This window comes from Leifsonia sp. GW821-FHT13C05 (assembly GCF_058806515.1).
On record NZ_JBXAPT010000007.1, the window covers coordinates 55489 to 167056 of the forward strand.

Annotated in this window: 119 protein-coding genes and 1 riboswitch (2 of these 120 running past the window's edge); of the genes, 58 read left to right on the top strand and 61 right to left on the bottom strand. The window is 69.6% G+C overall.

Translation table 11 applies throughout. From position 1 onward, the window contains the following. A protein-coding gene (locus AC1ROC_RS16915) for a LacI family DNA-binding transcriptional regulator (protein WP_247597219.1) crosses the window boundary here: on the bottom strand, window positions 1-22 show its 5' portion. 983 nt of this gene lie to the left of the window's left edge; 22 of the gene's 1005 nt are visible here — the first part of the coding sequence; the start codon lies at window positions 20-22; its stop codon lies off the left edge, out of view. 173 nt (window positions 23-195) lie between these two features. Here AC1ROC_RS16915 and AC1ROC_RS16920 point away from each other — a divergent pair, with 173 nt between their 5' ends. From AC1ROC_RS16920 to AC1ROC_RS16945, 6 genes are all read left to right on the top strand, one after another. Then, window positions 196-1548, top strand: a complete 1353-nt coding sequence (locus AC1ROC_RS16920) for an ABC transporter substrate-binding protein (protein WP_085367485.1) — start codon at window positions 196-198, stop codon at window positions 1546-1548. A 2-nt stretch (window positions 1549-1550) separates the two neighbouring features. Then, window positions 1551-2543, top strand: coding sequence for a carbohydrate ABC transporter permease (locus AC1ROC_RS16925; protein WP_247597220.1), 993 nt, complete (start codon window positions 1551-1553; stop codon window positions 2541-2543). Beyond that, the gene (locus AC1ROC_RS16930) at window positions 2540-3364 is read left to right on the top strand and encodes a carbohydrate ABC transporter permease (RefSeq protein WP_085367486.1); all 825 of its coding nucleotides are present in this window, start codon (window positions 2540-2542) and stop codon (window positions 3362-3364) included. The genes AC1ROC_RS16925 and AC1ROC_RS16930 overlap by 4 nt, the downstream gene beginning before the upstream one ends. 5 nt (window positions 3365-3369) lie before the next feature. Next, on the top strand, window positions 3370-4347 hold the full coding sequence (locus tag AC1ROC_RS16935; RefSeq protein ID WP_493001584.1) for a glycosyl hydrolase family 32: 978 nt from the start codon (window positions 3370-3372) through the stop codon (window positions 4345-4347). Continuing rightward, window positions 4344-5492, top strand: a complete 1149-nt coding sequence (locus AC1ROC_RS16940) for a serine hydrolase domain-containing protein (RefSeq protein WP_493001586.1) — start codon at window positions 4344-4346, stop codon at window positions 5490-5492. The genes AC1ROC_RS16935 and AC1ROC_RS16940 overlap by 4 nt, the downstream gene beginning before the upstream one ends. Before the next feature lie 115 nt (window positions 5493-5607). Beyond that, window positions 5608-6489 (top strand): CPBP family intramembrane glutamic endopeptidase, encoded by an 882-nt coding sequence (locus AC1ROC_RS16945; RefSeq protein ID WP_493001588.1) that lies wholly within the window; start codon window positions 5608-5610, stop codon window positions 6487-6489. Window positions 6490-6513: 24 nt separating this feature from the next. Here the strand turns inward: AC1ROC_RS16945 and AC1ROC_RS16950 are convergent, their stop codons facing one another. Continuing rightward, the gene (locus AC1ROC_RS16950; RefSeq protein WP_493001590.1) at window positions 6514-8448 is read right to left on the bottom strand and encodes a PKD domain-containing protein; all 1935 of its coding nucleotides are present in this window, start codon (window positions 8446-8448) and stop codon (window positions 6514-6516) included. A gap of 190 nt (window positions 8449-8638) precedes the next feature. Here AC1ROC_RS16950 and AC1ROC_RS16955 point away from each other — a divergent pair, with 190 nt between their 5' ends. Then, the gene (locus AC1ROC_RS16955) at window positions 8639-9202 is read left to right on the top strand and encodes a hypothetical protein (RefSeq protein WP_493001592.1); all 564 of its coding nucleotides are present in this window, start codon (window positions 8639-8641) and stop codon (window positions 9200-9202) included. Here AC1ROC_RS16955 and AC1ROC_RS16960 read toward each other — a convergent pair. Together AC1ROC_RS16960 and AC1ROC_RS16965 are read right to left on the bottom strand one after the other, a co-directional pair. Beyond that, the gene (locus tag AC1ROC_RS16960; RefSeq protein WP_493001594.1) at window positions 9189-9752 is read right to left on the bottom strand and encodes a dihydrofolate reductase family protein; all 564 of its coding nucleotides are present in this window, start codon (window positions 9750-9752) and stop codon (window positions 9189-9191) included. The two genes, AC1ROC_RS16955 and AC1ROC_RS16960, sit on opposite strands and share 14 nt — an antisense overlap. A 61-nt stretch (window positions 9753-9813) precedes the next feature. Then, entirely contained in the window at window positions 9814-10056 is a 243-nt protein-coding gene (locus tag AC1ROC_RS16965) for a hypothetical protein (RefSeq protein ID WP_085367493.1), read from the bottom strand. Window positions 10057-10206: 150 nt separating this feature from the next. Between AC1ROC_RS16965 and AC1ROC_RS16970 the strand changes: the two genes are divergently transcribed. After that, on the top strand, window positions 10207-11292 hold the full coding sequence (locus tag AC1ROC_RS16970) for a hypothetical protein (RefSeq protein ID WP_493001596.1): 1086 nt from the start codon (window positions 10207-10209) through the stop codon (window positions 11290-11292). Between the two features lie 8 nt (window positions 11293-11300). On the opposite strand, the gene AC1ROC_RS16975 is transcribed toward AC1ROC_RS16970, so the two are convergent. From AC1ROC_RS16975 to AC1ROC_RS16990, 4 genes are read right to left on the bottom strand one after another with little or no spacing between them, the layout of a single operon-like run. Beyond that, the gene (locus tag AC1ROC_RS16975) at window positions 11301-12299 is read right to left on the bottom strand and encodes a glycoside hydrolase family 43 protein (protein ID WP_493001598.1); all 999 of its coding nucleotides are present in this window, start codon (window positions 12297-12299) and stop codon (window positions 11301-11303) included. A 4-nt stretch (window positions 12300-12303) separates the two neighbouring features. Continuing rightward, window positions 12304-13218 (bottom strand): carbohydrate ABC transporter permease, encoded by a 915-nt coding sequence (locus AC1ROC_RS16980; protein ID WP_493001600.1) that lies wholly within the window; start codon window positions 13216-13218, stop codon window positions 12304-12306. Continuing rightward, window positions 13215-14195, bottom strand: coding sequence for a carbohydrate ABC transporter permease (locus tag AC1ROC_RS16985; protein WP_168688266.1), 981 nt, complete (start codon window positions 14193-14195; stop codon window positions 13215-13217). The genes AC1ROC_RS16980 and AC1ROC_RS16985 overlap by 4 nt, the downstream gene beginning before the upstream one ends. Beyond that, a complete protein-coding gene (locus tag AC1ROC_RS16990; RefSeq protein WP_434950677.1) occupies window positions 14185-15495 on the bottom strand; it encodes an ABC transporter substrate-binding protein in 1311 nt (436 codons plus the stop codon). The genes AC1ROC_RS16985 and AC1ROC_RS16990 overlap by 11 nt, the downstream gene beginning before the upstream one ends. Before the next feature lie 154 nt (window positions 15496-15649). Between AC1ROC_RS16990 and AC1ROC_RS16995 the strand changes: the two genes are divergently transcribed. Continuing rightward, a complete protein-coding gene (locus tag AC1ROC_RS16995; protein ID WP_493001603.1) occupies window positions 15650-16660 on the top strand; it encodes a LacI family DNA-binding transcriptional regulator in 1011 nt (336 codons plus the stop codon). An 80-nt stretch (window positions 16661-16740) separates the two neighbouring features. Beyond that, window positions 16741-18564: a glycoside hydrolase family 2 protein gene (locus tag AC1ROC_RS17000; protein ID WP_493001605.1), complete on the top strand. Its 1824-nt coding sequence runs from the start codon at window positions 16741-16743 to the stop codon at window positions 18562-18564. A gap of 23 nt (window positions 18565-18587) precedes the next feature. Here the strand turns inward: AC1ROC_RS17000 and AC1ROC_RS17005 are convergent, their stop codons facing one another. Continuing rightward, a complete protein-coding gene (locus tag AC1ROC_RS17005) occupies window positions 18588-18956 on the bottom strand; it encodes a MerR family transcriptional regulator (RefSeq protein ID WP_085367498.1) in 369 nt (122 codons plus the stop codon). 101 nt (window positions 18957-19057) lie between these two features. Here AC1ROC_RS17005 and AC1ROC_RS17010 point away from each other — a divergent pair, with 101 nt between their 5' ends. Further along, entirely contained in the window at window positions 19058-19267 is a 210-nt protein-coding gene (locus AC1ROC_RS17010; protein ID WP_055897053.1) for a hypothetical protein, read from the top strand. Window positions 19268-19270: 3 nt separating this feature from the next. On the opposite strand, the gene AC1ROC_RS17015 is transcribed toward AC1ROC_RS17010, so the two are convergent. The 6 genes from AC1ROC_RS17015 to AC1ROC_RS17040 all read right to left on the bottom strand — a co-directional run bounded on the left by AC1ROC_RS17015 (window position 19271) and on the right by AC1ROC_RS17040 (window position 25086). Beyond that, complete coding sequence (locus AC1ROC_RS17015) at window positions 19271-19708, bottom strand: MarR family winged helix-turn-helix transcriptional regulator (protein ID WP_168688270.1); 438 nt, start codon at window positions 19706-19708, stop codon at window positions 19271-19273. Between the two features lie 9 nt (window positions 19709-19717). Beyond that, window positions 19718-21703 carry an MSCRAMM family protein gene (locus AC1ROC_RS17020; protein ID WP_493001608.1) on the bottom strand — a complete coding sequence of 662 codons (1986 nt, stop codon included), beginning with the start codon at window positions 21701-21703 and terminating at the stop codon, window positions 19718-19720. 41 nt (window positions 21704-21744) lie between these two features. Beyond that, window positions 21745-21996, bottom strand: a complete 252-nt coding sequence (locus AC1ROC_RS17025) for a DUF6458 family protein (RefSeq protein ID WP_493001610.1) — start codon at window positions 21994-21996, stop codon at window positions 21745-21747. A gap of 65 nt (window positions 21997-22061) precedes the next feature. Further along, the gene (locus tag AC1ROC_RS17030; protein WP_493001612.1) at window positions 22062-22877 is read right to left on the bottom strand and encodes a shikimate 5-dehydrogenase; all 816 of its coding nucleotides are present in this window, start codon (window positions 22875-22877) and stop codon (window positions 22062-22064) included. A 35-nt stretch (window positions 22878-22912) separates the two neighbouring features. Continuing rightward, window positions 22913-23740 (bottom strand): amidohydrolase family protein, encoded by an 828-nt coding sequence (locus AC1ROC_RS17035; RefSeq protein ID WP_493001614.1) that lies wholly within the window; start codon window positions 23738-23740, stop codon window positions 22913-22915. Between the two features lie 2 nt (window positions 23741-23742). Beyond that, the gene (locus AC1ROC_RS17040; protein WP_493001752.1) at window positions 23743-25086 is read right to left on the bottom strand and encodes an alpha-L-fucosidase; all 1344 of its coding nucleotides are present in this window, start codon (window positions 25084-25086) and stop codon (window positions 23743-23745) included. Window positions 25087-25189: 103 nt separating this feature from the next. On the opposite strand from AC1ROC_RS17040, the gene AC1ROC_RS17045 reads away from it, so the two are divergent. The 8 genes from AC1ROC_RS17045 (at window position 25190) to AC1ROC_RS17080 (ending at window position 34337) form a co-directional block, all read left to right on the top strand. After that, window positions 25190-26554, top strand: coding sequence for an alpha-L-fucosidase (locus AC1ROC_RS17045; RefSeq protein ID WP_493001616.1), 1365 nt, complete (start codon window positions 25190-25192; stop codon window positions 26552-26554). Window positions 26555-26778: 224 nt separating this feature from the next. Continuing rightward, on the top strand, window positions 26779-27975 hold the full coding sequence (locus AC1ROC_RS17050) for an ABC transporter substrate-binding protein (RefSeq protein ID WP_493001618.1): 1197 nt from the start codon (window positions 26779-26781) through the stop codon (window positions 27973-27975). A gap of 4 nt (window positions 27976-27979) precedes the next feature. Further along, complete coding sequence (locus tag AC1ROC_RS17055; protein ID WP_493001620.1) at window positions 27980-28972, top strand: carbohydrate ABC transporter permease; 993 nt, start codon at window positions 27980-27982, stop codon at window positions 28970-28972. Then, complete coding sequence (locus tag AC1ROC_RS17060) at window positions 28962-29849, top strand: carbohydrate ABC transporter permease (protein ID WP_493001622.1); 888 nt, start codon at window positions 28962-28964, stop codon at window positions 29847-29849. Before AC1ROC_RS17055 ends, AC1ROC_RS17060 begins: the two co-directional genes overlap by 11 nt. Continuing rightward, window positions 29849-31048 (top strand): mandelate racemase/muconate lactonizing enzyme family protein, encoded by a 1200-nt coding sequence (locus tag AC1ROC_RS17065; RefSeq protein WP_493001624.1) that lies wholly within the window; start codon window positions 29849-29851, stop codon window positions 31046-31048. The genes AC1ROC_RS17060 and AC1ROC_RS17065 overlap by 1 nt, the downstream gene beginning before the upstream one ends. Before the next feature lie 14 nt (window positions 31049-31062). Beyond that, window positions 31063-32049 (top strand): aldo/keto reductase, encoded by a 987-nt coding sequence (locus AC1ROC_RS17070; RefSeq protein ID WP_493001626.1) that lies wholly within the window; start codon window positions 31063-31065, stop codon window positions 32047-32049. A 55-nt stretch (window positions 32050-32104) separates the two neighbouring features. Continuing rightward, window positions 32105-32818, top strand: a complete 714-nt coding sequence (locus tag AC1ROC_RS17075) for a GntR family transcriptional regulator (RefSeq protein ID WP_168688276.1) — start codon at window positions 32105-32107, stop codon at window positions 32816-32818. 226 nt (window positions 32819-33044) lie between these two features. After that, complete coding sequence (locus AC1ROC_RS17080) at window positions 33045-34337, top strand: enolase C-terminal domain-like protein (protein ID WP_493001628.1); 1293 nt, start codon at window positions 33045-33047, stop codon at window positions 34335-34337. A 28-nt stretch (window positions 34338-34365) separates the two neighbouring features. Here the strand turns inward: AC1ROC_RS17080 and AC1ROC_RS17085 are convergent, their stop codons facing one another. After that, window positions 34366-35115 (bottom strand): SDR family NAD(P)-dependent oxidoreductase, encoded by a 750-nt coding sequence (locus AC1ROC_RS17085; RefSeq protein WP_493001630.1) that lies wholly within the window; start codon window positions 35113-35115, stop codon window positions 34366-34368. Window positions 35116-35132: 17 nt separating this feature from the next. Continuing rightward, window positions 35133-35984 (bottom strand): fumarylacetoacetate hydrolase family protein, encoded by an 852-nt coding sequence (locus tag AC1ROC_RS17090; RefSeq protein ID WP_493001753.1) that lies wholly within the window; start codon window positions 35982-35984, stop codon window positions 35133-35135. 105 nt (window positions 35985-36089) lie between these two features. Here AC1ROC_RS17090 and AC1ROC_RS17095 point away from each other — a divergent pair, with 105 nt between their 5' ends. From AC1ROC_RS17095 to AC1ROC_RS17120, 6 genes are all read left to right on the top strand, one after another. Then, the gene (locus AC1ROC_RS17095; protein WP_493001632.1) at window positions 36090-36437 is read left to right on the top strand and encodes an L-rhamnose mutarotase; all 348 of its coding nucleotides are present in this window, start codon (window positions 36090-36092) and stop codon (window positions 36435-36437) included. Window positions 36438-36520: 83 nt separating this feature from the next. Then, on the top strand, window positions 36521-37711 hold the full coding sequence (locus AC1ROC_RS17100) for an ROK family transcriptional regulator (RefSeq protein WP_085367512.1): 1191 nt from the start codon (window positions 36521-36523) through the stop codon (window positions 37709-37711). Window positions 37712-37851: 140 nt separating this feature from the next. Further along, entirely contained in the window at window positions 37852-39399 is a 1548-nt protein-coding gene (mmsA, locus tag AC1ROC_RS17105; RefSeq protein ID WP_085367513.1) for a multiple monosaccharide ABC transporter ATP-binding protein, read from the top strand. Further along, complete coding sequence (gene mmsB / locus AC1ROC_RS17110) at window positions 39399-40739, top strand: multiple monosaccharide ABC transporter permease (RefSeq protein WP_085367514.1); 1341 nt, start codon at window positions 39399-39401, stop codon at window positions 40737-40739. Before mmsA ends, mmsB begins: the two co-directional genes overlap by 1 nt. 72 nt (window positions 40740-40811) lie before the next feature. Next, window positions 40812-41903, top strand: coding sequence for a substrate-binding domain-containing protein (locus tag AC1ROC_RS17115; RefSeq protein WP_085367515.1), 1092 nt, complete (start codon window positions 40812-40814; stop codon window positions 41901-41903). Window positions 41904-42011: 108 nt separating this feature from the next. Further along, a complete protein-coding gene (locus AC1ROC_RS17120) occupies window positions 42012-42647 on the top strand; it encodes a hypothetical protein (RefSeq protein ID WP_493001636.1) in 636 nt (211 codons plus the stop codon). Between the two features lie 169 nt (window positions 42648-42816). Here the strand turns inward: AC1ROC_RS17120 and AC1ROC_RS17125 are convergent, their stop codons facing one another. Continuing rightward, window positions 42817-43473, bottom strand: coding sequence for a GntR family transcriptional regulator (locus AC1ROC_RS17125; RefSeq protein WP_085367517.1), 657 nt, complete (start codon window positions 43471-43473; stop codon window positions 42817-42819). A 260-nt stretch (window positions 43474-43733) separates the two neighbouring features. On the opposite strand from AC1ROC_RS17125, the gene AC1ROC_RS17130 reads away from it, so the two are divergent. Continuing rightward, the gene (locus AC1ROC_RS17130; protein WP_085367518.1) at window positions 43734-44492 is read left to right on the top strand and encodes a GntR family transcriptional regulator; all 759 of its coding nucleotides are present in this window, start codon (window positions 43734-43736) and stop codon (window positions 44490-44492) included. On the opposite strand, the gene AC1ROC_RS17135 is transcribed toward AC1ROC_RS17130, so the two are convergent. The 5 genes from AC1ROC_RS17135 to AC1ROC_RS17155 all read right to left on the bottom strand — a co-directional run bounded on the left by AC1ROC_RS17135 (window position 44467) and on the right by AC1ROC_RS17155 (window position 47114). Then, the gene (locus tag AC1ROC_RS17135; RefSeq protein WP_085367519.1) at window positions 44467-44973 is read right to left on the bottom strand and encodes a DUF6328 family protein; all 507 of its coding nucleotides are present in this window, start codon (window positions 44971-44973) and stop codon (window positions 44467-44469) included. The two genes, AC1ROC_RS17130 and AC1ROC_RS17135, sit on opposite strands and share 26 nt — an antisense overlap. Next, complete coding sequence (locus tag AC1ROC_RS17140) at window positions 44970-45368, bottom strand: hypothetical protein (protein ID WP_493001639.1); 399 nt, start codon at window positions 45366-45368, stop codon at window positions 44970-44972. Before AC1ROC_RS17140 ends, AC1ROC_RS17135 begins: the two co-directional genes overlap by 4 nt. Before the next feature lie 82 nt (window positions 45369-45450). Further along, complete coding sequence (locus tag AC1ROC_RS17145; protein WP_085367521.1) at window positions 45451-45756, bottom strand: AzlD domain-containing protein; 306 nt, start codon at window positions 45754-45756, stop codon at window positions 45451-45453. Continuing rightward, window positions 45753-46493, bottom strand: coding sequence for an AzlC family ABC transporter permease (locus tag AC1ROC_RS17150; RefSeq protein ID WP_493001641.1), 741 nt, complete (start codon window positions 46491-46493; stop codon window positions 45753-45755). The genes AC1ROC_RS17145 and AC1ROC_RS17150 overlap by 4 nt, the downstream gene beginning before the upstream one ends. Window positions 46494-46559: 66 nt before the next feature. Further along, window positions 46560-47114, bottom strand: a complete 555-nt coding sequence (locus AC1ROC_RS17155) for a TetR/AcrR family transcriptional regulator (protein ID WP_085367523.1) — start codon at window positions 47112-47114, stop codon at window positions 46560-46562. A gap of 89 nt (window positions 47115-47203) precedes the next feature. Between AC1ROC_RS17155 and AC1ROC_RS17160 the strand changes: the two genes are divergently transcribed. After that, on the top strand, window positions 47204-48460 hold the full coding sequence (locus AC1ROC_RS17160; protein ID WP_493001643.1) for an MFS transporter: 1257 nt from the start codon (window positions 47204-47206) through the stop codon (window positions 48458-48460). Here AC1ROC_RS17160 and AC1ROC_RS17165 read toward each other — a convergent pair. Together AC1ROC_RS17165 and AC1ROC_RS17170 are read right to left on the bottom strand one after the other, a co-directional pair. Then, entirely contained in the window at window positions 48444-49463 is a 1020-nt protein-coding gene (locus AC1ROC_RS17165) for an NADPH:quinone reductase (RefSeq protein WP_493001645.1), read from the bottom strand. The genes AC1ROC_RS17160 and AC1ROC_RS17165 overlap by 17 nt on opposite strands. A gap of 71 nt (window positions 49464-49534) precedes the next feature. Next, on the bottom strand, window positions 49535-50722 hold the full coding sequence (locus AC1ROC_RS17170; protein ID WP_493001647.1) for a MarP family serine protease: 1188 nt from the start codon (window positions 50720-50722) through the stop codon (window positions 49535-49537). Window positions 50723-50876: 154 nt separating this feature from the next. On the opposite strand from AC1ROC_RS17170, the gene AC1ROC_RS17175 reads away from it, so the two are divergent. Next, window positions 50877-51047: a hypothetical protein gene (locus tag AC1ROC_RS17175; RefSeq protein ID WP_168688287.1), complete on the top strand. Its 171-nt coding sequence runs from the start codon at window positions 50877-50879 to the stop codon at window positions 51045-51047. A 36-nt stretch (window positions 51048-51083) separates the two neighbouring features. Here the strand turns inward: AC1ROC_RS17175 and AC1ROC_RS17180 are convergent, their stop codons facing one another. Then, on the bottom strand, window positions 51084-51212 hold the full coding sequence (locus AC1ROC_RS17180; protein ID WP_256921822.1) for a hypothetical protein: 129 nt from the start codon (window positions 51210-51212) through the stop codon (window positions 51084-51086). Window positions 51213-51289: 77 nt separating this feature from the next. Here AC1ROC_RS17180 and AC1ROC_RS17185 point away from each other — a divergent pair, with 77 nt between their 5' ends. Next, complete coding sequence (locus tag AC1ROC_RS17185; protein ID WP_493001650.1) at window positions 51290-52183, top strand: SDR family oxidoreductase; 894 nt, start codon at window positions 51290-51292, stop codon at window positions 52181-52183. An 87-nt stretch (window positions 52184-52270) separates the two neighbouring features. Here AC1ROC_RS17185 and AC1ROC_RS17190 read toward each other — a convergent pair whose 3' ends face one another. The 3 genes from AC1ROC_RS17190 to AC1ROC_RS17200 form a co-directional block, all read right to left on the bottom strand. After that, window positions 52271-52954, bottom strand: coding sequence for a copper resistance protein CopC (locus tag AC1ROC_RS17190; protein ID WP_493001652.1), 684 nt, complete (start codon window positions 52952-52954; stop codon window positions 52271-52273). Then, window positions 52951-53676: a YcnI family copper-binding membrane protein gene (locus AC1ROC_RS17195; protein ID WP_434950734.1), complete on the bottom strand. Its 726-nt coding sequence runs from the start codon at window positions 53674-53676 to the stop codon at window positions 52951-52953. The genes AC1ROC_RS17190 and AC1ROC_RS17195 overlap by 4 nt, the downstream gene beginning before the upstream one ends. 87 nt (window positions 53677-53763) lie before the next feature. Continuing rightward, window positions 53764-54417 (bottom strand): hypothetical protein, encoded by a 654-nt coding sequence (locus AC1ROC_RS17200; protein WP_493001654.1) that lies wholly within the window; start codon window positions 54415-54417, stop codon window positions 53764-53766. A 152-nt stretch (window positions 54418-54569) separates the two neighbouring features. Here AC1ROC_RS17200 and AC1ROC_RS17205 point away from each other — a divergent pair, with 152 nt between their 5' ends. The 11 genes from AC1ROC_RS17205 (at window position 54570) to gad (ending at window position 69689) form a co-directional block, all read left to right on the top strand. Continuing rightward, window positions 54570-55811 carry an ROK family transcriptional regulator gene (locus tag AC1ROC_RS17205; protein WP_493001656.1) on the top strand — a complete coding sequence of 414 codons (1242 nt, stop codon included), beginning with the start codon at window positions 54570-54572 and terminating at the stop codon, window positions 55809-55811. A 178-nt stretch (window positions 55812-55989) separates the two neighbouring features. After that, window positions 55990-57339: an extracellular solute-binding protein gene (locus tag AC1ROC_RS17210; protein ID WP_085367531.1), complete on the top strand. Its 1350-nt coding sequence runs from the start codon at window positions 55990-55992 to the stop codon at window positions 57337-57339. A gap of 7 nt (window positions 57340-57346) precedes the next feature. Next, the gene (locus AC1ROC_RS17215) at window positions 57347-58306 is read left to right on the top strand and encodes a carbohydrate ABC transporter permease (RefSeq protein ID WP_085367532.1); all 960 of its coding nucleotides are present in this window, start codon (window positions 57347-57349) and stop codon (window positions 58304-58306) included. Then, window positions 58306-59142: a carbohydrate ABC transporter permease gene (locus AC1ROC_RS17220; RefSeq protein ID WP_085367533.1), complete on the top strand. Its 837-nt coding sequence runs from the start codon at window positions 58306-58308 to the stop codon at window positions 59140-59142. Before AC1ROC_RS17215 ends, AC1ROC_RS17220 begins: the two co-directional genes overlap by 1 nt. Before the next feature lie 27 nt (window positions 59143-59169). Beyond that, complete coding sequence (locus AC1ROC_RS17225; RefSeq protein ID WP_493001659.1) at window positions 59170-62238, top strand: alpha-mannosidase; 3069 nt, start codon at window positions 59170-59172, stop codon at window positions 62236-62238. Window positions 62239-62353: 115 nt separating this feature from the next. Next, window positions 62354-63016: a response regulator transcription factor gene (locus tag AC1ROC_RS17230; protein WP_168688306.1), complete on the top strand. Its 663-nt coding sequence runs from the start codon at window positions 62354-62356 to the stop codon at window positions 63014-63016. Between the two features lie 17 nt (window positions 63017-63033). Then, the gene (locus AC1ROC_RS17235) at window positions 63034-64767 is read left to right on the top strand and encodes a sensor histidine kinase (RefSeq protein WP_493001661.1); all 1734 of its coding nucleotides are present in this window, start codon (window positions 63034-63036) and stop codon (window positions 64765-64767) included. 394 nt (window positions 64768-65161) lie between these two features. Further along, the gene (locus tag AC1ROC_RS17240) at window positions 65162-66073 is read left to right on the top strand and encodes a hypothetical protein (protein WP_493001663.1); all 912 of its coding nucleotides are present in this window, start codon (window positions 65162-65164) and stop codon (window positions 66071-66073) included. A 110-nt stretch (window positions 66074-66183) separates the two neighbouring features. Then, on the top strand, window positions 66184-66627 hold the full coding sequence (locus AC1ROC_RS17245; protein WP_493001665.1) for a YdeI/OmpD-associated family protein: 444 nt from the start codon (window positions 66184-66186) through the stop codon (window positions 66625-66627). A gap of 85 nt (window positions 66628-66712) precedes the next feature. After that, entirely contained in the window at window positions 66713-68212 is a 1500-nt protein-coding gene (locus AC1ROC_RS17250) for an arylsulfotransferase family protein (protein WP_493001667.1), read from the top strand. A 55-nt stretch (window positions 68213-68267) separates the two neighbouring features. Beyond that, window positions 68268-69689, top strand: a complete 1422-nt coding sequence (gad, locus tag AC1ROC_RS17255; protein WP_493001669.1) for a glutamate decarboxylase — start codon at window positions 68268-68270, stop codon at window positions 69687-69689. 6 nt (window positions 69690-69695) lie between these two features. On the opposite strand, the gene AC1ROC_RS17260 is transcribed toward gad, so the two are convergent. Genes AC1ROC_RS17260 through AC1ROC_RS17275 form a run of 4 tightly spaced genes read right to left on the bottom strand, consistent with a single transcriptional unit; the run spans window position 69696 to window position 72110 of the window. Continuing rightward, on the bottom strand, window positions 69696-70385 hold the full coding sequence (locus tag AC1ROC_RS17260) for an NUDIX domain-containing protein (RefSeq protein ID WP_493001671.1): 690 nt from the start codon (window positions 70383-70385) through the stop codon (window positions 69696-69698). A 9-nt stretch (window positions 70386-70394) separates the two neighbouring features. Next, complete coding sequence (locus tag AC1ROC_RS17265) at window positions 70395-71447, bottom strand: YihY/virulence factor BrkB family protein (RefSeq protein WP_434950753.1); 1053 nt, start codon at window positions 71445-71447, stop codon at window positions 70395-70397. Beyond that, window positions 71437-71682, bottom strand: a complete 246-nt coding sequence (locus AC1ROC_RS17270) for a DUF3618 domain-containing protein (protein ID WP_085367543.1) — start codon at window positions 71680-71682, stop codon at window positions 71437-71439. Before AC1ROC_RS17270 ends, AC1ROC_RS17265 begins: the two co-directional genes overlap by 11 nt. Continuing rightward, window positions 71679-72110, bottom strand: coding sequence for a phage holin family protein (locus tag AC1ROC_RS17275; protein WP_493001673.1), 432 nt, complete (start codon window positions 72108-72110; stop codon window positions 71679-71681). Before AC1ROC_RS17275 ends, AC1ROC_RS17270 begins: the two co-directional genes overlap by 4 nt. A gap of 104 nt (window positions 72111-72214) precedes the next feature. On the opposite strand from AC1ROC_RS17275, the gene AC1ROC_RS17280 reads away from it, so the two are divergent. From AC1ROC_RS17280 to crcB (AC1ROC_RS17290), 3 genes are all read left to right on the top strand, one after another. Continuing rightward, a complete protein-coding gene (locus tag AC1ROC_RS17280; protein WP_493001675.1) occupies window positions 72215-72739 on the top strand; it encodes a universal stress protein in 525 nt (174 codons plus the stop codon). Beyond that, window positions 72740-72822, top strand: a riboswitch (Fluoride riboswitch). 21 nt (window positions 72823-72843) lie between these two features. Beyond that, window positions 72844-73269 (top strand): fluoride efflux transporter CrcB, encoded by a 426-nt coding sequence (gene crcB / locus AC1ROC_RS17285; protein ID WP_085367546.1) that lies wholly within the window; start codon window positions 72844-72846, stop codon window positions 73267-73269. After that, complete coding sequence (gene crcB, locus AC1ROC_RS17290) at window positions 73266-73640, top strand: fluoride efflux transporter CrcB (protein ID WP_085367547.1); 375 nt, start codon at window positions 73266-73268, stop codon at window positions 73638-73640. The genes crcB (AC1ROC_RS17285) and crcB (AC1ROC_RS17290) overlap by 4 nt, the downstream gene beginning before the upstream one ends. A gap of 319 nt (window positions 73641-73959) precedes the next feature. On the opposite strand, the gene AC1ROC_RS17295 is transcribed toward crcB (AC1ROC_RS17290), so the two are convergent. Then, complete coding sequence (locus tag AC1ROC_RS17295) at window positions 73960-74322, bottom strand: nuclear transport factor 2 family protein (RefSeq protein ID WP_085367548.1); 363 nt, start codon at window positions 74320-74322, stop codon at window positions 73960-73962. A 46-nt stretch (window positions 74323-74368) separates the two neighbouring features. Here AC1ROC_RS17295 and AC1ROC_RS17300 point away from each other — a divergent pair, with 46 nt between their 5' ends. After that, on the top strand, window positions 74369-74866 hold the full coding sequence (locus tag AC1ROC_RS17300) for a hypothetical protein (protein WP_085367549.1): 498 nt from the start codon (window positions 74369-74371) through the stop codon (window positions 74864-74866). A 62-nt stretch (window positions 74867-74928) separates the two neighbouring features. On the opposite strand, the gene panD is transcribed toward AC1ROC_RS17300, so the two are convergent. Further along, window positions 74929-75342: an aspartate 1-decarboxylase gene (gene panD / locus AC1ROC_RS17305; RefSeq protein WP_085367550.1), complete on the bottom strand. Its 414-nt coding sequence runs from the start codon at window positions 75340-75342 to the stop codon at window positions 74929-74931. A gap of 80 nt (window positions 75343-75422) precedes the next feature. Further along, complete coding sequence (locus AC1ROC_RS17310) at window positions 75423-75872, bottom strand: MarR family winged helix-turn-helix transcriptional regulator (RefSeq protein WP_085367551.1); 450 nt, start codon at window positions 75870-75872, stop codon at window positions 75423-75425. A gap of 119 nt (window positions 75873-75991) precedes the next feature. Between AC1ROC_RS17310 and AC1ROC_RS17315 the strand changes: the two genes are divergently transcribed. The 3 genes from AC1ROC_RS17315 (at window position 75992) to AC1ROC_RS17325 (ending at window position 80140) form a co-directional block, all read left to right on the top strand. Further along, the gene (locus tag AC1ROC_RS17315) at window positions 75992-77224 is read left to right on the top strand and encodes an MFS transporter (protein ID WP_085367552.1); all 1233 of its coding nucleotides are present in this window, start codon (window positions 75992-75994) and stop codon (window positions 77222-77224) included. A 40-nt stretch (window positions 77225-77264) separates the two neighbouring features. Further along, window positions 77265-78311 (top strand): hypothetical protein, encoded by a 1047-nt coding sequence (locus AC1ROC_RS17320; RefSeq protein WP_493001679.1) that lies wholly within the window; start codon window positions 77265-77267, stop codon window positions 78309-78311. Window positions 78312-78394: 83 nt separating this feature from the next. Then, the gene (locus AC1ROC_RS17325; RefSeq protein ID WP_493001681.1) at window positions 78395-80140 is read left to right on the top strand and encodes a chaplin family protein; all 1746 of its coding nucleotides are present in this window, start codon (window positions 78395-78397) and stop codon (window positions 80138-80140) included. A 54-nt stretch (window positions 80141-80194) separates the two neighbouring features. On the opposite strand, the gene AC1ROC_RS17330 is transcribed toward AC1ROC_RS17325, so the two are convergent. From AC1ROC_RS17330 to AC1ROC_RS17360, 7 genes are all read right to left on the bottom strand, one after another. Then, window positions 80195-81187, bottom strand: a complete 993-nt coding sequence (locus tag AC1ROC_RS17330; protein ID WP_493001683.1) for an ROK family protein — start codon at window positions 81185-81187, stop codon at window positions 80195-80197. Then, window positions 81184-81936 carry a copper homeostasis protein CutC gene (locus AC1ROC_RS17335; RefSeq protein WP_493001685.1) on the bottom strand — a complete coding sequence of 251 codons (753 nt, stop codon included), beginning with the start codon at window positions 81934-81936 and terminating at the stop codon, window positions 81184-81186. The genes AC1ROC_RS17330 and AC1ROC_RS17335 overlap by 4 nt, the downstream gene beginning before the upstream one ends. Beyond that, complete coding sequence (locus AC1ROC_RS17340) at window positions 81933-82946, bottom strand: asparaginase (RefSeq protein WP_493001687.1); 1014 nt, start codon at window positions 82944-82946, stop codon at window positions 81933-81935. Before AC1ROC_RS17340 ends, AC1ROC_RS17335 begins: the two co-directional genes overlap by 4 nt. Continuing rightward, window positions 82939-83868 (bottom strand): amino acid ABC transporter permease, encoded by a 930-nt coding sequence (locus AC1ROC_RS17345; protein ID WP_085367556.1) that lies wholly within the window; start codon window positions 83866-83868, stop codon window positions 82939-82941. Before AC1ROC_RS17345 ends, AC1ROC_RS17340 begins: the two co-directional genes overlap by 8 nt. After that, entirely contained in the window at window positions 83865-84509 is a 645-nt protein-coding gene (locus tag AC1ROC_RS17350; RefSeq protein WP_168688318.1) for an amino acid ABC transporter permease, read from the bottom strand. Before AC1ROC_RS17350 ends, AC1ROC_RS17345 begins: the two co-directional genes overlap by 4 nt. Before the next feature lie 120 nt (window positions 84510-84629). Beyond that, a complete protein-coding gene (locus tag AC1ROC_RS17355; protein ID WP_085367558.1) occupies window positions 84630-85577 on the bottom strand; it encodes a glutamate ABC transporter substrate-binding protein in 948 nt (315 codons plus the stop codon). 69 nt (window positions 85578-85646) lie between these two features. Then, window positions 85647-86375: an amino acid ABC transporter ATP-binding protein gene (locus tag AC1ROC_RS17360; protein WP_179150697.1), complete on the bottom strand. Its 729-nt coding sequence runs from the start codon at window positions 86373-86375 to the stop codon at window positions 85647-85649. A gap of 204 nt (window positions 86376-86579) precedes the next feature. On the opposite strand from AC1ROC_RS17360, the gene AC1ROC_RS17365 reads away from it, so the two are divergent. Both AC1ROC_RS17365 and AC1ROC_RS17370 read left to right on the top strand, forming a co-directional pair. Then, window positions 86580-87779 (top strand): ROK family protein, encoded by a 1200-nt coding sequence (locus tag AC1ROC_RS17365; protein WP_493001690.1) that lies wholly within the window; start codon window positions 86580-86582, stop codon window positions 87777-87779. Then, complete coding sequence (locus tag AC1ROC_RS17370) at window positions 87776-88702, top strand: Gfo/Idh/MocA family protein (protein ID WP_493001692.1); 927 nt, start codon at window positions 87776-87778, stop codon at window positions 88700-88702. The genes AC1ROC_RS17365 and AC1ROC_RS17370 overlap by 4 nt, the downstream gene beginning before the upstream one ends. A 28-nt stretch (window positions 88703-88730) precedes the next feature. Here the strand turns inward: AC1ROC_RS17370 and AC1ROC_RS17375 are convergent, their stop codons facing one another. From AC1ROC_RS17375 to AC1ROC_RS17400, 6 genes are all read right to left on the bottom strand, one after another. Next, window positions 88731-89840 (bottom strand): hypothetical protein, encoded by a 1110-nt coding sequence (locus AC1ROC_RS17375; protein ID WP_493001694.1) that lies wholly within the window; start codon window positions 89838-89840, stop codon window positions 88731-88733. Continuing rightward, on the bottom strand, window positions 89801-90406 hold the full coding sequence (locus tag AC1ROC_RS17380) for an ATP-binding cassette domain-containing protein (RefSeq protein WP_493001696.1): 606 nt from the start codon (window positions 90404-90406) through the stop codon (window positions 89801-89803). The genes AC1ROC_RS17375 and AC1ROC_RS17380 overlap by 40 nt, the downstream gene beginning before the upstream one ends. Beyond that, the gene (locus AC1ROC_RS17385) at window positions 90397-91392 is read right to left on the bottom strand and encodes a hypothetical protein (RefSeq protein ID WP_143465503.1); all 996 of its coding nucleotides are present in this window, start codon (window positions 91390-91392) and stop codon (window positions 90397-90399) included. Before AC1ROC_RS17385 ends, AC1ROC_RS17380 begins: the two co-directional genes overlap by 10 nt. A 44-nt stretch (window positions 91393-91436) precedes the next feature. Continuing rightward, window positions 91437-92036, bottom strand: coding sequence for a hypothetical protein (locus AC1ROC_RS17390; protein ID WP_085367564.1), 600 nt, complete (start codon window positions 92034-92036; stop codon window positions 91437-91439). Between the two features lie 68 nt (window positions 92037-92104). Further along, complete coding sequence (locus tag AC1ROC_RS17395; RefSeq protein ID WP_143465505.1) at window positions 92105-92437, bottom strand: hypothetical protein; 333 nt, start codon at window positions 92435-92437, stop codon at window positions 92105-92107. Between the two features lie 99 nt (window positions 92438-92536). Then, window positions 92537-93034 carry a pyridoxamine 5'-phosphate oxidase family protein gene (locus AC1ROC_RS17400; RefSeq protein WP_493001699.1) on the bottom strand — a complete coding sequence of 166 codons (498 nt, stop codon included), beginning with the start codon at window positions 93032-93034 and terminating at the stop codon, window positions 92537-92539. Between the two features lie 98 nt (window positions 93035-93132). On the opposite strand from AC1ROC_RS17400, the gene AC1ROC_RS17405 reads away from it, so the two are divergent. Then, the gene (locus AC1ROC_RS17405; RefSeq protein WP_493001701.1) at window positions 93133-93501 is read left to right on the top strand and encodes an META domain-containing protein; all 369 of its coding nucleotides are present in this window, start codon (window positions 93133-93135) and stop codon (window positions 93499-93501) included. Here the strand turns inward: AC1ROC_RS17405 and AC1ROC_RS17410 are convergent. From AC1ROC_RS17410 to AC1ROC_RS17450, 9 genes are all read right to left on the bottom strand, one after another. Further along, the gene (locus AC1ROC_RS17410) at window positions 93498-93830 is read right to left on the bottom strand and encodes a ParB family protein (RefSeq protein WP_247597232.1); all 333 of its coding nucleotides are present in this window, start codon (window positions 93828-93830) and stop codon (window positions 93498-93500) included. The two genes, AC1ROC_RS17405 and AC1ROC_RS17410, sit on opposite strands and share 4 nt — an antisense overlap. Window positions 93831-93895: 65 nt before the next feature. After that, on the bottom strand, window positions 93896-94960 hold the full coding sequence (locus AC1ROC_RS17415) for an NAD(P)/FAD-dependent oxidoreductase (protein ID WP_085367567.1): 1065 nt from the start codon (window positions 94958-94960) through the stop codon (window positions 93896-93898). Continuing rightward, a complete protein-coding gene (locus AC1ROC_RS17420) occupies window positions 94957-95481 on the bottom strand; it encodes an isoprenylcysteine carboxyl methyltransferase family protein (RefSeq protein ID WP_168688323.1) in 525 nt (174 codons plus the stop codon). Before AC1ROC_RS17420 ends, AC1ROC_RS17415 begins: the two co-directional genes overlap by 4 nt. Continuing rightward, entirely contained in the window at window positions 95478-96596 is a 1119-nt protein-coding gene (locus tag AC1ROC_RS17425; RefSeq protein ID WP_493001704.1) for a type III polyketide synthase, read from the bottom strand. Before AC1ROC_RS17425 ends, AC1ROC_RS17420 begins: the two co-directional genes overlap by 4 nt. Before the next feature lie 67 nt (window positions 96597-96663). Then, window positions 96664-97473: an ABC transporter ATP-binding protein gene (locus AC1ROC_RS17430; protein WP_247597234.1), complete on the bottom strand. Its 810-nt coding sequence runs from the start codon at window positions 97471-97473 to the stop codon at window positions 96664-96666. A 26-nt stretch (window positions 97474-97499) separates the two neighbouring features. After that, window positions 97500-99305 (bottom strand): SLC13 family permease, encoded by a 1806-nt coding sequence (locus tag AC1ROC_RS17435; protein ID WP_493001706.1) that lies wholly within the window; start codon window positions 99303-99305, stop codon window positions 97500-97502. A 101-nt stretch (window positions 99306-99406) separates the two neighbouring features. Continuing rightward, window positions 99407-99811, bottom strand: coding sequence for a RidA family protein (locus tag AC1ROC_RS17440; protein WP_493001708.1), 405 nt, complete (start codon window positions 99809-99811; stop codon window positions 99407-99409). Then, complete coding sequence (locus AC1ROC_RS17445; protein WP_143465508.1) at window positions 99804-100607, bottom strand: IclR family transcriptional regulator; 804 nt, start codon at window positions 100605-100607, stop codon at window positions 99804-99806. Before AC1ROC_RS17445 ends, AC1ROC_RS17440 begins: the two co-directional genes overlap by 8 nt. Continuing rightward, the gene (locus AC1ROC_RS17450) at window positions 100604-101611 is read right to left on the bottom strand and encodes a sugar kinase (RefSeq protein ID WP_493001710.1); all 1008 of its coding nucleotides are present in this window, start codon (window positions 101609-101611) and stop codon (window positions 100604-100606) included. The genes AC1ROC_RS17445 and AC1ROC_RS17450 overlap by 4 nt, the downstream gene beginning before the upstream one ends. A gap of 142 nt (window positions 101612-101753) precedes the next feature. Between AC1ROC_RS17450 and AC1ROC_RS17455 the strand changes: the two genes are divergently transcribed. The 8 genes from AC1ROC_RS17455 (at window position 101754) to AC1ROC_RS17490 (ending at window position 109089) form a co-directional block, all read left to right on the top strand. Continuing rightward, window positions 101754-103004, top strand: a complete 1251-nt coding sequence (locus AC1ROC_RS17455; RefSeq protein WP_493001712.1) for an alanine racemase — start codon at window positions 101754-101756, stop codon at window positions 103002-103004. 48 nt (window positions 103005-103052) lie between these two features. Then, entirely contained in the window at window positions 103053-103700 is a 648-nt protein-coding gene (locus AC1ROC_RS17460) for a bifunctional 4-hydroxy-2-oxoglutarate aldolase/2-dehydro-3-deoxy-phosphogluconate aldolase (protein WP_434950810.1), read from the top strand. Then, window positions 103697-105334 (top strand): N-acyl-D-amino-acid deacylase family protein, encoded by a 1638-nt coding sequence (locus AC1ROC_RS17465; RefSeq protein ID WP_493001714.1) that lies wholly within the window; start codon window positions 103697-103699, stop codon window positions 105332-105334. The genes AC1ROC_RS17460 and AC1ROC_RS17465 overlap by 4 nt, the downstream gene beginning before the upstream one ends. Before the next feature lie 65 nt (window positions 105335-105399). Continuing rightward, entirely contained in the window at window positions 105400-105678 is a 279-nt protein-coding gene (locus AC1ROC_RS17470) for a hypothetical protein (RefSeq protein WP_493001716.1), read from the top strand. Window positions 105679-105687: 9 nt separating this feature from the next. After that, window positions 105688-106308 carry a hypothetical protein gene (locus tag AC1ROC_RS17475; RefSeq protein WP_493001718.1) on the top strand — a complete coding sequence of 207 codons (621 nt, stop codon included), beginning with the start codon at window positions 105688-105690 and terminating at the stop codon, window positions 106306-106308. A gap of 2 nt (window positions 106309-106310) precedes the next feature. Further along, window positions 106311-107429 carry a peptidoglycan-binding domain-containing protein gene (locus AC1ROC_RS17480; protein WP_493001719.1) on the top strand — a complete coding sequence of 373 codons (1119 nt, stop codon included), beginning with the start codon at window positions 106311-106313 and terminating at the stop codon, window positions 107427-107429. Beyond that, the gene (locus tag AC1ROC_RS17485; RefSeq protein ID WP_493001720.1) at window positions 107420-108019 is read left to right on the top strand and encodes an ATP-binding cassette domain-containing protein; all 600 of its coding nucleotides are present in this window, start codon (window positions 107420-107422) and stop codon (window positions 108017-108019) included. Before AC1ROC_RS17480 ends, AC1ROC_RS17485 begins: the two co-directional genes overlap by 10 nt. Further along, window positions 108019-109089 (top strand): hypothetical protein, encoded by a 1071-nt coding sequence (locus tag AC1ROC_RS17490; RefSeq protein ID WP_493001721.1) that lies wholly within the window; start codon window positions 108019-108021, stop codon window positions 109087-109089. The genes AC1ROC_RS17485 and AC1ROC_RS17490 overlap by 1 nt, the downstream gene beginning before the upstream one ends. Window positions 109090-109165: 76 nt before the next feature. On the opposite strand, the gene AC1ROC_RS17495 is transcribed toward AC1ROC_RS17490, so the two are convergent. The 3 genes in view from AC1ROC_RS17495 to AC1ROC_RS17505 are tightly spaced (at most 16 nt apart) and all read right to left on the bottom strand, a layout consistent with a single transcriptional unit that may run on beyond the window. Next, window positions 109166-110326, bottom strand: a complete 1161-nt coding sequence (locus tag AC1ROC_RS17495) for a mannitol-1-phosphate 5-dehydrogenase (protein ID WP_493001722.1) — start codon at window positions 110324-110326, stop codon at window positions 109166-109168. A gap of 16 nt (window positions 110327-110342) precedes the next feature. After that, window positions 110343-110780 (bottom strand): PTS mannitol transporter subunit IIA, encoded by a 438-nt coding sequence (locus AC1ROC_RS17500; protein ID WP_493001723.1) that lies wholly within the window; start codon window positions 110778-110780, stop codon window positions 110343-110345. Further along, window positions 110777-111568, bottom strand: partial view of a PTS mannitol transporter subunit IIBC gene (locus tag AC1ROC_RS17505; RefSeq protein ID WP_434950826.1) — the end only. 822 nt of this gene lie beyond the right edge of the window; 792 of the gene's 1614 nt are visible here — the last part of the coding sequence; the start codon falls outside the window, past its right edge; its stop codon occupies window positions 110777-110779. Before AC1ROC_RS17505 ends, AC1ROC_RS17500 begins: the two co-directional genes overlap by 4 nt.

A 111568-nucleotide genomic window follows, 5' to 3' on the forward strand; every position in this document is an offset into this window, starting at 1 on the left:
TGGCCACGTCTGCCAAAGTCACGCGCTTACTCAACATCGAGCGGTCCTCCTCCTTGCGGGATGTTAGCCGCTCACGTGGCCAATCGAGAGACGTAGTTGACAATCTGTGCGACGTCACTCAGTATAGGGCCTGCTGAAAGCATTTAGCAGAGGGTTTCGGGCAACGAATCCCGCCCTTCGACAAAGGAGTCCTGTATGTCCCCCACCTCGCGCAGGCGACGGCTCCGCGGCGCAGCAGCCGCCGGCCTCATCGCCTCGATCACCGCCGTCGTCTTCACCGGATGCGCTCCGGGGTCGAGCACCCCCGGCGCCACGACGGCCACCGACGTCAGCACCACGCTCACCAAAGACAAGGTGCAGCTGACCATCGCCGACGAGACCGGCTTCCCGCTCACCGACGACCTGGCCAAAGAGTTCACCAAGCAGCACCCCAACATCACCTTCAAGATCACGAGGGACACGTTCCAGAACCTCACGGCCAACGCGCCCAAGCTGCTCGCCAGCTCGACGCCGCCCGACCTCATCCGGTTGCCGACGCTCGGCGACACGGTCAAGGACGGTCTGGTCGCCAACCTCGACCCGTACTTCAAGGCATACGGCTGGGACAAGTGGTCGGCCGCGCAGCTCGCACCGCTGCGCATGACGGACGAGGGCGTCCGCGGAAGCGGCTCGCTCTACCAGCTCGGCCTCGGCTACAGCGTGACCGGCATTTACATGAACACGAAGCTGGCCGCTCAGGCGGGCATCACCTCCACGCCGGAGACGCTGGACGAGCTGCAGGCCGACTTCGCGAAGGCCAAGGCGGCCGGGATCGCCCCGCTCGTCGAGGGCGACAAGGACGGCGTGGTCAACTTCACCGTCCAGGCCGCGATGAACCAGTACGCGGACAAGACCGAGTTCCTCGACTGGATGTTCAACAAGCCGGGCGCGACGTACAACCAGCCGGGAATCGTGAAGGGCGCTGACCTCATCCGGAAGTGGGCGGATGCCGGCTACTTCCCGTCCGACATCAACGCTGTCGACTACTTCACCTTCGTCAGCAACTTCCAGGACGGCAAGGGCGTCTTCACCTTCAACGGCAACTGGGAGGCGGCCAACTACGCCAAGAAGCTGGGCAAGGACGTGTCGTTCTTCCTCGTTCCCCCGGCCAAGAAGGGCGGAGACCACGTGGCGATGGGCGCGGCGAACTCGTTCTCCGCGGCAGCCAAGTCGAAGAACCTCAACGAGGTCGCGTACTTCCTCAACTGGATCCACACCAACGACAAGGCGCGTCAGATCGTCGTCGACGTGACCGGTGCGGCCCCCGGCGGCGACCCGTCGCAGGCGCAGCCGAAGGTCGAGAAGGGCTCCCTCACCGAGAAGGTCCTGGAGTCGGCAGCGCAGATCGCCAAGGAGGACGGCCAGGTCGACTTCATGGCCAACACCACCGCCGGCATCTACGCCGGGGCGATCATCCCCGAATCCCAGCTCCTGGTGACCAGCAAGATCACCGGCCAGGAGTTCGTGGACAAGGTGCAGGCGTTCTACCAGCAGGAAGTGAAGAAGTAACGATGAGCACAGTGCGGCCCCGGATCAGCGACGACACCGTCGGCAGTGCCCCTGCTGTGCGGCGGGCGGATGGCGCAACCGCATCCGGGGCCGCACCTCGGCCTGCCCGTACCCGCGCTCGGGCGCGCGGGTACGGCAGCAGGATCGGCTGGGTGCTGGTGGCGCCCGCCGTCCTCTTCTATGCGGCCTTCGTGCTGTGGCCGCTCATCCAGGGTGTGCAGTTCTCGTTCTACGACTGGAACGGGATCGGCGCATCCACCTGGGTGGGACTGCAGAACTACCTGACCGTGTTCACCGACCCCGACCTGCTCGGGGCGATCAGGAACGCGTTCATCCTGATCGCGTTCTTCACGGTGATCCCGGTGATCGCCGGGCTGGTGCTGGCCACCCTCATCCGGTCGATCAAGGCCGGGTTCTTCTCCAGCTTCTCGCAGACCGTGCTCTTCCTCCCGCAGATCATCCCGCTGGCCGCGGCCGGTATCGCCTGGTCGTGGATGTACGCCCAAACCGGCGCGGTCAACCAGATCCTCGGCTGGGTCGGGCTGGGCGGGCTCGCCCGTCCGTGGCTCGGCGACTACCAGACCGCGCTGCCGGCCGTCGGCCTGATCGGCTCGTGGACGCTGACCGGGCTCTGCACCGTGCTGCTGCTCACCGGGATCGGCAAGATCGACGCATCTCTCTACGAGGCCGTGCGCCTCGACGGCGCCGGGTGGTGGCGGGAGTTCTTCACCATCACGATCCCCGGCCTCCGCCAGGAGCTCGCGGTGCTCATCACCATCACGATCATCGCGGCCCTCAGCAGCTTCGACATCATCTATACGACCACGCTCGGCGGGCCGGGCCGGGCGACCCTGGTGCCGGGCATCTCGATCTACCGGATCGGGTTCACCCAGAGCGAGGTCGGGCTGGCATCCGCGTTCGGCATCGTGCTGATGGTCCTCGTCCTCATCGTCGTCCTCCCGATTCAGCGTCTCTCGAAAGTGCGTGACTCATGATCGTCCATCCCGTCGAGAAGTGGACGGGGCGCGTGCTGCTCTCCGTCGTCCTCGTGCTCACCGTCATCCCGCTGGTGAGCATGCTCTCCGCCGCCCTGCAGCCCGCCGACCTCAACCCGACCGGCCTCACCTGGCCGAGCGACCCGCAGTGGGTGAACTTCGGCGAAGCCTTCGTCACCGGGCACGTCTGGGAGCTGCTCGGCTCCAGCGGCCTGATCGTGCTCGGGGTGGTCCCGGTCAGCCTGGTCATCTCGAGCCTGGCGGGATACGCGCTCGGCAGCCTGAAGATCCGGGGCGGTCGCGCCCTGCTGATCCTCTTCATCCTGGGGCTGACCATCCCGTTCGAGGCGCTGATCATCCCGCTGTACTACGAGATGCAGTCGCTGAACGTCCTGAACACGCAGTGGGCGATCATCCTGCCGCTGATCGGGCTGTTCATGCCGTTCAGCGTGTTCTGGATGCGCGCGCACTTCGTCGGCGTGCCCGCCGAGCTCTCCGAGGCCGCGCGGGTGGACGGCGCGACGATGTGGCAGGAGCTGCGGCACATCCACCTGCCGCTCGCCCGGCCCGCGCTGTCCGCGCTGGCGATCCTGCTGTTCCTCTGGACCTGGAACCAGTTCCTGCTGCCCGTGGTGTTGATCGCCGACCCGTTGCAGCGCACCGTCGCCGGGGCGCTGACCTTCTTCCAGGGGCAGTACAGCCTGAGCATCCCGCTGCTGAACGCGGGCGCCCTCATCATCATCCTTCCCACCATCCTGGTCTTCGTGATCTTCCAGCGTCAGTTCATCAAGGCGCTGATCCAGGGTGCGGTCAAGGGCTGACGGGCATGGTGTTCAGCAAACGGGATCACTGGGTCTGGGACTTCTGGCTCGCCGACGACGGCGAAACGCACCACCTCTTCTACCTGCACGCGCCGACCTCGCTCGGTGACCCTGACCTGCGCCACAGGAACGCGTCGATCGGGCACGCGACGTCGACCGACCTGACCGACTGGGAGGACCACGGGCCGGTGCTCACGGCCGGGCCTCCCGGCGACCTGGACAGCTCGGCCACCTGGACGGGGAGCGTCGTGCGCGGCGACGACGGACGCTGGCGGATGTTCTACACCGGCTCCGTCTTCCTCTCCCCGCACGAGATCGCGAACGTCGAGTCGATCGGCGTCGCCACCTCCGACGACCTCTTCACCTGGACGAAGGAACCGCGGCTCAACCTGCAGGCCGACCCGCGCTGGTACGAACTCCTCACCGACCGGACGTGGCACGAGGAAGCGTGGCGCGACCCGTGGGTGTTCCGCGATCCGGCCGGTGAGGGATGGCACATGCTGATCACGGCCCGCGCCCGCGACGGCGGTGACGTGCGCGACCGGGGAGTGATCGGGCATGCCAGGTCGGCCGACCTGCACGAGTGGGTCGTCCAGCCGCCGGTGAGCGCGCCGGGAAGCGGCTTCGCCCACGTCGAGGTTCCGCAGTTCGTGCGGGTCGACGGCCGTGACATCCTGCTCTTCTCCTGCGACGCGGCACATCTCGCCGGGCGGCGAAGCGGGGACTCCGGCGGCGTCTGGTTCACGGCAGCCCAGGCTGCCACCGGGCCGTTCGACCTCGCCTCCGCTACGCTCCTGACGCCGGAGTCTCTGTACGCCGGCAGGGTGACCACCGACCGCAGCGGCGCCTCCGTCTTCCTCGCGTTCGAGAACGTGGATGCGGCGGGCGGCTTCGGCGGGAGGGTCAGCGACCCGTACGACATCGGTTGGGACGACGCGCGCCTCACGCTCCGCGCGCGCGAACGAGAAGGAGAACGTGCATGACGGTCGAAATCGCAGGGACGGTCGAGCCAGGGTACGAACGGGTCGCGGACGCCTTCGAGCGCGCATTCGACGGACGCCCGACGATGGGAGCCGGGCTCACCATCCGGGTCGGCGGCAGGAGGGTGGTGCACCTGTGGGGCGGCCTGGCCGACGAGCGGTCGCGCTCGCCGTGGCAGGAGGACACCGCCTCTGTGGTGTTCTCGTGCACCAAAGGGCTGATGTCCATCCTGGTCGCCCGGCTGGTGCAGGATGGCCTGCTCGACTACGAGGCCCCTGTCGCGCGGTACTGGCCCGAGTTCGCGGCAGCGGGCAAGGCGGACGTCACGGTCGCCCAGCTCCTGTCCCACCGCGCCGGACTGTCCGCGTTGCGCGAGCCGCTCACCATCGACCAGCTGGTCGACTGGGATCACGTCACGTCGCTGCTCGCCGCCGAGGAGCCGCTGTGGCAGCCGGGGACGGGATACGCGTACCACGCGGTCACGCACGGCTGGCTGGCCGGTGAGCTGGTGCGCTGCGCCACCGGTCAGAGTGCAGGGCAGTACTTCGCCGCGCTCGCGGGCGACCACACCTCCGGCGCGTGGATCGGCTTGCCGGACGCTGCCGCATCCCGGGTCGCGCACCTCCAGGCGTCCGACTCGCAGGTCGAGGCCGGCGAAGAACTCGGCGAGGCGCCGTCGCCCTGGACGGCGCTCGCGATGACGCTGGGCGGCGCGCTTCCTGCGCAGCTGGTCACGCCCGACGGCGGCTTCAACGACCCGCGCATCCGGGCGGCCGAGATCCCTGGCGCCGGCGGGATCGCCACGGCGGACGCACTCTCGGCGATCTGGTCGGCCACCGTCACGGAGACAGACGGGCGCACCCTGCTCGACGACGCGACACTGGATGCGGCACTCATCCCCATGAGCGAGGGCGAGCCGGTCTTCCCCAGCCCCGCCCCGTGGCCGCGCTGGGCGCGCGGCTTCCAGCTCGACTCCGAGGCTCGTCGCTACCTCGGCGACGCGAGCTTCGGCCACGACGGCGCCGGCGGCCAGGTGGCGTTCGCCGACCGCCGGGCGAAGGCCGGGTTCTCGTTCGTGACGAATTGGATGGAGGCGGGCGACGACAGGGCGACACGGATCGTGGACGCGTTCCGCGCTTCGCTGTAGGTCTGCTGACCGAGATGTGTGCGCACCGAGCGCGTGCGGTGTGATTGCGTGCATTCGCCTGTATGGTCGTGACGCCGGGGTCGCTCCGACACCGCACTCTCGAACGGGGAAGACGATGACGGGCGAACACGACGAGAGCGGCGCGGGCACAGCCGAGAGGACCTCGGCCTGGCAGGCGTTCTGGGCACGCGGCGGATGGTGGAAGGCGGTGCTCGTCGCCGCCGTCTACATGGCCCTGTACCTCGCCGTCGGCCGGCTCATCGGGCTGTTGTGGGGCGACGCGCTCACCGACGGCGGCCCGCTGAGCAGCGCGATCAACGTCTTCCTCGAGCTCATCCTCCCGATCGGGATCGGCGCGGTGATCATCGTGGTGTTCCTCGTGGTGTCCGGGCTGCTGCCGCGGGTGTTCGCATCCAGGGTCGTTCCTGCGAGGGGCTGGATGTGGATCGCCGTAGCCGTCGTCGCCTACCCGATCGTGCTGCGACTCATCGGCATCGACTACGGCTCGTTCGCGCCCGGCGTCGTGCCGTTGACGCTGCTGGCCGGGGTGTTCATCGGTGTGGCGGAAGAGCTGGTGACGCGCGGTGCCGCGGTGACGCTACTGCGCAACGCGGGATACGGCGAGTTGGTGGTCGCGGTGCTGTCGTCCACGATCTTCGCGCTCATGCATACCGCCAACGCCATCGGCACCGGCTTTACGCCGACGGTCCTCATCACCATCCCGTACACCTTCTTGTTCGGTGTCTGCATGTACCTGGTGATGCGCGTCACGGGCAGCATCGTCTGGGCGATCGTCGCCCACGCCCTCACCGACCCGACCCTGTTCCTCTCCACCGGCGGAATCGACACCGCGGCTGCCGGTCCCCAGAACGGGCTGCAGGCGATCGCGGGGACAGGGAACTACGTCGTCATGCTGTTCGGGATCGTCGCCCTGTTCCTCATCCGCGGGCGGGTCGGCGACCGGCTCGGCCGTCGCGCGGAGCGGCTGCCGGACTGAGCGGGGCTCCCGCGTCGTCGCGGCCTACGGCGTCACCGCCACCAGGTCGTCCACCCCCATCAGCACGGGCGCGTTGGCCACGCCGCCGGACAAATACCCGGTGATCGCCAGCCCGCCCGGCGCCTGCAGTCCGGGCGTCGTGTCCGTGATGGATCGCTGCCAGGTGGTCGGCTCCGTCGTGCCGTCCGGCCAGGCCCTGGCCTGGATGAGCGTGGGACTCGTGCCCGTGACGCGCAGCCGCACGGCCAGTTTCGTCCCTGCCGCGTATGTGGCGGGGAGTGCGACAGACGATTGCAGCACCACCTCCGCGCCGCCGTTCGGGTCGACCCGCACCAGTTGCAGCGTCACCTTGCCCACCGACGAGACGATCACTTTGGCCTGGTAGGAGCCCGTCGTCACCACGCGCCGACCGGAGATGGAGATGTAGACGTTGCCGGAGGACGGCAGCTTGTCGGCGGACACGTTGAGGCGCAGGTCGGTGTTGGCGGAGCTCACGCCGGTGAGCCTGGTCGTGCCTCCCGAACCGGCAGGCAGCTGGATCAGGCCGGTGCTCGCCCCGACCGAGTAGAGGGATGCGCTGCCGGCGACCGTCCACGCGCCGCCGGTCGGCGCCGTTCCCCATCCGTTCGAGATGACGCGGTCGAACCCGTCCGTCGCCAGCGAGCCGGTGGGTGGCGGCGGTGCGGTGACCGCGATCGTCTTGGTGGTCGACCCGCTCGCCCCTCCGTTGTCGGTCACGGTGAGTCTCGCGGTGTACGTGCCCGCTGCCGGATAGGTGTGGCTGACCGTGCCGCCCGTCCCGGTCGCGCCGTCGCCGAAGTCCCAGGCGAACGTGCTGATCGTGCCGTCCGGATCCGTCGACGCGCCGCCGTCGAAGTTGCAGGCCAGGTCGGTGCAGGATGACGTGAAGCTCGCCGTCGGCGGCTGGTTGCCCCCGCCCCCGGCGGGCGCGATGGTGAACGAGTCCGCGAAGTTGCTGCCCGCCGCACGTGCGAACGACCCGCTGAGCTGCGTCGACGTGGCCGTCACATCCACCGACCCGTACGTCGGCGTCTGGTTGGCGCCGGATGCCGCACCGAAGTAGTTGGCCTCCGGATCCGCGGCGTTGACGTTGTAGAGGCCGTTCCCTCCCGTGCCCGCCGTCACGAACACCGTGCCGGCGCCCTTCACCATCGAAGCGTCGCTGTCGGCGACGCAACTGGCCGAGAACGTTCCGGGAACGATCGCCGTGCACGCGCCTCCGGTGGCGAGCTGGTTCGTGCGCTGGTAGAGGTGCTCGTGGCCGGTCAGCACGAGGTCGACGCGCTTGCCGACGAGCAGGTTCATCAGGTCGGCGCCCGCCTCGCACCCGTACTGGCCCAGCGAGAGGCAGGGCTTGTGCATCCCGACCACCACCCACGGGATGTTCGCGGCGCGTGCGCCGTCGATGGCCGCCGCCGTCCAGTTGTAGTGCGAGGTGCCCGCGTTGTAGGTCCAGGTGCCGTCCGCGAACGGCAGGCCGGGGGAGATCATCACGAAGCGGACGAGCGGGGCGCCCTGCGGGACGTCCACGTAGTACTGCCGCCCGTATGTGCCGACCGCGCCGGGGAGCTGGTTGGGCAGGCAGGCGCCGAAGTCGTTGATGTTGCCGTTCTGTCCGCTGCTCTCGTGGTTGCCGGAGACGAGCTCGAACGGGAACCCGGCTCCGACCGCCTGGGTCACGCTGTCGCACCACGACTGCTCGTCGCCGACGGCACCGTAGGAGAGGTCGCCGACGGCGAGGTGGAGGTCGGGATGCAGTGCGCCGATCCCGGCGAGCACGGCCTGCGCGTTGGCGGAGGTGCCGTAGTCGCCGGAGGCGGTGAAGTGGACGCTGGTGGCGTTCGGCGCGATCCCGAGCGCTCCGCCGGGGGCGGTGAGCGCGAGCGCGGCGACGGTGAGGCCGACGATCGCGGCGGTGAGGGTTCGACGAGCAGGCATTGGAGCGCTCCTTCGCAGCTCACGTCTGTGCTCTGCTGCCACGGGGCGCATGCCCCCGCAGAGGCAGAGGCCCTGGAGGGGCCTGGCCTCAGGGTAGCCCTGAGCGGGGGTGGGGCGGAAGGGAAAGTGAGAAAATCTCGTGGGCTGATCCCGCATCCACCGGCCGGGTCCCGACGCCTAGACTCGTGCTGTGCCCGACGACATCCCCGTACTGAGCGACGCTCTGTTCGAGACGTTCGGGAGCGGAAGCTGGGCGTTCCTGCCGGCCACGACGCCCGAGGCGCTCGCCGCTGCACTGGATGCGCGGATCACCGACGATCGGTTTCGCCTCGCCGAGAACCCCAGCATCGGCGACGGTCCCGGCCTGCTCGTGCTCACGGCGCCGGTCAACGGCTGGGTGATGCTGCTCGGCGCCAGCGAGACGGTCGGCGCGGCAGCCGCGGTGCTCAGCGAGGGCATCGGCGTGTTCCAGGCGATGATCGACGTGCGCCTGCCCGCGATGAGCTGGTCCCACCTCGAGGGCGGTGCGCCGACGCGGACGGTGTCCGTGGAACTGGGCGACGACGGCGACCTGGTCACCAGGACCGCGGGGGACCCGCTGCCGTTCGAGGGCGACGGCCTGGTCCTGCCGACCTCGCAGCACGGCTACGACCCGTTCTTCTACCCGGTGGCGATCCTCGCGGAGCACGGAGTGACGCTCAACGTGCTGGCCGAGGCGCTTCGGCGGCCGAGCGTGACGCTCACCCTCGGGTGACCAGGTAGCGCAGGAACACGCTCCCGTTCGCGAAACGGCGCTCCTCCTGCAGGTCCAGCCCGATCGTCAGGTCGAGCGGGAAGGCCGGCGTCCCCCCTCCGACGGCCACCGGCACCAGGATCAGCTGCACCTCGTCCACGAGCCCGGCCCTCAGTGCTGCCGCCGCGACGGTCGGGCCGCCGATGCCGACGTCGTCCGGAGCGTCTGCGACCAGGGCGCGCACCGCATCCGGATCGAACTCGCGCTGGATGGTCGTGCGCGGCGTGACCGGTTCGGCGAGCGTCGACGAGTACACGACCTTGTCGGCGTTCCGCCAGATCCCGGCGAAGTCGACGACCTCCGGCTCATCGTCCGGGTCGTCGCCGAACGTCTGCCAGACCTGCATGGTCTCGTACATGCGCCTGCCGTACAGATAGGTGGAGACGTCGCGTTCCAGGTCGTTGACGAACGCGTGCACCTCCGCATCCGGGGCCGCCCAGTCGAAGCCTCCCGACGTGTCGGCGGTGTAGCCGTCGACGGAAGCGATGGCGAAATAGACGAGACGTGGCATCGGTGGAACCTCCCGCACCGACTCTAAGCAGTCGGTGCGGGATGCGCCAGAGCCGTCCCGGTCAGCCCACCTGCGGGAACAGCGCCCCCAGCGCGCGGAGCTCGCCTCCGAAGAACACCGGCACGACGATGTCGAGCACGAATGCGATTCCGAAGGCGAGCGCCACGGCACCGGCCGCGATGACGACGAGCACGGAGAACAGCCGCAGATAGGCGTTCTCCGCAACGGCCGCGAGCACCCCTCGAGCTCGCGGAACCTGCGGAACCGACCCCGTGAACGGGAGTTGGTGGTTCAGCGTCGTCATGGTTTTCCCCCTTGGTGTGGCCGATGTATCCAGTCAACCGGGATGCGCGGCGCGCGGCATCAGCCGTGGGTCGTGTGTGGGTCATCCGCCGGTATGATTCCCGGGGCGGGACGATCGGCCGACAGCGGGCGGCCACGGGGGAGAGTTGTGATGGCGAAGGCGCGTAGGTCGCTGTGGATCGTGGTGGTTGCCGTCGGTACGGCGCTCGCCCTCGGCGTGGGGATCACGGCACTGGTGTTGGTGATCGGGGCTCGTGCTGCAGCCACCCCGCAGGCGGTGGTGTCCGCCTACCTCGCGGACGTGAAGCGCGGCGACGTGGAGGCGGCGACGAAGCTCGAAGGCCGTCAGCACCGGGCAGTGGATGTGCTGCTCACCAACAAGGCGTACAAGAACGCGACGGACAGGGTCACGGGCTACCGCATCCTGGGCGTTCGGTCGCACGGGCGCGACGCGACGGTCACCGCGGAGGTGACGGGCGGCGGTAAGACCACCACGCGCGACTTCGCGCTGCGTCGGGACGCGTGGACACCGGCGTCGATGGTGGGCGTCGATGGGTGGAAGCTCGCGCCGGTCACGCTCGGCACGGTCACGGTGACCATCGGAGCGCCTGGGCGAGTGGATGCGACGCTCGCGGGTGTGCCGCTCGGCTGGAAGGGCGCGACCCTCCGGCTGAACGCCTTCCCTGGCACGTACACGCTCACCGCCGAGGCGAGCACCGACTGGTTCACGCTCGCCGGGGCGAAGGCGACGGTGGCCGGTTTCGGCGCAGACGCGCAGCTGCGGGATGCGGCCGTGCTCACACCGAAGGGGCTCGACGCGGCGAAGGCCGCTGCCCAGGGCTGGCTCGACGGCTGCGCGGCATCGCAGGACGCCCAGCCGGCGGGATGCTCGTTCGGGCTCTCCAGCGGCGCGGAGGCGGGCGAGGTGTGGACGAACGCCGCATGGACCATCCAGAGCCGCCCGGAGCTGACGGTGGGGCCGTGGGACTTCGACTGCCACCTTCCCGATCAGGCCGACGTGAGCGCCGGCGGCTGCTGGCCGGTGAAGACGGCGACCCCCGGCACGGTGACGTTCCACGCCGACTTCTCGTTCCCGGCGACGGGCGACTCCGGCACGATCACGTCGACGGCTCCGATCGAGGCGGACGTGGAGGGCTCCGTCTCGTCGTTCGGAGACGCGGGCGCCGTCTTCCAGTCGGTCACCTGGGGTCCCGGCAGCTCGTCCGAGGGCAGCTGACCCGGGCGTCAGCCGAGGTGCGGGGTGGCGCCGTCCCAGGTGAGGGGACGGACGAGCATCCCGCGGTAGGCGTACGCGTCGTCCCAGCTGTGGAAGACGAGCCAGTCGTGGCCGCCGAACGTGACGACGTTCTGGCCGCCGGGACCGTGGAACGTGCCGAGCTTCGACGCGGAGGTGAGGAAAGGCTTCTCCTGCGATGTGAACGGCTGCGTCAGCGACGTGCCCGTTGCCGTGCCGATCGCGTAGTCGTCTCCTCCGTAGTCGTTCGCGGAGAAGAACAGCACGTAGACGCCGTCACGTTTCACCAGGTCGGGCGCCTCCACCAGCGCGCCCTCCCAGGCGCGGTCCTGCTTCAGGAGCTTCACCGGCGGCCCGGCCAGGGTGAGGCCGTCCGCCGAGAGCGGCGCCGTCTCGATCCAGGTGTCGAGGCTGCAGCAGTTGCCGTCCGTCTTCCAGAGCAGGTGGAGGCTGCCGTCGTCGTCGCGGAAGGTGGCGGCGTCGATGGCGCCGCCCGCCTCCACCGGGCAGACGAGCGGCGTATCCGAGGCGGGGGTGAACGGCCCGCCCGGTGTCGCGGAGGTGGCGGTGCCGATGCACTGGCGACCGGATGCCGCATCCTGGGCCGTCAGGTACATCACGAACGCGCCGGGGGAGACCTCCGCCACCTCGGGAGCCCAGGTGCGGCCGGGCTGCGCCCAGCCGGGGAGGGCGCTGAGGGCGTCCTTCTGCGACACCGTCCAGTCCCTCATATTCGTGGAGGTCGCTGACCGCACCAGGAAGCCGGGGGTGTTCGTCGCGAAGGCGTACGCGGTGCCGTCGTGGACGAGCACATCCGGGTCGGCGAAGTCCTGGTCGATCGCGAAGTCAGGGCCGGCGCTCGCCGACGGTGAGCCGGAGGCGGGGCGCGACGACACGCCTGCTCCGGATGCGCATCCGGAGAGTGCCGCGAGTGCCGCGAGGGCGGCGGCAGCCACGACCGCCGCCGCCGCGACCCCGGCGGACCTCACGACCTCACCCCTTCACGCCCGAGCTGGCGACGCTGTCCACGATGTGGCGCTGCGCGAACGAGAACAGGATCAGCACCGGGATGGACGCGATCACCGCGCCCGCCATCACGATGGCGAAGTGCGTCGAGTACGCGCCCTGCAGCTGGGCGAGGCCGGGCTGCAGCGTGAGGTTCTCCGGGCTGAGCAGCACGTAGACCGGCCAGAGGAAGTCGTTCCAGTTGGCGAGGAAGCTCAGCACGGCGAGCGTCGCCAGCGCCGGGCGCGCCAGCGGCACGACGATCTGCAGGAAGATCCGGATGTCGCCCGCGCCGTCGATGCGCGCGGCCTCCTCGATCTCCACCGGCAGCCCGATGAAGAACTGACGGAGGAAGAACACGCCGAACGCGCTCGCAGCACCCGGGATGGAGATGGCCCAGATGGTGTCGAGCCAGCCCAGGTTCTGCACGATCAGGTAGTTCGGGATGAGGAAGATGACCGGAGGCACCAGCAGCGTGGCGACGATGGCGCCGAACACGATCTTCTTGCCCCAGAACTCGAGGCGGGCCAGCGCGTACGCGGCGGCGGAGGCGGTGACGAGGATGATCGCCGTCTGCAGCGTCGCGGCGAGCAGGCTGTTGAGGAACCAGCGGAAGATCGGCTGCTGGCCGCTCGACAGGGTGACGTACGCGTCGATCGACCACGGCGTCGGGAACACCGAGAACGGGTTCTGGATGGCGTCGCTGTCCGTCTTGAACGAGGTGAGCACGATCCACACCAGCGGCAGCACGATCAGCAGCGTGACCAGGGACAGCACGACGTAGAGCACGACCTGCCCGGCGGTGCGGCGAGGCGACGTTCGCCGCTGTGCCCGGGCGAGCTGACGCTCGCCGCCCTCGGCATCCGGCGTCGGCTTCTGCTTCGAAGAGGTGACGGCGGTCATCGGGGTGCCCTTTCCGTGCGCTCCCGCTGCAGGCGGAAGTTGACGATGCTGATGATCGCGAGGAACACGAACAGCACATAGCTCATGGCCGACGCTGCGGCCATGTTGTTCTGCGAGAGACCTTGATCGGAGATGTACATGATCGCGGTGCGGGTCTGGTTGCCCGGGCCGCCCTTGGTGATGATGTACGACTGACCGAACATGTTCGCCGAGGCGAGGATGGTCACGGTGACGACGAACGTCATCACCTGGCGGAGGCCCGGCAGCGTGACACTGAAGAACTTCCGGATGGGGCCAGCTCCGTCGAGCGCGGCCGCCTCGTACAGGTCGTTGTTGATGCCCTTGAGCCCGGCCAGGATGATCACCGTGTTGAAGCCGAGGGTCCACCAGACCGTGACGCCGACCAGGGAGACCCAGACCCAGGGGACGTTGACGGTCCACGGGATGTCCGAGGGGAGGCCGAGCATCCCGAGCACGTGGTTGACGATGCCGGACTGGGTGTCGAGCAGGTACTTCCAGATGACGCCGATGACCGCGACGCCGAGCACGTACGGCGCGAAGAACACGGCGCGGAAGACGGTGCCGCCGCGGATCCTGCGGTTGAGCAGCTGGGCGATCAGCAGCGGGATGACCAGCAGGAACGGCACGCTGGCGACCGTGAAGATGCCGGTGGCGCCCATCGACTGCCAGAAGTCGCCGGAGGTCGCGGAGTCCGGGGTGAAGAGGTCGATGTAGTTCTTGAGCCCGATGAACTGCTGGGTGTCGCGGAACGGGCTCCAGTTGGTGAGGCTGATCCAGAGGCCGAAGACCGCGGGGCCGGCCACGAAGACGAGGAAGAGGACGAGGAACGGCGCCAGGAACAGGTAGGCCGTCTTCGTACGGCGCGGCGCAGCCAGGTTCGAGCTGCGCCGGGCGCGCCGAGGCGGCACCACGGCGTTACGCCGTGATGCCGCCTCTACTGCGAGCTCATTCGCCATACGTCTGCTTGTTCTGCTTCAGCAGCGTGTTCGCCTTCTCGACCGCGTCGTCGAGAGCCTGCTTCGGCGACTTCTTGCCGGTGATGGCCTCGTTGACGGCCGTGGTCACAGTGGCCGTGACGTTGGTGATGCCGGGGGCGGAGGTCTCGTAGTGCGCGTACGGGAGCTCGTCCAGGAACGGCTTGAGGTTCGGGTACTTCTGCACCAGAGCCGGATCGTTGCGGACGCTGTTGCTCGCGGGCAGCTCACCGGTGTCCGGCCAGCTGGCCGAGTTGTCGTTCATCCACTTCACGAACGTGGCCGCGGCCGACGTCTTGTTCTTGTCCTGACCCTTGTTGGCCATGAACATCCAGTGCGTGGACGAGGACCAGACGGCCTTCTCCGTGCCGATCTGAGGCACCGCGACGGCCGACCAGTCGAGCTTGTCGAACGCGGTGTTGGTGGTCTGCCAGACGCCGTTCCAGTTGAAGGCCGTCTTTCCGGCGATCAGGGCGTTGATGTTGCCGTCCTGCGCGACGTTCGCCGGGCTGTATCCCTGCTTGATGAGGTCGGTCATGTGGGTGAGCGCCTGCACGCCCGCGTCGGAGTTGAAGGTGGCCTTCGTGACGTCGTCGTTGAAGAGGTCGCCGCCGAACTGCCAGAGCAGCGACTGGAACTCGAACGTGCCGGTGAAGACGTAGCCGTCGACCCACTCGCCCTGGATGCCCGCCGTCTTGAGCTTGGCCAGCGCATCCATGTACGAGGTCTTGTCAGCGGGGATGGTCGTGGGGTCGATGCCCGCCTGCTTGAGCACGTCCTTGTTCACGTAGAGACCGAGCGGGGTGACGCTCCACGGGATGCCGTACTGGGCTCCCTTGTACTCGCCGGCCTTCATCAGGCCCTCGGGGAAGTCGCCGGCGCTGTACCCGAGCGACTTCACGATCGAGTCGCTCTTGAGCAGCAGGCCCTGGGCGGCGTACGTGGCGACGTCGTCGCCGTGCGCGACCGCCACATCCGGGCCCTTGCCCGCCTTGACGGCGAGCGGCATCTTCTTGGCGAGATCGGCCCACTCCATCGGGACGTTCTTGACGACGATGTTCTTGTGCTCGGAGTTGAACTTGTCGACGAGCTTCGGGACCAGGACGGGTGCTGCCCCGCCGGTCCAGCCGTTCCAGAACGTGACGGTGACCTTGGGGCCCGAGTAGTCCCCGGACGCCACCTCTCCGCCCGAGCCGCCGGAGCTGCCGCAGGCGGTCAGTGCGAGGCCGAAGCCCACGGCCACCGCGGCGGCCAGGACCCGCACGGCAGATCGCTTCTTCATGTGATTTCTCTCCCTTGAGTGACAGGCACGAGTGCGCGGCCGGGCCGCGCCCTTCGAAATTACAGCGCTAGAAATTTGCTGTCAAGCGGTGAGCGATGGTGGACTGGCGGGAGCAGCGACGCAAAGTAGAGTTCTCACGACGGAAGGAGACGCTGTGGCCGGTGTGCGCTTGCAGGATGTCGCGGAGTTGGCCGGGGTGTCGATGAAGACCGTCTCCAACGTGGTCCACGACTACCCGCACGTCAGCGACCGGATGCGCGAACGCGTGCAGAAGGCGATCGACGAGCTCGGCTACCGGCCCAACCTGCTCGGCCGCAGGCTGGCCACCGGGCGCACGGGCCTGATCGCGCTGGCGTTCGCGGATGTCACCCTGCCGTACTTCGCCGAGCTGGCCCGCCGCGTGTCCGACGTGGCGGAGGAGCAGGGATACCGCGTGCTGCTCGAACAGACCGACTCGACCATCGAGGGGGAGCGCGCCGCCGTCTCCGGGATCGAGGCCGGCATGGTCGACGGGATCATCTTCCAGCCCAGCGTGATGAGCTCGGCCGAGCTGGCGCAGACCAGGAGCTCCCTCCCGATGGTGATCCTGGGCGAGGGGGCTGCCCCGCTCAGCATCGACCGGGTGATGATCGACAACGTCGCCGCCGCCCGCGAGGCAACGACGCACCTGCTCGCGCTCGGCCGCCGCCGCATCGCGTTCGCCGGTCACGAGCCGCAGCGCATCTCGCGCACCTCCGAGCTCCGCATCGCCGGGTACCAGGCCGCGCTCGAGGCCGCCGGGGTGACGCCGGACCCCGGGCTGCTCATCCCGAGCAACGCGATCTCGCCGGTGGACGGCGCAGCGGCGATCGGCGCCGCACTGGATGCGGGTCTGCGGTTCGACGCGATCATGTGCCGCGACGACCTCGCCGCCATCGGCGCACTGCGCGCCCTGCAGGAGCGCGGCCTGCGGGTTCCGGACGACGTCGCCATCTCCGGATGGGACAACACGCTGATGACCTCGGTCACCTTCCCGAGCATCACCACCATCGCACCCGACCTCACGGCGCTCGCGACGCGGGCCATCACGATGCTCTGCGAGCGGATCGACGGGCTGACCTCGATGGGCAGGCACGAGCTGGTCGGGTATCGGCTGGTCACCAGGGAGAGCGCACCGACGCTCTGAGTCCCCCGCTCCGCCCGCTCGGCTCGCCGTGTTCGCCTCACCGTTTTACAGCGCTGCATTTCTGGTGCACCATAGTGACCATGACTTTTCCAGCCGCAGGCACGCTCGATGGAACATACCCGCGCCCCCAGCTCGTGCGGGAGCACTGGTGCGACCTGGGCGGCACGTGGGCGTTCGCGTACGACGACGCAGACGCCGGCGAGGCGCAGGGCTGGTACTCGGACGCTGAGGCGACGCGCTTCGACCGCTCGATCGTGGTGCCGTTCCCCCCGGAGTCGCCCGCATCCGGCATCGGCGACACCGGCTTCCATCCGGTGGTCTGGTACCGGCGCACCATCGGCGCCTCCGAGCTCGAGACGATCGGCGCGAGCGACGACGCACCGCGCGTGATCCTCAACTTCGGAGCGGTGGACTACCGTGCCCGCGTCTGGGTCGGCGGCCGGTTCGCTGGCGAGCACGAGGGCGGGGGGTCGCCGTTCTCGTTCGACGTGACCGACCTGCTCGCGGCGGGTGGCGCATCCGGTGGAGCGGACGTGTCGATCGTCGTGCGCGCGGAGGACGACCCCGCCGACCTCTCCCAGCCGAGGGGCAAGCAGGACTGGCACCGCGAGCCGCACTCGATCTGGTATCACCGCACCACAGGCATCTGGCAGCCGGTCTGGCTCGAAGCGGTGCCGGCGGTGGCGATCGAGCGCATCCACTGGACCCCCGACCTGATCTCGGGAACGGTGGCGGCGCGCATCCGGCTGAACCGTCCGGCCCGCGACGGGGAGACGCTGGCCATCTCTCTGAGCCACGAGGGACGAGCGCTCGGCTCGGTGACGGTGCCGGCGGTCGGCCGCAACATCGAGACGACGGTGCCGCTGCCGCAGCAGCGCAACGGGCAGGCGTACGAGGAGCTGCTCTGGTCGCCGGAGCACCCGCGACTGGTGGATGCGGTGGTCACGGTCGGCGCGGACACCGTGCGGTCCTACCTCGGTCTGCGTTCGGCGGCGGTCGCCGGCGGGCGGTTCCTGCTGAACGACCGGCCGTACTACGTGCGCTCCGTGCTCAACCAGGGCTACTGGCCGGAATCGCACCTCGCCGCACCGTCGGTCGACGGCCTGCGCGCGGAGGCGCAGCTCATCAAAGACCTCGGCTTCAACGCGGCGCGGCTGCACCAGAAGTACGAGGACCCGCGCTTCCTGTTCTTCGCGGACACGCTCGGCCTGCTGATCTGGGGCGAGTCTCCCGCGGCATACGAGTTCACGCCGACCGCGATCACCCGCACCACCAAGGAGTGGGCGGACATCGTCGACCGCGACTATTCGCATCCCTCCATCGTCACCTGGGTGCCGACCAACGAGAGCTGGGGGGTGCAGCACCTCGCCCACGACGGCCGGATGCGCGACTACGCCGCGGCGCTCGTCTCGCTGACCAAGGCGCTCGACCCCACCCGTCCCGTCATCTCGAACGACGGCTGGGAGCACGTCGACTCCGACATCCTCTCCGTGCACGACTACGAGGCGTCCGGAGAGGTCGTCGCCGCGCGCTATGGAACGCCGGAGGCGGTCGACCGGCTGTTCGACGGACTCGGACCGGCCGGGCGCCGGATGCTCGTGCGCGGTGAACGCGACCGGCAGGCGCCGGTGATGCTGACCGAGTTCGGCGGCGTATCGTTCGTGGACCGCGCGCACGAGGTGGACGGCGCGTGGGGATACTCGGCCGCCTCCAGCCCGGAGGACTTCGCCGAGCGCGTCGGCGCCCTGCTGGAGGCGACGCTGGCCAGCTCGGTGCTCGCAGGGTTCTGCTACACCCAGCTTGCCGACACCGGCCAGGAGACCAACGGCCTGGTGACCGACGACCGCCGCCCGAAGGTCGCGATCGAGCGCATCCGGGAGATGGTGCAGGGGCGGCACGCCTGACGCGTGCCTTCCGCTCGGCCGGGTCAGTCCTGGGCGGAGCCCCGGGAGGCGCTCGCGTCGAGCCGGTGCGCGAGGGTCTCGCGGCGGCGGGTGAGGGCGGCGATGGTCCTGTCGAGGTCGGCGATGCTGTCCCGGTATGCGTCGACGGATGCCGGGCACTCGTCGCTGTACGCGTGTCCGGTGCCGAGGCAGTCGATGAACGGCGACGCTTTGCTGGGGGAGATGCCGGAGTCGGCGAGTTCGCGGATCTCGGCGACCGCACGCAGCTGGTCGTCGGTGTAGTCGCGGTAGCCGTTGGGCAGACGGTCGGGGAGCACGAGACCCAGGCTCTCGTAGTAGCGCACGGCTTTCACCGTGACCCCGGCGCGTTCGGCGAGTTCGCTGATCTGCATGGTGTTCCTCCGCGTTCCTCCGCCCACAGCGTAAACCCTGACCCGCGGGTCAAGGTCAATCGGGCGTACACTAGTTAGTGCACTAACGAATTGAGGAGATCATGTCCGGAAGCTTCATGCGCTGGTACACGCGGATGAACGAGAAGTTGATCAGCGTCGCCGGCCCAGCGCAGCTCGGCGCAGGTCACCCGGAAGGCCCAGATCACCGCTCCGCCGCGTCGCCCTGCCCCATCTGCGGCCGCCCGATGACCGAGCACACCGTGCTCCGGCCAGAAGGCCAGCGCGACGCCACGCGGCTCGTCTGCCCGTAACGCTTACGCCGTGCGCAGCGCCGCCGCGATGATCGCGTGCAGCCCCTCGCGCAGGTGCTCCAGCTCGCTGACCGGCAGCCCCAGCTTCGCCACGATCTGGCCCGGGATCTTCTCCGCCTCCGACCGCAGCGCCCTGCCGGTCTCGGTGAGCGTCACCTCGAGCGTGCGCTCGTCGGTCGTGCTGCGCTTGCGCTCCACGTAGCCGGTGGCTTCGAGCCGCTTCAGCAGCGGCGACAGCGTCGCGGGTTCCAGCTGGATGGCCTCGCTCAGCTCTTTCACCGACCGCGGGTCCCGCTCCCACAGTGCGAGCATCACCAGGTATTGCGGATGCGTCAGCGACAGTGGTTCGAGCACGGGGCGGTACAGCGCGATCACGCTGCGAGCGGCGACGGCCAGGCCGAAGCAGACCTGGTTCTCCAGGGCGAGCAGGTCATCGGACACGATTCGAGTCTACGTCCGGCGGCGGCGCGTCAGTCCCACGGCCACGACGGCCGCGCCGGCGAGCAGCAACCCGCCACCGGCCAGGAGCAGGGGCGCGGGGTCGACCGTCGATCCCGTCGCCGCGAGGTCGGCCGAGCCAGTGCCGGCGGTCGTGCCAGGGTCGGCGGGCGATGACGAGGTCGGCGGGGTGGGTGGCGTCGTGACGGGCGGCGTGGGCGGCGCGACGACCGCATCCAGTGTGAAGTCCACCGCACCGAAGGTCTCCCCGTCCGCCGTGATTGTGACCTCGGCCGTGAGCGGGCCCGTGCTCGTGTAGCCGTCCGGGAGGTCGAGCGTGATCGTGTAGTCGCCCGGCAGCAGATCCGTCGCGCCGAACGCGCCGCTCGCATCCGTGGTCACCGTGCTGCTCGTCGGCCCGTCGATGGTGATGGTCGCTCCGGGGATCGGTGCGCCGTCGGCGTCCAGCACGGTGCCTCCGATGTCGCCCGTCTTGCTGAGCGCGAAGTCGATGCCTGTCACGTCCGCGGTGCTCACCGTCACCGGCAGGCTCCCCGCTCCGTCGACCACCAGGCCGTCCGGCGGGGTGACCGTCACCGTGTACGCCCCGGCCGGGATGCGCGGGAAGCGGTAGCTCCCGTCCGCGGCCGTCACCGCGCTGACCGATCCGCCCGGCCCATCCGCCGTCACCGTCACACCGCCCACGCCGGCACCTCCCGCACCGGATGCACTGACCGTGCCGCTCAGGGTCGGGTTCGCCGTGACGACGAAGTCCTGATCGGTGACGGGCGTCTGCGAGCCGACGGGGATCGTGAACGGCGGCGGCGCGGTGGTGAGCGCATACCCCGCAGGGACCGTGAGCACCGCCTGGTGCTGCCCGACCGGGATGGTGTCGAACAGGTAGCTGCCGTCCGGCCCGGTGGTCGCCGTGGCCGCGCCGATGGTCACGGTGGCGCCGGCGATGGGCTGGCCCGCCGCATCCAGGACGGTGCCGCTGACCGCGACGGGGACGATGTCGCGCACGGCGAAGTCGACCACCGCATCCGTCGCCGACAGGTCGGCGGGCGCACGGGATGCGGTCACCGCGATCTTCCCGAGCGGCGGCGCGATCGACACCGTGTATCCGCTGGTGGCGAGGAAGCCGGGGAACGCGTAGTGGCCGCCTCCGCTGGTGGTCGCGGTGCCGACCACGGCGCCCGTCGCGTCCGTGAGCGTCACCGCCATGCCGTCCAGGGGGCCGGTGTTCGCGTCGGTGACCGTCCCGCTGATGTCGCGCGCGATGGAGGCGAACCAGGTCTGGAAGACGGGCAGCCCTGTCACCCGCGTGTACGTGAAGGTGAGGGAGGCGATGGGCGCGTTGGGCTCGAACCACGCCGACGCCCCCGCCGTGTCGAGCGAGCGCGGGTTGACGACGGGGTCGCCGCTGAGGGTCGCGGTCGTCGCGTTCCAGAGCGGGACGTCTGCGGGCGCCTGCGTGGGGGTGCAGACGCCGGGGACGCAGTAGTTGAAGCTGCTGCGGTAGCCGAGCTGTGCGGCGGTGAGGGGGACCCCATCCGGACCCACCGCGCGGATCTGCACCTTGTCGGCGTCGATGTCTCCGAGCACGAACGTCCACCCGGACGTCGGGGTCGGCGTGCGGAACGTGTACGTGGTGGTGGAGGGCGAAGTGGCGTTGTCGGCGCGAGCGCGGAGGTTCAGATACGGCTTGCCCTGGCTCGACCCGTACTTCGCGCCGACCGGGGTGGAGGCGGCCAGCCAGGTGGATGCGCCGGAGATGACGCCCACCGAACCGGCGCGCGAGTCACTGGTCACATCCGCGACGAGGGGAGGGTTGCTCGCGACGGTGACCGAGGTCGTGTAGTCGTTCGCGGTGCCGGTGAGGGGCGCCCAGCCGGCCCAGGAGGTGGTGGTCGCTGCCGATGCCGACGACCCCAGTATCAACGGCGCCGCGAGTGCTGCGAGCAGGACGGGGGCGGCGATGCGGGGTCGGAGGCGCATGCCTGCACCCTAAACCCGCCCTGCGCGAAAGGAAATGGCGACTAGAAGTCGTCGGAGCGCGTGCGCTGCTCCTGGATGCGCTCGCCCGTCGCCGGGTCGACGCCACCGCGCCGGATGGTCGTGGTCTGCCGTCTGCGCAGTATGAAGATGAGGGACAGGATGAACACCACCACACCGGCGCCCATCAGGATGTAGCCGACGAGCTGCACGTCGATCCACGACACCTGCACGTTCAGCGCGAACGCGAGGATGGCGCCGACCACCACCAAGAAGATGCCACTGCCGATGCCCATGAGCGCTTCCCTTCGGTCGACGTGCGGCTCACGTTACTCCGGTCGGCTTCGCGGGGCGACGCCGACTATTCAGCGCGGGAGAACTCCGACGCCCTGGCCACCTGGTCGGCGGTGAGGGTGACGCCCGTGTAGCGCTCGAACTGGCGCGCGGCCTGCAGCGCGATCACCTCGGCGCCGGTGATGACCTTCGCACCGGATGCGCGCCCGGCGACGATCAGCGGAGTCTCCGACGGGAACGCCACCACGTCGAACACCGTGGAGGCCGCGGCGATGTGGTCGTCGCCGAACGCCGTCACGTTCTCGCTCTCTCCGCGCATCCCGAGCGGGGTGACGTTGACGATCACGTCGAAGCCGGGCTCCGGGTCGGTGGCCACCCAGGCGTAGTCGTACTTCTCGGCGAGCGAGGAGCCCGCCTCCTCGTTGCGGGCGACGATGGTCAGGTCGTCGAAGCCGGCGCCGCGGAACGCCGCGACGACCGCCTTCGCCATGCCGCCGGAGCCGCGCAGCAGCACGCGCCGCGCCGGGTCGACCTCGTGCTCGGCGAGCAGTGCGGCGACGGCCTCGTAGTCGGTGTTGGACGCGGTCAGCACACCGTCGTCGTTGACCACGGTGTTCACCGACTCGATCGCGAGGGCGGACGGCTCCATCACGTCGACCAGCGGGATGATGGCCTCTTTGAACGGCATCGACACCGAGCAGCCGCGGATGCCGAGAGCCCGGATGCCGCGCACGGCGCCCTCGAGGTCGGTGGTGGTGAACGCCTTGTAGATGAAGTTCAGGCCGAGCTCGTCGTAGAGATAGTTGTGGAACCGGGTTCCGATGTTGCTCGGCCGTGCTGCGAGCGACATGCAGACCTGCATGTCCTTGTTCAGGATGGGCATGAGGCAATTCTCTCAGGCCCGGCCGAGCCGGGCGGTCAGCCCAGGCGGTACGCCCGGCGTGCGGCCCCGCCGAACACGTCGGCTCGCTCCTGCTCGCTCAGCCCCGCGGTGAGTGCGCGGGCGACAGCGGTGGTCTCCGCATACGTTCCGGCCAAGGTGGAGACCGGCCAGTCGCCGCCGAACAGCACCCGGGATGCGCCGAACGCGTCGAGTGCGTGGTCGGCGTACGGCTGGAGGTCGTCCCCGATGGTGGTGAGGCCGGAGAGCTTGGTGGAGACGTTGGGGTGCGCGGCCAGCGCGGTCATCAGGGACGCCCACGGCTCCCTCCCTGCCGCGGAACTCGCCGAGCCGGCCGGCGGGGTGCCGAGGTGGTCGATGACGATACGCAGTTCCGGCTGCTCCTCCGCGAGCGAGACGGCGAGCTCCAGGTGGCGCGGAAGCACGCCGATCACGTCGAAGGCGATGCCGTGGGCGGCGACGACGGCGAGGGAGCGGCGCACAGCATCCCGCGCCAGCCAGTCGGCGTCCGGCTCGTCGTGGATGAGGTGGCGCACCCCCACGAACCCGGGATGCGCCGACCACGTCTCCAGCTGGGCGGCGGTCGCGGCAGGGTCGAGCAGGTCGACCCAGGCGACGACGCCCGCGACCAACGGCGAGGATGCGGCGACGGCGAACATCGCCTCGGAGTCCTCCACCGAGTTCGCCGCCTGCACGAGCACGGCGCCGTCGACGCCCTCCGCACGCAGCTGGGGCTCGACCTCGGCGAACGCGAACGTGCGGTTGATCGGCGCCAGCGCGTCGGTGAGCCACGGGTACGCGACCTTCTCGAGATCCCAGAGGTGCAGGTGGGCGTCGACGGTCATGCTCAGGCGTCCAGTTCGAAGCGGATGAGCGCCGGACCGGCGATGGATGCGTCCGGCAGGGTCACCGCGAGCGTGTCGCCGTCGCGCGTCACGGCGACGGGGGTTCCGTCGGCGAGGCGGGCGGAGGCCGCGTCGACCGCGGGCGAGACCCCGCCGATGGTGACAGCGCCGGATGCGTCGACGAACGCGTTCGCGACGTCGCCGCTGCGCGTCCAGCGCACCCACGGGTCGGAGCCCGCCGCCCCGATCGACGTGTCCAGGGTGGTCGAGCCGAAAACCGCATCCGCGTTGACGGCGTTCCACGCTGCCAGGTGCTCCAGGGTGCGTCGCTGCAGGTCCGGGACCGTCCCTCGGGCGGTGAGACCGACGTTGAGGAGCAGGTTGCCGCCGCGCGAGACGATGTCGACGAACGTCTTCACCGCATCCGGGCCGCTCAGCAGGTGGGTCTCGTCTTCGAGCGTGTTGTGGCCGAACGAGTATCCGATGCCGCGGCAGTTCTCCCAGCCGCCGTCGCCCTCCACGCTGAGTCCCTGCTGGTATTCGCTGGTGCGGAAGTCCCAGTGGGTGGTTCCCCAGCGGTCGTTCGCGACGCCGTCCGGCGTGGTGGCGTAGAACTTCTCGAACAGGTTCTCCATCGAGAACGGGCCGGACGGCTTGCCCGCGTCCGGCCACTCGATGTCGCCCCAGAGCACGTCGGGGGAGTACCGCTCGATCAGGTCTTCGACGTGCTTGTACGCGTACTCGGCGTATGCGGCGTCGACGGGGCGGCCGAACTCCTGGCCCTCGTCGGTGATCGGCGGCAGCTGCGAGAAGTGCCAGTCGAGCCCGCCGGAGTAGTAGACGCCGAAGCGGAGGCCGGCATCCCTGGTGGCCTTCTCGAACGCGCCGATCAGGTCGCGCTTCGGGCCGCGGGCGACCGTGTTGCGGCCGTCGGTGCCGGGAGCATCCCACAGGGTGACGCCGTCGTGGTGCTTGGTGGTGGGGACGAAGTAGCCTGCTCCCGTGCTCTTCACGAGGGCGATGAACGCCTCCGGATCGAACTCGTCGGGGTTCCAGGCGTCGAGGAAGTCGTCGTACGGAGCGCCGCCGAACGCGTCCTTCTGGTGCTGGGCAGCCGGGCTGCCCTCGATGCGGATCGTGTTGAAGTACCACTCTGCGTAAGGATTGTGCGCGAACCAGTACTGCTTCTCGATGGTGCCGAGTTCGCCGATCGGCTCAGCCCAGGCCGGAACGGAGTACGGGCCCCAGTGAACGAAGATGCCGAGCTTGGCGTCGCTGAACCAGGACGGGAGCTCGTGCTGGAACCGCTGGTAGTTCTCGGGGCGGACGGGGTCGTCAGTGAACATGGCCACGCTGAGATTCTCCTTCTTCGTTGAATGGATTGTGGGACGCATCCCAAGTCCATATCCTATAGGCAATAGCATCCCTACTCAAAGGAGAGTTCTCCCCGTGGATTCGACCCTCACCGCTCTACCCGACTCGTTCGTGCGTCCCGCCGACTTCCAGCTGCCAGGCGGGGAGTGGTTCATCGGCGCAGGATTCGGCCTGTTCGTGCACTGGGACCACGCCAGCCAGCAGGGCATCGAGATCTCCTGGCCACTGGTCGGCCGGTCCATCATCCCCGGCTCCGACGCGGTCGAGGACACCGTCAGCGTCGAGCAATACCAGTCGACGGCGCCCACCTTCAACCCGGTCGACTGGGATGCGGTCGCCCTCGCCCGCCTGGCCAAGCGGGCCGGCGCCCGCTACGTCGTGTTCACCGCCCGCCACCACGCCGGATACTCGATGTTCCACACCGCGCACTCCGACTTCGGCATCGAGCACTCGCCGTTCGGTCGCGACATCACCCGCGAGTTCGTCGAGGCGATCCGCGCGGAGGGCATCCGGGTGGGCATCTACTACAGCCTCCCCGACTGGAACCACGCAGACTACCCGGCCTTCCAGGACAGCGACCGCCCGTACCCGCTCGAGCACTGGCCAGCTGCGGGAGACCCGGCCAACGCCGGCACCCCTGTCGCAGAAGACAAGCACCGCCGGCCAACGCCGGAGGCCTGGGCGCGCTACCAGGACTACCTGCGCGGGCAGCTCACCGAACTGCTCACCGGCTACGGCACCATCGACCTGCTCTGGTTCGACGGAGAGTGGGAGCGCTCGGAGCAGGAATGGGACAGTGCGGGGCTGCGCGCCCTGATCAAGTCGCTGCAACCGGACGTGGTCATCAACGACCGCCTGCTCGGCCAAGGCGACTACAAGACGCCGGAGCAGGGCTTCCCCGTGACGGCGCCGACCGGTCCGTGGGAGCTCTGCCTGACCATCGGCCAGATGTGGGCGTGGCGGCCCGGAGACACCAAGAGCAAGTCCACCACCTCGCTCGTGACCACGCTGATCGAGGTGGCGAGCCGCGGAGGCAACCTGCTGCTCAACATCGGCCCCAAGGGCGACGGCAGCCTCAACGAGTCGCAGGTGCAGACGCTGGACGAGATCGGCCAGTGGATGGATGCGCACGCCGAGAGCGTCGTCGGCGTCTCGCCGACCGTCGGCGTCGACTACTACGGCCCCTCCACCGCCCGGCCGGGGACGATCTACCTGCACCTGGTGATGCGGCCGATCGAGCAGGTCATCGTGCGGGGCATCCCTGTGGGCCGGGTCACGGGCATCCGGTTGCTGGCGACGGACGAGCAGCTGCCGTACGAGGTCAACTACGAGGTGCACGAGCAGGCGTCGCGGGATGCCGAGCCGCTGGGCGAGCTGCTGATCCCCGCGCCCGCCGCATCCGGAGCCGTCGTCGACGTGATCGCGATCGACTTCGCCTGACCGGCACAGACCGGATCGACTACTTGACCGGCCGGGGCGCAGCAGCTTATGCTCCCCATAACCTATATCAAAGACCCTATAGGATCGCGGATCCGCCCCTCGGAGCGAGACCGCGGAACAGCAGGCTCAGTAGGCGATCACATTTGATGAATCCAATGGAGGAGGCACAGCAAGTGACACCACGAACCACGCGCGCGGCGGGACGTATCGGAACCGCAATCGTATTGGCAGGAGCCCTCACGGCGCTCGCAGGATGTGCGGGCGGAGGCGGGGGCAACGCCTCCGGCGGCCCCGTCTCGATGTACACCTGGGTCAGCAGTCAGAGCGACCGCGACCAGTGGGAAGGCTTCATCGACCTCGGCAAGAAGGTCGACCCGAAGCTCGATGTGACCATCGACGGCCCGAGCTTCAACGACTACTGGACGAAGGTCAAGACCCGCCTCAGCGGCTCCAACCCGCCCTGCCTGCTCACCACGCAGGCCGCGCGGGCCCAGGAGCTCGGCGGGCTGCTCATGCCGCTCGACGACCTGATCAAGAAGTACAAGCTCGACACCTCGGCGTTCGACGCGTCCATGCTCAAGGGCATGACGGTCGACGGCACGATCCGCGCCATCCCGTACGACGCAGAGCCGATCGTCCTGTACTACAACGTGGATGCGTTCAAGAAGGCCGGCCTGGAGCTGCCGAGCACGACGTACTCGCGCGAGCAGTTCCTCTCCGACGCGAAGAAGCTCACCACGGGCGACCACAAGGCGCTCGCGATCGAGCCGGGCTTCTTCATCCCGAATGCCTGGGCGATCGCAGACGGTGCGGAGGCCGTGAAGGGCGGGAAGCTCGACCTGACCAACTCCAAGCTGGTCGACCAGGTGCAGTCGTACTTCGACCTGGTCAGCAAGGAGGGCATCGCGGCGGCACCGAACGCGGCGGACGGCTCCGACGTGGCGCAGGCGGCGTTCACCGGCGGCTCGACGGACATGCTGATCGAGGGACCGTGGATGTACGGAACCTTCGCCTCGGCGGCCAAGTTCCAGATGGGCGTGACCATCGTCCCGAGCACCTCGGGCGACGCGCACGGCATGACGGCCGGCTCCGGCTTCGGCATCGCGAAGAACTGCAAGGACCCGGATGGTGCGTTCAAGGCCATCCAGGCGATGACGGACACGAGCGTGCTCAAGGGTCAGGCGGAGAAGCGCGGCATCGTCCCGTCCAGGGCTGACGCCCAGTCCGCCTGGGCGGAGGGCAAGACCCCCGAGGCCGCTGCCGCCGTGCAGGCGCTGCTCGGCAACGCCACTGCGCAGCTCACCACCCCCACCTGGAACCAGGTGGAGACCCTGTTCACCCAGTACGGCGTCGAAGGGTACCGCGGTGACAAGACGGCCAAGGACGTGATGAACACGATCCAGAACTCGGTGGGGCAGTAGCCGCATGGCTTCCCCGCTGATCTCGGGCGCCGTCGTCTCGAAGGAGACGGCGGCGTCCGCCGCGCCCGAATCGACGGAGACGCGCCCGTTCGGCGTGCCCCACCCCTCCCCGCCGCGGGGCACCAGGAAGCGGAAGGGCGACGGCCTCGTCGCCCTCGCATACCTGTGGCCCGGCCTCGCGGGGTTCACGTTCTTCATCCTGGTGCCGCTGCTCGGCTCGCTGGTGATCAGCCTGTTCGAGTGGCCGCTGTTCGGCTCGCCGACGTTCGTCGGGTTCGCCAACTACCAGAAGCTGTTCTCCGACCCCACGTTCTACACGGTCCTGATCAACACGGTGATCTTCGCGTTCGTCTACACAGCGCTCAACCTGGTGCTCGCACTGGCCGTCTCGCTGTGGCTGAACACGAGGATCAAGTTCTCCGGCTTCTGGCGCGTGATCTTCTTCCTCCCCGCCATCACGCCGATGGTGGCGAACGCCCTGGTCTGGCGGTTGCTGCTGAGCGACAACGGCCTCGTGAACTCGGCTCTCGCATCCATCGGCATCCAGGGCCCCAGCTGGCTGTCGGATGCGTCGTTCGCCCTGTTCTCAGTGATCGCGATGTCGGTCTGGCAGTCGTTCGGCTACAACGTGATCGTGCTCTCCGCCGGTCTCGGCAGCATCCCGAAGGAGATCCTCGAGGCGTCCAGGATGGACGGCACGAGCGCCTGGCAGCGGCTGCGGTCGATCATCCTGCCGATGATCTCCCCGTCGCTGTTCTTCACCATGACGATGACCATGATCGGTGCGTTCCAGGTGTTCGTGCAGCCGCAGATCCTGACCCAGGGCGGTCCGGGGGAGTCGACGAACACGTTCGTGCTCTACCTGTACCGCAACGGCTTCGTCTTCGACAGGCTCGGCTACGCGTCGGCGCTGGCGTGGATCCTGTTCATCGTCGTGATGCTGATCACCGCCCTGCAGTTCGCCGGGCAGAAGAAGTGGGTGAACTATGACAAGTGAGACGCTGTCAAGTGAGACGCTGACCCGCAAGCCTCGCCTGCGCCGCGCCCAGAAGGTCACGGCCGCCAAGACCTGGCTGAACACCCTGGTGATGGCCGTCGTGGCGCTGGTGTTCACCTTCCCGTTCATCTGGATGTTCTTCTCGGCCCTCAAGCCGGAGTCCGAGGTGTTCTCGGCGAAGCCGTCGTTCATCGGCTCCGAGGTGAAGTGGTCCAACTTCGTGGATGCGTGGACCCTGGTGCCGTTCGGGCGCTTCATCTTCAACGGCTTCTTCGTGGCGATCATGGGCGCACTGCTGTCGGTGATCGTCGCCGTGCTGTCCGCGTACGCGTTCTCCCGGCTGCGCTTCAAGTACCGCGACCGCCTGTTCCTGCTCTACGTGCTCACGCTCGTGCTGCCGCAGGAGGTGCTGGTCGTTCCGCTGTTCATCATGATGAATCAGCTGGGCCTGGTCGACACGTACGCGGCCCTGATCATCCCGTTCGCGTTCACCGCGTTCGGCACGTTCCTGCTCCGGCAGTTCTTCCTCACCATCCCGATCGAGTTCGAGGAGGCCGCGCTGATCGACGGCGCCTCCCGGTTCCGCACACTCTGGTCGGTGCTGCTGCCGCAGCTCACGGCACCGCTGTCCGTGCTCGGCGTGTTCTCGTTCGTCGGCTACTACAACTCCTACCTGTGGCCGCTGATCATCATCAACAGCCAGGAGCTCGCGACCGTGCCCCTCGGCCTGTCGATGTTCACCGGAGAGCACGGCACCCAGTGGAGCCTGATGATGGCCGCATCCACCCTGGCGATCATCCCGTCGCTGATCATCGTGGCCGTGCTGCAGCGCCAGCTCATCAAGGGCGTCGCGCTCGGCGGCTTCGGCGGCCGGTGATGGCCGTCGTCGCGCGCACCGGCACCGCCGGCACCGGCCCCTCCGGCACCCACCCCACCCCGAAAGCAGAGCAGATGACCTTCGCACCGCCCATCGACCGCATCGCCGTGGACGGCACCATCGTCTTCGCGGAGGCCTGGCTGAGCGACCTCGAAGTGGAGACGGTCCGCACAGACGCCGTGCAGTCGTTCGTGAAGCAGGAGACGATCTTCGTGCGCATCCGGACCGCGGGCGGCGTGGAGGGGATCGGCTACAGCTACACGATCGGCACCGGAGGCGGCGCCGTGCTCAGCCTGCTGCGGTCCGGGCTGCTCGACGTGCTGCTCGGGATGGACGCCAACCGCCCGGAGGCGGTGTGGCACGCGCTCTTCTCGTCCACCCGCGCCACCACGGTCGGCGCGATCACGTCGCTCGCGCTCGCCGCCGTCGACACCGCCGTCTGGGATGCGCGCTGCGTCGCCGCCGGCCTGCCGCTGTGGGTGGCGGCGGGTGGAGCGCGGCCGAGCATCCCGTTGTACGACACCGAGGGCGGCTGGCTGCACTTCAGCACGGAAGAGCTGGTGGCGCAGGCGGTCGAGTCGAAGGCGCGCGGGATGCACGGGGTCAAGATCAAGGTCGGCAAGCCGCGCGGGCACGAGGACTTCGAACGCCTCGCCGCCGTGCGGGAGGCCGTTGGCCCCGGCATGGACATCATGGTCGACGCCAACCAGTCGATGACGGCCGCCGAGGCCATCCGGCGCGCAGCCCTGTTCGAGAAGCTCGACATCTTCTGGTTCGAGGAGCCGCTGCCCGCCGAAGACGTCGCAGGGCACCGCAGGCTCGCGGAGGCGACCAGCCTGCCGGTGGCGGTGGGGGAGTCGATCTACTCGGTCGGGCACTTCCGCGAGTATCTGCAGTCCGGCGCAGCGTCGATCGTGCAGGTGGATGTGGCCAGAGTCGGCGGGGTCACGCCGTGGCTGAAGGTCGCGCACCTCGCCGAGGCGTTCAACGTCGCCGTCGCCCCGCACTTCCTGATGGAGCTGCACGTCTCACTGTGCTGCGCCATCCCGAACGCCCTCTACCTGGAGCACATCCCGCAGCTGCGCGCCGTGACGCGCAGCGAGATGACCGTCAGCGACGGCGCGGGCGTCGCGCCGACCACGCCGGGCCTCGGCATCGAGTGGGACCTCGACGCGATCGACGATCTGAGGGTGAGCTGACCAGAATGGACACTGTGAACACGGCCACCGCATCCCGGACATTCGGCCGGGGCGGCCTGACGGTCGGGCCGATCGGCTACGGCGTCGCAGCCCTCGGCAACCTCTACCGGCCGCTCGGCGACGACGTGTGGCCCGGCATCGTGCCCGCGGCGTGGGAGGCGGGCATCCGGTACTTCGACACGGCCCCGCACTACGGCCTCGGCCTCGCGGAGAAGCGGCTGGGCGCCGGTCTGCAAGAGTACCCGAGGGATGCGTTCGTCCTGTCGACCAAGGTCGGTCGCGTGCTGGAGCCCAACCCGGACTATCGCGAGGGGGACACCGACCTCGGAAACCTGTTCGCGGTGCCGTCGACCCTGCGCCGCCGGCTGGATTATTCGCGTGACGGCGTGCTGCGGTCCATCGAGGACTCGCTGACCAGGCTCGGCCTCGACCGCATCGACGTGGTGTTGGTGCACGATCCGGATGAGCACGAGCGGGAGGCGCTGGACGGCGCGTTCCCCGCACTCGACGAGCTGCGCGCCCAGGGCGTCATCCGGTCGTACGGCGCCGGCATGAACCAGTCGGCGATGCTGACGAGGTTCGTGCGGGAGACCGACCTGGACATCGTGATGTGCGCCGGCCGGTACACGCTGCTCGACCCGTCGTCCGAGCAGGACCTGCTGCCGGCCGCCGCGGAGCGCGGGGTGTCCGTGGCCGTCGCCGCGGTGTTCAACTCGGGCATCCTGGCCACCGACCGCCCGGTGGCGGGCGCGACGTACGACTACGGCGCCGCCCCGGATGCGCTGCTCGCGCGCGTCTCCCGCATCGCCGACATCGCCGCGCCGTACGGCGTGACCGTGCCGCAGCTGGCTGTGCAGTTCCCGCTGCGCCACCCGGCCGTCGCCACGGTCGTGCTCGGCGCGGACTCGGCAGCGCAGATCACCAGAAACGCCGGATTGGCCGCAGTTCCCGTGCCGGATGCGCTCTGGGCGGAGCTCTCCGAGGCGGGACTTCTGCCGTGAGAATCCTGCATCCTCTATCCTCTCTTTCCCTCCGACGAAGCCATACGATGTCTGCATGAGCACCGAATCAGCACCAGGCGCGCACTTCCTCCCCGCGAGGAGGGCGCTCGCCGACGACGTGTACGACGCCGTCCTCGGCCTGCTCATGGACCAGATCATCGAGCCGGGCAGCCGGGCCAGCATCGACGGCATCGCCCGCCAGCTCAACGTCTCCCCGACCCCGGTCCGCGAGGCCCTCGCGCGCCTCGAATCGGAGGGCCTGGTGGTCAAGCAGGCGCTCAAGGGGTACACCGCCGCGCCGCTGCTCGACAGCGAGGGTCTGCGTCAGCTCTTCGAGATGCGGCGCCTGATGGAGCCGTACGCCACCCGCAAGGCGGTGGGCGAGCTCACCACGGAGACGCTCGCCGAACTTGAAGAGCTCTGCGACGCCATGCACGCCAGCGGCGAGGCGGCACAGAGCGGAGACGACCGGTTCCGCGACTACCGCGACTTCGCCGACCAGGATGCGGCCTTCCACCGCATCATCGCCGAGCACTCCGGCAACGCGCTGCTCTCCGACGCCATCGCCCGGCTGAGGTCGCACATGCACCAGTACCGCGTCTACTTCAAGCACGGCGTGGTCGAGGAGACCTCCGGCGAGCATGAGGCCGTCCTCGAAGCACTGCGCGTGGGGGACGCCGAAGCTGCAGAGAAGGCGATGCTCGACCACATCACCAAGTCGTACACGCGCATCTCCGCCAGCCTGGCGGACGCCGACCAGCACAGCTGACCCGCGCCCCGCATCCCCATCCCGGATCTCCGTCCAAGCGGAGTTCCGGCCGGTCGCGCCTGAAAACTCCGCTCGAACGGAGGACACGCCGGGCCTGCGCGCGAGTTCTCCGCGCGAAGCCACCACATCCAACGGTGGCAAATTCGCGCATATCCACCTATATCCAATAGGATGTTGTCTATCAGTCGACGCGAGGGTGCTCGGCGATGGATGGGAAGGGATGCGCGTGAGCATCGTCACAGGATTCGAAACACTGGACGTCCGGTTCGAGACGTCGGCCATGCTCGACGGCTCCGACGCGATGAACCCGGACCCGGACTACTCGGCCGCATACCTGCGGGTCACCACCGACGCCCCGGACGGCCACGAAGGACACGCCTTCGTGTTCACGATCGGCCGTGGAAACGACGTGCAGGTCGCGGCCATCGACGCCGTCGCCCACCGGGTGATCGGGCGGGACGTCGAGGCGATCCTCGACGACCTCGGCGGGTTCTGGCGCGAGTTCGTCTACGACTCGCAGCTGCGCTGGCTCGGCCCGGAGAAGGGCGTCATGCACATGGCCATCGGCGCCGTCGTGAACGCGTTCTGGGACATCAAGGCCAAGCGTGCCGGCCTCCCGCTTTGGCAGCTCCTCTCCCGCATGACGCCGGAGCAGATCGCCGACCTGGTCGACTTCCGCTACCTGAGCGACGCGCTCACCCGCGACGAAGCCATCGCGATCCTCCGGGATGCGCTCCCCGGCCGCGCAGAGCGCGAGGCCGACCTGCTCGCCGTCGGCTACCCCGCGTACACGACCACGCCCGGCTGGCTCGGCTATTCCGACGACAAGCTGCGCCGCCTGGCGCGCGAGGCCGTCGAGGAGGGCTTCGAGCAGATCAAGCTCAAGGTGGGCGACAACCTGGACGACGACATCCGGCGCCTCGGCATCGCGCGCGAGACCGTCGGCCAGGACACCCGGATCGCCATCGACGCCAACCAGCGCTGGGACCGCGACCAGGCCATCGAGTGGATCCACGCCCTCGAACCGTTCGGCCTCGCCTGGGTGGAGGAGCCGACCAGCCCCGACGACATCCTGGCCCACGCCGCCATCGCCGCGGCCATCGCCCCGGTGCCGGTCGCGACGGGGGAGCACGGGATGAGCAGGGTGCTGTTCAAGCAGCTGCTCCAGGCGCAAGCAGCCTCCATCGTGCAGATCGACTCCACGCGCGTCGCCGGCGTCAACGAGAACATCGCGATCCTGCTGCTCGCCGCCAAGTTCGGCGTGCCGGTCTGCCCGCACGCGGGCGGCGTTGGGCTCTGCGAGGCCGTGCAGCACTTTTCGATGTTCGACTTCGTGGCGGTCTCCGGCAGCCAGGACGGCCGGATGATCGAGTACACCAAGCACTTGCACGAGCACTTCGTTTCGCCGGTCGACGTCACGGGAGGCCGCTACCGCGCTCCGCTCACGCCCGGCATCGGCATGGAGATGCACGAGTCCTCTCTCGCCGCCCACACATTCGCCGTCCGGGCCGCCGTCTAGCCCTCGGGCAGCCGGTCCGGCGCAGCCGCTAGCGCCGCGGGCGCAGGGAGTACATGCCGCCGTCGACCGCCAGGATGACGCCGTTCGTCGACGCCGAGGTCGGCGACGCGAGGTACGCGACCGCCTCCGCGACCTCCTGCGGCTGCACAAGGCGGCCGTTCGGCTGGCGGGCGGCGAGGGCTGCGCGCTCCGCATCCGGATCGGTGGCGGCGTCGAGCAGTCGGCCCACCCACGGGGTGTCGGCAGTGCCGGGGGCGACCGCGTTGACGCGGATGCCGAGCGGGAGGCAGTCGGCGGCGATGGCGAGCGTCATCGCCGAGACCGCGCCTTTCGACGCCGAGTACAGCACGCGCTGGGGGAGCCCGGCCCACGCCGCGATCGAGCTGGTCAGCACCACGGCGGCGGACGGCGACTGCTGCAGGTGCGGCAGCGCGTGGCGGATCGTGCGGGCCGAGCCGATCACGTTCACGTTGAGCACGCGCATCCACTCGTCGTCGCCGTTGGCGAGCACGTCGCCCTGCGCTCCGATGCCCGCGTTGGCGACCACCACGTCCAGTCGCCCCGCATCGGCCACCACGGCGGCCATCGCGTCGCGCACGCTGGCGTCGTCGCCGATGTCGCACCGGATGCCCGTGTGCGGCGCCGAGACGGCCGCGGCGTCGAGGTCGAGGCAGAACACCCGCGCCCCCAGGGATGCGAGCTCGTCGGCGATCGCCCTGCCGAGCCCGGATGCGCCTCCCGTGACCGCGGCCACGAGTCCTGCGAAGTTCTGCGACACCGTCGTCTCTCCCTGCGTCAGTCGGCCGCGCGCACGGTCGTGCGCTGCTGTCCGAGTCCGTCGATGCCCAGCTCGACCACGTCGCCGGGCGCGAGGTACGGGAAGCGGCCGGACAGTCCGACGCCTTCCGGGGTCCCCGTGTTGATGAGGTCGCCCGGTTCCAGCACCGTGAACTGGCTGAGCCGGTAGACGATCTCGGCCACGCTGAAGATCAGGTCGCTCGTGGTCGACTTCTGGCGCTGCTCGCCGTTGACCGTCGACCAGATGCCGAGTCCCGAGCCGTCGCCGATGGATGCGGTCGGCACCAGCCACGGACCGAGCGGGTTGAACGTCGCGAAGCTCTTGCCCTTGCTCCACTGCCCGAGCGAGCGCTGCAGCTGGTACTCGCGCTCGGACACGTCGTTGGCGACAGTGAAGCCCGCCACGTGGTCGAGCGCCTCGGCCGGCGACGAGAGGTAGCTGGCGCGCTTCCCGATCACCGCGGCGAGCTCCACCTCCCAGTCGGTGGTGGTCGATCCTGGCGGCATGATGACGGCGTCGTCCGGTCCGACGACCGTGTTGGGGTGCTTGTAGAACACGACGATGTCGCTGGGCGGCTCCGAGCCGGATTCGCGCGCGTGGGCCGCGTAGTTCATCCCGATGCAGATGACGGCGGTCGGCCGGGCGATCGGCGCGCCGACGCGCATCCCGGCGGGGTCGACCGTCGGCAGCTCGCCCGCGGCGGCCGCTTCCGCCGCACGAGCGAGGCCGTCTGCTTCAAGGAAGGCGCCGTCGATGTCGGCCGTGAGCCGGCGCAGATCCCAGGGGGTGGTCCCGTCGCTCACGACGGGGATCTCCGCTCCTGGCTGGCCGAGTCTCTGGAATCGCATCGTCGGGGTCGGCAGAGTGGGCATCGAGGGTCCTTTCGCTCGTCCATGAACCCTATTACTATTTCCTATAGTATTCCAACACTGCAGGAGAACACGGAGAACACTATGCGCGTCGCCCTCCACTCCGTCGTCCGCGACGGCCACGAATCCGGGTACGAGGAGGCGCACGCCACGATCCCGGACGACCTGGTCGCGTCGTTCGCGCGGGTCGGAATCCACGACTGGACAATCTGGCGCAGCGGCAGGGACCTCTTCCACCTGGTCGACTGCGACGACTTCGCCGCGGCGATGGATGCGCTCGACAACGACGAGGCGAACGCCCGCTGGCAGGCGTTCATCGGCCCGTACGTCGACCACTTCGTGACCACCGGCGATGGCCCGGGCGGGATGGTCGTCGGCGAGGTCTGGAGCCTGGCAGCGCAACGGGAGGCATCCGGCGCGCCCACCCCCTGAGAAACCTGAAGTCACGTTGTGCCCCAACCGTGGGGTTACGTTCACAACTTGACTACAACACTCCTCTCCTGCACCCTTATCGCATGACCGCCACTTCGGGCTCTCTCGTACGTGGCGCACGCAACCCCGGGTCGCAAGGCGCACTGAGGCACTTGAACCAGGAGCGACTCTTCGAGTTCCTCCTCGCCAACGGCCCTTCGACCCAGGCGGAGCTTGCGCGCGGAACGGGACTGTCGACCGCCACCGTCTCGAACATCGTCAGGGACATGGCGGCCAAAGGCGTGGTCGCCACCTCCCCGGTGAACAGCGGCGGCCGGCGCGCCCTGCTGGTGCAGCTGACCGACACCGGCGACATCGCCGTCGGCGTCGACTTCGGCCGCAGGCACGTCAGGATCGTGCTCACGACGCTCGGCTACGAGGTGCTCGCCGAGGAGGCCATCGCCCTCCCGCTCGGCTACGACGTGGACGAGAGCCTGCAGGCCGCCTCCGACCTCATCGACAGGATGCTCGCCGCCAACGGCTGGGAGCGCGAGTCCGTGCTGTCCGTGGGGGTCGGCATCCCGGGCCCGATCGACCGCAGGACGGGCACCGTGCTGCAGGGCGCGATCCTGCCGGAGTGGGTCGGCGTCAACCTGCGCGACCTCGAGAACGCCTTCCGTTTCCCCGTCGTCGTGGACAACGACGCCAATCTCGGAGCGCTCGCCGAGGTGACCTGGGGCGCCAACCGCGGCGTGCGGAACCTCATCTTCGTGAAGATCGGCTCCGGCATCGGCGCAGGGCTGATCCTCAACGGCCAGCCGTATTACGGCTACCTCGGGATCACCGGCGAGCTCGGGCACACACCGGTCACCGAGCACGGCGTGATCTGCCGCTGCGGCAACCGAGGCTGCCTCGAAACGGTCGCGTCCACCACGGTGATGCTCGAATCCCTCGGCCGCGGGTCCGAGACGCCGGTGACCACCGAGGACATCCTCCGCAAGGGCCTCCAGCGCGATCCGGCCACCCTGCGCGTCGTCGGCGACGCCGGCTCGGCGATCGGCCAGGCCATCGCCAACATCGCCAACGTCATCAACCCGGAGCTGGTGCTGATCGGCGGCCCGCTCGCCGGGCTCGGGGATGCGCTGCTCGACCCCATCCGGCACGGGATCCTGCAGAACGCCATCCCGGTGATCGGCGAGACCACCACCGTCCGGATGTCGTCCCTCGGCGACAGGGCGGAGTCGCTGGGGGCTGCCGCGCTGGTGATCCAGGCCTCGCTCGCCGGGCGAGACTGACGCGCGACCGACGCAGACCGCGCCGCAAACATCCAGACCGTTATTTACTTGTTGTGTTCACTGTTTGACGCCAAGCCCGAACTTAGCGTTTACTACTTAGGCAGATGGTTCGCAGTTAGCAACAACCCGAAGGAGCGACGATGCCGTCGAACGCAGTCATCCTGGAGATGCGCGCGATCACCAAGGAGTTCCCTGGTGTGAAGGCACTCGAGGATGTCTCCCTCACCGTCAAGGCCGATGAGATCCACGCGATCTGCGGCGAGAACGGTGCAGGAAAGTCCACGCTGATGAAGGTCCTCTCCGGCGTGTACCCGTATGGGACGTACACCGGGGACATCGTCTACAACGGCCAGGAGATGCGCTTCAAGGACATCCGGTCCAGCGAGCACGAGGGCATCGTCATCATCCACCAGGAGCTGGCGCTCATCCCGGAGCTGTCGATCACCGAGAACATCTTCCTCGGCAACGAGCCCGGCCGCGGCGGCGTCATCAACTGGCAGGAAGCCAAGACCCGCGCCACCGAGCTGCTCGCGCGCGTCGGCCTGAGCGACGACCCTGACACCCCGATCAAGAACATCGGCGTCGGCAAGCAGCAGCTGGTGGAGATCGCCAAGGCCCTCAACAAGTCGGTCAAGCTCCTCATCCTCGACGAGCCGACCGCCGCGCTCAACGAGGCGGAGTCCGCCCACCTGCTCGACCTCATCCTGGGGCTGAAGAGCAAGGGCATCAGCTCGATCATGATCAGCCACAAGCTCAACGAGATCGAGCGCGTCGCCGACGAGATCACGATCATCCGCGACGGCCGCACCATCGAGACCCTCAGCGTGAAGGCGGACGGCGTCGACGAGGACCGCATCATCCGCGGGATGGTCGGCCGCACGCTCGAGAGCCGCTTCCCCGAGCACACGCCCAACATCGGCGAGAAGTTCTTCGAGGTGAAGAACTGGGTCGTGCAGCACCCGCAGGTCGCGGAGCGCCTGGTGGTCAAGGACTCGTCGTTCTTCGTCCGCCGCGGCGAGATCGTCGGCTTCGCCGGGCTGATGGGCGCGGGGCGCACCGAGCTCGCGATGAGCATCTTCGGCCGCTCGTACGGCAACTTCATCTCCGGTGAGCTCTACAAGGACGGCCAGCAGATCCAGGTCCGCAACGTCAGCGACGCCATCGACAACGGGATGGCGTACGTGAGCGAGGACCGCAAGGTGCTCGGCCTCAACCTCCTCGACGACATCAAGGAGTCGATCGTCTCCGCCAAGCTCAAGAAGATCTCGCGCTTCAACGTGGTCAACGACCAGCAGGAGTTCGCGATCGCGGAGGAGTACCGCAAGAGCCTGCGCATCAAGACCCCGGATGTCGAACGCGGCGTCAGCACGCTGTCCGGCGGCAACCAGCAGAAGGTCGTCCTGGCCAAGTGGATGTTCACCGACCCGGACCTGCTCATCCTCGACGAGCCCACCCGCGGCATCGACGTCGGCGCCAAGTTCGAGATCTACGGCATCATCCAGCAGCTCGCAGCGCAGGGGAAGGGCGTCATCGTCATCTCCTCCGAACTGCCGGAGCTGCTCGGCATCTCGGACCGCATCTACACGATCTTCGAGGGCCAGATCACCAATGAGCTTCCGATCGCGGAGGCCACCCCAGAAACGCTCCTGAAAAGCATGACATCCGCCAAGAAGAGGGTTGCCCGATAATGACCACACAGATTCCCGAAAAGAAGAAGTCCGGGGGTATCCGCGACCTCGGCAAGATGTTCGGCAGCGGCCAGTCGACCGGACGCCAGTTCGGCATCCTCGGCGCCCTCGTCGTCATCATCATCCTGTTCGAGATCCTGACCGGCGGCAAGACGCTCGAGCCGGTGAACCTGATCAACCTGGTCAACCAGAACGCATACGTGCTCGTGCTGGCGATCGGCATGGTCATGGTGATCATCGCCGGCCACATCGACCTGTCGGTCGGTTCCGTGGCCGCGGTGGTGGGCATCGTGGTCGCCAAGTCGATGACCGACTGGCACGTCCCGTGGCCGCTCGCGATCATCCTGGGCCTCCTGATCGGTGTCGCGATCGGCGCATGGCAGGGCTGGTGGGTCGCGTACGTCGGCGTTCCCGCGTTCATCGTGACCCTGGCCGGAATGCTCATCTTCCGTGGCCTCAACCAGCTGATCGGAAACGCGAACACCATCCCGGTCCCCGACGGCTTCACCTTCATCGGCGGCGGCTTCCTGCCCGACTGGGGACCCGACTTCGGCTACAACAACTCGACGCTGCTGCTCGGCCTCATCATCGCGATCGTGATCGCCGTGATGGAGTGGCGCACCCGCCGCAACCAGACCAAGATGGGCTCCGAGAAGGCGCCGCTCTGGGTCAGCGTCTTCAAGGTGCTCGTGCTCGACGCCGTCGTCATCTACGCCGCGTTCCTCTTCGCCGGCGGCCGCATCGGCACCAGCTTCCCCGTCTCCGGCATCATCCTGGGCATCCTGGTGATCGTCTACTCGTTCGTGACCCGCAGCACGATCTTCGGCCGTCACATCTACGCGGTCGGCGGCAACTGGCACGCTGCCGAGCTGTCCGGCGTCAAGATCAAGCGGATCAACTTCTTCGTGATGATGAACATGTCGGTGCTCGCAGCACTGGCCGGCATGATCTCGGTCGCCCGCTCGATCTCGTCCGGACCACAGGACGGCCTCGGCTGGGAGCTCGACGCCATCGCCGCTGTGTTCATCGGTGGTGCAGCGGTCTCCGGTGGTATCGGAACCGTCGCAGGCTCCATCGTCGGTGGTCTCGTCATCGCCGTCCTCAACAACGGCCTGCAGCTGCTCGGCGTCACCTCCGACAAGGTGCAGATCATCAAGGGCCTCGTGCTCCTCATCGCCGTCGGCATCGACGTCTACTCGAAGCGCCGAGGGGGTCCGTCGTTGATCGGCAGACTCACGCAGCGCCGCGAGAAGGGCGTGGACGCCGCCGGAGCCGACCAGCCGGCCGTCGTGCCGGACGCCGACTCCGCCGAAGCGAGCTCGCGCTCGCTGACCAACTGATCCATCCCCCCTAAGACTTACCCGTCTGTTCCATCCCTGCACCACCTCAACAAGAGAAAGCGAAATACACAGATGCGCAAAATCGCACTCGCGACAGTGGCCGTCGCTGCTGCCGCCGCGCTGGCCCTCTCGGGCTGCTCGAGCCGTGGCTCGTCGGGCGACTCCACCGGAGCCGCCGGCTTCGACAAGGGCGCCACGATCGGCGTCGCCCTCCCGACTAAGACGTCGGAGAACTGGGTTCTCGCCGGTGACCTGTTCACCAACGGGCTCAAGGACGCCGGCTTCAAGGGCGACGTCCAGTACGCCGGTGGCTCTGGCGTCTCCGACCAGCAGTCGCAGATCCAGTCGATGATCACCAACGGCGCCAAGGTCGTCATCATCGGCGCCGTCGACGGTGGCCAGCTCGCCGCGCAGGCCAAGGCCGCGCACGACGCCGGCGCGACCGTCATCGCGTACGACCGCCTCATCCTCAACTCGCCGAACGTCGACTACTACGTCGCGTACGACAACGAGAAGGTCGGCGAGCTCCAGGGCCAGGCCCTGCTCGACGGCATGAAGGCCAAGTACCCGGACAAGACGAAGTACAACATCGAGCTGTTCTCCGGTTCGCCGGACGACGCGAACTCGAAGGTGTTCTTCGACGGCGCCATGAAGATCCTCAAGCCGAAGATCGACGACGGAACGCTGACGGTCGTCTCCAAGCAGACCGACATCAAGCAGACCTCGACCCAGGGCTGGCTGCCGGCGAACGCGCAGACCCGCATGGACACCCTGCTCGCCGCGAACTACGGTTCGACCGAGCTCGACGGCGTCCTGTCGCCGAACGACACCCTGGCCCGCGCCATCATCACCTCGGTGCAGGGCGCAGGCAAGCCGGTCCCGATCGTCACCGGTCAGGACTCCGAGGCCGAGTCGGTCAAGTCGATCATGGCCGGCGTGCAGTACTCGACCATCAACAAGGACACCCGCGCGCTGGTCAAGCAGGCCATCGCGATGGTCTCCGACCTGCAGCAGGGCAAGAAGCCTGAGACGAACGACGACAAGTCCTACGACAACGGCGTGAAGGTCGTCCCGGCCTACCTGCTCACCCCGGTCGTCGTCACCAAGGAGAACGCGGCGAAGGCGTACGCCAACGACCCGACCCTCGAGCCGCTGACCAAGTAGTCACCAGCAGCGAAACACACGAGGCCGGACCCCGATCGGGGTCCGGCCTTCGTGCTGTCCGCCGTGGGCGGTGCGTGCGAGGATGGGGGCGAGTGGAAGGGGGTGGACGTGCGCGCGAGAACCGCATCCCGTCGTGCTGCATCCCGGGTCGTGGCGGCGTGCGCCGGGGCCGTCGCCGTCGCCGTGCTGCTGGCAGGCTGCATGCCAGGAATGGCCGGGCGCCCCGCGTCCCTCACCTTCGCGGACGGCTCGGCCCTCAGCGAGGCCGACGCCGGCGCGATCTCCTTCTACTCCGACCTCGACCGCGTCTCCGGATGGGCGGTCGAGCCGGGCGGGGACGCTGAGTACATCGAATACCGGCAGCGCGGCACCGGTTGCCTGGTCAGCCTGGACCGCTTCGACGTCGCCGATGAGGACTACGTGATCGACGGGGACGACGCCCGCTCCTCCGCCGCCCTCGTGGACGCGACAAGCGACCTGCACGAGAACCGGGCCCTGCGCGCCCGCTCCGTCGTCGCGCTCAACGACACCGCAGCATCCGGTGCTGGCAGGACGATGGATGTGCTGCGCATCGTCTTCGCGCCCGTCGACTCCGGCGTCACCCGGCACGACGCAGCGCTGGTGCGCGTCTTCGCCGATGCGGGAGTGGGGCTCGTCGCGCAGGCGAGTTGTGGAACGGACAGGGCGTTGCGGAACGCGATGACCGTGCTCCGGCGTCACGTCGCATTCGTGGTCGAGCGCTAGCAGACGAAGATCGAGGCCGGTGCGGTTTCCCGCTCCGACCTCGATCTCTGGTTCCCCCCGGATGTTCGCCCCCGGTCGAACGTCTGACGCCAGGCTATTCGGGGGTGTGCAGCCGAGGCATCGGGGCTGGCACGGATCTTCCCGACCGTGCCAGCCCGGGATGCGCGTGTCAGCTTTTCAAGGTGCCGAGCACGCCGCCGATGCGGGCGATGTACGCACTGACCTGCGCGGCGGCCGCCGGGCCGTCCCCTGCCCTGGTCGCGGTGCTCAGGCCGCCGACGAACTCGCGGACGGCCTCGGTGTTCACCTGGTTGTTGAGCTTGCGAGCGATGCGGCGCACCTGCGGCATGACGTTGGAGAGGGCGCGCAGCCGCACCGGATTGCCCTCCACCCGCACGTACATGGTGGCCAGGTGCTCGAAGGCGCGTACGTAGCGGCTGGTGTCGTTATCTCCTGCCGCCTCGACCAGGGTCTCCGCGATGTCGTCGAGGAGGTGGAGGTCGTCGTCCGGCCAGAACCCGTGGCTGCGGAGAGCAGCGCCGGCCCAGAGGTCGCCAGCCACCTCGATGGCGGAGCGCACGCCGTCGACGTCGAAGGCGGCGACCCTCGTGTACCGGTTGCGCTCCATCTCGACGAGGCCCTGCTCCAGGAGGCGGTCGAGCGCGTGCCGGATGGGGGTGCGCGAAATTCCCAGCCATTGCACGAGCTCGGGATCGCGGAGGCGCTCGCCCGGCTCGAGCGTGCCGTCCATGATCGCCGCCTCGATGCGCGTATACGCCTCGTCGGAGAGGGAAACCCGGGCGACGTGATCTGTCGGCATCGGCATGGGAGCTCCTTATTCAATAAGAGGTTGTGAAGCTTAGATGCTCAATGATAAACTATAAATATAACCTGGCGATAGCTCGCCACTTCTAGACTCTGGCCGTGATTCGGGTATCCGGCCAGTGCGCGGCTGCGACTCCCCCCTCGTGGCCGCGGTGGGCCCCGGCTGTTACCGGCCGGGGCCCAATTCAAAACCAGAGAACCCGACCCTCTGACCGCAGTGGCTCTCCTCTGTATCCGTGAACAGGAAGAATCAACCAACCCATGACAATTGACGAGGTCTCGACTTTCCCGACCGGTATGCCGGCGCTCACGGCCGACCGCAGGCTGTTGCGCAACGATGTCTTCGAGGTGCTGCTCACGCGCATCCTTAACGGCGGCTTCGTTCCGGGCGAACGACTCAAAGACGCCGAGCTCACCTCCTGGCTGCGTGTCTCCCGCACCCCGGTCCGCGAGGCGCTCAGCCGTCTGGTCACGCTGGGACTGGTCAAGACGGCGCCCAACCGCTTCACCTGTGTCGCTCCGCTGGTCGATGCCGAGATCGCCGACGCCATCATGGTGCTGAGGAGGCTCTATCCGGATGCGATCGCCGAGGCCCTGAGACTGCGCACGGACGGCGACGAGCTGGAGCTGCGCCTGGTGGCCGGGCGGTTGGAGCGCGACGAGGGTGTCTCGCCGATCGAGACGTTCCAGCGCGTGCTGCTGATCGCGCTGGCGTCGATCGACAATCAGGTGCTGGCCGAGGCCATCGAGACGGTGCACCTCCGCGTGCTGCGCTACCTCTACCTCACCCCGGACGCGCAGCACATCCTCTGCCGCGAGCGGGTGCTCGACTTCGCGCGTGCCGTGGCGTCGGGCGACGATGCCGCCGTGCGCACGGTGGAGACGGTGCTCGACGACGTGGCCGCGGTGATCGGTGACGTGACGCCCGCGGCTTCCCCGGGGGCCGCTGCCGCCGCCGCCGCGGTCGCCCCGGTCGGAGCCGTGGTCAGGGGTGTCACTCCGATGGCTGCCGCGGGCTGACCCGGCGGAGCACGGCCCGCGGGAACACGTAGAGCAGCACGACGAGCACGGCGAGCACGACGCCGCCCGCCACGATCCCGGCCGTCGGGCCGACCGTCACGTCGAACACGAAGAACACCACACCGCTCGTGAGCAGCGCCACCAGGGCGAGGGTCGTCCGCAGCAGCCGGTTCGCGATCGCGACGGTCTGCACCTTCTCGTGGTGGCGGAACAGCTGGCGGTGCAGCGCGACCGGCGCCAGGCCGAGCGCCGTGCAGGCCGCGGAGAGCACCACGAGCACCAGGTAGAAGCTCACCTGAAAGCCGTCGAGTTCGCTGAAACGCTGTTGGAACACGATCGTCAGCAGGAAGCCGCTGATGATCTGCGTGCCGGTCTGCGTCACGCGCAGCTCCTGCAGGATCTCCACCCAGTTGCGGTCTGCACGCTGGGGTGCGCTCTCGGTTCTGCCGTCGGCCGGGTCGACGTCGTCGGGTTCGCTCATGTCCGCCTTCCGGATGGTGTGCGGTCCATCGTGCTCCCGCTCGGCCGACGTCGCAATGCCGCGCGATAGAACCTGACCAGTTCCGAAGCCGGAGGACGCTGGCGGGCCATCGACGCCGCATCCACCCGCTTCGCCGCCAGGTGGTGGCGCCACGACTCCTCGGCGCAGCGGAAGTCCCAGCCCGCCGCGGCCGCCGCCTCGAGGGTGCGGCACCAGCCGATCAGCTCGCGACCCTCCGAAGTCGGCGCCCAGGTGACCACCCGGAACCACACGTCCGGCCGGTTCGGGTCGCCGAACGCGAACCGGCGCACCACCGCGTACGGGACGCCGAGCGTCCCCTGCCGCAGGAGCCACTCGCTCGCCTGCGCGTTCGTCACCGGGTGCCACGCGCCCACTGCTCTCCTTCTCGGGTCCGCAGCCCGGCCCGCTGCGTCCTGAGCATACGAACCGCCGCCGACACCGCGGGCGCGGCGGCGGTCAGGTGAGCAGGCGGATGAGCGCGGCGACGACCGCAGCGGCGGGGACGACGACGATGAAGGGCACGCGGAGGGCGTAGAGGCCGGCGGCGATGGCGACGGCCGGGAGGCGCGCATCCAGTTGGAGGGCCTGGCCTGCGCCGAACGTCTGCACGCAGATCAGGGCGGCGAGGAGTGCGGCCGTCAGAAGGTCGCTGACGCGGGCGACCGTCGGGTGGTCGAGCGCCTTCGGCGGGACCAGCCAGCCCACCGCCTTGAGGGCGAGGACCGCGATCGACGCCAGCAGGATGATGTTCCACGTGGTCACGGCTCCACCTCCCTCTCCATCGGGATGGCCTCGGGATGCGGTGGGTCCGAGCGCTGCCCGAACAGGTTGAAGACTCCGACGAGGATCGCCACCGCCGCGGCGGCCAGTACGGGAAGGCCCGGCATCAGGAACGGTGTGAGCAGGGTGGCGACGAACCCGGCGGCGACCGCGACGACCTGCGTCTGGCGGGCCTTGAGCCGCGGCCAGAGCAGGCCGAGGAACGCGGCGGCCGCAGCAGCATCCAGCCCGTACGCCTTGACGTCGCCGATCAGGTTGCCGAGCAGGGCGCCCGCGAGGGTGGTCAGGTTCCAGCCGATGTAGACGACGAGGCCGGTGGTCCAGAAGCCGATGCGCTGTGCCCGCGGTTCCTGGTGGGCGGTCGCGACGGCGGTGGACTCGTCGATGGTCAACTGCGTCGCAGCCGCCCTCCGCCAGAAGCCCGGCCCGATGATGCGGGAGAGGCGCAGCGCATAGAACGAGTTGCGCACGCCGAGCAGCGCGGCCCCGGCGATGGCCGAACCGCCGGCCGCGACGCCACCGGAGGCGAGCACGCCGATCAGCGCGAACTGCGAGCCCCCGCTGAACATCAGCAGACTGAGCACGCACGCCTGCCAGACGTCGAGCCCGGATGCGGTCGCCAGTGCCCCGAACGAGACCCCGTACGCCGCCGTGGCGATGCCGACGGCCCAGCCGGAGCGCGCAGCGGCGCGCTCGTCCTGGCTGCGTTCCCGACTCACCCTCCCGACCCTAGCCCGTGGTATGCCGGAGGTTCAGGGGGCGTGCGGATTCAGGTGCGTGGCAGTTCAGGCCGCGTGGCGGAAGAGCCGGGCGACGAGCTCGCCGGCCGTGTCGTCGTCGAGCCGCCAGGGCTGGAAGATGGCGCGGTAGACAATGGGCGCGACGACGCCGTCGACGATGTCGTCGGCCGTGAGGCCTTCCTCGGCGGCGCGTCCGACGAACATGGTCGCCTCCTCGCGCCGGTTGCGGAGGCAGTCGGAGGTGCGCTCGCCCGCAGCGCCCGCCCCGCCGCGGAGAAGGGCGGCGTTCACCGGCTTGCGGTAGTGGGCGACCAGTTCGCTCGCCCAGGCGGTGAGGTCGTCGCGCAGGCTGCCGCTGGCGGGCAGTGGGCGCTCCGGGTCGAGCCGGTAGGTGGCGATGTCGTTGATGAGGGTGGGCAGGTCTCCCCAGCGGCGGTAGATGCTCGTGGGGTTGACGCCGGCGCGCTCGGCGATCATCGGAACGGTCACGCGGTCCTGGCCGCGCTCTTTGACGAGCTCTTCCACGGCCGTCCTGACGCTGTGGATGACCGCGGCGCTGCGTCCGCCCGTCCGCCTCGACGGTGTGGTCGTTGTTTCCATACGGAATAGCTTAAAGCAAAAACTGTTGCTTTTGAAGTGCGCGTGGGGCTAGCATCCCTAAAGCAATCAGATTTGCTTTTGGAGGAATGATGACGACAGCCGAAGAGACGCGCACCATCCCGGTCGCAGCGATCCCCGCCACCCGCGCCTCCCGGCGCGGCCTGGGCCCCATGCCCGCCTTCGTCGGCACGTCCCTGGCGTTCGTCGCCGTGGCCCTCGCTGTCGGCGCCCCCAGCCCGCTCTTCGTGCTCTACCAGCACGAGTGGGGCTTCGCCCCGTGGCTGCTCACCGTCGCCTTCGCGATCTACGCGATCACCCTCCTCGTGACCCTGCTGGTCGCCGGCTCGCTCTCCGACCACATCGGCCGGCGACCCGTGCTGATCGGAGCGCTCGCGCTGCAGGTGGTCGCGATGCTGATGTTCCTGTTCGCGCAGGACATCGGCTGGATCATCGCCGCCCGCTCCGTGCAGGGCGTCGCGACCGGCGCGGCGATGAGCACCTTCACCGCCGCGATCGTCGAGCTGGCGCCCGAGCGCCACAAGAAGCTCGGCGCGACCATCGGCAGCACCGCCCCGGTCGGCGGCATCGCCCTCGGAGCGTTCTTCACCGGGCTCGCTGTGCAGTTCGTGCCGCAGCCGACCACGCTCGTCTTCGTCAGCCTCGTCGTGCTGTTCGTGGCCGGACTCCTCGTGGTGATCGGCTCCCGCGAGACGGTGACGCGGCGGCCGGGAGCGGTGAACTCGCTCATCCCGCGGCTCGTCGTGCCCCGGGCCGCCCGCGCGGAGTTCGTCGGCGCCATCCCGCTGTTCGTGGCCACGTGGATGCTCGCGGGGCTGTTCATCGGGCTCTCGCCGTCCATCCTGAGCGGCGTCTTCCACCTCGACAGCGGTCTGCTCAACGGCGCCATCGTGGCCGTGCCGCCCGCCGTCGGAGCGACGGCGGGGCTGCTGCTCACCCGGGCGCCCGCCCGCACCACGGCGATCGTCTCGATGGGCGCGATCATCGTCGGCATCGCAGTCGCCGCGGCCGGCATCGGGTTCGCGGTGCTCTGGCTGCTGTTCGCCGGAGCGGTGATCGCGGGCGCCGGGTTCGGCGCCGGGTTCTCCTCGATGCTCAGGATGCTCGCCCCGCTCGCCCCGAACAACCAGCGCGCAGAACTGTTCGCCGGGATTTTCCTGGTCAGCTACATCGCGTACGGCGTGCCAGCGCTCGTCGCCGGTGAGCTGATCAGCGTGGTCGGCCTGCTTCCGACAGCGCTCGGCTACACGGTGGCGATCGCGCTCGGCGCGGTGATCGCCCTGGTGGTGCAGGTCGGGCGGGCCCGCGCGGTCACTCCACGTCGATGAGCACCTTGCCCACGATGCCGTCCTCGACGGCGTCGTGGGCAGCGGCCGTCTCGCTGAGCGGGAACCGCGTCAGCGGCAGCCCGTGCTCCGCGCCGACCGGCAGCGCTCCGTCGGCGACGGCAGCGGACACGGCCCGCACGGCGGCGTCCTTCGACTCCGCCGTCGTCGTGTACGTGAGGACGAACTGGAAGCGCAGGTTCTTGCCCATGCTCGGGCGCACCGGAATGGTGACGGCGGGCTCGCCGGGGCTGTCGGCGTAGATGGCGATGGAGGCGTTGGGGGCCGCGATCCGCGCATCCAGTTCGGCGTTGGCGGTGGCGTTCACCTCGACCACGATGTCCACGCCGCGCGGGGCGAGCGCTCCGATGGCCTGGGCGGTGTCTCCGTCGCGGTAGTTGACCACGTGGTGCGCGCCGGCCGCCCTGGCCAGCTCGGCCTTCTCGTGGCTGCTGACGGTGGCGATGACCGTGGCGTCGGCCCAGACGGCCAGCTGGATGGCCGCGTGCCCGACCGCTCCCGCACCCCCGGCGACCAGCACCGTACGACCGCTGAGTGCGCCGGGCGAGAGCTCCGGCGGGCCGCCCTCGTGCACGGTGAGCGCCCGGTGCGCGGTGAGTGCCGGGATCCCCAGGGAGGCGCCGACATCGAAGGACGCGCCATCCGGAAGTGGAACCACCTGGCGCGCGGGAAGCACCGCGAACTCCTGCGCCGTGCCGTCGGGACGCTGGTAGGCCGCATCCCAGACCCAGACCCTGTCGCCCACGGCGAACCCGGTGACGCCGTCGCCGACCTCGTCCACGGTGCCCGCGCCATCCTGGTTCGGCACCTGCGGGCGCGGCAGCTGATCGTCGCCACTGCCGCGACGCGCCTTCCAGTCGGTGGGGTTCACCCCCGACACCCGGATGCGCACGCGCACCTCGCCCGGTCCGGCGTGCGACTCCTCGCGCTCGCCGTACTGCAGAACGTCCGATGATCCGGTGGAGCTATAGGTGACAGCCTTCATGTGACCAGCAAACCACCCGTCGCCCGAATCTCTTCCACGAATGTCGTTCGCGGTCGCTGACTCGCCGCGCGTCAGCCGGTGGAGCAGGCGCCCGAACTGATCGGCGCGGCGCTCACCGACGAGAGCACGGGACGCAGCTCCGCGAGCGTCAGCGCGTATCCGGTGTCCGGGTCGACCGTCGAGCGCGCGAACACCACGCCGACCACATCCCCCGACGTGTCGAGCAGCGGGCCGCCCGAGTTGCCGGGCCGCACGCTGCCGCGCAGCGAGTAGATGTCTCGCTCGACCGAACCGCTCTGGTAGATGTCGGTGCCGCGCGCCATGATGCGGTCGCGCACGCGCTCCGGGCTGATCGTGAACGGCCCGTTGCCCGGATAGCCGGCGGCGTAGGTCTGCGCACCGGCGGTGACGTCTTTGCCGATGTCGAGCGGCGGCGCCATGATGTCCGTCACGTCGAGCACTGCGAGATCGCGCTCCGGATCGAACGCGACGAGGGTGGCGCGCTCCGCCCTGTCGTCGCCCGGCTCCCGCACCACGATGCTGGATGCGCCGGCGACGACGTGCGCGTTCGTCACCACGCGTCCGCTCTGCACCACCCACCCGCTGCCCTCCGAGTCGACGCCGCAGGCGGGCTTCGACGCGAGGACCGTGACCACGGAGGCCTGGGACGCTGCCACGGCGGCCGGGACGGACGGGTCGGGCGCCTGTATGGTCTTGATCGGCTCCCCGCCCTCGAAGACCTGCGGCAGTCCGGCGCCCGCGAGGGCGTCATCGACGGCACCGAGCACGGTGCTGGCGGGGAAGGGGGCCATGCTGTCGAGGGCCGCGACCACGCGCGACGAGCTCGCGGCCTGCACGACCGTGGCGAGGCTGGTCGCCATCGCGAACCCGGCGATGAGCCAGACCACCACGGCCCAGGTGAGCAGCCCGAGCACGGCGCCGGCGAGCGAGTCGAGCCAGCGGATCGGTCCGTGCCGCACCAGCTTGCCGATCACGGAGGCGATGCCGGCGGCGATGGCGTACGCGGCGCCCGCGCAGATCAGGATGACGATGGCGGCGACGATGGAGCGCTCGGTGACGCTGCCCCATCCGGCGTCTGCCAGCCAGGTGACGACGACAGGGGCGAGGGTCAGTCCGCCCCAGAGACCGAGGCCGAGACCGACGAGCGAACCGGCAGCGCGGATCGCGCCGTTGCTCCAGCCGGCGGCGATCGCCACGACGGCGAGCACCACGAGCACCACGTCGACAACGATCTCCACCCGCCCACCATGCCCCACCAGGCTGTGCGCGGGCTCAACCCCACGTGTGTGTCCTCCGCACCATCCCGTCGCCCCCTTCCACCGGGTGGATGCGAGGGCTACCGTCCGTTGCCAGAGGGACGCAGCCGCGTCCAGACGACGAAAGGATCACCGGATGAGCGACCAGCAGAACCGCCCAGACCTCGACGACGGCGAGCGGGAGATGACGAACGACGACTTCACCGCGTCCGATCCTGACCACGGCAAGGAGTCCGAGCCGTCGCAGCAGCAGCACCACAACGCGGAGACGGAAGAGGACACCGCGTCGGGCGGCGCTCCGGACTGAGCGGGTGCGGGACGGAGCGGGTGCGCCGGCCGGGCGTCAGGCGCGCCCGTCCTCCTCGTCCCCGTCGTCGACGGCGGCAGGGTCGGGGAGCGGGGCGGGCACGATGTCCGGGTCCATCTGCTCGGTGGGGACCGCGGCCGGCTGATTCTGGGCGTCTTTGTCCATGCGGCGACGTTACGCCCCCTGCCAGGCGGCCGTAAACCCCCTTCGGAACGCCGGCGGGCACGCGTACCGTCCCCGGCATGACCGATCAACTGACTTTCCAGAATCCCGTCGACCGCTTCGATCCGGTCGACGCGCCCAAGCAGGACCAGGATGCGCCCGGTCTGGATGCCGACCTCGCTCCGCACGCCGACCACGGCGAGCAGTCGTATCGGGGCACAGGCAGGCTGACCGGCCGCAAGGCGCTGGTCACCGGGGGAGACTCCGGCATCGGCGCCGCCGTGGCCATCGCGTTCGCCAGGGAGGGCGCCGATGTCGCCATCGCCTACCTTCCCGACGAGGAGGAGGACGCCCGCCGCGTCGCCGCCGTGCTCGAGGACAGCGGCTCGACCGTCGCGACGCTCGCCTACGACATCACCACCGCCGAGGCGTGCCGCACCCTCGTCGCCGACGCGGTCGAGGCGCTCGGCGGCCTCGACATCCTGGTGAACAACGCGGGCAAGCAGCAGTTCTGCGAGCGGCTGGAAGACCTGAGCGACGAGCAGTTCGATGAGACGTTCCGCACGAACGTGTACGCGATGTTCTGGATCACCAAAGCCGCGCTTCCGCACCTGGCTCCCGGGTCGAGCATCATCAACACCACGTCCATCCAGGCGTACGCGCCGAGCGAGATCCTGGTCGACTACGCCACCACGAAGGCGTCGATCAACACGTTCACCAAGGCGCTCGCCGCGCAGATCGCGCCGCGCGGCATCCGGGTGAACGCGGTGGCGCCCGGCCCGATCTGGACGCCGCTGCAGGTGTCCGGCGGCCAGCCGAAGGATGCGCTTCCCGACTTCGGAGAGCAGACGCCGATGGGCCGCGCCGGCCAGCCCACCGAGCTCGCGCCCGCGTACGTCTTCCTGGCCTCCCCGGAGTCCAGCTACGTCACCGGCGACACCCTCAACGTCAACGGCGGCATGCCCACCCCCTGACCCCAAACATCGAGCCGGGACTTGTGTACGCGACACGCCGGGCGATGGCGTACACAAGTCCCGGCTCGATAGCGCCGTTAGCCGGGATCAGTCCGACTTCGGCTCGGAGTCGGACTTGGGGCGGGGCTTGCGGCGGGCGGTGAGGATGACGATGACCACCGCGATCAGCGCGAGCACCACGATGCCGATCGCGATGCCGATGACCAGGCCCACGTCGGTCGTGGATGCGGCTGCGGTCGGTTTCGGGGACCCTGCGGTCTCCGTCGGCTGGGCACCGGCGGGTTGCGTCGCCTGCGTGGTCGGCTCGGTGGTCGACTCTCCGCCGGGCGCTGCGGTGCTCGCGCCGCACGCCGTCTTCTCCGTGCCCTCCGCCGCCGCCGTGCCCGCCGGCGGCTGGTAGGTGAACGCGTACTGGTCGGACACCGTGTGGCCGTCGGCCGAGACGACCTGGTAGCTCACCGTGTACTTCCCGGCACCGCCGAGGGCGACGGGGACCGACACCACGGTGTCGGCGACCGTCGTGCATCCGGTCTCGAAGTGGCGTGTTGCCGCATCCGGGCCCGTGACCGTCACCAGGTTGTTGCCGCCGTAGTCGAGCACGCGGTCGTTGAAGGTGAGCGAGACCGTCTGCAGCGGGGTGGTCACGGTCGCGTCTTTCGCCGGGTCCGTGCTGATGATGTAGTCGTGGGCGGAGGCGCTCGCCACGGGCAGCAGCGCCAGCCCGGCGGCGGCGAGCAGCCCGATGGATGCGGTGCGCAGACGGTGCGTCATGCCTCCACCTTCCCACGCCCGCGGCGGGTGGCCGCGAAGACCGCGACCACGAGCGCGATGGCGCCGAGGGCGAGACCGCCGATGCCGAGGCCGATCGAGAGCGCGTCCGCCGCCATCCCGGACGATGCTGCCGCCGGGGCAGGCGTCGAGTCGACGACGAGCGGGCCGCCGCCCTCCGTCGGAGCGGGGTCCGTGACGTACACGGTGGGTGCCGGGTGCTCGGGCTCCGCGCCGGATGCCGGGGTCTTCTCGCTCCAGTCGACCACGCTGCCGTCGCTGTAGTACTGGTGGGTGGGAAGCAGGATCTGGCCGGTCTTCGGCACGGCGCCCGCCGAGATCGTGAACTCCTGGAACTGGCCGGGAGCCACCTGCACGCCGCTGTCGGCCGTCCAGGTTACGCGCACGGGAGCCTGGGTGATGGTGCCGTCGTCGGTCTTGACCGGCTTCGCCAGCTTCTCGGTGTCGACCGTGGTGGTCCAGCCGGGGAGCGGAAGGTAGCTGACCGAAGTGAACGGGTCGGCCGTCGGCAGGTCGACCACGAGCTTGACGGTGCCCGCGGTCGCGGACTCGGTCGGCACCTTGAAGGTGAGCGTTGCGTAGCTGCCCGGCTCGGCCTGGTCGGGGGTGACGTGTACGTGCGCGCTGGCGGCGAGCGGTGCGGACAGCAGCAGGATGGCGGTGGATGCGGCCGCGATGGACGCGGCGATGGTGCGTTTCTTCATGGGAGTTCTTCGTCCTTGTTCGGAAGCGTTCGATGAGTGCTGGTGCGCGCAGACGGACGGCGCCACGCAGACTCGTGGAACGCTCCGTCAGAACGCGGCGGCGAGCGGTGGACCGCGGTGACGCAGCCGGAGAAGCGGAACGCCCAGATCGAGCAGACGCACCGGTTCCCGGGAGAACGCGCTGGCGGCGGAGGCCGCAGCGGAGTGCGCGAGCGTCGTGGGGAGGACGGCGAGGCTGCTCAGGATGCGGCGGTCGGCGAACCGGGCCACGTGCATCCTGGCCGTGTCGAACAGTCCCCAGAAGGCCTGCTCGCCGAAGCGCAGCGCGATCACGGTGACCAGCACGGCGGTGAGGTGGGCTCCCCACATCCCGAGGCTGAACTCGTCGTGGGCGGCGGGCATGGCGGTCGGCATCGAGCCGGACATGCTCATGGTGAGGTGCGACCCCGCGTGCAGGTGGGTGGTGCCGGCCGGCGCGGTGAACGTCGCGGTGCCCGTGCCGAGACCGAACAGCAGGTGGAACAGGAACTGGCTGGCGCCGACAGCGACGGTCAGCCGCCAGAGCGACAGCGACCGGCCGGTGAGGGCGATGGATGCGATGGTCGAGAACGCGAGGCTCAGCGCGAGCGGGAGGGCCCCCGGCGCCGCGCCGCCGCCGGCCACGTGGAACAGGGCGGCGACGAAGATGGCGACACCGGATGCGAGCAACCCGCGCGCGACGCGAGCCCACCTCGATCCCATGCTGTGTCCCTCCGTCGTCCGTGGTTCGGAGCAAGTCTACGGAACGGATGGGCGCCGGCCGCCGCAGTGCCGCGCTGGTGCCGAGCCGCCCGGCCGAGTGCGGCTCGGTATGTATCCTACGAAGGCGACCCGGCGCACACTGAAGGAGGCGTATGCCCAGAGGAGCGAACCTCCCCGCGATCGCCGCATTCAACGACACGGTCGTGCTGGACGCCGTGCGCCGTTCCTCCGGTGGTCTCAGCAGGGTGGAACTCGCCGGGGAGACCGGCCTGTCCGCGCAGACGGTGTCGAACGTCAGCAGGCGGCTGATCGAGCAGGGCCTCATCCGCGAGGCGGGCAAACGCATCGACGGCCCAGGCAAGCCGCGCACCATCCTGCAGCTGGAGCCGACGGGCTCGTACGCGGTCGGCGTGCACCTCGACCCGACGGTGATCACCTGCGTGCTGCTCGACCTGGAGGGCGAAGTGGTCGCCGACGTGCGCCGCCACTCCCCGGTCTCCGGCGACGCGATGCAGACGCTGGACATCGTGGTCGAGGCGATCGACACGGTCCTGGCGGACTCCGGCGTCGAGCGCGCCAAAGTCAGCGGCGTCGGCGTCGCTGCGCCCGGCCCGATCGACACGGACACCGGCGTCGTGGTGCGCCCTCCGCTCATCCCGGGCTGGAACGACTTCCACCTGCGCGACGAGCTGACGGCGGCGACGGGCCTCTCCGCCCTCGTGGCCAAGGACGTCACGGCGGCGGCGGTCGCCGAACGCTGGCACGATCCGGCGGGCGCGAGCCGCGACTACGTGTTCGTCTACTACGGCACGGGCGTCGGCGTCGGGATGGTCCTCGACGGCGACGTCTACACCGGCGCCTCCCACAACGCCGGCGACGTCGGCCACGCGATCGTCGACCCGGGCGGCGCCCTCTGCGCCTGCGGCCGCCGCGGCTGCTACGGCGAATCCGTGCGCCCGTACCGCCTGGTGATGCAGGCCATCTGGGCAGGAGTCCTCACCGCCCCGGGAGGCCAGGAGGTGCCGGACGGCGTCGACCTCGGCCTCGACGTGGAGACGATCGACGACCTGTTCACCGAACTGACGTCCGCGGCGACGGCCGGCGACGAGACCGCCATCAGCATCCTCGACCGCTCCATCCGCAACACGGCCTACTACCTCTCCAACCTCTCCGCCCTCCTCGACATCGACCGCGTCGTCTTCGGAGGCCCATCCTGGGCCCGCGTCGAACCCTTCTACGCGGACCGCCTCCGCGGCTGGCTGCGCGAGTTCGACATGGAGATCCTCACCCACCCGGTGATCACCGAATCGAGCGCGGTCGGCGAGGACGTGGCGGCCGTCGGCGCAGCCTGCCTGGTGCTCGACGCGACGTTCTCGCCGCGCGGCGGGGTGTAGCGGGCGGTCGCTCGCGCCTGCTCGACAGCCCCATCCCGTTCGACCCCCACACGGGTCTCATCAGCCATTTTCCTTGCAGGCATTGCCAAATAAATCAAATTGATTTATAAATTACCCAAGGTCCGGCACCGCAGGGGCATGAAGGGCGCCCACCGGACGTCGAAGCAAGGGAGCATCGATGAAACGCAGCAGAGTTCTGGCCGCCGTGGTGGCCGCATCCACTCTCGTCGCACTGGCCGGATGTTCGTCGTCCGGGTCCAATGACGGCAAGACCATCAAGGTCGCCTACCAGGATTTCGGCACCGACCTCATGGCCAAGTTCATGGCCAAGGCGAAGGCCGGGTTCGAGAAGGCCAATCCGGGGGAGAAGGTCACGCTCGTCCCCATCAAGGCGGCCGAGAACGACTACTACACCAAGCTGTCGCTGATGAACCGCAGCGCGAGCACCGCACCGGATGTGCTCTACGAGGACACCTTCCTCATCCGCTCGGACGCGCAGGCCGGCTACCTCGAACCGCTCGACCCGTACGTCAAGAAGTGGGATGAGTGGTCGCAGTTCTACGACAACGCCAAGGATGCGGGCAAGGGAGACGACGGCAAGATCTACGGTGTCTCGATGGGCACGGACACCCGCGCCCTCTGGTACAACAAGGACATCTTCGCCAAGGCAGGGCTGCCGGCCGACTGGAAGCCGAAGGACTGGAACGACGTCCTGGATGCGGCCAAGACCATCAAGGACAAGGTTCCCGGCGTCACGCCCATCAACATCTTCTCCGGCAAGGCCGGCGGTGAGGCCAGCTCGATGCAGGGCTTCGAGATGCTGCTTTACGGAGCGAGCAAGGACGGCCTCTACGACGCCTCCTCCGGCAAGTGGATCACCGGGTCCAAGGCGTTCACCGACTCCCTGGATGTGCTGAAAGAGGTCTACCAGGGCGGCCTCGGCCCGTCGCAGGAGATCACCAGCGACACCAACTACCAGAACATCGTCACCAGCCAGCTCATCCCGCAGGGCAAGCTCGCCATCAACCTCGACGGCTCGTGGGTCGCGGGCACCTGGCAGTCCACCGGCGACACCAACTGGCCGGAGTGGGACAAGACGATGGGTGTCGCACCGATGCCCACCCAGAACGGGCAGGAGCCGGGCAGCGTGAGCATGTCGGGCGGCTGGACCCTCTCGATGGGGTCGAAGAGCAAGGCCAAGGACGAGGCGTGGAAGTTCATCTCCTACGCGCTCAACAAGGCCAACTCGCTCGACTTCGACATCTCGCTCAGCCAGATCCCGGTGCGCAAGGATGTCGCGGCCGACCCGTCGTACGCCAAGTCGAACCCCACCTCCACGTTCTTCGCCTCGCTCGTGGATGTGACCAAGTTCCGACCTGCCACACCCGACTACTCCAAGATCTCCAACGGCATCCAGGTGGCGATGGAGTCGGTGATGACCGGGCAGCAGTCGCCGGCAGAAGCCGCCAAGGCCTACGACGACACGGTTGTCGGCATCGTCGGCAAGGACAAGACGAAGTCGGAGTAACGAGACAGTGACGTCGACAGTCGACGCCGTCGCCGAGGGCGTGCGCGGCCGGGGAACCCCCCGGCCGCCGCGCCCGGAGCGCACGGCACGTTCGCGCAGAGTGCGCCGTTCCGTTGCACGGACCGTCCCGCTCATCCCGGCCATCGGCCTCCTGGTCGTGTTCCTGGTCGGTCCGATCCTCTCCTCCTTCTACGGGTCGTTCACCAACTCCTCGCTCACCGGCGCCGCCGCGGCGTCGAGCGAATGGGTGGGCCTGAAGAACTACATCGACCTCTTCAACAGCCCGGACTTCCCCGTCGCGGTCGTCCTCACCCTGGTCTTCCTGATCGGCTCCGCCGTGATCGGGCAGAACATCGTCGGAATGGTCCTGGCCCTGCTCATGCGGGCAGGCGGGCGCGTCGTCGGCGCGATCGTGTCGACGTTCGTCGTCGGGGCATGGGTGCTGCCGGAGATCGTGGCGGCGTTCGCGTCGTACGCGTTCTTCAGCCAGAAGGGCACGCTCAACGCCATGCTCGGCGCCATCGGGATCACCGGGCCGTCGTGGCTGTTCGCGTTCCCGATGCTGGCCGTGATCCTCGCCAACACCTGGCGGGGCGCCGCCTTCTCGATGCTCGTCTACTCGGCGGCGCTGCAGGAGGTGCCGCCGGAGATCACCGAGGCGGCGGAGGTCGACGGCGCCAACGGCGTCAAACGGTTCTTCCTGGTGACGCTGCCGATGATCCGCCGCAGCATCTCCACGAACCTGATGCTGATCACCCTGCAGACCCTCTCGGTCTTCACCCTCATCTACGTGATGACGGGAGGCGGGCCAGGCAACAAGTCCATGACCCTCCCCGTGCTCGCCTACCAGGAGGCCTTCAAGTTCTCCGAGCTGGGCTACGGCACCGCCATCGCGACCATCCTGCTGCTCGTGGGCGCGGTGTTCGCCATCGTCTACGTGCGCGCCCTCAAGACGGAGGTGGACTGATGCGCCTGTCATCGCCGAGCGGTCTGGCACTCAAGTGGACCGCCAACATCCTGCTGCTGCTCATCGGACTGATCTTCGTGCTGCCGATGGTGTGGGTGGTGTTCGCGTCGTTCGACGGGTCTGCCACGCTCGCCGTCAGCTGGCCGAAGCAGTGGACGCTGGAGAATTTCCAGAAGGTGCTCACGCCCGACCTGGCGTTCCTCCCGCTGTGGAACAGCCTGCTGCTGTCCGCCGGATGCGCGTTCATCACGGTGATCGTCGCCATCCTGGCCGCGTACCCGCTGTCCCGCTACCGCAACCGGTTCAACAAGCCGTTCCTCTACGCGATCCTGTTCGGGACCTGCCTGCCGATCACCGCCATGATGGTGCCGGTCTACAGCCTGTTCGTGTCGCTGAACCTGATCGACTCGATCGGTGGGACGATCCTGTTCATGGCGGCATCGTCGCTTCCGATGGCGATCTGGATGACGAAGAACTTCGTCGACTCGGTGCCGCTCTCCCTGGAGGAGGCGGCGTGGGTGGACGGCGCATCCAGCATGAAGACGCTGTGGACGGTGGTGGTCCCGCTGGTCCGCCCCGGCATCGCGGTGGTGTTCATCTTCGTGTTCGTGCAGGCGTGGGGCAACTTCTTCGTCCCGTTCGTGCTGCTGCTCAGCCCGGAGAACCAGCCGGCCGCCGTCAGCATCTTCACCTTCTTCGGGCAGTACGGCGCGGTCGCATACGGCCAGCTGGCGGCGTACTCGCTCATCTACTCCGTGCCCGTGATCGCCCTCTACGTCCTCGTCTCCCGGGTGCTCGGCGGTTCGTCGGCCCTCGCCGGGGCCGTCAAGGGCTAACCCGTTCCTCTTATATAAGGAGTCTCGTTGTATCAGCAGAACCAGCTCGTCGAGATGCGCGTCGACCGTTTCGTGCGCGAGCGTCTCGCACCCGCCCTGGAGTTCGCATCGGCGCCCGTGACGATCGAGGCGTGGGAGGTGCCGGATGAGCCGGTGCCGTTCGCGCAGGCCGTCACGAACACGTTCGCGCCGTTCGAGATCGGGCAGGCGTGGGGACGGCCGTGGGGGACCGTCTGGTTCCGGGTGACGGGGACGGTGCCCACCGACTGGGATGCTGCACCGGACGACGTCGAGCTGGTGGTCGACCTCGGCTTCACCGCCGGTCAGGTCGGCTTCCAGGCGGAGGGCCTGGTCTGGGCGACGGACGGCACGATCATCAAGGCGATCGAACCGCTCAACGGCTACGTGCGGCTGCGGCTGGCACCAGGTCAGCCGTTCGAGCTGTACATCGAGGCCGCGGCCAACCCGGATGTGGGCAGCGAGTTCGTCGACTTCGTTCCCACCAAGCTGGGCCGCAAGTCCACGGCGCCGCAGCATCCCATCTACGCGCTGCGCCGCCTGGCCGTCGTGCACCGCGACCGCGAGGTGTGGGAGCTGGTGCAGGACGTGTGGACGGCGCGGGGCCTCGCCGCGGTGCTGCCCGAGCAGTCGCCGCGGCGCGCATCCCTGTTCGCCGCACTGGATGCGGTGGTGGACGCCGTCGACCCGACCGACGTGCACGGCACGGCGGCGGACGGCCGCGCGGCGCTCGCCGAGGTGCTCGCCTCCCCGGCGGCGGCGGCGGCGCACAAGGTGTTCGCCGTCGGCCACGCGCACATCGACTCGGCCTGGCTGTGGCCGGTGCGCGAGACCATCCGCAAGTGCGCCCGCACGTTCTCGAACGTGCTGGACCTGATGGACCAGGACCCGGACTTCGTGTTCGCGTGCTCGTCGGCGCAGCAGTTCGCGTGGATGAAGCAGTACTACCCGGAGCTGTTCGAGCGCATCCGGACACGCGTGGCCGAAGGGCGGTTCGTGCCGGTCGGCGGCATGTGGGTGGAGTCGGACACGAACATGCCGGGGTCGGAGGCGATGGCCAGGCAGTTCGTGGAGGGCAAGCGGTTCTTCCTCGAGGAGTTCGGCTTCGAGCCGAAAGAGGTGTGGCTGCCCGACTCGTTCGGATACTCCGGCGCGCTCCCGCAGATCGCGCGCGCGGCGGGCGCCGACTACTTCCTCACGCAGAAGATCTCCTGGAACGAGGTCAACAAGTTCCCGCACCACTCCTTCGAGTGGGAGGGCATCGACGGCACCAGGATCTTCACCCACTTCCCGCCCGTCGACACGTACAACTCCGTGCTGTCCGGGGCCGAGCTGGCGCACGCCGAGCAGAACTTCGCCGACAAGGGCAGCGCGAACACCTCGCTCGTGCCGTTCGGGTTCGGCGACGGAGGGGGAGGCCCGACCAGGGAGATGGTCGCTGCGGCCAAGCGCACCGCCGACCTGGAGGGCTCGCCGATCGTGCGCGTCGCCACCCCGGCCGCGTTCTTCGAGGCCGCCTCGGCCGAGTTCTCACCGGCTCCCGTGTGGGCGGGCGAGCTGTACCTCGAATTCCACCGCGGCACGTACACCTCGCAGGCGCGCACCAAGCACGGCAACCGCCGCAGCGAGCACCTGCTGCACGAGGCAGAGCTGTGGGCGACCACAGCCGCCGTGCGGGCAGGGGCCGACTACCCGGTGGACGAGCTGCGCGCTGCGTGGCAGACGGTCCTGCTTCAGCAGTTCCACGACATCCTGCCCGGCTCGTCGATCGGCTGGGTGCACGACCAGGCCGTGGAGAACTACGCGGCGGTGGCTGAGGCGCTGGAGGGCGTGATCGCGCGCTCGATGGCGGCGCTGGGCGGCGCATCCGGGGGCGCATCCGGTGCCGCATCCGGAGGCGACGTGGTGTTCAACGCCTCGCCGTTCCCGGTGGACGGCGTGCCGGCGTTCGGCGCAGGGGCAGCATCCCGGACGGGGGATGCGCGGATCGAGCGCTCCGGAGACGGGTACGTGCTCGCCAACGCGCTGCTCACCGTGACGGTCGACGGGGACGGCCTGGTGGCCTCCATCGTCGATGCGGCGTCCGGCCGTGAGGTGCTGCCTCCCGGAACGCGGGCCAACCTGCTGCAGCTGTTCCGCGATACCCCGACGCAGTGGGATGCCTGGGACGTGGATGTGGAATACCGCCGGTTCGGCGAAGACCTCACCGCTCTCGACAGCCTCGAGGTGGTCGCCGACGGCGGGAGCAACGGCGGCGAAAGCGTCGGGCTGCGGATCGTGCGCAGCTTCGGGTCGTCGGTGGTCACCCAGACCGTCACGCTCGACGCAGGGTCGGCCGCGCTCGACATCGTCACGCACGTCGACTGGCACGAGAAGCAGCGGATGCTGAAGCTCGCGGTCCCCGTGGACGTGCACACCGCATCCGCCCGGTCGGAGATCCAGTTCGGCCACATCGACCGGCCGACGCACACGAACACCAGCTGGGACACCGCCCGTTTCGAGACGCCCGCCCACCGCTGGGTGCACGTCGCCGAGGCCGGTTTCGGTGTCGGCGTCGCGAACGACGCGACGTACGGTCACGACATCACCCGCCACGCCCGCGACGGGGGAGGAACGTACTCGCTCGTGCGGCAGACGCTGCTCCGGGCGCCGATGTTCCCCGATCCGGATGCGGACCAGGGCGAGCACACGCTGCGCACCTCGATCGTCGTCGGCGGTCTGGATGCGGCGATCGAGGCCGGCTACCGGCTCAACCTCCCCGTGCGCGCCGGGCAGGCGCCAGCGGTCGAGCCGCTGGTGTCGTCGTCGAGCCCCGCAGCGGTGATCGAGACGGTCAAGCTGGCGGAGGACGGCTCCGGCGACGTGGTCGTGCGACTGTACGAGGCGCACGGCAGCCGCACAACGGCGAGCATCGGCGTGCACTTCCCGCACGCCGGGGTGACCGAGACCGACCTCCTCGAACGCGAGACGGCCAGGGATGCGGTGGTCGGCGCGACCGGAGACGGCGCCGGTCACGGCCGGGTCGAGCTGACCCTCCGGCCCTTCCAGCTGGTCACCCTCCGCTTCGCGCGAGGCTGACCCCAGACTGTCCGCCCCGGGCCGCGCGAACCCCGGGGCGGGCATCCTCACGTCCCCGAACTGGGGTGCACTGGGCGGTCCGAAGCCCCCTCCGCGCCCGGTTATCCTGTCGGAAATGACGATCAACGGGTGGAGACGCAGAGCGCTGGTGGTCGAGGACCACGCGCTGATGCGTTCCCTCGTCGCCGAGGCGCTCGAACGGCGCGGGTTCGACGTCACGCCCGCCGCGTCCGCCGCCGAAGCGCTGCGCCTGGCCGACACGGCCGACCCCGATCTACTGGTCACCGACATCGACCTGGGGGAGCGGCCGAACGGCCTGGAGCTGGCGACCATCCTCCGCGAGCGCGCGCCGCACATCGCCATCGTGTTCCTCAGCAACCTGTCGAGGGAGGCGGCCGTCGCACGTGCGCGGGAGACGGTGAGCGGCGCGTCGTTCGTGAACAAGGGCGCCATCGAGGACATCGACGAACTGGTCGCCGCCGCTGAGGCGGCGCTGGCCGAGCGTCCGCTCTCTCGGGAGGCGCCGGAGGGCGACGGCCGGGCCGCCATGCTGCGGCTGAGCGAAGCGCAGCTGGAGACCACGCGGCTGCTCGCCGCGGGCTTCTCGAACGCCGAGATCGCGCGCCGCCGCGGGGTGACCGTGCGCGCCGTCGAGAAGAGCGTCGAGCGGATCTTCAGCGCGCTCGGCGTCTCCGGCGACGACCGCGTGACCCCGAGGGTCGCGGCGGCGACGCTCTACACCGCCACGTTCGGCGACCCGCGCACAGGCCTCGGCTGAGGGCGGGTGAGCGTCCGATGAACCTCGTCTCCACCCGTCGCCTGCTCGCCAGGGCGACCGGACGCAACGCCATCACCTGGTGGACCTGGATCATCACGTTCCCGTTCGCCATGACGGTCATGTCCGGCCTGCAGTACGTCGACGGCGGCCGATCGCTCGGGCGCGCCGCCGCCGTCGCGGGCATCGAGCACATCGGCATCGGCGTGCTCCTGGCGGCGGCGTACGGCGTCCTGCAGGTGACGCCCGACCGGATGCGCGCCGTCGTCGCGCTGCTGCTGTTCGCGGCAGTCGGAGCCGCCCGGCCGTTCGTGTTCCTCGGGTCGGCCGCGCTTCTCGGCATCCCGGTGACGGTGGGGGAACTCGGCGTCCGCGTCGCCATCAACGTCGTCACCTGCCTGTCGGTGTTCTCCCTCATCGCCATCGGCGTCGACCTGGTGCGCGACCACCGCGGCGTGTTCCGGCGTCTCAACGCCGTGCGGCAGGCGGCGGAGGCCGACGAGCTGGCTGCCCTGGACCGCATCCGGAACCTGCGGGCGGTGTCGGTGGATGCGGTGCTCGCGCAGATCGAGGACGCCGCAGCCCCTGCGATGCTCGCCGGCATCGAACCGGCGGACGCCTCGCGGCTGCTGCGCTCGCTGGCGAACGACATCGTCCGTCCGGCGAGCCACGAGCTGTACGTCGCCGAGGAGGCGCAGCCCGCGCGCCAGGAGGCTGGTGCGGAGTCGCGCGCGGAGGCTGCGGCTGAGCCGCCGGCGCCGGGACGGATCGGCTGGCTGCGCTCGGTGGTCAGCGGCATCCGGCCGGCTCCCGCGCTCCCGACAGCCGTGCTGTTCGTCGGGATGGTCGCGCCGTTCGCCGTCGGGGAGTACGGGATCGGGGTGGCTCTCGGGCAGACGCCCGCCTCCCTGATCATCCTGCTGCTGGGAAACATCGCCGTGGCCAAACTCTCCTCGCGGGTGAAACGTGCGGGAGCCCGGGTTGCAACCGTGCTGACCGGTTACATCGCGGTGGGCGTGCTGCTGACGGTCGAGAGCTCCCTGTTCCTGCGCGCGGCCGGGTACTCGACCACGCTGATCGCGTTCCAGGCTTTCGTCTACCCGGTGGTCGCGGCAGCGGTCGCCCTGGTGTCGTCGCTCTCCGTACGCGTGCGCGCCGACCAGAGCGCCATCGAGGAGTCGATGCAGGCCGCGGTCGACTCCGCGGCTCGAGCGCGGGCCGAATACGACCACGAGCGCGAAGGCATCGCCCGGCTGCTCCACTCCGGCGTCCAGTCCGAGCTGATCGCCAGCGCCCTCGCGGTCGGAATGAGCGGCGGCACCCCCGCGGACGCGTCCGCCGCCGTGCGCGACGCCGTCGACCGCATCCGGAGCGAACTGCGGGGCTCGCGGCCGAGGACGGACGCGCGCACCCGCATCCGGATGCTCGCAGACAGCTGGCGCTCGGCGATGACCCTCGACGTGCGCATCGACGACGAGGTCTGGGATCGCCTCGACGGCGACGACCGCCGCTGCGAGGCGGTGGTGGATGCGATGTCCGAGGGCCTCGCCAACGCGGTGCGGCACGGCGACGGATCCCCGGTGACCCTGGAGCTCGAACGCGGCGAGGACGACGGCGTACTGGTGCTCGTGACCTCCGGCGGCGAACTCGCCTCGCCGGGCGCGGGCATCGGGCTGAAAGACCTCGCGGGCCGCGCAGAGGTCGCGCTGCGCGAACGCGCGGGCGGCGTCGAACTGGCCGTCGCGATCCGCTGATTCCGGTCGCGATCAGGGGTGTTCACGCGCCTCTGTCGTAACAGCCGTACCCCGCCGGTCCTCCAAAACGCGGACATCGTAGATTTGGATGCATCAACGCGGAGCGATCCGTGCTGAAACCCCCGGTCAGGGGCCCATTCCTGCGTGACCCGAACGCGCGGGACGGGCCCCTGCGGCCGGGAAATCCATGCATGTTGATGGAACCTTCAGGCGAAATCGGGTAAAACTAGTCAGTACGCGTTTGCGCCAGGCCCGGCGCATTACCCCCGCTCAGAAAGCCTACGGTTTGCCCCAGTCCAGTGCCCCGTCGCGGTCTCGCCGCACCTATCGGGCTCCGGTCGTCGTCGACGTCCAGGAGCCGGCGGAGCTCTCGACGGACCCCGGACAGGTATTCGTGAGCCGTCGTGCACGCGTCGAGCACGAGCGTCAGCGGCCCGCGAAGCGCGAGCGCATCGTGGTCAAGCCGACCAGGCGATCCGTTGCTGCCGCCGCGCGCGCTGCCGCACAGCCAGGACCCGCCGCCGCTCCCACGCGGGGCATCTTCCGCACGGTGCACGTCACGCACCGCAAGCGGTTCGGCTTCCACGCCGCCGTGCTCCTCGCGCTGACCGCCTTCTTCGGCACCGCCGCCCTGCCCGCATACGCGAGCACCAACGAGGCGTCGCCGATGGGCAACGCCCGCACCGCACTCGCCGTGCAGACGCTCACCAGCGGAGACGTCACCGCACAGGTCGTCTCCCGCGACGGGCTGCAGATCGCCGAGTCGCCGCAGATGCTCGACTCGACCATGAACACCTCGGTGTCGCCGAGCGTCGAAGCGCTGGCCGTCCAGCTCATGGGCGCTGTCGCATCCGGTCGGCTCGTCGGCTCGACCCCCAACCACATCCCGGAGATCGCGGACCTCGCCGAAGGCAACGCCGTTCCGGGATGCGGTGTGGACTACCGCGTGCTGCAGAGCATCTCCGTAGCGCTGCAACACTTCTCGCAGGTGGGCGTCAGCGACATCAACCGCCGCTGCACCGGTCAGATCGAGGGCGCCGGCACCGAATCGTCCCACTACGCAAACGGCGGCGGCCACGCCGTCGACTTCTACCTCCTCGACGGCGCCCCGCTCACCGGCGGCGACTCGCGCTCTCTCGAACTCATCCGCCTGCTCGACCCGCTGGTGCCGAACGGCTCCGGCCTCGGCCAGATCAACTGCCGGTCGTCGATCAGCGTCGAGAACTTCAAGCCGTTCGACGACACCTGCAACCACCTGCACATCGACTTCGGCAACGCCACAGGGCCCACGCTCGCCGGAGGCTGATCGCCGCCGCCGCAGATCGCGTCGCAGCCGATCGCGCCCTCGCCTCACCGCGCGCCGTCCTCTACGCTGGCCGTAGCCGGCACGGCACCGGCATCAGCGAGAGGACACCCGTGGTCAGCTTCCGAACAACCCTGTCGGCCGGCGGCGGGAACAACGTCGGCATCGTCGTGCCAGAAGAGGTCGTGCTCGGCTTCGACCGAGGCAAGCGCGTCCCCGTCGTGGTGACCATCGACGGCGGGTACAGCTACCGGAACACCATCGCGTCGATGGGCGGCCGCTATCTGATCTCGTTCAACTCCGAGACCAGGGCGGCGACGGGCCGCGGCCCGGGCGACGAGGTCGAGGTCACGCTCGAGGTCGACGACGCACCGCGCACGGTCGAGGTGCCGGCCGACCTCGCCGCAGCGTTCGAGGCCGATCCGGCGGCGGCGCAGGCGTGGGCAGCCCAGTCGTACAGCAAGCAGCGTGCGCACGCGCTCTCCATCGACGGCGCCAAGAGCGCGGACACCAGGGCCAGGCGCGTGCAGGGCGTCATCGACGCGCTCCACGCGTAGCGCGGCCGGGGGGCCGGGCACGGGCGTCCAGCCCGCTCATAGCTGCGGCCTAGCGTCCGCCGATTTCCGCGCGGATAGTGGAGGGGTGACCCCCGATCAGAAAACACCTGCGCTCTCTCGCCGCGCGCTGATCACCGGCGGCAGCATGCTCGGCGTCGGCGTCGCCGCGAGTCTTTTCGCCGCCACCCGGCCGGGCTCCGGCTCGTCCGCCGCAACGCGCCAGGCCACGCCGTCGCCGACGGCCACCGCTCAGCCGGTGCTCCGCTCGTTCGTCAGCACCGACCTCACCGTCCCCGCGATCACCTCCTGGAAGACCGGCACGACCGCACCCGGCTTCCTGTTCGTGACGCAGCAGGTGAAGGGCTTCAACGGCGCGATCGTGCGGGAGAGCGGCGAGCCGGTCTGGATCGAGCCGACCAAGGCCAACGTCACCGACCTCAAGGTGCAGACGTACAAGGGCGAACCCGTGCTCACGTACTGGACGGGCACCAGCACGGGCGGGCATGGCTCCGGCACCGGCAGGATCCTCGATTCCACCTACGCGACCATCGCGACGGTCTCCGCGGGAAACGACCTCGACGTCGACCTGCACGAGTTCAACCTCACCGACCGGGGCACCGCCCTCATCACCGTCTACGTGACGAAGCCCGCCGACCTCAGCTCGATCGGCGGCCCCAAGAACGGCTACGTCTTCGACTGCCACGTGCAGGAGATCGACGTGGAGACCGGAAAGGTGCTGCTCGACTGGTCGGCGCTCGACCACATCCCGGTCGCGGAGACCTACCTCGGGCTGACGCAGGATCCTGGGCACGACGGCAAGACCGTCGGCCGCGCGTTCGACGCCTACCACCTGAACGCGGTGGAGGAGGACGGCGACCGCATCCTCGTCTCCGCCAGGCACACGCACACGATCTACTCGATCGACCGGGTGACCGGCGAGGTGAAATGGCGGTTCGGTGGCAGGAGGAGCGACATCGCCGTGGCGAAGGATGCGGTGTTCGCCTGGCAGCACGACGTGCGCAGGCACCAGGACGGCAGCATCACCCTCTTCGACAACCACCTCTACTCGGGCACCGACGGCGCATCCAGGGGGATGCGGTTCTCGCTCGACGCGACGGAGACGACGGCCACCCTGGAACAGTCGTACAGCTACGACGGTCACCTCGGGACCGCGATGGGCAGCGTCGAGGTGCTCCCCAACGGGAACGTCATCGTCGGCTGGGGCACCGACCCATCGGTCACGGAGTTCACCGCAGCGGGCGACGCGGTGTACGAGGCAACGCTCGGCGCCATCTCATACCGCGCCTCGCGGCACCCTTGGACGGCGCATCCGACCACCGCGCCCGCGGTCGCCGTGCGCGAGGAGGGCGAGAAGACGCGCGTGTTCGCCAGCTGGAACGGCGCGACGGAGGTGCGATCGTGGCGCGTGCTCGCCTCCACCTCGGGCGAGCCGGTGCCGGTGGGAACCGTGAAGCGCTCCGGGTTCGAGACCTCCCTCCTGATCGAGCGGGCTCAGCGCGTCGCCGTTCAGGCACTGGATGCGGACGGCGAAGTTCTCGGCGCATCCAGGACCATCAGCGCCTGACCACACACCCCCCGGGGCTCTGGTGCTCGCCGCGCGACGGGCCTAGCGTGGCCCCATGACCACTTCGGCGTCCGGCACGCCGCGCGAGACGCATCACGCGCACACCGGAATCAGCGACCAGGACCAGCTCAACCCGGTGTTCGCGCGGGCGGGGGAGGCGACCGACTTCCCGCTGAACAACTTCCCGCCCAGCGAGTCCCTTCCGGAGACGGCGTACCAGATCGTGCACGACGAGGCGATGCTCGACGGCAATTCCCGGCTCAACCTGGCGACGTTCGTCGGAACCTGGATGGACGAGCAGGCCGACAGGATCTACGCCGAGTCCGCCGACAAGAACATGATCGACAAGGACGAGTACCCGCAGACCGCCGCGATCGAGAAACGCTGCTGGACGATGCTCGCCGGCCTGTGGAACGCGCCGGACCGGGACAAGGCGATCGGCACCTCCACCATCGGGTCGTCGGAGGCGTGCATGCTCGGCGGTCTCGCCCTCAAGCGGCGCTGGCAGCACGCCCGGCGCGCGGCGGGCGCCTCCACCGACAAGCCGAACCTGGTGCTGTCGAGTGCGGTGCAGGTGTGCTGGGAGAAGTTCTGCAACTACTGGGATGTGGAGCCGCGGTTCGTCCCCATCAGCGACGAGCACCGCGTGCTCGACGGGTTCGAGCTGGAGAAGTACGTCGACGAGAACACCATCGGCGTCGTCGCGATCATGGGCGTCACGTACACCGGGATGTACGAGCCTGTCGCCGCCATCGCCGAAGCCCTCGACCGCATCCAGGAGCAGACGGGGCTAGACATCCCGATCCACGTCGACGGCGCATCCGGTGGCATGATCGCGCCCTTCCTGCAGCCCGACCTGGCGTGGGACTTCCGGGTGGAGCGCGTCGCGTCGATCAGCACATCAGCGCACAAGTACGGCCTGGTGTACCCGGGGCTCGGCTGGGTGATCTGGCGGTCGGTGGACGACCTGCCGAAGGACCTGGTGTTCGACGTCACCTACCTCGGCGGCCACATGCCGACGTTCGCGCTCAACTTCTCCCGGCCGGGCGCGCAGGTGCTGCTGCAGTACTACCTGTTCCTCCGGCTGGGCTGGGACGGCTACTACCGGGTGCAGAAGACCTGCCAGGATGTGGCCGTCTACCTGTCCGGCGAGATCGCGGCGATGGACGCGTTCACCCTCTGGAACGACGGAACGGACATCCCGGTGTTCGCCTGGCAGATCACCCCCGGCCACACCGACAAGTGGAACCTCTACCACCTGTCGGAGCGGCTGCGTCTGAAAGGCTGGCTGATCCCGGCGTACCCGATGCCGGACGACCTCTCCGACCTGGTGGTGCAGCGCATCGTCGTGCGCAACGGCCTGAGCCGCAACCTCGCCGAGAGCCTGGTGATCGACATCCGGGAGGCCACGGACTACCTGGATGCGCTCGAAGCCCCCATGCCCACCGAGGGCCAGGTGTCGAGCTTCACGCACTGACCGGCGTCACGCGCCGAAAAGGGTGAGCGCCGCCCACTGCAGCAGGATGACGGTCTTGCCGTCCACGATGCTGCCGTCGGCGATCCGGTCGAGCGCTTCGTCGTAGCCGATGGTCACCGGCTCGATCTCCTCGCCCTCCTCCTCGACGCCGCCGCCGCCGCGCACCTCGACCGCCGAGTACGGCGCGGCGAAGAAGTGCACGCGCTCGGTGACCGATCCGGGGCTCATGTAGAGGTCGAACAGGTGCGTCAGCTCGCCGACGGTCACGCCGAGCTCCTCCGCGGCCTCGCGCCGGATGGCCTCCTCGGCCGAGTCGTCGTCGAGCAGACCGGCGGCGGCCTCCACGAGCATCCCATCGTGGTGGCCGTTCACATAAGCGGGAAAGCGGAACTGCCTGGTGAGCAGCAGGGTGCGCGCATCCGGGTCGTAGAGCAGGATGGTGGCGCCGTTTCCGCGGTCGTACGTCTCTCGCGCCTGGGTGGTCCACGCGCCGTCGCGGCCGCGGTAGTCGAAGGTGGTGCGGCGCAGCACGTGCCAGCCGTCGGAGGTGACCTCCACGCTCCGGATGCGCACATCCGGATTGCGGTCGAGGTCGGCGCCCACCCGGTGCAGCCCCGTCCGCCCGCGGGAGTCCGGGATGCTCGTGCCTGGTCGTTGCTCTGCTGTCCGTTCCCCTGCCGGTCGTTCCTCGCTCATGGCGCGAGCCTAACGGTAGCGCTTGCGGATCTCCCTGGCGGCGAGGATGTCGGTGGACTCCGCATCCCGTGCCTTCACGATGGCTTTGTCCGACTTGAGCGGCAGGCGCAGCACGGTGTCCGCCTCGATGCCGCTGACCAGCTGGCGGGCGCGCTCGATCTCGGAGTCGAGCTCCGCGCCGAGGAGGAGGGCGACGTTCGCGATCCAGATCCACAGCAGGAACACGATGATGCCGGCGAGCGCGCCGTACGTCTTGTCGTAGCTGCCGAAGTTGGCGACGTAGAACGCGAACAGCGCCGACGCGATCCCGAGCACGATGATCGCGGCGAACGATCCGGTGGTGAGCCAGCGGAACCTCGCCTGCTTGACGTTGGGCGTCGCCGAGTAGAGCAGGGCGACCAGCAGCACGATGGCGAAGATCATGATGGGCCACTTCACGATCGACCACACCACCTCCACCGTCGTGCCGACGCCGATGGCGTTCCCGATGGCGGTGGCGACCGGGCCGGACACCACGAGCATCACGGCCATCAGCGCGATCAGCACCAGGGCAGCGACGGTGACGCCGAGCTGCACAGGTCGCAGGGTGAAGACCGTGCGGCCCTCACGCACTCCGTAGACCCGGTTCAGCGCTCGCCCGAAACCGCCGACGTATCCGGACGCCGACCAGATGGCGCCCACGATGCCGACCACGAGACCCCATCCGCTCGCGGGGGAGGCCGCCAGGTTCTCGATCGGGCCCTTCACCGCATCCAGGGTGCCGGGCGCCAACTCCTCGACGACTTTGAAGAGCGCGTCGATCCCCGCCTGACTCTGACCGATCAGGCCCAGGATGCTCACCAGCGCGATCATCGCCGGGAACAGCGACAGCACGGCGAAGTAGGTCAGGCCGGCGGCGAGGTCGGTGCAGGCGTCCAGCGAGAAGCTGCGGAACGTGCGCTTGAGGATGAACCCCCAGGGCAGACGGAACCACGAGACGTGGTGCATCCGCTCGATCCGGCCCACCGCCTCCGCGCGCGACGAACCGACGCCGACCCCGACAGCGCCGCGCTCAGCGGCCACGCGACCGGCCTCGCGTCAGCAGGGCGATGGCACCGGCCGCGGCGGCGACGGCGCCGAGGAACAGGCCGGCGAACAGCACGGGATGCGACCGGATCTGCACGCCGGGGTTGAACGTGGCGAACAGGTCGTCGAGGGTCGACGCCAGTTCGTCCCTGGTCTGCTCCAGGTCGAGCTTGATCGTGGGGATGCCTGCGCCCTGGGGGAGCGGCGGCCGCTCGGGTCGGCGGTCGGTCACGGTCGCTCTCCCTTCAGGGCGCGCAGGTCGTCGCCCAGTTCCTGCTTGAGGTCGTCCGGCACGGGCGGGACGCCGCGCTTCAGGCTCGCCCGTCCGATCAGGGCGGCGATGATGCCGAGCACGAGCAGGATGCCGGCGACGATCAGGGCGGCGAGCCAGGCCGGCACGATCAGCGCGAACGCGAGCACGGCCGTCGTGACCAGCGCGCAGAGCGCGAAGAAGACGAACAACAGCGCGGCGACGAGCAGCCCGGCGCCGACACCGGCCGCCTTCGCCTTCGCCGCCATCTCCGACTTGAACAGGGCGAGCTCGCTCGCCACCAGTCTCCGCAGCTGCGCGACGAGGTCCTTCGTCAGCTCGGGCAGAGGCCGCAAGCCTTTCGTGGTCCTGCGTCGCTCGCGGGGAAGCGGCGGCTTGTCGAAACTCATCAGGCTCCCGTTCTCTCTGCACGGCGATCGGTACGGCCGCGTTACCGCGACGGTACCCCAGCATCCTGCAGCCGTCGAGGGCGGGCGTGGTGCACACTAGGGACATGAGCGGCAATGACAGCAGTCTGCGCGGAGGAATCCTCGTCGCGGTCGTCCCCGGCCAGCCGGTGACCGTCCTGCAGCACGCACTCACCCTCGCCGACGATCTCGACGTTCCCCTGATCTGCGCGAACGTCGACCCGAACCGCTACCTGGTGTCCAGTTACGTGGACGGCACCGTGGTCGCGCTGCCGTACGACCCCGACCTCCCGGAGGTCGAAGACGAGACCTTCGACCCCGAGCTGGAGGAGCGCATCCGGTCGGTGCTGAACGGGACGGGCGTGCCGTACCAGCTGAAGCAGCTGGCCGGCGACCCCTCGTGGGCGCTCACCCGGCTGGCCGACGAGGTGGATGCGCGCTACATCGTGGTCGGGACGCGCGAGGCCGGGCTGCGGGGCAGCATCCGGGAGTTCTTCAACGGCTCGGTGGCGGTGCACCTGGCGCACCGGCAGCACCGCCCGGTGATCGTGGTGCCGCTCGCGCCGGTGCCCGGGCAGGGCGCGCTGCCGTGGGAGGACCCGCCGGTATAGTGGGCGAACGGCGATGGATCTCGCCGGGGCCGCGACCGTTTCGCGCCCGAACCGCGTCGTCCGCTGATAGTTCCTACGCTTCCTGACCGAAGGGTGGATACCGCATGGCCGCGACCGGACAAGCTCCCGTGCACCTGCGCTGGCAGTACCTCGGGCTGGTCTTCGTCGGCGGGGCGCTCGGCACGACCGCCCGCTACCTGATCTCGGCGGCGATTCCCCCGCTGGCCGGGCTTCCGGTGGCGACGTTCGCGATCAACGTGGTCGGTGCGTTCCTGCTCGGCTGGCTGCTCGAAACGCTCGCCAGGCGCGGACCGGACCACGGGATGCGCCGCAGCGTGCGCCTGTTCGCCGGGACGGGTATCCTGGGCGGCTTCACCACGTACAGCGCGTTCGCGGTGGATGCGGACGGCCTGATCGCGGCACAGAACCTCGGCGGCAGCATCCTCTACGCCATCGCGACGATCCTGGTCGGCGCGGTGGCGTCGGTGGCCGGGATCGCGCTCGGCGCGCGCATCGGGCGGACGCGGTGACGCCGCTGCTGGTGGTCGGGGTGGCCGTCGCGGGCGGCCTGGGCGCCGTCGCACGTCTCGTGCTCGACGGGGTGCTGCGCAGCCGGATCGCTGTCGCCTTCCCGCTCGGCACCACCGTGATCAACGTGACGGGCTCGTTCCTCCTCGGCCTGGTCACGGGACTCGCCATCGCCAACGGGCTGCCGCCGGAATGGCGCGCGATCATCGGCACGGGCTTCCTCGGCGGGTACACCACCTTCAGCACCGCCAGCTACGAAACCGTCCGCCTCGCCCAGCAGCGCCGCTACCGGGCGGCCGCCTTCAACGCGTTCGGCATGATGCTGCTCGCGCTCGCCGCAGCGGGCCTCGGCCTCTGGCTCGGCGCGCTCTAGGCCGTGCTGCAGACGGCTCAGTCCTGCGCGGGCTCCTGCTCCATCCAGCACTCCATAGGTTCCGTCTAAGCGGAAATCCAGCCCGCGACTTCGGGATGCTCCGGTTGAGCGGAGATCCTGGCGGCGTGTCGGCCGGAAACTCCGGCTCAACCGGCCCGCCGCCTGGCGGCTCCGCTTCAGCGGAAGTCCGAGCGTCAGCGCGGCGCGTCCCTCCGCCCGAACGGAGTTCGCGCGCGCTGGTGGAGATTTCTCCGCTTGAGCGGAAGGCGGCGGGAGGTGGGGGAGCTGGCCAGCCGGCGCCGAGCGTCTCGCAGACGGCTCAGTCCTGCGCGGGCTCCTGCTCCATCCACCACTCGGTGAACTCTTCTGCCCGGCCGTCCGGGGCGAGCTTCACCACCCAGAGGTTGCTGTAGATGGGGCCGTCGCGGTAGTCGGTGACGCCCTCGACGAAATAGGTGTGCTGGTCGCGGCCCGCCACGCGCCACTCGAAGGTGGCTGCTCCCGGATCGTCCTGCGCATCCAGCCAGCCCTCGACGATCTCGAGGTGGCCGTCCCACGGCTCGGCGAACGGCTCGGTGCGGTAGCTGGCCTCTTCGGTGAACAGCGCCCGGATGTCGTCCGGATCGTTGGACTCCCAGGCCCGCCGATAGAGTTCCACCCACTGCTCGATCGGTTCGCTCATGGCCTCTTTATACGCCCCCGGCGCGTCCCCTGGCTAGCATGTGGGCATGGATGCGCAGCTCGAGCCGTGGGCGGAGTTCAACGTGGCCATCGCCGGGGCGGGTGCCGCCCTCGGCGGGCTGCTGATCGTGGCGCTGTCCGTCAACATCAAGCAGATCGCCGAATCGCGCGGACTCGCCGCGCGGGCAGGTGCCGCCGTCGCTGCGCTGATCCTCGGCATCGTGCTGGCGTGCGTGGCCCTCATCCCCGGTCAGGCGCTGTGGGGGTACGGGATCGTGACGCTGGTCGGCACGGCGATCGGGGTGGTGATCGCGGTGATGGCGTCGCGGGCGATCGTCCACGATCCGGGGGGAGCGGAGTATCACCGGTACGACGTGCAGCACATCGTGTCGTTCGTGCTGCCGCTGGTGATCTTCGCGGTCGGAGGCGTGCTTGGGGTGCTGTCGCTGCCCGCCGCGCTCTACCTCGTGGCGATCGGGACGATCGTGGCGCTGCTGGGCGCTGCCCTGTTCAGCTGGATCGCGCTGGTGGAGATCCTGCGCTGACGGCTGGGGCGGACCGCCTGCGCTGACGGCTGGGGCGCGCGTTGTCGCGTTTGCCGCCCGGCTCAGCGCACCGCGAACGGCGGGGTCTCGACGCCGGGGGTGATCGCGGAGGCCGGGTCGGAGTTGACCGCGACGATGCGGTTCTGCGCATCCACGTGGACGACCGTCGGCTCGAAGGCGCGGGCCTCCTCGTCCGTCAGCTGGGCGTAGGAGATGACGATCACCAGGTGGCCGACCTCGGCCAGGTGGGCTGCCGCGCCGTTGACGCCGATGACGCCGCTGCCGCGCTCGCCGGCGATGAGGTAGGTCTCGAAGCGGTTGCCGTTGGCGATGTCGACGACGCTCACCTGTTCGCCGGGGAGGAGGTCGGCCGCGTCGAGCAGGTCGAGGTCGACGGTGAGGGAGCCGACGTAGTGCAGGTCGGAGTGCGTGATGGTCGCGCGGTGGATCTTGGACTTGAACATGGTGCGGAGCATCGGAGGGTCTTTCGTCGAAAGGGGGTTCGGGGCGGCGAGTGCCGCGAGGGTCAGTGCACCAGCGGTCAGTGCACCAGCGGTCAGTGCACCAGTGCGAGCTGCGGCAGCGCCGAGATCAGCCCGGCCAGCTCGGGCACGTCGTGCGCCTCGGCGAGCGCGCGTTCGAGGGCGGCGTCGTGGATGGGCCGGGCCGCGTCGAGCAGGTGGTGGCCGGCGGCCGTGAGCTCGGTGTAGATGCCGCGGCGGTCGTCGTCGCAGAGTACCCGGGTGAGGAGGCTGCGCTCTTCGAGCCGGTTGACGAGGCGGGTGGTCGCGCTCGGGCTGAGGGCGCTCGCGCGGGCGAGCTGCTGCATGCGCATGTGCCAGCCGTCCTGGCGGCTGAGGGCGTCGAGCACCGTGTATTCGACCACGGAGAGCTGCACCTCTTTGGTGAGCGCGCGTTCGAGTTCGCTCTCGATGAAGTTGTGCAGCGCTGCGAGGGTGCGCCAGCCCTGGGCGCGCACCTCGACGGCGTCGTCGGTGATTCCCATCGGCGGGCCTCCCTGTTCTGTGGTGGCGGCGCGCGCATCCACGGGTTGCAGAAAGTAATTGCATGTGCAACTATTTATGACGCGCCTGCAACTATCAGACTACCAGCACAGGAGTTCTCATGCCCATCGGCCTCATCGCCCTCGCCCTCGGCGGCTTCGGCATCGGCCTCACCGAGTTCGTCATCGCCGGTCTGCTGCCGGAGGTGGCGGCCGACTTCCGCGTGAACGAAGCGGCGGCGGGCTGGCTCATTTCCGGATACGCGCTCGGCGTGGTGGTCGGGGCGCTGTTCCTCACCGCCGCGATCAACCGGCTGCCCAGGAAGGCGGCGCTGCTCGGCCTGATGGTGCTCTTCATCGTGGGCAACACCGCCTCCGCCCTCGCCCCGACCTACGCGTTCATGCTCTCCGGCCGGGTGCTCGCCGCGCTCGCGCACGGCGCCTTCTTCGGCATCGGCTCCGTGGTCGCGGCCGGGATGGTCGCCCCGGACAAGAAGGCGCGCGCCATCGCGATCATGTTCACCGGGCTCACCGCCGCGAACGTGCTCGGCGTCCCGTTCGGCACCCTGCTCGGGCAGGCGCTCGGCTGGCGCTCCACGTTCTGGGCCATCGCGGTGATCGGGGTGGTCGCGACCATCGGCGTCGCCGTTCTCGTGCCGTCCGGGACGGGCGTTCGCGCCCCGTCCGACGACGCAGCACCCAGCCTTCGCAGCGAACTGCGGGCGTTCCGCTCCGGGCAGGTCTGGCTCTCGATCGTCGTGACCATCCTCGGTTTCGGCGGGATGTTCGGGGCGTTCACCTACATGGCGTTCACCCTCACGGAGGTCAGCGGGTTCGCATCCGGTGCCGTGCCGTGGTTGCTGATCCTGTTCGGCGTCGGCCTGTTCGCCGGAAACGCGCTCGGCGGCCGCTTCGCCGACCGCGCGCTCGACCTCACCCTCACCGTGGTGCTCGCCGGGCTGGCGGTGATCCTCGCGGTGTTCGCGCTGGTCGCAGGCAACCCGGTCGCTGCGGTGATCGCACTGGTGCTGATGGGCGCGTTCGGGTTCGCGACCGTGCCAGGGCTGCAGATGCGGGTGATGAACTACGCCCCGGATGCTCCGACCCTCGCGTCCGGCGCGAACATCGCCGCGTTCAACGTCGGAAACGCGCTCGGCGCCTGGATCGGCGGGGTGACGATCACGGCCGGTCTCGGCTACACGTCCCCGCTCTGGGCGGGGGCCGCGATCACGCTGGGAGCCGTGGTGGTGATGGTGTTCGCCGGGCTGGCGGCGCGGCGTTCGCGCACCGATGCCCTGGATGCGGCCGGAGTCCCCTCGAAAGAATCCTCGACAGAAACTCTTCCGATCGGGTAGACGGGGGAGTACAGTCCCGATTGTCTCGAACGGTCAGGGGGTGATCGGGTTGGTACACACGGCTGAACAGCCCACCGCCTTCTCCCCTGCCCGCATCCTGATCGGGTCTCTGATCGGCGGTGCCGGTCTCGCGATCCTCGGCTTCTTCCTCGGCTCGTCGCAGGCATCCGCCGCCGAGCCTGCACCTCCGCAGCCCGTGCACTCGGTGCTCGGAGCGGTCGGCGGCCTCGTCTCCGGCGTCGACGAGTCGGTCGGCGCGGTCGTCGGCGGCGTGACGGACACGGCGGCGTCGGTGACCCAGGCGGTCGCCCCCGCGGTTCCCGCCCCCGTGCAGGATGTGGTCGCCACCGTGACGACGCCGGTGACGGACACCCTCGACAGCATCGCGGACCAGGCGCCCGTGACGTCCACCGTCACGCCGGTCGTCGGCGTCGTGGACGACGTGCTCAACTCGGTCCCGCTCACCAACGATCTTCTCGGCGACGACCCGGTCGCCACCGTCGTCACGCCGGTCACGAACACCGTCGACGACACGGTCACCGCGGTGGTCGACGGCACCACGAAGGCGGTCGACCCGGTGGTCGGGACGCCCATCGTGCTGCCGCCGGGACTCCCCGGCACTCCCGGGGGACCCGGCCTGCCCGGCGGTCCTGGCGTGCCCGGTGCCGGCGGTCCGGGGGAGTCCGGCCTTCCGGGCGCTCCCGGTGTGGATGCCGGTGGTCGGCCGGGCGGGATTCCCGCCGACGCCGCCGCCCTCGGTGACGGTAGTGGGTTCGGCGCGTTCGCTGCGGGACGCGGCGGCGCGCATCCACTGGTCGTGGCGTTGGCGAGCGCAGGCTCTGCGACGCTCCCCGACGGTGCGCCGGCCGCCCCTGCCGGCCCGTACGGGCCGACTCCTGCCGCGCCTCCCGCGCCGTCTTCGGGCAGCGGGGCGGGCGCATCCGGAGCAGGCGGTGCCGCACCCGGTGCCGCCATCCCCGAGAGCTTCATCGCACCCGTGGCCGCCGTCGGCGGTCCGCTGGGTGCCAACGGCGACGACCGTCTTCCGGCGTCGCCCGTCGCCGACCACGACATCAGCCCCGACTGAGTGGGTCGCCTCTGCCCTTCTACGGCAGAACGCGACCGAAGTCTCCCGTGTGGGAGCACACCACTCAATCGAAAGGCAAGACCATGAACAAGTACGTGTCGAGGGGGCTGTGGTTCACCCTCTTCCTCGGCGGGTTGTCACTGGCGGGTGTCGGTGTCGCGAACGCGGCCGAGACCAGCGGATCTGACGGCACCGCCTCCGGGACCCAGGCCGTCGTCGGCCTGACGGTCCCCGTCACGATCAGCGGAAACGGGATCAGCGTGCTCGGCGACTCGAGCAGCGCGGACGCGGCGACCGCCGCACCCGCCGCCGCACCGGCCGCCGCACCGGCCCCGTCGGCCACGGTCGACACGTCCGGAGTGGGCGGCGTGCTCTCGGGCACGCAAGCGCTCCTGGACGTGAACGTGCCGGTGACGGTCACCGGCAACGCGATCAGCGCGGTCGGGGACACGGCCAGCGCCGACTCGACGGCCGCTGCTCCGGCAGCCGCCGCTCCCGAGGCCGCAGCGCCCACCGGCGCGACGACCTCCGGCTCGGACGGCATCGCGTCCGGCGCGCAGGTGCCGGTGGATGCTGCTGTGCCTGTGACGGTCGGCGGGAACGCGATCAGCGTGCTCGGTGACTCGTCCAGCTCGGGTGCGGCTGTGGCCGCTCCTGCTGCCGGTGCCGGTGCTGCCGGCTCCGCGCCGACCACGACGGGTGCCGACGGCATCGCTTCCGGTGCGCAGGTGCCGGTGGATGCTGCTGTGCCGGTGACGGTGGGCGGGAACGCGATCAGCGTGCTCGGTGACTCGTCCAGCTCGGGCTCCACGGCGACCGCTCCTGCGGCGGGCACGAGCAGCGATTCAGCGCCGACCACGACCGGTGCGGACGGCATCGCCTCCGGTATCCAGGCGCCGATCGACGCCGCACTGCCGGTGACCGCCGGTGGCAACGCGATCAGCGTGCTCGGTGACTCCACCACCTCCGGTTCGAACACGACCGCTCCTGCGGCCGGCTCGGGCAGCAGTTCAGCGCCGACCACCACGGGTTCTGACGGCATCGCCTCGGGCATCCAGGCGCCCATCGGCGCCGCTGTTCCTGTGACCGCCGGCGGCAACGCCGTCAGCGTGCTCGGTGACTCCACCAGCTCCGGCTCCACCGCGACCGCCCCGGCCGCCGGCAGCACCGGAGGCGGCGCAGCACCCACCACCACCGGCGAGGACGGGGTGCTCTCGGGCATCCAGCTCCCCGTCGGTGCCGGCGTGCCGGTGACCGCGGGCGGCAACGCGATCAGCGTCGTCGGCGACAGTGCTACTACGGGGGCTGCGACCACCGGCGGGAGCACGGGCGGGACCGGCTCGACCGGCGGCTCGACGACCACCGGAGACGGGGGCCTGCTCGGCGGCATCCAGCTGCCGGTGGATCTCGGGATCCCGGTGACCCTCGGCGGCAACGCCATCAGCGTGATCGGCGACACCAGCACCACCGGCTCCACCACCACGCCGACCGGCCCGACCACCCCGACCGGACCGACCACGCCGACCGGGCCCACCGGCCCGACCGACCCCGGCACCCCGGTGACGCCCACCGGCCCGGGAACGCCCGGAACGACCCCGTCGACCGGTAACGGCAACGGGGCCACCGTCACCGCAGGCGTCGGCTCGGCAATGGCCCTGGCCGGCACCGCATCGACCGCCGCCGCCGGGATGCTCGCATCCACCGGCTCCGACGTGTCGGGGCTGGGCGGGCTCGGTGCACTGGCCGCGCTGCTCGCGCTGGCCGGAGTCGTGCTGTTGTTCGCCCGCCGCAACCGTGAGGCTGCTGCGCACCACCACCGCATCCACTGAGGCTGCGGAGCACCACCACCGCATCCCTGAGGCCGACGGGGTTCGGGAGGCCGCCTAGTCCGACAGGACGGGCTGCTTCTCGAACCTCTCGGCCCAGGATGCCGGCAGGTCGCTGCGACCTGCCGCGCGGAACGCGAGGATGGCGGCGCCGGTCCGTCCGGCGTCGCCTCCCAGCTCGCTGCGCACCACGCGGGGACGGGAACGCCAGGCGAGCCCGGCGCTCATCCGCTCCGTGAGGGGCACCATCAGGGCGTCGCCGGCGCGGGAGAACCCGCCGCCGAGGACGATCACAGCAGGGTCGAGCAGGAGGGTCATGATGTTGAGGCCTTGAGCGAGCACGTCGACGGCTTCCGACCAGACGCGGTCGGCGGTCGGGTCCGTGCCCAGCCGCGCGACGATCTCGCGCGAGCTGAGGTCGTCCCCGCCTGCCGCCGCGTATCGGCGCGCCAGCCCGGCGCCGGACACGTACACCTCCAGGCAGCCGCGCTGGCCGCAGGTGCACTCCTCGCCGCCGGGGATGACCGGGATGTGGCCGAACTCGCCCGCGGCGCCCGTCGCGCCGGTGACCGTTCCGCCGCGGGTGATCAACGCGGCGGCGACACCCGTGCCGATGGGCACGAGGACGAAGTCGTCCGAGCCGCGCGCAGCTCCGATCAGGCGCTCGGCGATCCCGGCCGCGCGCACGTCGTGGCCGAGGGCGACCGGAACGTCGAGCTCGGCGCGCAGGGTGTCGAGGAGGGGGACGTCCCGCCAGTCCAGGTTGGAGGCGTAGAGCACGACGCCACGCTCCTCGTCCACGATGCCGGGGGTGGCGACTCCTGCGCCGATCACCGTGCATCCGGCGTCGTCCGCCAGGGAGCGCAGGGCGTGGAACAGGGCGACCAGCGCGTCGACCACGTCGGTGGCGGGGGTGGGGATGGTCAGCTCGGCGATGGCGTCACCGTTCGCCGTGACGACGGCGCCCTTCATCGCGGTGCCGCCGAGGTCGACGGCGAGCACGGCCTCGACGGGGCCGTCCTCGGCCTGCGCGGCAGTGGATGCGCTCATGCCGCCACCCGCTCCAGCTCGGCCACCACGGCGGAGACCACGGCGGAGGACGTGACCATCCGGAATCCGGAGTCGTACACGGTCGCAGCACCACCCGCGGCCCGGGATGCGCTGGGCCTGGCCTCGCTCGCCCGCAGGTGCACCTCGGGGACGCCGGTGCGGCGGACCAGCTCCGCAACGTTGGCCGGGCGCACACCGCCGCCCGCGAGGATGGTCACCCGTCCGCGCGCGCGCACCACGAGTTCGGCCAGCTTCTCCGCGCCGTCGGCGGCGGTCGCCACCCCTCCGGAGGTGAGCACTCTGTCGACGCGGAGGACGATCAGCTCGTCCAGCGAGGCCGGCAGGTCCGGGGTCTGGTCGAACGCCTTGTGGAAGGTGACGGGCGCGTCGCCGCAGGCCTCGCGCATCCTGGCCGTCGCCGCGACGTCGATGGTGCCGTCCGGCCGGAGCGCGCCGATGACGAACCCGAGCGGAACACCGGACGGGTTGGGCAGACCGCGGATGGCGACGATGTCGTCGACCATCGCGGACACCTCGGCCTCGCTGAAGACGAAGTCGCCCCCGCGCTGCCGCACGAGCACGTTGATCCCCATGCTCGTCACCTGGCGCAGTGCGGCCGCGACCGTTCCGAGCGACGGCGTGACGCCGCCCTCGCTCAGCGCGGAGCACAGCTCGATGCGGTCGGCTCCGCCGCGTTCGGCCGCCGCGACGCCGTCGAGGTCGTCGAGGCAGATCTCGACCAGGGTCACGCGACGCGCTCCAGCGCTGCCGCGAGGTCGCTGCCGACGCCGATGGCGCCGACCGGCACTCCGCCGCCGAGCACCGGCAGCGCGGTGAGCGCGGTGGCGCCCGAGATGTCGGTGCCGAGCGCTTCGAGCACGCGCAGGGCGAGCAGGGTGGTGGCGCGCGGGCTGCCGTCGACGATCTTCATCGAGACGGCCGTGCCGTCCGCGGCCGCGACGCCGATGACGCCCTCGGCTCCGCCCTTGGCGAGGGCGGCGGGCACCGTCTCCATCAGGGCCGAGTTCTGGTGGCCGGAGCCTCCGACATAGAACGGGTGCTCGCGCATCGCGGCGGCGACCTGCGCGGCCGGGGTCCCCTCCTCGGCCTGCACGAGGGCGCGGAACGACTGCGCGACGCCGCGCACGGTGGTGCCGAAAAGCGGGGCGCCGCATCCGTCGATCGCGTCGTGGGAGACCGGCACGCCGGTGAGCTCGGCCATCGTGGCCCGCACGTGCTGCTGCAGGGGATGCGCGGTGTCCAGGTAGTCGTGGGTCGACCAGCCGTTCACGGCACAGGCCAGCAGCATGGCGGCGTGCTTGCCGGAGCAGTTCATCCGCACGCGGGCGCGCGGCTCGCCGGCGCGGACCAGGCGCTCGAATGTCGCCTCGTCCTCCGGGCGGTCGACGGGGCAGCCGAGAGCGGAGTCGTCGAGTCCTGCGCGGTCGAGGATCGCACGCACCACCCGCACGTGCTCGTCCTCTCCGGTGTGGCTGCCGGCCGCGATGGCCAGCTCAGGTCCGGACAGGGGGGCTCCCGCGGTGAGGCAGGCGAGCGCCTGCAGCGGCTTGACCGTCGAGCGGGGCAGGATCGCCGCATCCGGGGTGCCGAGTTCGAGAACCGTCGCGCCGGACGGGTCGACGGCGACCAGGCTGCCGAAGTGGCGGCTCTCGATCAGGCCGGAGCGGGTGACGGTCGCCAGCTCGGCGAGCGAACCGACGGTGGGGGCGGTGGGAACGGCGGTGGGTGACTCAGACATTCGCGGCTTTCGTATCGATTGCGGGCAGGCCGGGCAGCGCCGGCTGTGTCGAAGGGCGTCGGCGAGAGCCGCGTTGCAGACGCGACGCCAGAGCGGAGAGGCTGCCGTTGACCACCAGGTAGATGAACGTCACGGCGATGTACGTCGGGATGAGGAGGTGCAGGAAGGAGGCGAGCACCTGCCCACGGTAGAGCAGCTCCGTGAACGCCACGATGTAGCCGAGCGACGTGTCTTTGAGGAGGCTGACCAGCTGGGTGATCAGCGACGGCGCCACGTTGCGGAACGCCTGGGGGAGGACGACGAACCGCATGGCCTGGGCTCCGCGCATCCCGAGGCTGAGTGCCGCCTCGCGCTGACCGCGGGGGAGGCTGCCGACGCCGGCCCGGACGATCTCGGCGAAGACGGCCGAGTTGGCGATGGTGAGCGGCACGACCAGCTTCCACAGGGTGGGCAGGTTGATGCCGATCTGGGGCAGGCCGAACAGCATCAGGTAGATCATCAGCAGCACCGGGATGGTGCGCGCGATCTCGATGTATGCGGAGCAGAGCCAGCGCAGCCAGCGCTGGTGGCTCATCCGGCCGAGACCGAGCAGCACGCCGAGCGCTCCGCCGAGCACGGCGACGATGGCCGCGGCCTGGAGCGTCCCGAGGAGGCCGACGAGCAGGTACTGCCAGATCGCCCAGTCGGTGAACGGCTGCCAGCGCGCCGGATCGAGCTGACCGTGCGCCGCGAACTGCCAGAGGCCGGCGCCGATGATCAGCGCGAAGACCACACTGCTGACGATCGAGCCGATCAGGATGTTCCTGCGGCCACGGGGGCCGGGCTGGTCGTAGATGAAGGAGGCGGCGTACGTGCGCTTCTTCGCGCGCTTCGCCTTCGCCGGACGCGCAGCCGGACGGTCGGGGATGAGCTGAGCGGTCATCGGACGATCGCCACCTTTCGTTCGACCCAGCCGGCCGCGAGGCCGATCGCCAGGGCGATGGCCATGTAGATGATGCCCGCGCCGGAGAAGATCAGGATGGGCTGCGCGGCGATGAGGTTGATCTTGTTGACCTCGGCGGTCAGCTCGACGACGCCGACGGCCGCCGCGAGCGCCGTGTTCATCGCGAGGGCGATCATCACGTTGCCGATGGGCTGCACGACGGCGCGGAGCGCCTGGGGGATGACGACGAACCGCAGCGACTGGCTCAGCGTGAAGCCGAGGGCTCTGGATGCTTCGACCTGGCCGACCGAGACGGTGTTGACACCCGAGCGCACGGCTTCGGCGACGTACGCGGCCTCATAGACGGTGAGCACGATGATCGCCGTGGGCGTCAGGGGAAGGAGGAGACCGGCATCCGGCAGCGCGAACACGGCGAGCAGCAGCAGGGCGAGCAGCGGGACGTTGATGAAGAACTGCACGTACAGGAACGCAGCGGCGCGCAGGATCGGGATGGGGCTGACCCGCGCGACGGTCACGAGGACGCCGAGCACGATCGAGCAGACACCGGCGATGAGCGCCATCATCAGCGTCGTGCCGAGCGCTTGAACGATCGCTCCGAGGTTGTCGATCAGGGGATTCATTGCTCACTCACTGCGGGGAGACGGGGATGGTGGGTCGGGATGCGCGCGGGCGTGTGTGGTCGTACCGCGCGCATCCCGAGCTGAGGGAGTCCCCGAGCCGGGGGAACCCGGGGGCTCCGGTCAGGAGCCGGGGACGGAACCGATCTCCGGCGGGGTCGGGATGGCCGAGTCGGTCACGGTGCCGAGCGTGGTCTTCCACGCCTTGCCCCACTGGCCGCCCTTCTGGATGGTCTTCAGCCAGTCGTTGATGAAGGACTTGAAGTCCGAGTCGCCGTGCTGCAGGCCGATGCCGTACGGCTCCTTCGTGAAGGGCTCGCCGACGACCTTGATCTGCTTCTCGCTGGCCGCGTCGCTCGCGAGGAGCGTGTAGTCCTGCACGTACGCCTCTCCTCGGCCCTGGATGAGCGCCTGGACGGCGGCCGGGTCGGTGGCGAACGCGGTCACCTTGGCCTTCGGGGCGACCTTGGGCACCTCGGTGACGGCGGGGGTGTTCGCGCCGACGATGACGTTCTTGCCGTCGATGTCCTTGACGGACTTGATCGAGGTGTTGTCGCTCTTCACGGCGACGGCCAGGCCGGACTCGAAGTACGGTCCGGCGAAGTCGATCTGCGTCGCGCGCTCCTCGGTGATCGTGTACGTGTTGAAGACCACGTCGACGGTGCCGTTCTGCAGCATCGCCTCACGCGTCTCGGACGCCGGCGGGACGATCTCGACGTTCGGCTTGCCCAGGATGTACGTGGCGAGCAGCTTGGCCAGGTCGGCGTCGAAGCCGGTCACCTGGTCGGGGTTCGTCGGGTCCTGCTGCGAGAGCAGCGGGGCGTCGAGCGCCTCTGCGACGATCAGCTTGCCGCGCTTCTTGATCTTCTCCATCGTGGAGCCGGGGAGGATGAGGTCGGCCTTCGCGACGGGGGCGTCGGCGAAGGGCGAGTCTGCGCTGGACGAGCTGCTGCTCGAGCTGCTGCCGGGGAGGCTGGTGGTGCCGGATGAGCAGCCGGTGACGGCGAGCGTCACAGCGGCCAGCAGGACTCCGGCGGCCGTTGCCTTCCTGCGGGTAATGCTGCGGATCATGTGGTGCGTCCTTTCCAATGGGTTCGATCGGGATGCGATCGGGTGGTGCAGGGCGAAGCCTTCCGTTCGCTAGTGCGAGAGGACGGAAGCGAGGAACGACTTGGCGCGCTCGGAGCGCGGCGAGTCGAAGAATTCGGCGGGTGCGGCTTGCTCGACGATCTGCCCGCGGTCCATGAAGACGACGCGGTCGGCTGCGCGGCGGGCGAAGCCCATCTCGTGGGTGACGACGATCATCGTCATGCCCTCCTTGGCGAGCGAGGTCATCACATCCAGGACCTCGCCGACCATCTCGGGGTCGAGGGCGCTGGTCGGCTCGTCGAAGAGCATGACCTTGGGGTGCATGGCGAGCGCCCGGGCGATGGCGGCGCGCTGCTGCTGGCCGCCGGAGAGCTGGGCGGGGTGGCTGTGCGCCTTGTCTGCGATGCCGACGCGGTCGAGGAGGACCATCGCCTCCTTCTCCGCCTCCGCCTTCTTCGTGCCGCGCACCTTGATCGGGGCGAGGGTCACGTTGTCCAGGATGGTGCGGTGGGCGAACAGGTTGAACGACTGGAAGACCATGCCGACGTCGGCGCGGAGGCGGGCGAGCCCCGCACCCTCGACGGGGAGCAGCTCGCCGTCGACGCGGATCTCGCCGGAGTCGATGGTCTCGAGACGGTTGATCGAGCGGCACAGGGTGGACTTGCCGGAGCCGGAGGGACCGACGACCACGACGACTTCGCGCTTCTGCACGTCGAGGTCGATGTTCTGCAGCACGTGCAGCTCGCCGAAGTGCTTGTCGACGGCACGCAGGCTCACCATGAGCTGCTGTTCGGGTGCTGCTGTCATGCGGGTTCCTCGCGTCGTCATTGATGGGGCCTGGTCGAGTGGCCTGGCGGTCGGGTTGCGGAAAGCGTACTAAGTAATCCTGCTTTTACGCAATATTGGAATTACTTAATCCAAATTCGGAGAAAGTCGGTACAGTATCCTCAACTCACACGTCTTCAGAGGAGAACGATCGGCGCCATGAGCAGAATCACTGACGCGACGAGCACGATCGACGCACAGCCCGGCCACGGCTCGAACGCTGGCGTCATCCTCGACCTGATCCGCTCCGGCCATTCCCGCTCCCGGGCCGAGATCGCGCGCAGCACGGGATTGTCCCCGTCCACGGTCGCCCAGCGCATCGACGCCCTGATCGCCTCCGGATACATCCGGGAGGCGGGGGAGGGTGTCTCGCAGGGCGGCCGCCGCCCTCGCACCCTCGAAGTCGACCCGAGCAGCGGCGTCGTCTGCTCGGTCGACCTCGGTTCGCACCACGCCACTTTCGGCCTGATCGATCTCTCCGGCCGCCTCATCGCGGTGCGCAACGAGAACATGGACATCGGCCAGGGGCCGCAGCGCATCCTCACCTGGATCATGGCCGTGGCCGACGAACTCGTCGCAGAGCACGCCGAACCCGGCCAGCGCCTCCGCGGCTACGGCATCGGCCTCCCCGGCCCCGTCGACTCGACCACCGGCCGCATGGTCTCCCCGTCCAGGATGCCCGGCTGGAACGGCGTCGACGTCGCCGCCGCCATGACTGAGCTGAGCGGCCTCCCCTCCGCCACGGACAACGACGCCAACCTGATGGCCCTCGGCGAGCACGACAGCCTCGGCGACGACGTGCAGCACCTCGTCTTCGTCAAGGCCGGATCCAGCATCGGCTGCGGCGTGATCGCGCTCGGCGGCCTGTACCACGGCTACCACGGCATGGCCGGCGACATCAGCCACGTCACGGTGCCGGGCGCCCCGCCCGTGCTGTGCTCCTGCGGCCGCACCGGCTGCCTGGATGCGGTGGCCGGTGGCGCCGCGATCGTCCAGGCCCTGCGCGACGCGGGGGTGGAGGTCGCCGACACGAGCGAGGTGCTGGCGCTGGCGCGGGATGCGCATCCACTGGCCACCCAGATGCTGCGCGAGGCCGGCAGCCGGGTCGGCGGGGTGCTCGCGACGATCATGAACTTCTTCAACCCGCAGCGGCTGGTGCTCGGCGGCATCCTGGGCGAGGCGGAGGCGTTCGTCGCCGGCGTGCGCTCGACCATCTACTTCGAGTGCCTGCCGATGGTCACGGACGACCTCGACATCGCGGTGTCCGTGGCGAAGGACAGGGCAGGTATCCGGGGTGCAGGACGCCTGGTGCTCGACAAGCTGTTCGACGCCGCCGAGATCAACCGCGTGGTGCGGTGAACGGCGCTGAGGCGCACAGCGCTGCTGCGCACGGCGTCGCGATCGTCGGCGCCGGGCGGATGGCCGAGGCGCACGCCCGCGCCTGGTCCGCGCTCGGCATCCCGGTGCTCTCCGTGGTGTCGCCCCGCCGCAGCCCATCGCTCGCCGCAGCTCCGGATGCGCGCTGGGCGACCACCCTCGACGACGCGCTGGCCGATCCCGCCGTCACGATCGTGTCGGTCTGCACCCCGACGCCGACGCACGCCGACCTCGCCATCCGCGCGCTCGCGTCCGGCCGCAACGTGCTGCTCGAGAAGCCGATCGCGCTGACCCTGGACGACGCGCTGGCCGTGCAGGAGGCCGCGTCCCGCGCATCCGGGGTGCTGATGGTCGCGCACGTCGTGCGATTCTTCCCGGCATACGCCGCGCTCGCCGGGCGGATCGCCGCCGGAGGGGTCGGCACCGTGCGCGCCCTGCGGGCGACCCGGATGACCTCGTCGCCGCACCGGCCGGAGTGGATGGCCGACGAGGAGCGGTCCGGCGGCCTGGTGGTCGACCTCGCCATCCACGACTTCGACCAGGCCAACCTCCACCTCGGCACCCCGCTGGCCGTGACGGCCGTGCGTTCGCCCGGCGGCTACGGCGCCCCCGTCTCCACCACGATCGAGTACTCCGGCGGCGGCATCGCCACCGTCCTCACCGTCGGCGACCTGCCGGAAGGCTTCGCGTTCAGCACCAGCCTCGACATCGTCGGCACCGACGGGGTGGATGCGCTGCTCCCCGCCGACGGCGAACCGTTCGTCGCGCAGGCGGCATACTTCCTCGACTGCGTACGCGCGGGAGTCGCCCCGGACCGCTGCCCCACGAGCGCAGCGGTGGACGCGCTCCGGGTCGCGCTGGCCGCGCGGGAGTCGCTGCGCGCATCCACCAGGGTCGTGCTCTAGAGCTCGACCGTCTTGTTCTCGCCGATGTCTACCGGGTCGTGAAGTAGCGATAGAACTGGCGCTCGCGCACCAGTGTGACGCCGATCACGGTTCCAGCCAAGCCGCCGATGAGTCCCGCGATGGGAATGCGGACAAGGTTTGCGAACACCGCAGGGACATCCGCCGTGTTCAGGCCCGACATGCACCACACAAGGGCCGGAGCTGTGAGGACGAGTGCAACGAGTCCCCACAGAAGATACTCGATCACGAGCATCAGCGTCTGCGCGGTAGCGCGCATGCCGAGGTGCCTGGCAGAGGCCAGCGAGAGCCTTCGCAGTCTGATCGCACCGACTCCGAGAAGGAGCGCACCGATTGCGGCGGCGATATCGGAGAACCGCGACGGCCGCTCCTGGTAGTCGTCGCCCCCGTCGAAGCGAACCCCGCCCGTCGAATTCAGCTGGGAGAGCGTCGGAGGTTCGCTGTCGGTCGTCGGCGTCAAGGCGACGAGCGACAGTAGCGAGGCGATCGACCCGTCTTGTGGCCAGACTGACACCCAGCATTCGTCGTATCCCCCGGAAGGCACGGACGGAAAGAGGACTGAATACTGATACCCACCCCGGCGTCCATCGTCCGGATGGGTGAACGTGCCGGCCACGGGGATGTCGCCTTTCGTCGACGGCAACCTGTCTCCGCCATGTAGCGCCAGTTCGTCGGACACCTGCGACGACACGTACACACCCATTCGCCCCGCGGTCGGTTCCGCATTCAGAACGCGAAGGAACCCCGTCGTCACCTCGAACGTGGGGATGCCTGACGATGGCAACGCTCGCGCGACGACCTTGGAGTCCCTTGCCCGTGTGGCACCTGAGGCCTGAACGTTGCTGAGGGAGGAGAGATTGTCGCATCGTCGGCCATCAATGCCGTTCTTCGAGTTGAGAACGAGCGTCGAGCCCCCTGAGGCCACGAATGCGGAGGCCCTCTCGAGCGAGTTCCGGGCGATGAGGCCGTCGAAGCATACGAGGGACACGCAGAGCGCGCTCAACATCAAGGCCAGCAGGAAGGTTCGCGCGGTCCCGGTGGCGACATTGCGCAGAGCCTCGCCGACGATGTCACCGAGCCTCATCGCGTTGACCGCGCCAGTTCGATCGATTCCGTGCACGCTCGGACCGTTCGCTCGTCATGGGTTGCGACGACAACGATTGCGCCCCTGCTCACGAGCCTGCCCAATGCGCCGATCACGGTCTCCGCCGTCTGCGAGTCGAGTTGAGCGGTCGGCTCATCGACGAGGAGCAGGTCCGGTTGTGCGGAGATCGCCCGCGCGAGCATGAGTCTCTGAGCTTGTCCGCCGGAGAGCGTCGAGAAGCGACTCATCGCGTGCTCAGCCAGGCCGAACTCATCGAGCAGCGTCGCAGCGGCGATCCTCGCATCCCTCCGGGGCATCCCGAGCGACAGGAGCGGAAGGCACACCAGATCCAGCACTGATCGTCGTGGATCGCCGAACGGGTTCTGGAACACCCACTGCACGCGACTGACGCCGATCCGGCGGACCCGTCCGGCCGCCGGATTCACATGTCCGGAAATGATGCTGAGTAGCGTGCTCTTGCCTGAGCCGGACGGTCCGGTCAGGGCATAGAGCCGATCCGGATGCAACGAGTGAGAAAGGTCGTGAAACAGCCAGGCTGAACGATCGAAGCGATGTCCGACCTGCTCCAGTTCTACGTGCATTTCCACGATGCTTCGGGCTGTACGCGGACCGAGTGGAGTCGCGTTGGTGCCGCTGGAACCACCATCGTCTTTCCCAGCTCAGACCCCACGATGCGGACGTTCACCTGCCTGTCGCCCGAAATCACGCAGCCGGCTGTGCCGGCCGCAAGGATCACGGAGCTCGGGGGGACAACAAGCACGTCAAGCGGCTCAGCGAGCCGATACTCGCCGTGAACCGTGCGCGAGGGCGAGTCGGGACCGCCTGCTGCAGTGTCTCGAACGCGGTTGAGGGCGGGATCTGTCGCAAGCCGCGCCGGATCTGCGAGCGTTCCGTCTTTGTCGAGGTCGAAGACCTGCCCGTCGACCTCGACGACATACCGACGCTCCGCCAGCCCGCCGGGGAGTCGCGTCACCCGCGCTGACTCGACCGCTGGCACGAATTCGGCGATCACATCGCCCGCTTGGAGGTGCGTTCCGACGGTCACCGGGCAGGAAGCGACAGCAACGGCCGAGCCGAGCCAGACAATCGATTCGTGACTCACACCGGACACGCGACCGGGAGCGTTGATGGACGCCAACCTGTTGTTCAGGGCATTCACGAGCATCGTCGTCACCGGGCCGTGTTCATCCAGATCGTCCCCGAGCGCCCGGAGGCCCGCACGCAGCGAATCCACGTCCGCCCCTGCCTCCCCGAGTTCAAGGTCGCGCCACAACGGTAGCGGCATCACCAGGTTGAGCAGCGGCTCGCCCTCGATTGAGAATGCGTTGACGCCCGACTCGAGCGCCGAGCCCGATCGGCAATCGGCTCGGGAAAGCACCCCTGCCCGCGGGATGCGTGCATCGCCGGACGCAGATGTCGTGACTTCGATCTCGACAGGGGCGGAATCCAGAAACTCCTCGGAGGTCACATCGATGTGGTCGTGCGGGCTGGGGCTTGCGAGCGTGGCCGGGCGTTGTTGCGGTGTGAGTGCGACGCCGACTGTCGCGCCGATAGCGATTGCGCCCACCCCCGCGAGGGAGAGGAGGGTTGCGCTGCGTCTCAGCCGACTCATCAGCGAGGAGCTTGTGGATTCAAACCCAACGGATCCACGTTGCACTTTTTGAACGCTTCATCCGTCGGTGAGAATGGGAAGGTGTCCGACTCGAAATCGCTCTGATAGTCGCGGGCACTGTACGTCGATTCGACCAGTTTCTTGGACACGAGGCACGAGGCGATGAGCTCGTAAATGTCCCGATTGTCCGGGTTGCTCCTCACCTGGTAGAAGAGGGGGCTGATCGGACCGGTTGTTTCCGATTCACATCTCGTCACAGACTCGGTCGTCTCTGAACTCCGGTCGGCGTCGTCGTGTGAAGCGATGTGGAAGCCTCCGTCGGTGTCCCACGTGACAGCTGCACCCAAGCGAGCCATGCAGGAGACGAAGCGGTCCTGCAGTTCCTGATTCTCGCGTTCCGAGATCTCTTCATCGCTCAGGATTCTGCGCTGGAGCTGATTGTTCGAGTTCGACCACGCCTCGGCGAAGGCCGCGGACCACGGACCACGGAACGTGGGCGACCCGTCCGCAGTCCGGGCAGGGCCGGTTTGCTCAGCCGAACAGCCGCTGAAACACAGGAGGCCGATACTCGCAACGGCCAATGCAAGGGCTTTTCTCATGGATCTAACCTCGTTAGTCAGCCGTTCTGCCGGGGCGCTCAGCGCCCCGGCACAACGACATGCAATCGCTAGATTCCGTAGCCGGTCAGGCCGCCGTCGCCGTTCACCTGGAAGCTCGTCTTATTGGCGCCGATGTAGCAGCGTGAAGCCGTGGATGTGGCGCCTTTGGAAACCCAGGCGTGGTAGTAGTAACCGTCGTTTTTGACGTAGTTGACGTGGCGGATCGTCTTGGAACAACTGATGTTCTTCGCTGACCATGTCGCCAGGCTGACCTTGCCGCACGGAGGGGAATAGTCTGCCGCCGAAGCCGGGGCCGCGGCGGCTACACTGCCCGCGCCCAATCCCACAGCCATCGCTACTGCCGCAACCACGCGGGCGCGCGCAAACCTCTGATTCGTCATCGTTATTCCGATCGTTCTCGTGTGTGGAGCAGAAACGACAGTAGCATTAAGAATCAGAAGATGTAATTTCAGATTGTTTAGTCTAAGACAAAGCAGCGTCTAGAGCTCGACCGTCTTGTTCTCGCCGATGTCCGGGCGGGTGCGGGTGACGGTCGCCTTCGCGATCTTGAACACCTTCACGATGCCGGGCTCGTGCGACGCCCAGAATTCGGCGGACTCCGCGCTCACGTGCAGCAGTGCCACCGAGGGGTCGTCTTTGCCGTCGGGGAACCAGGCGTCCATCGCCGGGGTCCACAGCTCGTCGACCTTATCCCTGTGGTGCACGAGCTCTGCTGTGCCGGCCAGCGACAGGTAGCCCTTGCCGGTGTCGTACGACACGTTCACCTGGGGATGCGCGTGGATGTCGGCCACCTTCGGGCTCGGATCCTGCGTGAAGAACCACAGGTCGCCGTCGAATTCGGCCTTCTGGGTGGCGAGGGGGCGGGAGTGCAATGCCCCGGATGCGGTCTGCGTGGTCAGCAGCGCCACCCGGGACGCCGAGATGAGTTCGGCGATGGTGGCGAGGTCGTCCTCGTGCGTGCTCTGGTCGTCTGTCATTGCCGTCACGCTACCCTCGCAGCGGCGCGACGCAATCGGTACGGAAACGAGAGTGCGCAAGCATTCCGCTGGAAGCTCACCACCACTAGGTTTTAGCCATGAAGACCGTCAGGTTCGTCCGCCCCGTCATCGCCGTCGCCGCCGCACTTGTGCTGACCGCCCTCGCAGGATGCTCGTCGTCCGGCTCATCGTTCACCGGCTCGTGGGGAGAGGACACGGCGGGCAAGCCGTCCCTGACGATCGAGTCCGACGGCACGTTCCACGGGAACGACGGGTGCAACGACATGAGCGGCAAGGGCACCATCTCGGGAGACACGTTCACGTTCGGGCCGTTCGCCTCCACGCTGAAGGCCTGCGAGGGCGTCACGCCGTGGCTGAATCTCGCGCACACCGCGAAGGTGGATGGCGACACGCTCACCGTCTACAAGAACGGCGGCGACAAGCTGGGAACGCTCGACAAGCGCTAGAACCCGATCGGGCGGCCGGGAGTGAGCGGCTCGTCGCTTCCGGCAAACTCCGCGCCCTCGTTGTACGCGACCTCGCGGCGCTCGATCTCGGCGACCAGCGCCTTGTTGAGCATCTCGGACCAGCTGCTGTCCTTCTCCTCGAACGAGGTGGCCCGGTATGCCGTCCTCGCGCGGTTGCGCAGACCCTCGGTGAGGTAGAACGTGATCGTGGTGCGACGCGACAGCCCGGTCACCCCGGCGACGGTGGTGGGCTGCAGCCGGAACTCGGAGGTGACGTCCGCCGCGCTGTCGTCCGTCTCATCCCCGTCGGACTGGACCGCATCGACCACCGTGCACCTCGCAAAATACCGCATCTGACTATCGACCGTGTCACATACTATACGGAATCCCAGGGTCAGCGTGAAAGCCGCTCCACGATCGACCCGAAGAGCCGCGGGCGCGTCGCGGCCATCGGCACGATGCGGCCGCGCAGCGGGGAGCGGGCGGCGGTGACCAGGGCGGAGGTGAGCATCCGGAAGTCGCGTGTCGTCGTTCGCCAGGCCCTCTCGTACTGCGACGGGTCTGCAGCGAGCACGGCGCCGACGGCGGCGCGCGCCTGTGCGAAGCCGACGCGCATCCCCTCGCCGGTGAGCGCATCCACGTATCCGGAGGCGTCTCCCACCAGCATCAGGCGACCGGAGGTGCGTCTCGTGGTGCGCTGCAGGAGCGGGCCCGCGCCGCGCACGGAGCTGACGGCATCCACCCCCGCCAGCCGGTCGGCCAGCTGCGGGATGCTCGCGAGGGCCGCATCCTGGTCGAGCGGTCGGGGGCCGAGAACGGCGACGCCCACGAGATTGTCGTCGACCGGCGTCACGTACGCCTCGACGTCGTCGGCCCAGTGCACCTCGACCAGGTCGGTCCACGGTGGGATCGCGTAATGGCGGCGCACGCCGAAGCGGCGGCGCGCATCCGGTTGCTGCCTGCCCTCCAGGCCGGCCAGGCGGCGCAGCGGGGAATGCAAGCCGTCCGCCGCGATCAGCCACGGGGCCGTGCGGGTGCCGCCGGACGGGTGCGCCGCATCGGTCGCGATGGTCACGGTGGCCGCGTCCGCGCCGTTGTCCAGTCCGACGACGCGGGCCCGTTCGACGGTCGCGCCCAGCTCGACGGCGCGGGTGGCGAGCGCCTGCTGCAGCACGGTCCTGCGCACGCCGCGGCCCGTCCGCTGGGCGAACGCGTGCTCGACCCTGCGCGACCCGTCCAGGTAGGCGATCCCGGACAGCGGATGGCCGGCGGGATCGACCCCCATCAGGTGCAGCGCGGCCAGCGCTCCCGGCATCAGGCCCTCGCCGCACGCCTTGTCGATCGGGTCGTCCCTCGCCTCGATCACCAGCACCTCGATGCCTGCCAGGCGTGCCTCGATCGCACACGCCAGCCCGACAGGGCCCGCCCCGACGACGATCAGGCCGGGCCGGTCGCTCATGCCCGCGCCGGCTCCACCGAGGCCAGTGCCTTGTTCTCGCACGGGATGCGCACGGCCAGCAGCAGCACGGCGTTCAGCACGGTGAAGGCGATGGCCGTGATCCACGCCGTGTGCACGAGGGGGAGCGCGAAGCCCTCGACCACCACGGCGACGTAGTTGGGGTGCTTCAGCCAGCGGTACGGCCCGCGCGTCACCAGCGGCAGGTCGCGCACGATGATGACCCTCGTGTTCCAGCGCGGCCCGAGCGCGGCGATGCACCACCAGCGCAGCGCCTGGCTGGCGAGCACGAGCACCAGCATCGGCCAGCCCAGCCACGGGATGAACGGACGGTCGCCGAACCACACCTCGGCCAGGCAGGCCAGCAGCAGCCCGGTGTGCAGCGCCACCATCGGCGGGAAGTGCCCTCGGCCGAACTCGACCCCTCCGCGCGCGAACGACCAGGCGGCATTGCGGGAGGAGACGATCAGCTCGGCGATGCGCTCGCCGCCGGTGGCGAGCACCAGGATCGTGTAGAGGATCACGCCGCGGCGCCGATCGCCGGGGCGGCGGGCGCGACGTCAGGCATGGCGTCGTCCGACCAGCGCAGCAGCACCAGCTCGGCGGTGACGCCGGGGCCGAGCGCGAAGAGCAGGCCGTTCGTGCCCGGCGCGTGGTGCGCATCCATCAGCTCGGCCAGCACGTGCAGGACCGCGGCGGACGACAGGTTGCCGACGCGCGCCAGCGACCGCCAGCTGGCGTCGAGCGCGCCGTCCGGCAGGTCGAGCGCCCGCGAGAACGCTTCGAGCACCTTCGGGCCGCCCGGATGCGCCGCCCAGGCCCCGACGTCGCCGATGGTCAGGTCGTGCGCGGCCAGCAGGCCCTCGGCATCCGAGGCGAAGTTGCGGTCGATCACCTCGGGAACACCGGCGCTGAGGACGATGCGGAACCCGGTGCCTCCGATGTCCCAGCCGATCACGTCCGCGGTGTCCGGGTAGATGCGGCTGCGGGTGTCGACCACCTCGGGGCCGGGTAGACCCAGCTGCTTCGCGCGCTGGTCGCCCACCATGATCACGGCGGCGGCTCCGTCGCCGAACAGGCCACTGGCGACGATGTTCGCCATCGAGTCGTCGCTGGCCTGCACCGTGAGCGAGCAGAGCTCGACGGACAGCAGCACGGCCACCTCGTTCGGATGGCCGACCAGGTAGTCGTTCACCCGGGCGATCCCGGCCGCGCCGGCCACGCAGCCGAGCCCGAAGCTCGGCAGCCGTTTGACGTCGCTGCGGAGTCCGAGTCTCTGCACGAGTTGCGCGTCGATCGACGGTGCCGCGATGCCGGTCACCGAGGTGAACAGCAGGAAGTCGACATCCGTCGGCTGCAGCCCGGCCGCGGCGAGGGCCCCGGTGAGCGCGCGCTCGGCGAGCGTCGTGCCCTCGGCGATGAAGAAGTCGTTCGACTCCTGGAAAGATGCGATCGAACTGTACCGTTCGAGCGGCATCACGAGGTTCCGCGTCTCCACCCCACTGGATGCGTGGATGCGGCGCATGACCGCTTGGCGCCCTGGATCGGCGGTGATCATCGCGAGCAGAGCCGCGGTGATCTCGCCCTGGCTGTAACTCCGGTCGGGCACGACCGGAGCCACCGACACGATGCGGCTCACAAGCGCAACGTACCACCGCGTGGAGGCCGCGAGACCGGGTTGCGGACTATTCCCATTTTGGCTGCGGTCAGCCGGTGATCACGGCCCGTCGCGCCGCGGTGCGCACCGCCCACCGGCCGTCCGTCCTGGTGAGCGAGAGCGGGTAGTCGAGGGTCTCCGAGATGAGCTCGCTGGTGAGCACGTCGTCGGCGGAGCCCTGCGCGACGATGCGGCCGTCGCGCAGCAGCATCGCGTGGGTCGTGGTCGCCGGAAGCTCCTCGAGGTGGTGCGTGACGAGCACGCTCGCCAGGTCGGGATGCTCGGCGCGCAGACCGTCGATCCTGTCGAGCAGGTGCTCCCTCGCGGCGATGTCGAGTCCGGTGCTCGGTTCGTCGAGCAGCAGCAGGTGCGGGTCGGGCAGGAGGGCGCGGGCGATCAGGGCGCGACCGCGCTCTCCCTGCGACAGCACCGGCCAGACGGCGTCGGCGAGGTCGCGCATCCCGAGCAGCTGGACGAGGTCGTCCGCTCTGCGCTCCTGCTCGGCGGTCGGCTCCCAGCGCATCATGCGTTCGGTGGTGCCCGTCGCTCCGGTGAGCACGACGTCGCGCACGGTGAGCGGCGAGCGCACCTCGTGGCGCGGGTTCACGTGCCCGATCAGGCCGCGCAGCTCGCGCAGGTCGACGCGTCCGAGGCGCCGGCCGAGCACCTCCACGGTGCCGCGGGTGGGGTGCACGACGGCGCCGAGCATGCTCAGGATGGTGCTCTTGCCTGCGCCGTTCGAACCGATCAGCGCCCAGTGCTCTCCGGCGTGCACGCGCATCCCGATGTCGTCGAGGATCGTCCTGCCCCCGCGCACGAAGCCGACACCGTCCACCTGCAACACGACTCGCTCTTCCACGCCTCCATCGTGGCAGCAATCGCGGGCTAGAACGGCCAGATGAGCGGGACGAGGAAGACAGCGGCGGCGAGGAAGAGGGCGACGAGCGCGAGGCCGTAGCGCCAGTAGTCGCCGAAGCGCAGACCGGCCGGTCCCATGATCATGAAGTTGGCCGGGGTCGCGACCGGGGTGAGGAACGCGGCGGCGCAGACCACCGCGACCGCCATCAGGAAGGGGAGGGGTGAGACGCCGAGCTCCCCGGCGACGGAGACGGCGATCGGAGCGATGATGAGCGCCGTGGCCGTGTTGCTGATCAGCTGGCCGAAGATGAGCGCCACCACGCACAGCGACGCCAGCACCAGCAGAGGGCCGTACCTCCCGACCGCGGAGACCAGGCCGTTGGCGATCAGCTCGGCCGCGCCCGTCTTGGTGATGGCCGTCGACATCGGGATCATGCCGCCCACCAGCAGCAGGGTGGTCCACGAGATGGAGCGGTGTGCGCGCTCGACGGTGACGACGCGGGCGAGCACCATCGCGGCGGCGGCGAGGAGGCCGACCACGGCGGGTGGCACGACGCCGGTGGCCAGTGCGGCCACCATCAGCACGAGGACGGCCAGGGCGATCCAGGCCCGGGCGCCGAGCGGGGCGGCCTGCCTGCGCAGCTGGTCCGGTTCGTCGACGACGAGCACTGCCGGGTCGGCGAGGTTGAGGTCGAGCTTGTCCCAGCGGCCCTGCACCAGGAGGGTGTCGCCCGATTCGAGCACGATGGTCTGCGCGTCGATCGGCTCGCCGGAGCGCTGCACGGCCAGGATGACGAGGTCGCCGCTCTCGGTGACCATCCCCGGGAACACGGTCTCGCCGACCATGCTCGACCGCGGGGCGACCACCACCTCCGCCACACCGTACGTGGAGTCGATGAGCGCGTCCGTGCGCCCGAGCGCGCCGTTGACGCCCAGGCCCGCGAGCTTGTTGTCGTGCTTCAGGATGCGGATGCTCGCGGTGTCACCGCGGAGCAGCAGGCGGTCGCCGGGGCGTACGACGTCCCCGGCCGGGCGGTGGTCCGTGCCCTGCACGGCAATCAGCTGCACGGCCGACTGGTCGCCGAGGCTGAGCGTCGCCGTCGGGCGGCCGATCAGGGGAGAGCCGCCGCGCACCCGTACCCTGGCGAACGGCTGCGGCGACGCGTACTCGCCGAGCAGCGTCCTGGCGTGGTCGCTCAGGTCGCGTGGCATGGTCGCCGGGCGGCGATCCGGGATGAGCCAGCGGCCGAACAGCACGGTGATGAGCACCGTGCCGACCACCAGCACGGCGCCGATGGCGGTGAAGTCGAAGAAGCCGAACCCTCCGTGCCCGGTGGTCGCCGCCAGTTCGGAGATGATGACGTTGACCGGGCTGCCGGTGAGGGTGAGCAGCGAACCGGCGTGGGCGCCGAACGCGAGCGGCAGCAGCAGGCGCGATGGGGCGACAGAGATCCGGGAGGCGACGACCACCACGACGGGCAACAGGGCGGCGACCGCGCCGTTCACGCTGATCAGGGCGGACAGCACGGCGACCACGAGCATCACGAGCACGGTCAGCACCGCCGTCTTGGTGCCGCCGCGGGCGACGAGCTGCTGCCCGGCCCATCCGGTGAGTCCGGAAGCGTCGAGGCCTTCGGCGACCACGAACAGTGCGGCGATCAGCACGACGGCGGGATCGGCGAATCCGGCGAACGCCTCGTGGAGATCGAGGATCCCGGTGGCCAGGAGCGCGAGCGACGCGCCGACCGCCACGAGTCCCGTCGGAACCTTGCCGCTCACGAAGGCGACCACGGTGACGCCGAGGATCACCATCGTCACCGCGATGTCGTTCACACCCTGACCATACTGCCCGCCCCCGCCCCCGCAAATGCATGCATTTCAGCCAGGCGCGGACCGGGCCGGGGGCGGGACGGGTCAGGTCAGCTCAGCTCAGCTCAGGCGAGGACGGCGAGCGCGTCGATCTCGACGAGCATCTCGGCGCGGGGGAGCCCGGTGAAGACGGTGGTGCGGGCCGGGAGGACGCCGGAGGCGACGCGCGGGGCGATGAAGGCGCCGAATGCGTCGTTCATCGCGGCGAAGTCGTCGCGGGTGGTGAGGTAGACGCGCAGCATCATCACGTCCTCGAAGGTCGCGCCGCCCGCCGCCAGGATCGCCTCGACGTTCTGCAGCGTGCGGGTGGTCTGCGCGGCCACGTCGCCGGGGAAGAGGTATTCGTTCGTCGCAGGGTCGACGGGACCCTGACCGGAGACCTGCACGAACGGGCCGCGCTTCACCCCCTGCGAGAAGGTGTGCGCCGGGGCGGGGGCGTCGGTGGTGGAGATCGCGGTGCGGTCAGTCATCGGTGTCCTTTCGAGACGGTCGAGATGGGGTGGTCGGAGGAAGGAAAGGGGAATCGCCGGTGAAGCCGAGCTCCGCCGAGATGCGGGCGGTCGCGTCGTGCAGCGCAGGAAGCAGGCCGAGGACGCCCTCGTACGGCAGCACGACATTCGGCACGGAGACGGACACGGCGGCCGCGATGCGCCCGTCCGCGCCGAACACCGGGGCGCCGACGCAGTTCATGAACGTCTCGTGCTCCTCGTGGTCCTGCGCCCAGCCGCGTTCTGCGCTGCGGCGCACCTCGTCGATCAGCTCGGCGGCCGACCCGATGGTATTGCCGGTGAAGCGCTCGAAGTCGACAGTGGATGCGACCCGCGCCAGCTCGGCATCGTCCAGCCCGCCGAGCAGCACCTTGGCCACCGCCGTGGCGTGCAGCGCGGCCGGCAGCCCCACCCGCGAGTACATCCGCAGCGGCTGCCGGGATTCGACCTTGTCGATGTAGGTCACCGTCCCGCCGTCGTATGCGGCGAGGTGCACGGTCTGGCCGGTGGCGGCGCCGAGCGCGCGCAGCACCGGGGAGGCCACGCCCCGCACATCCCGGGTGTCGAGCGCGGTCTGCGCCAGCGTGAACACCGTCGAGCCGACGTGGTAGCGGTACTCGGAGTCGCGGGTGACGTACCCGTGCTCTTCGAGCGTCCTGAGCAGCCGGAGCACCGTGGTCTTGTGCACGCCGACAGCCTCGGCGAGGGCGTCGAGCGTCCGGGTGCCGTTCGAGACGAGGTCGAGCAGGTCGAGCGCGCGGGAGAGGGACTGGCTCACGACGCCGTCCGCCAGGGGATGTCGCCGGGATGCACGTGCCACGCCGACCAGGTGGCGTCCGGTGCGTCCGCGAGCAGGTCGCGCTCTCGCGCATCCGGGACCGTCAGCGGGCGATCGCCGTGGCCGATCAGCGTCAGCGCCGCGAGGGCGTGGCCGAGCCGCAGGCACGCGGCGGCCGACCTGCCCTCGGAGAGCCCGGCGAGGTAGCCGGCGGCGAAGGCATCGCCCGCCCCGACCGGCTCGACCACCTCGACCGTGAGGCAGGCGACGTGCGTCTCCTCCCCCTCCCGCAGGTAGCTGGATGCGCGGCGAGAGTCGTCTTTGAGCACCACCCGTTCGAGCAGTGGATGCGCGTCGAACAGCCGCTGCGGGTCGCTGTGCCCGAAATATGCCTCCGCCTCGTCCGCGCCGACGAACAGCGTCCCGGCTTGCCCGACGAGCGCGTCGAGCGGCGCCGTGTCCCTGCCGTGCCAGAGCCGCGGCCGGTGGTTGAGGTCGACGCTGATGGTGGTGGCCGGCCCCGTCGTCTCGCGGAGGGACGCGACCGCCTGAGCTGCGCTGTCCGAGATGGCGGCGGTGATGCCGCTAGTGTGCACGATGGCGGCGTCGCGGAGAATGCTCGCCGCCGGGTCTGCCGCGAGGGTGCCCGGCCCGATGGCGGACGCGGCGGACCCGCTGCGGTAGTAGTGCATCCTGGTGCCTGCCCCGTGCGGGCCGCTTGTGGTCTCTTTGACGTAGATGCCGGTCGGGCGGCTGTCGTCCGTCTCGACCGCGGACAGGTCGAGGCCGGCGTCGGTCGCGGTGGCGCGGATGCGCTCGCCGAAGCCGTCGTCGCCGAGGCGCGAGATCCACGCGGTGGGGATGCCCATCCTGGCGAGGGAGGTGGCGACGTTGAACTCGGCCCCGCCGACGTCGGAGCCGAACGTCTCCGCCTCGGCGAGCGGCCGGTGCGCGTCCGGGTAGAGGACGACCATGGCCTCTCCGATGGTCACCAGTCTGCCCACGCGCACCTCGTCTCGTGTCGTCCCGTGCCGTCTGGGATGGTCGGCGCTGCGCCGGGGTTTCGCCGGGGATGGTCGTCATGCTAGAACAGGGAGAACAGTTTATGCAATCTACGTTGCGCTCTGTGCAACGCGAAGGAGTCGTGTGCTCGCCAGCAAGGCCATGCCGCTCGCATACACCGCGGACGAGGTCGCCGCGCTCGCCGAGCGCCGCCCGCCGCTGACCGACTTCCCCACGCCGCTCGTCACGGTGAGCGAGGCCGCCGTGCAGCACAACCTCGACACGATGGCCGCCTGGTGCGCGGCGGCCGGAGTGGGCATCGCCCCGCACGGCAAGACGACGATGAACCGCGAACTCTGGCAGCGCCAGCTCGACGCCGGCGCCTGGGGCATCACGGTCGCGACCCCCTGGCAGCTGTCGGTCGCCCTGGAGTGGGGCATCCCGCGGGTGATGCTCGCCAACGCCCTGGTGCAACCGGATGCGCTGCGTTTCGTGGCTCCGCACGCCGAGCGCGTGCTGGTGTGGGCGGACTCGGTGCGCGCGGTGGAGATCATGGATGCCGTGCTGGCGACGGCGGACGACCGAACCTCGCCGCTCGGCGTGCTGGTCGAGCTCGGCGCTCCGGGAGGGCGCACCGGGGCGCGCAGCGTGGAGGACGCGCTGGCCGTGGCCGAGGCGGTCGCCGCATCCACCGGCCTGCGGCTGGCGGGGGTGGCCGGGTACGAGGGCGCTCTCGCGCACGACGGCACGGACGCCGCGCTCGGGGTCGTGCGTTCCTACCTCCAGCGGATGCTCGCCCTGCACGACGCGATCGAGGCCGCCGGACTCTACCCGGACGACGCCCCGACGATTCTCACGGCGGGCGGCAGCGCATACTTCGACGTGGTCGCCGAGGTGCTCGCGCCCCGCCGCGACCTGGCCGGGGAGCGCGGGCGGGCGGTCGACGTGCTGCTGCGCTCCGGCGCGTACATCACCCACGACGACGGCTTCTACAGCGGCATCACTCCGCTCGGCCGCGGCCCGGGGGGTGAGTTCCGTTCGGCGATCCACGGCTGGGCGACCGTCGTCTCCCGTCCGGAGCCCGGCCTGGTGCTGGTGGATGCGGGCAAGCGCGACTTCCCGTACGACGAGGGGCTGCCGGTGCCGCAGGCACTTCGACGGTTCGGCGAGCGCACCGTGACCCCGTTCCCCGACGCCGTCGCCACCGCGATGAACGACCAGCACACCTTCGTGCGCGTGCCGGAGTCTGCAGAGGTCGAGGTGGGCGACGTGATCCGCTTCGGCCTGTCTCACCCGTGCACCACCTTCGACAAGTGGCGGGCGCTGCCGGTGGTGGACGACGTCACGGCGGAGACGCCGCGCGTCATCGGCCTGCTGGAGACAGCGTTCGGCTGACCCCGCCGCACCACCCCCCCGACCACCGACCACCCAGCGCAGGAGCCCATGAGCCACACCGACCCCACCCTCCTCGACACCCTCCGTGCCGACCGCGCCATCACCGTCGTCCGCGCCCCGCGCATCGACGACCCCTCCGCGCTCTGCGCCGCCCTGGCCTCCGGCGGCATCCGCGCGGTCGAGTTCACCTTCACCACCCCCGGCGTCGAGCGGATCGTCGCCGAGGCGGCAGCAGCCGCGTCCGAGCACGGAGCGCTGGTGGGCGCCGGGACCGTCACCGACGAGGTCAAGGCCGAGGCCGCCATCGCCGCCGGAGCCCGCTTCATCGTGACCCCCGGGCTGCACGACGGGGTCGCGGCGATCTGCCGCGAGGCGGGCATCCCGTTCCTGCTGGGGGCGCTGACCCCGACCGAGGTGATGCGTGCCGTGGAGGCCGGAGCCGCCGCGGTGAAGATCTTCCCGGCGACGCTCGTCGGCCCCGGCTACCTGAAAGACCTCGGCGGCCCGTTCCCCGGCGTCGAATTCGTGCCGTCCGGCGGCCTGCGTGCCGACAACGCGGCCGCGTGGGTGCAGGCGGGGGCGCTCGCCGTCACCGCTGGATCGAGCGTGGTGTCCGCCGCGACCATCGAGGCCGCCGACTGGGATGCGATCACCGAGCGGGCGGCGGAGTTCCGGGCGGCGGCCCTCCGGCCGTGAGCGGGGAAGCCGCGCCCGGCGCATCCACTGGCGCATCCACTCTCCTCCGCGGCGGCCTGGTGCTCGATGGGTCCGGCAGCCCCGGCCGGGTCGCCGACGTGCTGCTGCACGGCGACAGGATCGCGGAGGTCGGCCGGCACCTCACCGCTCCCGGCGCCCGCATCGTCGACGCATCCGGGCTGGCCGTCGCGCCCGGCTTCATCGATATGCACGCGCACTCCGACCTCGCCGTGCTCACCGACAGCGCGCACCTCGCCAAGGTCTCGCAGGGCGTCACGACCGAGGTTCTCGGCCAGGACGGCCTCTCCTACGTCCCGGCGACCGACGCCACCATGCCGATCCTGCGCGAGCAGCTGGCCGGCTGGAACGGCATCCCGGACGGCCTCGACTTCTCCTGGCGCAGCGTCGCGGACTACCTCGCAGCGGTGGATGCACGCGGCACGGCCGCGAACGTCGCGTACCTCGTCCCGCAGGGCTCTGTCCGCATGGCCGTCGTCGGCACCGAGAACCGCCTGGCCACCCCCGCCGAGCTGGACGGCATGCGCGCCATCGTCGTCGCCGGGATGCGCGACGGAGCGTTCGGCCTGTCCTCCGGTCTCACCTACGTGCCGGGGATGTTCGCCGACACCGCCGAGCTCGCCGCCCTCTGCGCCGTCGTCGCCGAGCACGGCGGCTTCTACGCACCGCACCAGCGCTCGTACGGCGCTGGAGCGCTCGACGCCTACGCCGAGATGGTCGCCATCGCCCGCGACACGGGATGCGCGCTCCATCTCACCCACGCGACGATGAACTTCGGCGTCAACCGCGGGAGGGCGGGCGACCTGATCGACCTGATCGACGGCGCCATCGCCGACGGCATCGACCTCACCATCGACACCTATCCATACCTCGCGGGCTCCACCACCCTCTCCGCGCTGCTGCCCAGCTGGTCGGCGGTCGGCGGACCGGAGGCGACCATCGCCCGCCTCGCCGACCCGGCCGTGCGGGCCAGTGTCGCCCACGAGCTGGAGGTGGTCGGCACGGACGGCTGCCACGGCGTGCCCGTCGATTGGGCCACCGTCGAGATCTCCGGCGTGCGAGACGCCGCCCTCTCCGCTGCGGTCGGCCGCACCATCGCCGCCATCGCCGCCGACCAGGGCGTCCCGCCCACCGAGGCGTACTTCGACCTGCTCGTCGCCGACCGGCTCGGCACGAGCATCCTGCAGCACGTCGGAGACGAGCAGAACGTCCGCACGATGATGCGGCACCCGCGGCACACCGGCGGAAGTGACGGCATCCTGGTCGGCGCGAAGCCGCATCCGCGGTCGTGGGGCACGTTCCCGCGCTACCTCGGCCACTACGCGCGGGAGGAGGGCGTGCTCACCCTCGAAGACGCGATCGTGCACCTCTCCGCCCGCCCGGCGGCACGGTTGGGGCTGACCGACCGCGGGCGGATCACGCCCGGGATGATTGCCGACCTGGTGCTCTTCGACCCGGCCACCGTCGCCGACCGCGCGACCTACGACGATCCGAGGCGGCAGGCGGAGGGCATCCCGTGGGTGTTCGTCGCCGGGCGGCCGGTGATCGCGGACGGGAGGCGCACCGGCGAGACGCCGGGTCGTGCCCTGCGGAAGGCATTGATTACAAACATTTGACGCTTCACATATTAATGCTAATTTCCTAGGAAGTGTCACAGCGGACACGACGGAAGGAAACTGCAATGCAGCACGGAATCACTAAGAAGATCGCAGGGATCGCTGTCGCCGCCGGGATCATGAGCGGGACAGGCCTGGCCTCCGCAGCGCCCGCGCAGGCCGCGACCTATCACGTCGGTCTCTCTACCTGGCAGGCATACAACTACCCCGACTCCGCTGGAAAGATCCGTCATTTCAATAGCACCACCAGCGGGGTCAAGTACGCGGCATGGGCGGCGAAGGGTGGCACGTCGAAGCAGAACGTGTGTTGGGCCGGCATGACCGGGTACGGGTTCCAGATCTAGGTGCCCGGCGTGCGCAAGCTGAGCGTGCGGGCTACGGTCGTCTGGTTCGGGGCCGGCACAGCTCTCTTCCTTCTCGGCGGCTGCGCTACGGCCTCGGAGAGTGTGCCGAAAGCGTCGGGTGCGTCCTCCGAGGAGGTGCCGACATTCACTGGCCCCTGGGCCGCCGAGTTCGCCGAGAACTATCGAGAGACCGACGACGAGACGGCACGGACTATCCTCGCCAAGGAATCAATCACCGACGCCGACTACTCCGAGATCAGTGACACGTTCGTGGCCTGTATGGCCGCCAAGAACTTCACCGTGACGATCGACGACGAATATGGCGCGTTCTCCGTCACGAACAGCTTCGATGGGGAGGACCCTGTACTGAAGGCTGCGTACACGGCCTGCGCGTCTGGCTTCAATGCTGTCAGCGGTCTGCGAGCGCAAATGCTTCGAAACCCTGAACGATTGGACGAGAACACGATCGTCGCAGCGTGTCTGGTCAAGAAGGGTCTGGTTGATCCGGGGTACACCGCGAAGGACTATGCGCGCGACCTGGAGGACTGGAGCTTTCCGTTCGGCCACGACTCGATGAAGGCCGGTGAGTGCTTCAGCGACCCTCTTGAACTCAGCAACCGGGCGGGCTGACGGTGCCCTTCCGCCGCCGCACCCCGGGCGCCGCACGGCGGCGCATCCCCGGCCGTGTCTCGCTGCTGGTGGCGGTGGGTGCCGCCACGCTCAGCGTCGGCCTGTCGATCGGGGTCGCCATCGCTCCGGCGAGCACCCCGGCCGACATCGCACGCTCGGCGGGCACCGGCACCGTGCCCGTCTTGTCGCAACAGTTCGCCGACGGGCGACAGCTGAGTCTCGCCGTCGCACCTGGTGCTCAGCGCACCCTCGCGTTCCCGCGGGAGGGGCGTGTGACCGCGATGAGTTGCGTGGCGGGCGATGAGCTGGCGTCTGGGAGCTCTGCCGTGTCCGTCAACGACGAAGCGCTCATCCTGCTCGCCACGGGGCAGCCGCTGTGGCGCGACCTGTCGGTGGGGGACAAGGGCCCGGATGTGTCTGCCCTGCAGGCCGAGCTGGCTCGGCTCGGGCACGACGTCGTCGCGGACGGGACGCTCGGCCGTGGATCGCTCTCGGCCGTGCGCGCGCTGGCCAAGGGGCTCGGGCATCCGTCGGCGGACTGGCAGACCGTGCCGGCCGACCTGTTCGTGTGGTTGCCTGCTCCGGTGGTCACCGCCGTGTCCTGCGACGCGCAGGTGGGCGACCAGGTCGCCGCTGGGGATCCGCTCGCCACGCTGACGCGTGCTGTCGCGTCCGCATCGGTGCAGGGCATCCCGCCCGAAGCGGTTCCCGGCGAGCGCGTCATCGTCGTCGACGACGCGACCATCCCGGTGGATGCGCACGGTGCCGTCGTCGCGGAGGAGTCGCTGCGCATCCTGGCCGATACCCCCTCCTATCGCTCCGCGCTCGGCGGCGGGCAGGGGCAGGCACACGGGCAGGGACAACAGGACGCCGGGGGTCAGGACGGCGCCGTGACGGTGTCCGTGGATTTCCGGCTCGCCGAACCCGTCGCGACGCTCGTCGTGCCGCCCGCGGCCCTGTACGCGATCGAGCAGGAGGATGCGTGCATCCTGAGCGGTGGCACGCCGCACGCGGTGCGGCTGATCGGCTCGCAGCTCGGCAAGACGTTCGTCCAGCTCACCGCCCCGGCGACAGTGACGCGCGTCGACCTCGGCGTGCGGGGTGCACCGCCGTGCAGGTAGCGGCCACCGGGCTCACGCACCGCTTCGGCGACGCCGCGCCCCTGTTCGCCGACGTGAGCTTCAGCCTCCTGCCGAACAACGTCTACGCCCTCACCGGACCGTCCGGCTCCGGCAAGAGCACGCTGCTCAGCATCCTCGCCGGATGGACCGAGCCGACAGGCGGGACCGTGGAGCGCGACGGCATCCAATCCACCGCCTGGGTGTTCCAGAATCCGCACGGCGTTCCCGGGAGAACGGCCGAGGATCACGTCGCCCTTCCGCTCCTCGCCCGCGGGATGCTGCACGCTGAGGCCCGCGCCGAAGCCCGGCAGAGGCTCGCGCGGGTGGGGCTGGCGGCGGTCGCGTCCGCGCCGTTCCACCAGCTCTCCGGCGGCGAGGCGCAGCGGCTCATGCTGGCGCGCGGGATGGCGGCGGCGCCCGACCTTCTGCTCGTCGACGAACCGACGGCCCAGCTCGACACGACGTCGTCCGACGCGGTCAACCAGGCGCTGTCGACGCTCGCGGAGGACGGGACCATCGTGGTCGTCGCGACCCACGACGCCCGCACCCGGGATGCGTGCACCGCCGCCATCGACCTGGCAGCACACTGATGCGCCCGCTCGCGATCCTCACCGAGGCGCTGCTCAACCTCCGCTCCGGCACCACCAAGGGCGGGATCTTCGGGGCCGTGCTCTGCGTGATCCTGGTGGCACTCGCTGCGGTGGAGGTGAGCACGGTCGCCGCGCTGCAGGATGAGGGGCGCCGCTATCGCGCATCCGGCGCCGCGACCATCGTCTACGTTGCCGACGGGCGCATCGACGGCGCGGTCTGCGAGAGCCTGGCCGACGTCGACGGGGTGCGCGCCGCCGGCGCGATCCGGGCAGCGGAAAAGGTGACCGTCGACCGGCTGCCGGGGTCGCGCATCCCGGCGTTCGCGGTGAGTCCGAGATTCGGCGGGTTCGAGTCGCTGGGCAGCGCGCGGCCGGGCGCAGGCGTGCTGGTGTCCGCCGAGGTCGCGGAGACGCTGGGGTCCCGGGTCGGCGACCCGCTGATGATGCGGGAGGGCTCGACGGTGGTCGGCGGCGTGTACGACTACGCCGCCGACGGCCGGATGCCCGGCCTGGGCTACGCCATCCTGATGCCGACGAGCGACGACCGTGCGTTCGATCAGTGCTGGCTGGAAGTCTGGCCCCAGTCGGCCGCCGTGGAGAGGCTGCTGCCGACGACGGTTCGCTCGAATACCGGCACGAGCGATTCACGAGCGCCGCAGCTGCAGCAGCTCAACTCGACGCTCGGCGTCCGTTTCGATGGGGCAGGGCGGTTCGACGTCCGGGTCACCCGGTTCGCACCCCCGGCTGCCGCTGTCGTCGCAGCCGCGCTCGCGTTCATCGCCGCGTGGCGGAGACGGCTGGAGTTCGCTGCGGCCAGGCACAGCGGCGTGCGTGGGGGAGACCTGGCCGTGCAGGTCGTCATCGAGACGACGTTCTGGGCAGTTCTCGCCGGGCTCTGGGCATCCGGGGCTACGGCGGTCATCGTCGCGGGAGCGGGCGACCCCGCGGCGCTCACCGAGCTCGCCGCCCGGGTGATCGTCTCCGGGGCCGCCGCTACCCTGGTCGGCGCCATCGCCGCGGTGCTGCTCGCGCGAGAGAAGCAGCTCTTCGTCTACTTCAAACGGCGCTGAGGCAGACGGCGCTGAGGCAAACGGCGCTGACGGCAAACCTCGCCGCCAGCGCCGTCGTCACTCACGGTCGCAGGACCTATCTGGCAGACTCCTGCACACCGCGCACCGTCGCGACCAGCGGCGCGAACAGGCGCTCGTCGTCCGTGATCCCGGTGATCTCGCGCACGATGTCCTCCGCGGACGCCTCGCGCAGCAGCTGCTGCAGCTCGACGCTCTGGGTGTCCTCCGGAACGTCGAACCGCAGGGCGGCGCCGACGGCCGTGAGCAGCGCATCCGGGATCCCTCCCGTGTACTGCACGTAGTCGGCGGCCGGGCCGATGAAGCGGTCGTCGCGGCCGAGCTTGCGCAGCGGCTCGCGGCCGACGCGGGTCACCTCGTCGACCAGGTACGGGTTCGTGAACCTGTCCAGGATCTTCGCCCGGTACGCTGCCAGGTCGGCTGCGTCGAGGCCGTGTTTGGCCGCCAGCGCCGCCGACGTCTCCTCCAGTGCCGCCTCGGCCGCGGAGCGCACGGCGGGGATCGCGATGGCCTCGCTGATCGTCGTCGCTCCCGCCAGGAAGCCGGTGTACGCCACCGTCGCGTGCCCGGTGTTCACCGTGAACAGCTTGCGCTCGATGTACGGCGCGAGCGAGTCGACGAAGTGCGCGCCGGGGATGCTCGGCTCCGCCCCCGCGAACGGGCTGCGGTCGACCACCCACTCGTAGAACGCCTCGACCGTCACGTCGATCCCGGCATCGGGTGCCTGGGCGGGCACGATGCGGTCGACGGCGGTGTTGGCGAAGATCGCCTTCGCGGCCAGCGCATCCCGGGTCTCGTCGTCCGGCAGGCCGTCGAACAGCTCGGCGGCGAGCAGGTCGGTCGCGCCGATCGCGTTCTCGCACGCCATCACGGCGAGCCGCGGGGCGTCGTCTGCGCGGGCGGCGAGCCCGGCGGCGATCACCGGCGCGACGAAGCGCAGGATGCGCGGGCCCACCGCCGTGGTGACGATGTCGGCCGACGCGATCTCCGCGACCAGTGCCGCCTCGTCCGTCGCGCTGTTGATCGCACGGAAGCCGTCCACCACGGTGGTCTTCGACTGCTCTCCGACCTCGTGGACGCTGTAGGAGTCCGCAGCGGCCAGGGCGTCGATCAGCTCGGCGTTGACATCCGCGAACACCACCTCGTACCCGGCTTCGTGGAGCAGGAGCCCCACGAAGCCGCGGCCGATGTTGCCCGCACCGAAGTGGACGGCTTTCATGCGTTCCTCACCCGTCCTATTCGTTCACGTCGCCGAGGAGCGCGAACAGGGCGTCCGCATCCGGTGCGTCGAGCAGTTTCTGCACGTCGTCCTCCTCCGAGAAGAGGATCGCGATCTTGGACAGGATCTCCAGGTGCTCGTTGTTCTGCCCGGCGATGCCGACGACGAACCGCACCTCCTCGCCGCCCCAGTCGAGCGGGGAGGAGTACCGGATGAACGACAGGGCGGACCGCTTGATCTCGTCCTTGGATTCGTTGGTGCCGTGCGGGATCGCGAGGCCGTTGCCCATGAAGGTCGAGACGGTGTTCTCGCGGTCCTGCATCGAGTCGACGTACGCGGGCTCCACCGCTCCCGCGGCCACCAGCAGGGCGCCGGCCTCGTGGATGGCGTCCTCCCTGGTGGATGCGGTCCCCGCCGCCACCACGTTGGCCCTGTCGAGAATTGTGTCTGTCATCGGTTCGCGTCCTCCGGAGTGTTCTGCTGCGCCTTCACGAGGTCGACCACCTCGTCGTAGCGCGGGCTGTTCATGAAGTTGTCCACCGAGACGTGCTGCGACGCGGGGGACTGGCCCTTCGCGCGGTCGGTCAGCTCGCGCTGGGTGATCACGAGGTCGGCGGTGCCGTCGAGGTTGCTGATGGCCTGGTTCGTCACCGTCACCCCTTCGATGCCCGCCTTCTTGATCTTGTTGCGGAGGACGGAGGCGCCCATCGCGCTCGACCCCATCCCAGCGTCGCACGCGAACACGATGTTGCGCACGAGCCGCGACGTCGCGTCGCCCTGGGCGTCACCGGTGTCGTGCTCTCCCTCGTTGACGAGGCTCTGCAGCACGCTCGACTCCTTGCCCTTGTTGGCCTGGGTCGCGGCGACGGCCGCCGTCATGTCACCGGCGTTGCCCGCAGCGAGGTCGCGCTTGCGGCTCGCACGCAGGATGACGGAGCAGACGATGAACGAAACGGCGGCCGCTCCGATCACCGAGAGCACCACGCCGACGAGGCTCGGGCCGGGGGTCTGCAGCAGCACGGCGATGATCGAGCCGGGGGAGGCCGGAGCGCGGAGGCCGGTCTGGAACGCGGCGTTGATCGCGACACCGGTCATACCGCCGGCGATGGCGCCGATGATCAGGATCGGCTTCATCAGCACGTACGGGAAGTAGATCTCGTGGATGCCACCGAAGAACTGGATGATGATCGCGCCGGGTGCGCTCGCCCGGGCGACGCCGAGGCCGAAGAACGAGTACGCGGC

Bases quoted from the DNA above. Each gene is read 5' to 3' on its own strand.
- panD (WP_085367550.1), bottom strand. From the start codon at position 75,342: ATGCTCCGCACCATGTTCAAGTCCAAGATCCACCGCGCGACCATCACG.
- AC1ROC_RS17010 (WP_055897053.1), top strand. From the start codon at position 19,058: ATGTCCGGAAGCTTCATGCGCTGGTACACGCGGATGAACGAGAAGTTG.
- AC1ROC_RS17315 (WP_085367552.1), top strand. From the start codon at position 75,992: ATGCCCATCGGCCTCATCGCCCTCGCCCTCGGCGGCTTCGGCATCGGC.
- AC1ROC_RS17280 (WP_493001675.1), top strand. From the start codon at position 72,215: ATGAGCGGCAATGACAGCAGTCTGCGCGGAGGAATCCTCGTCGCGGTC.
- AC1ROC_RS17065 (WP_493001624.1), top strand. From the start codon at position 29,849: ATGGCCGTCGTCGCGCGCACCGGCACCGCCGGCACCGGCCCCTCCGGC.
- AC1ROC_RS17155 (WP_085367523.1), bottom strand. From the start codon at position 47,114: ATGGAAACAACGACCACACCGTCGAGGCGGACGGGCGGACGCAGCGCC.
- AC1ROC_RS17275 (WP_493001673.1), bottom strand. From the start codon at position 72,110: ATGAGTTTCGACAAGCCGCCGCTTCCCCGCGAGCGACGCAGGACCACG.
- AC1ROC_RS16970 (WP_493001596.1), top strand. From the start codon at position 10,207: ATGGCGAAGGCGCGTAGGTCGCTGTGGATCGTGGTGGTTGCCGTCGGT.
- AC1ROC_RS17345 (WP_085367556.1), bottom strand. From the start codon at position 83,868: ATGACCGCTCAGCTCATCCCCGACCGTCCGGCTGCGCGTCCGGCGAAG.
- AC1ROC_RS17310 (WP_085367551.1), bottom strand. From the start codon at position 75,872: ATGGGAATCACCGACGACGCCGTCGAGGTGCGCGCCCAGGGCTGGCGC.
- AC1ROC_RS17300 (WP_085367549.1), top strand. From the start codon at position 74,369: ATGGATGCGCAGCTCGAGCCGTGGGCGGAGTTCAACGTGGCCATCGCC.
- AC1ROC_RS17395 (WP_143465505.1), bottom strand. From the start codon at position 92,437: ATGACGAATCAGAGGTTTGCGCGCGCCCGCGTGGTTGCGGCAGTAGCG.
- AC1ROC_RS17185 (WP_493001650.1), top strand. From the start codon at position 51,290: ATGACCGATCAACTGACTTTCCAGAATCCCGTCGACCGCTTCGATCCG.
- AC1ROC_RS16940 (WP_493001586.1), top strand. From the start codon at position 4,344: ATGACGGTCGAAATCGCAGGGACGGTCGAGCCAGGGTACGAACGGGTC.
- AC1ROC_RS17500 (WP_493001723.1), bottom strand. From the start codon at position 110,780: ATGACAGACACAATTCTCGACAGGGCCAACGTGGTGGCGGCGGGGACC.
- AC1ROC_RS17060 (WP_493001622.1), top strand. From the start codon at position 28,962: ATGACAAGTGAGACGCTGTCAAGTGAGACGCTGACCCGCAAGCCTCGC.
- AC1ROC_RS16980 (WP_493001600.1), bottom strand. From the start codon at position 13,218: ATGACCGCCGTCACCTCTTCGAAGCAGAAGCCGACGCCGGATGCCGAG.
- AC1ROC_RS17220 (WP_085367533.1), top strand. From the start codon at position 58,306: ATGCGCCTGTCATCGCCGAGCGGTCTGGCACTCAAGTGGACCGCCAAC.
- AC1ROC_RS17035 (WP_493001614.1), bottom strand. From the start codon at position 23,740: ATGACCGTCGACGCCCACCTGCACCTCTGGGATCTCGAGAAGGTCGCG.
- mmsA (WP_085367513.1), top strand. From the start codon at position 37,852: ATGCCGTCGAACGCAGTCATCCTGGAGATGCGCGCGATCACCAAGGAG.
- AC1ROC_RS16965 (WP_085367493.1), bottom strand. From the start codon at position 10,056: ATGACGACGCTGAACCACCAACTCCCGTTCACGGGGTCGGTTCCGCAG.
- AC1ROC_RS17130 (WP_085367518.1), top strand. From the start codon at position 43,734: ATGACAATTGACGAGGTCTCGACTTTCCCGACCGGTATGCCGGCGCTC.
- AC1ROC_RS17055 (WP_493001620.1), top strand. From the start codon at position 27,980: ATGGCTTCCCCGCTGATCTCGGGCGCCGTCGTCTCGAAGGAGACGGCG.
- AC1ROC_RS17195 (WP_434950734.1), bottom strand. From the start codon at position 53,676: ATGAAGAAACGCACCATCGCCGCGTCCATCGCGGCCGCATCCACCGCC.
- AC1ROC_RS17095 (WP_493001632.1), top strand. From the start codon at position 36,090: ATGCGCGTCGCCCTCCACTCCGTCGTCCGCGACGGCCACGAATCCGGG.
- AC1ROC_RS17125 (WP_085367517.1), bottom strand. From the start codon at position 43,473: ATGCCGATGCCGACAGATCACGTCGCCCGGGTTTCCCTCTCCGACGAG.
- AC1ROC_RS17390 (WP_085367564.1), bottom strand. From the start codon at position 92,036: ATGAGAAAAGCCCTTGCATTGGCCGTTGCGAGTATCGGCCTCCTGTGT.
- AC1ROC_RS17180 (WP_256921822.1), bottom strand. From the start codon at position 51,212: ATGGACAAAGACGCCCAGAATCAGCCGGCCGCGGTCCCCACCGAGCAG.
- AC1ROC_RS16920 (WP_085367485.1), top strand. From the start codon at position 196: ATGTCCCCCACCTCGCGCAGGCGACGGCTCCGCGGCGCAGCAGCCGCC.
- crcB (WP_085367546.1), top strand. From the start codon at position 72,844: ATGGCCGCGACCGGACAAGCTCCCGTGCACCTGCGCTGGCAGTACCTC.
- AC1ROC_RS17295 (WP_085367548.1), bottom strand. From the start codon at position 74,322: ATGAGCGAACCGATCGAGCAGTGGGTGGAACTCTATCGGCGGGCCTGG.
- AC1ROC_RS17205 (WP_493001656.1), top strand. From the start codon at position 54,570: ATGCCCAGAGGAGCGAACCTCCCCGCGATCGCCGCATTCAACGACACG.
- AC1ROC_RS17325 (WP_493001681.1), top strand. From the start codon at position 78,395: ATGAACAAGTACGTGTCGAGGGGGCTGTGGTTCACCCTCTTCCTCGGC.
- AC1ROC_RS16945 (WP_493001588.1), top strand. From the start codon at position 5,608: ATGACGGGCGAACACGACGAGAGCGGCGCGGGCACAGCCGAGAGGACC.
- AC1ROC_RS17400 (WP_493001699.1), bottom strand. From the start codon at position 93,034: ATGACAGACGACCAGAGCACGCACGAGGACGACCTCGCCACCATCGCC.
- AC1ROC_RS17190 (WP_493001652.1), bottom strand. From the start codon at position 52,954: ATGACGCACCGTCTGCGCACCGCATCCATCGGGCTGCTCGCCGCCGCC.
- AC1ROC_RS17200 (WP_493001654.1), bottom strand. From the start codon at position 54,417: ATGGGATCGAGGTGGGCTCGCGTCGCGCGCGGGTTGCTCGCATCCGGT.
- AC1ROC_RS17440 (WP_493001708.1), bottom strand. From the start codon at position 99,811: ATGACTGACCGCACCGCGATCTCCACCACCGACGCCCCCGCCCCGGCG.
- AC1ROC_RS17235 (WP_493001661.1), top strand. From the start codon at position 63,034: ATGAACCTCGTCTCCACCCGTCGCCTGCTCGCCAGGGCGACCGGACGC.
- AC1ROC_RS17020 (WP_493001608.1), bottom strand. From the start codon at position 21,703: ATGCGCCTCCGACCCCGCATCGCCGCCCCCGTCCTGCTCGCAGCACTC.
- AC1ROC_RS17005 (WP_085367498.1), bottom strand. From the start codon at position 18,956: ATGCAGATCAGCGAACTCGCCGAACGCGCCGGGGTCACGGTGAAAGCC.
- AC1ROC_RS17175 (WP_168688287.1), top strand. From the start codon at position 50,877: ATGAGCGACCAGCAGAACCGCCCAGACCTCGACGACGGCGAGCGGGAG.
- AC1ROC_RS16925 (WP_247597220.1), top strand. From the start codon at position 1,551: ATGAGCACAGTGCGGCCCCGGATCAGCGACGACACCGTCGGCAGTGCC.
- AC1ROC_RS17365 (WP_493001690.1), top strand. From the start codon at position 86,580: ATGAGCAGAATCACTGACGCGACGAGCACGATCGACGCACAGCCCGGC.
- AC1ROC_RS16990 (WP_434950677.1), bottom strand. From the start codon at position 15,495: ATGAAGAAGCGATCTGCCGTGCGGGTCCTGGCCGCCGCGGTGGCCGTG.
- AC1ROC_RS16935 (WP_493001584.1), top strand. From the start codon at position 3,370: ATGGTGTTCAGCAAACGGGATCACTGGGTCTGGGACTTCTGGCTCGCC.
- AC1ROC_RS17135 (WP_085367519.1), bottom strand. From the start codon at position 44,973: ATGAGCGAACCCGACGACGTCGACCCGGCCGACGGCAGAACCGAGAGC.
- AC1ROC_RS16930 (WP_085367486.1), top strand. From the start codon at position 2,540: ATGATCGTCCATCCCGTCGAGAAGTGGACGGGGCGCGTGCTGCTCTCC.
- AC1ROC_RS17355 (WP_085367558.1), bottom strand. From the start codon at position 85,577: ATGATCCGCAGCATTACCCGCAGGAAGGCAACGGCCGCCGGAGTCCTG.
- AC1ROC_RS17380 (WP_493001696.1), bottom strand. From the start codon at position 90,406: ATGCACGTAGAACTGGAGCAGGTCGGACATCGCTTCGATCGTTCAGCC.
- gad (WP_493001669.1), top strand. From the start codon at position 68,268: ATGACCACTTCGGCGTCCGGCACGCCGCGCGAGACGCATCACGCGCAC.
- AC1ROC_RS17000 (WP_493001605.1), top strand. From the start codon at position 16,741: ATGACTTTTCCAGCCGCAGGCACGCTCGATGGAACATACCCGCGCCCC.
- AC1ROC_RS17040 (WP_493001752.1), bottom strand. From the start codon at position 25,086: ATGTTCACTGACGACCCCGTCCGCCCCGAGAACTACCAGCGGTTCCAG.
- AC1ROC_RS17030 (WP_493001612.1), bottom strand. From the start codon at position 22,877: ATGCCCATCCTGAACAAGGACATGCAGGTCTGCATGTCGCTCGCAGCA.
- AC1ROC_RS17490 (WP_493001721.1), top strand. From the start codon at position 108,019: ATGCGCCCGCTCGCGATCCTCACCGAGGCGCTGCTCAACCTCCGCTCC.
- AC1ROC_RS17090 (WP_493001753.1), bottom strand. From the start codon at position 35,984: ATGCGATTCCAGAGACTCGGCCAGCCAGGAGCGGAGATCCCCGTCGTG.
- AC1ROC_RS17230 (WP_168688306.1), top strand. From the start codon at position 62,354: ATGACGATCAACGGGTGGAGACGCAGAGCGCTGGTGGTCGAGGACCAC.
- AC1ROC_RS17340 (WP_493001687.1), bottom strand. From the start codon at position 82,946: ATGTCTGAGTCACCCACCGCCGTTCCCACCGCCCCCACCGTCGGTTCG.
- AC1ROC_RS17160 (WP_493001643.1), top strand. From the start codon at position 47,204: ATGACGACAGCCGAAGAGACGCGCACCATCCCGGTCGCAGCGATCCCC.
- AC1ROC_RS17210 (WP_085367531.1), top strand. From the start codon at position 55,990: ATGAAACGCAGCAGAGTTCTGGCCGCCGTGGTGGCCGCATCCACTCTC.
- AC1ROC_RS17260 (WP_493001671.1), bottom strand. From the start codon at position 70,385: ATGAGCGAGGAACGACCGGCAGGGGAACGGACAGCAGAGCAACGACCA.
- AC1ROC_RS17075 (WP_168688276.1), top strand. From the start codon at position 32,105: ATGAGCACCGAATCAGCACCAGGCGCGCACTTCCTCCCCGCGAGGAGG.
- AC1ROC_RS16985 (WP_168688266.1), bottom strand. From the start codon at position 14,195: ATGGCGAATGAGCTCGCAGTAGAGGCGGCATCACGGCGTAACGCCGTG.
- AC1ROC_RS16950 (WP_493001590.1), bottom strand. From the start codon at position 8,448: ATGCCTGCTCGTCGAACCCTCACCGCCGCGATCGTCGGCCTCACCGTC.
- AC1ROC_RS17025 (WP_493001610.1), bottom strand. From the start codon at position 21,996: ATGGGCATCGGCAGTGGCATCTTCTTGGTGGTGGTCGGCGCCATCCTC.
- AC1ROC_RS17470 (WP_493001716.1), top strand. From the start codon at position 105,400: ATGCAGCACGGAATCACTAAGAAGATCGCAGGGATCGCTGTCGCCGCC.
- AC1ROC_RS17360 (WP_179150697.1), bottom strand. From the start codon at position 86,375: ATGGTGAGCCTGCGTGCCGTCGACAAGCACTTCGGCGAGCTGCACGTG.
- AC1ROC_RS17405 (WP_493001701.1), top strand. From the start codon at position 93,133: ATGAAGACCGTCAGGTTCGTCCGCCCCGTCATCGCCGTCGCCGCCGCA.
- AC1ROC_RS16960 (WP_493001594.1), bottom strand. From the start codon at position 9,752: ATGCCACGTCTCGTCTATTTCGCCATCGCTTCCGTCGACGGCTACACC.
- AC1ROC_RS17165 (WP_493001645.1), bottom strand. From the start codon at position 49,463: ATGAAGGCTGTCACCTATAGCTCCACCGGATCATCGGACGTTCTGCAG.
- AC1ROC_RS17115 (WP_085367515.1), top strand. From the start codon at position 40,812: ATGCGCAAAATCGCACTCGCGACAGTGGCCGTCGCTGCTGCCGCCGCG.
- AC1ROC_RS17350 (WP_168688318.1), bottom strand. From the start codon at position 84,509: ATGAATCCCCTGATCGACAACCTCGGAGCGATCGTTCAAGCGCTCGGC.
- AC1ROC_RS17415 (WP_085367567.1), bottom strand. From the start codon at position 94,960: ATGAGCGACCGGCCCGGCCTGATCGTCGTCGGGGCGGGCCCTGTCGGG.
- AC1ROC_RS17495 (WP_493001722.1), bottom strand. From the start codon at position 110,326: ATGAAAGCCGTCCACTTCGGTGCGGGCAACATCGGCCGCGGCTTCGTG.
- AC1ROC_RS17460 (WP_434950810.1), top strand. From the start codon at position 103,053: ATGAGCCACACCGACCCCACCCTCCTCGACACCCTCCGTGCCGACCGC.
- AC1ROC_RS17100 (WP_085367512.1), top strand. From the start codon at position 36,521: ATGACCGCCACTTCGGGCTCTCTCGTACGTGGCGCACGCAACCCCGGG.
- mmsB (WP_085367514.1), top strand. From the start codon at position 39,399: ATGACCACACAGATTCCCGAAAAGAAGAAGTCCGGGGGTATCCGCGAC.
- AC1ROC_RS17330 (WP_493001683.1), bottom strand. From the start codon at position 81,187: ATGAGCGCATCCACTGCCGCGCAGGCCGAGGACGGCCCCGTCGAGGCC.